The organism is Pleomorphovibrio marinus, assembly GCF_003347495.1.
In the GTDB taxonomy this organism is placed as follows: domain Bacteria; phylum Bacteroidota; class Bacteroidia; order Cytophagales; family Cyclobacteriaceae; genus Pleomorphovibrio; species Pleomorphovibrio marinus.
Map to the genome: position 1 here is coordinate 230686 of NZ_QCXY01000002.1, position 115343 is coordinate 346028.

Here is a 115343-nt window from a genome sequence, read left to right on the forward strand (position 1 = left end):
ATAGGGTTTATCCATATTGAGTCATTCATAAATAGTAATTTATTTTTGATTCCGCCACCTGTGCCAATATAAAAAGGATTTTGATAGGAGTTTTTCCAAGTTTTACTATTTTTAATATCAAACTTGATTAGGTTTTTATTGTCTTGAATATAAATCTTATTTTTGTAAATACCTGCTTGTAAAATATTGTGAGAATATTCCTCAGGCCCTTCTCCTTGATTATTGAAATTTGACAGTATTTCACCATTTGCTCTTATCAAGTAAAACTTGTTTTCAACTTGAGAATAACATAGAAATTTTTCATTTTCTAATTTTTTGCTGAGAAACTGTAACTTGTATGGTATGCCAATTTTGATAGAGTCCATTAATTCAAACTTGTAATCTGACCTTTCTGTGTGTTCAACAGTAACTGGATTACAACTTAACCACAATAGTATATAAACTAGTACTATAATATTAATATTTTTCATTTAATATTGAACTATTATATAATGAACTAAACATAATATAATTCATTGTTGTTGATATTTCATAATTTAATTGAAGATGCTTTTTAAACATTGTTAATAATGTTTCTATGCCATCAATTGTTTTAACTTGGTTATTAATTCTTGATATCATAAAATCATTTATTGTCGAATTTAAATATTGAATATTAATTTCTTTATATTCATCATGATTGCTTTCATTCATTAAAGTATTAATTAGCCTACTTAGATATTCGAAACTTATAAAATTATTTTTGATAAGATTATATCTTATTTTAATATTTGTAAAAATTATTTTTACAACTTCTATTTTTAAATTTAGTTTTTTAATAAATTTAAATAGTGTGATATAAATTATAATTATAATTAGAAATTTTAATTCTGTATTCAATATTTTTTGGTTTATATACTTTAAATATTTGTATAATTGTTGTAAATTACTAGACTTGTATGAAAAATGAATTTCTTTAATTCCACTTTTACCTTAAATTTTTTGTGCAATAGTATTTGTTCTTCATTGGGTTTAATTTTTTTATAACGTAATTTATTGTATAAATCTCCATTTAATATATTCATCGGTTTAGTGTGATGAGCAACTACTAAATCAAATATTGCTATTTTACATCCATTCCTTTTCAATATTTTCCCCCATACTTCTCCTAATCCCCATCCGGAATTACTTAATTTAAAGGTATTTAAGCATTTTTTTAGTGCGTTATTAGAAAAAATAGGACACATCACATCTATCCCTGTAACTATTCTGTATTTAGTTTGTGGGTAATTAATTGAAATCCCCATAATAGCGTTTTCTATGTGCAATGAAGGTTGGCATAGTGAAATATTCATTTTTTTCACAAATTTGAATATTTTATTGATTTCATTTGATGTTATTTTTACATCTTCATCAGGTAAAAAGAAATAGTCATAATTAATTAATAGTTCTTTATTTTCCTTAAATAAATTATATATTAGAGGGTATTTAAATCCTTCTATTAATTTATAATAGTTTGAATTAATATTATAATATGGGTTATCTTTTCCATCATATATTAATATTATTATGTCATATTTTTTTGAAGATGAATACCATAATTTTAAATTTTCAACTCCTTTTCGACCTATTGTTGTTATTAATAAATTATTATTTTTGGATTTTGTTTTAAAATTCATTATGTTAAATTTTTTTTATTAATTTTATCTTATATAAATAGTGAATTGGTTTCAATGAATTTTTTATTATTTTTATAAATTTTTCTCTTTAAAAGAGATTCCTTAGCTTTTTTATTGGTCCGTACTATGATAAGATGTGGGAACCTTATTCAACATATCCCTTCCGGTTTTATGCGAAATCCCGCCGTTATTATATTTTTCAAACCTTTTAGAAACTGTTTGTATGCTGGGGTAACGGGGGTGGGAGAGTATTTCTTCTTTCAGATATCCGTTACAAAACCTATTTTTTAACAGCTAGGAGATTTTTTTGAAAGTTTGAAAACAATTGATCTTTTTGATTTGAGGTTAAAATAATTTATTAGCTTTAAGTATTTCTATAATTTCGTTTTATTAAATTATGTTTTTGAAATAATAATAATTCAATCTAACTGTTTAATTTTTAAAATTGAATAGGAATAATGCTATTTCCCGTAAATGGCAGGTTTTATCCCGTGAATGGGCAGTTTTTTCCCGAAAGCTGTCATCAGGGGTTTGGCTTAAGGGGTAATCATTAAGGTGTTAGGTGTTTAGGGTTTACCTTTTTATGTACCGCCATGGGTCCTCTTCATTTATGGGTTTTTGATTAATTAGTCCTTTTGGGATTGAGGTCATTATTGATTTTAGTAGGGGATAAAGGAGGTTGTGGAAACATGGATGGAGTGAAGAATCAAATATAATTAAAGACAAACTCTGCTAGGCTTTTATTCTTTTTAGAGGATAGTGTTGTTTTTTTAGATAGTTTTCAAATTCTTCAGGGGAAAGTATTTTCGCTGTTTTAAATGGATTAAGTTCTAATAAATCCTTATCGCCCGTTACCAAAAAATCAGCTTTTAAAAATCTATTAAATCCAACAAAAAATTATCTTTAGGATCACGATTAATGAAATGTGTAGGTTGAATCTCTACTTTTTTTCATACATTTCTTGTCGAACGATTTCCACTTCTTCCGTTATGGTTTTCATGTCAAGATCATTTGTCCTGAATGATTTTAACAAACGGGAAAGTTTGCTGTCAATCGCTTCTTTCTCCAACTCCCTGGTAAGCTTGATTTTTTGCTTTTTGGGAAGTTGTCGAACTATCGACAATATTTGCTCGAAGGTTAAATCTATTTGTAATGCCGTTTTCATTCTACTTTAAACTTGATTCTTAATCAAATTTACAAAAAAAGACCGACAAAAGTTTTGCTATTTCTTTTTTAGTGTTCAATAAAAGGGTTTTAGACGCAGCATGCCATTACGCCTCACTATCCCTGGGAATTTTTTATTTCCACCACCCAAACTTCCTCTGCAGGGCTTTCCAAAACCAGGTAAACCTCACTCTGATTGCTTGAACTAAAGTAGCTGCTTCGCCAATGTAGGGGTAGCTGTTGGATGGTGCTTTCTTTGACCAACCCTTCCCAACTCGCCCCAATCATGGGTTGGCCTCGGTAGAAAACCTAAAAAAAGTCCTTCAAAGTGTTTTTGACAGGTTATTGTCAAAAACCAATACCCCTGGTTCTTCATCCACAGTAATCCCGAATATAATTTCTATTGGCTTTATATACGGTAAAGACCCTGAACCCAGTCTCAGGGTATAACTTAAAATTCGCTGAAAATAAATTGAATAAGCTAGGAATTTGTATTTACTCAATATATTAAGTTATTTTACTTAATATATTGAGTAAAATTATTATGTCATACCAAAGGATAGAAAAAGCAGGTTTGTTGAAACGGCTGAACGATGAGCCCAGGAGGTATATACAGGTCATCTACGGACCTCGACAGGTAGGTAAGACCACCTTGGTAAGGCAGATTATGGAAGACCTGGATTATCCTCATCTGTTGCTGGCGGCTGATGCAGTTCCTGCGGGAGATGGTTTGTGGATCGCGCAGAACTGGGAATCCGCCCGGGTCCGACAGCAACAGCAAGCTGACAAACCTTTTCTTTTGGTAATCGATGAGGTCCAGAAAATCAACAATTGGTCTGAGCAGGTCAAAGCCGAATGGGACAAAGATGCGTTTGATGGCAGGGATATCAGGGTTGTTTTGTTGGGCTCCTCAAGGTTGATGCTGCAGCAGGGGCTCACTGAATCTTTGGCAGGAAGGTTTGAATCCACATACCTGGGGCATTGGTCCTACAAGGAAATGAAGGATGCCTTTGGTCTGACGGCCGAGGAGTTTGTGTGGTTTGGAGGATATCCGGGTGCAATTACCCTAAAACAAGATGAAGACCGATGGAAAAGCTATGTCAGGGATGCACTTTTGGAAACGAGTATCTCCAAGGACATCCTGATGCTAACCCGGGTGGATAAACCTGCCCTGATGAAGCGTTTGTTTGAATTGGGTTCGGCCTTTTCCGGACAGATTTTGAGTTATACCAAAATCATGGGACAACTAACCGAAGCAGGCAATACCACCACCCTGGCCAATTACCTGGAATTACTCAATGATGCCGGCCTGCTGGGGGGCATTGAAAAGTACAGTCCCAACATGATCAGGAAACGCGCTTCCAGTCCCAAATTTCAGGTTCATAATACAGCGATCATGTCAGGGATTTCCAGCGAAAGTCTTGACACGTTACTTAAAAACCATGAAGCCTGGGGAAGGTGGGTGGAATCTGCCGTAGGTGCTCACCTGATCAATCAGGCATTCAAAAACAAAAAGCTAACTATCTACTATTGGCGGGAAGGCAATGATGAGGTGGATTATGTAGTTGCGTACAACAAGCAGGTGATTGCGCTTGAAGTGAAATCCGGGAAAACAGGAAAGCTATCCGGCTTGGGGGCTTTTGATAAAAAATTCAAACCTGAAAAATCCCTCCTGATTGGGGACGCAGGGATTCATTGGCAAGAATTTTTGCAAATGAATGTGTTGGATTTGTTTTAAAGGGCAGTACTTGTGGCGTTCATTTATTGGTTTACCAAGAATAAAAATAGTTTATAAACAACAGAAAATCAATTATTAAAAACATTAATTCATAATTTACTCAATAAAATGAGTAAAATTACTCAACAGAAAGTCATAAGTTTCATTGTATACCATAACATGGCATTTCAGTCCGAAAAAAACATGGATGGGATTAATCCATTGACTGAATGTATTCATTCCATAAACGACCATGGTAGTCAGTAAGCATGTGAAGGTTTTGAAGCCGATGGCCTCTGCCGCCTCGCTCAGATTTACCAGATTGCTTCCCGAGGGTGGTTTCTGAATATTCCCGGATTTCCTGCAAGGAAATCAGTTTGCCGTAACGCTTGGCGATGATGCGAAGGCAGGTGAGGCCGCAGTCTTTGGCGTCGGGTTGCTTACAGAAGGGGAACCTGGTTTTCAACTTTATTAAATTTAAAGTTTAGGTTTTGTGTTTTAAAAAAATAAAACTTCGATAGTTAATAAAAAATCTGTTGAGCGTTAATTTTTGACAACCTGATAAATTTCATACCGAATGAAATCCTCTTCAACATCTGGATCTTTTATTTGAAATAATAATCTATTTCCTGGCAGCCTAATCATCAAGTGACCGTTTTTTGGCATAGGAATATCTCCAGACAGTTGCTTTTTCTGGTCGAACAGAATTAAGCGGTGAAAAGAAGGATCATTATAATGGTGGTAATATGGATTCACGGCCTTTTTCTGCTCATAAATTCCGTAAGGTATTTCTTTGACATAATCTAATATTATTTGTCCTTCATCTAGAAGAAATAATTGATAATGCCTATCCCTGAGAACTTGTAATTCCAATACCTATATCAGCATTCATGGAATTTGTTTTCAGCACTCTAAAAGGAAAGGCCGAAAGATCAAAGGAATGGGTGTAGCCTATCGAGATTGAATCAGTCCTCGTCCCCAAAGTAAACACCCCAAGCCCTCTCCTAAAACAGGCGGGAAGTTAGTGAGGAAGAAAGATGCGGGTTTCATTTTTACTATGGTGGCCGAAGATAGAAAAAAGGCCCCTATAGCGACCCAAACCAATTTAGGGATATTAACACGGATTCTTTTTAACTTGAAGTCAAAGATCGGTCCCCGCTAGGCGTAGTATGCCACTACGCCTTCCTATTCCAGGGAATTTGTAATTCCCATACCTTATAGGTTTTCCTGAAATTTGTTTTTAGCTCTCACCAAGGAAAGGGCGAAAGAGCATAGGGTGTAGCCCATTGAACCATCCCCCAAGCCCCATCCTAAACAGGAGGGAAGTTAGTGGGGTAGAAAGATGAGGGTTTCATTTTTACTAAGAACTTGGAGGCAAAGAGCGGTCTTGGAACAGTATTTGGAGATTTTAGAGGATCACAAGAAAGTTGAATATTATGCAATTACCTATCCTCTCTCTTTATTCGATAGTTTTGGTCACCACCCTCCTGATTATCCCCCCTCCTTCATTAGCCCAAGATGCGATTTCATTATCTCATAGGGACGACTTCAAGATGAACTCCATTTCCGGTGGCAATTTCCGGGACTATATTTCTGAGCACGTTAAAGAATCCGACACTTGGGCCATCTCCTTGCGTAAATTTGGCACCTATCATAACCTTATGCACGAGTGGATGAGTGAGTGGGCACGATACTATAGGGAGGAGGAAGGTATGGATGAACTAGTTCCCGATTTTGAAGAGCGGATATCAGGAGGACAATGGACAAGCCTCAGGGAAGCCATGGAAGAGGCAGAGGAGGAAAAATGGATGGATTTTGTCCAGGTGGTGGAAGTGATGCATGACAGGGTACATCAGGCCATGTTGTATGCAGTGATCTATGATATGGAAAAGTATCAAAGGGACCTTGATATCTCCAAATATGCGGATGATGACCGTATGCCCCATGCCATTGCCACCACATTGCCTTCCCTTAGGAAAAGTGAAAACTGGGAGGGCGTAGTGGAGGATTTTCGCAATAGGGCATGGCATTCAGATAAGAATGGTCCCCATCACCATGCAGCTTGGCAGTTGATGATGGTATTCGAAGAAATGACTCAAGATCTCATTCATTTATGGGCAATTGCCGCTCAAGAGACCTTCACCGATGGAGACTGCTCCCCAGAAGAGGCCTCCCCCAAGGTGGTGGATGAAGGCTGGAGGGAGTATGCCTTAACCGCCCAGGCTTGTACAGATGAACCTTGGAAAGCTTTTGTACATACCACTGTCCTTATGCATGCACGGATCCACCATGTCATGGAAATTCTCCACGCAAAAGAATCCTGATTTTTTGTGACCTCAGTCACAGGTGTTTTATATTTAGTAGGCTATTTTTGTGGAAGAATTGTCTAAAACGCTATGAACTGGAAAAAAGAAATCCGTAGTTGGGCCCTTATGATTGGGGTCTTTGCCCTATTGTATTTTACAGGTCTCATGACCCCTATAATGGGTGGGCTGCAGTCCCTGGTGCTTTCCACCGGATGGATAAAACCCTCCGTCGGCAATTCCGGAAAGGAGAACACGGATTTCGATTTTTCAGGGCAATTTGTGGATGAGCACGGGGACAGGGTAGGGCTTTCCCAACTCAAGGGGCAAACCCTTTTTATCAACCTTTGGGCCACCTGGTGCCCACCCTGTAGAGCGGAAATGCCCCATATCGAGCAACTGTACCAAAAGCTGGGGGATAGGGAAAATATCTCCTTTTTGATGATTGCCCTGGACGATGATTTCGGGAAAAGCACCAAATTTGTTCAGGATAAAGGCTTTAGCTTTCCCGTGGTCCACGCCGCTTATGGGCTAAATCCCTCCTTACATAGCCAGGCCATCCCTACCACATTGGTGGTAAGCCCGGAAGGAAAAATCGTTTTTTACCAAGAAGGAATGAGTAATTTCGACACCAAGGAGTTTAGGGAGTTTTTGACTGGGTTGTGAAATTTCTTTTGACATAAAATTTTTCTCCTTCATTTGTGGATTATTTTATTTTTTTTAATTTCAAGATTGTTTTGAAAAAAAGTAAATTTCAAAACATAAACTGGAACAAATCTAATCTCTGAGGGTTAAGTTTATAATCCTGTTTTATCATACATACTTTATTTCCAAAAACCCAAAATGTGAGACCTCTCCTAGACTATAGCGAGCGTGAGTTGGTGATTTTGCTTCGTCAGGGCGATAGGAAAGCTTTTGATGAACTTTATTCGAGATATATTCACAAACTTCTAGGGTTTGCCTACACATTTTTAACCAATAAAGAGGAGGCAGAAGAAACAGTCCAGGAAATTTTTATCAAAATCTGGGAAAAAAGGAGAAAGTTTAATGAAAACAGAAACTTTAAAGCCTATCTATTTTTATCCGTCAAAAACCACCTATTGAATAAGATTAGGAATGAAAAGAGGAAATGTAGCCTTGAGGCTATCCCAATGGAAAAAATGGTCAATTCCTATACGGCCATAGAACAACTCAGTTTTCAGGAGTTGGAATCCGCTACTTTCAAGCTGATCGAATCCCTGCCAAATATTCAGCAGCAGGTTTTTACTTTAAGGAGAATGGAGGGATTGAGTAATGCTGAAATAGCTACAAAAATGAATTTGTCCAAAAGAACTGTAGAACATCACCTTTATTTGGCGACAAAGGCACTTAAGGAAGTGCTACTGCATAAATCATCTGTTTATTCGTGCTTTTTTATTATTTTATTTTTCTGAATTAGTTTTAGTTTTAAAAATAAACAGTCAAAAAAGGGTTATTCCAATTAAAATTTCAGTAAACGGTTAAGTAAGAATATCCTTATAAGTGTAATGCTTTCAAAAGAGAATTACATTGAAAGAAGACAAACTTATAAGATTTTTAAATGGCCAGGCCTCCGAGGAAGAAAGGATGGAGGTTTACGAATGGCTACAACATCCAGAAGCTGAACGCGAGGTGCAGAGGATTTTCAAGACCCGTTGGGAGGCTAATTCTGAAAAGGAGTTGTATGAGACTAAAGCACAAGAACTCCTCAAAAACATCCATATGCGTGCTTTTCGTCCCAATAAAAAGCAATCCTGGTTTTTTAGTCCTTTAGCCCAGTGGAGCAGGGTGGCCGCGACCTTCCTTTTGGTAGGCTTTTGTTTGTTTTATTTAAGGGAGGGGATTCGCTATCAAAAACCCGAAGTGGCAGAACCGTCCCAGACTTTCAGAACCATAGAGAGGACTGCTTCTGCGGGGGAAAAATTAAAAATCACACTTCCGGACCGTTCTAGGGTGATAGTAAACTCCCTTTCCACCATCAGTTTCCCTTCTAATTTTGGCAAATTCTCCCGGGAGTTGGTATTGGATGGAGAGGCTTTTTTTGAGGTGGAGGAGAATATGGACCTTCCTTTTACAGTGACATCCGGGACTGTGACCACAGTGGCTTTGGGCACTTCTTTCAACATCCTGAATAGGGGGGAGGAAGTCAAAGTTGCGCTTACCCATGGGAAGGTCTTGGTTTCGGACAACGGGATTAAGCTGGAGCTCATACCGGGAGAAATGGCTTCATGGATTGACACAGATGGTAGAGGATTGGTTAAAAGCAGGTTTTCCGAAGAAGAGGTAACCTTATGGAAAGAAGGTAAGATTTCTTTTTCAGGCAAGTCTGTAGAAGATATTTTTGAAAGGCTTTCCCTTTGGTACGGTGTGTCCTTCAATTTTGAGGGCAGGTTGGATTTCCAAAGAAAACTTACCGGAAGGTTCAGTAATGAAAGCCTGGAAGATGTGCTGACAGGCCTTGGCTATACCCTTGATTTCGAATTTAAAATTATAGACAAAGAAGTAACAATAAAACCCCAAATGCCTATGGATCAATAAAATAAAGCAGGGTAAAACTCCCATCGCCAAATGAAACATTTTACCCTGCTGCTTTAAAGAAATCAATTCAATAAAACACTCAAAATTATGAAAAGAAAAATACTATACCTAATAAAGATGGTATCCAAGAACCTATTGTATGGCTTCTTGCTTCAGGGGTTGTTTCTGACTACCCTGATGGCCAGTACTACTGAAGCCCAAGTAAAACCCATAGACCAGACCTTTCTCAGGATGGCGAAGAAGGATTGGACATTGAAGTCAGTCATTCGTGAGCTCGAGGCCCGCACGGATTATGTTTTTGTTTTTCCGGATGACCTGCTGGAGGACGATGTAGCAATCCAATTGGCATCTGGCAGGCAATCTGTCAATGAGATATTAATGCAATTGGCCCAGGGAGCCAGAATTGGGTTCAAACAAGTAAATAATTCGATTTATGTGGGAGGACAAGTACCTAGCCAACTAACTGTCAACGAAGTAGAAGGTGTAGAAGTCTGGCAACAGGTCTCAGGAGTTGTGTTGGATGAAGAAGGAATACCCATTCCAGGTGCAACTATTGTAGTAGAGGGGACTAACCAAGGGACTGCCACTGATATAGATGGTAGATTTGCCATTGATGTTAGTGATGGAGCTACATTAAGAATATCGTTCATTGGATATGTAACTCAAATTATTGAGATCGCTAATCAAACTGAGCTTAGAATCACTTTGGTAGAAGATAGAGCTTCTCTGGATGAGATAGTTGTAATTGGGTATGGTACTCAAAGAAGGGCAGATTTGACAGGTGCAATTTCTTCTGTGGATACCGATGAAATGAGAAAATTATCAGCCAGAAGTGTGGAGGAAATGCTTCAGGGTAGAGCAGCCGGAGTTATGGTTTCCAGAACCCAAGGCAGTCCAGGGTCTGCTTCTTCCATTCATATAAGGGGGGTAGGATCCATAGGGAACACCAATCCATTGTGGATTGTGGATGGTATAAGAATGGATCCAGGAAATCACTTGAATCCAAATGATATCGAGTCCATAGAAATATTGAAAGATGCATCAGCAGCAGCGATTTATGGTGCACAAGCGGCTCATGGTGTTATATTAGTTACCACAAAGCGGGGAAAAAAAGGGGATCAGGTGAGTATTAATTTCAGCACATCTGTGGGACAGAGAAGTGCGGTAGATTTACCGCAAATGTTGAACAGGGAACAATTTATAGATGTTTCTACCCGTGCTAGAGCCGCCGCTGGACAAGCCCCTGAGCCGGAGTGGCTCAGTATGCCCTATGATACGGATTGGGTAGGTGAAGTATTTGCAGGAAGTGGTATTGAGCAGGTTCATAACATTGAAATTTCCGGAGGTGGGGAAAATTCAAATTTTTATGTAGCAGGCGGATATGAGAGGGAAGATGGAATAATGATAAATAATTCCTTCGAGAGGTATTCGGTAAGGGCCAACTCTGATTTTTTGATTGGAAAGAGGCTAACCATAGGGCAAACTTTATATGCCTCCAGGTCTATAGAAAACCCTACAGCGGAAGGTGGGAGAGATTTAGAAAGCGTATTTAGGGGAGTCCCAATGCACCCTGTTCGGACTGAAAGTAATCCTTTTGGAGGCTGGGGGATCGGTCCTTTGTATTTTAATGCACCAAACCCAGTGGCCTCACAGTGGCAAAACATAAGGAACAATACAAGAAATAGATTGAACGGAAATGTTTATGCAGATTTAGAAATCATTGAGGGACTCAACATCAGAGCTACTTTTGGGGCAAATATTATGAGTGGTAGGGATGAACAGTTTCAAGAGGCCTTCAATTATGGGACATTAAATAATCCAATAAACATGCTGAGAATGGCTAGTTTGGAAAATAATGATTACACTACGAATGTGGTAGCTACCTATCAGAAAAAAATGGGAGACCACAGCTTTTCGGTGATGGCTGGATATGAGGCGTTTACCATAGAGTCAGTTGATTTTTCGGTTAGTGCTCAAGATTTTCCTGTTCAAAACTCGAGAAGCTTCGCCCTTGCTACAGGTGCCATAGATATTCCAAACAGGAATACGATAGGTGTAAGAAGATTGCTATCCCAATTTGGAAGGATTACTTACAACTACAAAGATAAGTATCTCTTTACTGCAAATTTGAGAAGGGATGGTAGTTCTCGATTTGGGCCTATCAACAGATTTGGTGTTTTTCCATCCCTCTCCGGTGGTTATAATTTAGGTAATGAGGAGTTTATGAAGCAGATATCCGCAATTTCTAGCCTAAAAATAAGGGGTAGTTGGGGGGTATTGGGCTCTGATAATTTACAGGACTTTTTATTTAGCAGAACATACTGGAATACGAGGTCCACCTATGTGTTTGATTCACCTGGGGTTACGGGTGGCACGAAGGAGAGAGGATTTTACTTGAGGAGATTCCCGAATGAAGCGGTTAAGTGGGAAGAGGTTAATCAAGTAGATATTGGTATAGATGTCGGGTTATTCGATGAAAAATTAACATTCACAGCGGATTATTATGTGAAAAACACTAAGGATATGCTAATGCAAGTTCAGTTACCACTATCCGTGGGCATTAGTGCAGAAAGGGCAAATCCTGAGAGTCCATCTATCAACATAGGCGAGGTTCAAAACCGAGGGCTGGAGTTGATGCTGAACTATGCAGACAATATAGGCGCCTTCAGTTATAACATCAATGCAAATGTCAGTTTTAATCAGAATGAGGTTTTACAACTAAATCAGGACGATTTCATCGTTTCTGGTGGCGGAGGTCCGGCATTTGCAGGATTTAATATTGCCAGAACACAAGTTGGACAACCTATCGGTTCCTTTTTTGGCTGGGAGGTGGATGGTATATTCCAGTCCGACCAAGAAGTTCAAAACTTGAATGAAATGGTAGTAGGGGGTAATTTCCAGGAAACGGGTACTGCTGCCGGGGATTTGAGATATAGGGACATCAACGGCGATGGCAGGATTACCACGGCAGATATGACCTATATAGGTAATCCTTGGCCTAGAATGATATATGGTTTGAATCTATCCGCCAATTATAAAGGTTTTGATATAACGCTCTTTTTACAAGGTGTCCAGGGTGTAGAAATTTTCAATGCCAATAGGGCATATTATAGAGGAATGTACAGCAACTATAACATGACCCAGCATATTTTCGAAGCATGGACACCCGAAGTTCCCACGGAGCACCCTAGGCTGATTTCCACTGATCCAAATGGAAATTTCAGAAAGCCTTCTTCTTATTTCGTAGAGGACGGATCTTATTTGAAAATACGGAATTTTCAATTAGGGTATAATTTCAATCAAGATTTGATTAACCGGATTAACTTGACACGTTTAAGGGTATTTGTGAATGCTCAAAATTTCCTAACGCTTACCCCCTATGAATGGTTAGACCCTGAATTAGCTGGTGGGAATTTAAACAGAGGTATAGATGGGCAAGGACAATACCCACAAACAATGCTTATTTCTGGAGGACTTCAATTTGGATTTTAAATAGAACAAAAATGAAAAAGTATATAAATAAATTTAAATATAATTGCTTCTTGGTATTTGCTTTCCTTTTTCTAAGCTGCGATTCAGATTTCTTGGAGGTAAGTAACCCAAACGAGGTCGATGCTAACGTGTTTTTCAATAGTGTCAGTGATCTAAATCTTTCGCTTACAAGTATTTATTCAGCACTTTCTTCATTTCAATTGTACGGAGAGAGTTACCTTGCTAAAGGTTTGATTGGGCTTTCTAAAGAGTCGGATCAGAGACATATAGGTACTGCACCTTGGAATCAGGTTTATCAAAATCAGGTTACCCCTGAAAACGGTTTTGTAAACGAGTTTTGGAGTTCATGGTATAGAGTCGTGGGCAGGGCAAACGATTTAATCGAGAACGCTGAAAATTTTAAGGAAGCAAGGGAGTTAAATCCTGCTGACAGAGCCCGTGTGGATCAAATGATCGGTGAGGCCTTATTTTTGAGAGGTCTGGCATATTTTCATTTGGTACGGCTTTTTGGAGAGGATACTCCAGTCAATAACCCAAATGCCAGGGGGGTACCAATAATTCTACAAATTGCAACTACCAGGGAAGAGATGGCCGTGGCAAGAGCTTCTGTGGAAGAGGTATATGATCAGATTTTGGCTGATTTCGATAGGGCAAAGGACCTCCTTCCCGAGGTATGGCCCAGTTCTGACAAGGGTAGGGCAAATAAGTTTTCTGCCATAGGGTATATAGGTAAAGTACATGTGTTTAGGGAAAATTGGGAACAAGCAATTGAGAACTTCGAATTGATATATGATTCTGGTCTCTACGAAATGGTTCCCTTCGAAAGATATGATGACTTGTTTAGAGGAGAAGAGCCTTATAGTGAGGAATCATTGTTTGAAATAGGCTATTCCATAGATATGCAAGAAGATACTTGGGCTGGAGGAACCGGATCTAATTTTGCCTTACTTATTTCACCAATAGGGACTGGGTGGAGTAATTTGTTTCCTCATGATGTGAATATTTTAAGGTTTGGTAATGACCCTAGACTTAGGATTAATGCCCTGGAACCCGGGGTGGACGAAGTAGTTGATGGGGCAGGCAATAGAATGGTATTAGGTAGATACGTAGACGATGAAGGTGCTCTCGGTTGGAGTTTTAGGAAATACGTACCATTGGACAATTCAGTATTTGCCACAAATAGAAATCACGGGGCAAATATGCATTTGTTAAGAATGGCAGATATTTATTTGCTTCATGCGGAAGCTTCTTTAGCACTAGGTAATGAAACTGTGGCTGCTGAATACATGAATAAGGTAAGGAGGAGGGCTTACAATAGTGATTTTCATTCTCCGAACCCGGGGGTTGACTACACAAATCTATCGGGTATAGCTCTAAGGGATTCTATAAGAGAAGAGAGGTTTAGGGAGCTATTTATGGAAGGACATAGATGGTTTGATTTACAAAGGTGGAGAATCGCTGCGGAGGAATTGGCAAAATATCCCAGGGTAAGGTCAGGGGCAGTAATATTTGAAGATCCTAGGGGTTATTATTTCCCCATTCCCCAGCTCGAAATGGACGCAAATCCCAATATGGTACAAAGTGATGGTTATTAATACGTAGAATGAAAAAAGGGAAGCAGAAAGAGCGTCTATTCAAAATAATTGCTGTGTGCCTTCCAGTCCTACTTTTCGTGGGGCTGGAAGCAGCACTCAGTTGGGCTGATTTTGGCCGGGATTTGTCCCTCTTTGTGCGAAGTCCTGAGGTTGCCTTTGATATGGTTAATCCCGAGGTTTCCCACAGGTTTTACCTTTCCGAAGAAAATGCAGTCACAGGTACCGGGGATTATCTCAAGAAAGTCAAATCACCGGAGATTTACAGGGTCATGGTCATTGGGGAGTCCACTGCCCTCGGGTTTCCATATAGCCAACATGTAGCCTTTCCAAATAGGCTGAGATATCAACTTCAAATGGCCTATCCGGATAAGGTTATAGAGGTGATTAATTTGTCCTTAACGGGTATAAATTCCTATGCCCTCTATGACTTTGCCAAAGAAGTGGTGGAAAAAGACCCTGATTTAGTGGTTTTATCCATAGGGCATAATGAATATTATGGCGCATTAGGGGTAGGATCTACCAGTAATCTTGGCAATAGCCCCGCCCTTGTAAGGATGGGCATCAAACTCAGAAAGCTCAAAACTGTTCAGTTGCTCGAAGGGATGGCTAAAGCCTTAGGCATCCGTAAAAGGATGGACAAAGAGGACTTACAAGAAAACCTGATGAAAAGAATGGTGGCCAAACAGGAAATCCCTTATGGGTCCAAACTTTTTCGAAAAGGACTGGATCAATTTGAGGCCAACCTGACTTATGCGCTAAAGGTCTTTTCTTCCAATAAAGTACCTGTATATTTTCTCGGCACTATCAGTAATGAAAGAAATCAACCCCCATTTATCAGCAGGGCCGGTATTGAGGCAAACCAGGCCGAAGTCGAACAGAGAATTACCTTACTCAACGATGACTTAACACTCGATCAAAAAGCCAATGAATTAAAAGAAATACTTAGCCTCGATTCTTGTTTTTCTAAAACTCACTTTATGATAGGGGAGTTGGCCTTTGCCATGGGGGAAAATAATAAAGCAAGACACCATTTTCAAAGGGCAAAAGAGCACGATAACCTACGGTTCAGAGCTCCAGAGGCCATCAATCAAATTGCCCAAAAAGTTTGCCTAAAATACGGTGCACGCTTTTTGTCATTAGACGAAGTGTTCCGAAAGGCAAGTCCTGACGGGATCCTGGGTAGGGAGCTGTTTTTGGAACACCTGCACCCCAACCTGGAGGGGCATCAGATCATGGCGAAGGTGCTTTTTACCGAAATTTCCGAAGATCTAATGCCTAACCCACAACTGAAGGAGAAATTGACCAACCTGCTGGATTTTCCAATAAACAAAGTCGATTCAATCTTTGGTGAATACGTGACCATGATGTTACGGGAAAATTGGCCTTTCAACGAACCAATTTCCCTTCCCCAAGAATTCGAAAAATCCATGGAGGAGGCACTGGCGGGAGGATTGGCGGTAAAGCAGATTTCGTGGGATCTGGCCATGGAAAAGCTTTATCGGCATTATCATGAATACGGGGATTATGCTGAGGCCCTAAAGGTAGCGGAATCCGTCGCTAATGCCTATCCGTATAATGCTCCCTTACAGATGAAAGCAGGTCTATTAGCTTTGCGGATAGAAGCCGAAGAAAAAGCGACACTCTATTTTCAAAAAGCAATATACCATTCACCGACAGAGGAAAACTTGAAAAGGATAGTGGAAAGCTATTTGAAGGCAGAAAAATTGGAAGCAGCCTTACCTCACTTGGATGCGTTGATTGCGCAAAGTAGGGATCCAAGGTTTGAAAGCCTTAAGGTTGTAATTTTAGAAACATTGGCTCTAGAAAACAAAGTGGAGGATGAGCCTTTCGAAGCAGATGATTATTCTCGTCTTTCACTAAATTACTTAAAGATTGGCAATTTAGAAAGAGCCAAGGAGTATGTTGATTCCCTGTTAGCGGTTCAGCCTGATAATACTCAGGGGTTACAAATATTAAGCGCTATCAACGAAAGGTTAGAGGCCCGGAGTTCTTAGCAAAAGATGATAGCAATGCACTCAAATTCACCTTACCCATTGATTTTTTTCCTGCTGCTCAGCTACTTGTTTGTATCGGGGTGTCAGTCCAATGCTGAAATTAGAAAAGGTGAAAAGCTCGCTAAAAATCACTGTTCAAGTTGCCATGTTTTTCCTGAACCTTCCCTGCTAAATAGGGCTACCTGGGATAAAAGCGTACTGCCTGAAATGGCCTTGCACTATGGTATTTTCAATCCAGAAAGATCAAGAAAGCCAGAAGAGCTTTCGAATAAGTATTTCACTGAAGAGTTTCCAAAGACTCCTCTTATGGAAAAAAAGGATTGGGAGGCCATTCGTAAATTCTACCTGTATATATCACCTGAGAAATTGAAAACGGTGAAAAGTGAACCGGTACCTCATGACACTCCCTTTGAGGTTATTCCCCTAAAAATGGAAAAAAGCTCTCCACCATCCATTACTGCTGTACTAATGGGAGTAGAAAGCTCCAAGGTATGGTTAGCAGACCAAAATTCAAGACAATTGATGGCGTTTAACGGGTCAGGAAAGCTTCAAAATGTGCTAAAAAGTAGTGGGGCTGTTAGCCAAATTCATATCCGTCATTCCATTGGTGGTATAGAGCAATTAACCTTGGCGAATATTGGATTTTCCATTAAACCCACTGAGGCAAGTGATGGGTTTGTAGAAACCTTGACACTTCAGGGTGATTCCCTGTTGCATAGAGCTTTTGTGAAGGATTGGCTAAAACGTCCTGTATCTTTGATGTACAGCGATTGGACAGGTGACGGAATGGAGGAATTAGCTATTGGGAATTTTGGAAAGAACAATGGTGACTTTACAATTTATTCCCTAAAGCAGGATGATCAGTGGGAAGAATTATTCAAGATTCCAGAACCAGGAACGGTAGCAGTGAGAAGTCACGATTTTTTCGGGAATGGCAAGGAAGACATATTGGTATTGTTTGCACAGGGTAATGAGAGAATAGTATTGCTTGAGAACCACGGAGGAGGTAGTTTTGATAACCATTTACTATTGGAATTTCCTCCAAGTTATGGTTCCACATCCCTGGATATAGTGGATTTTAATGGCGACGGGTTGCCAGATATATTGTATACCTGCGGGGACAATGCCGACCTGTCCCCTATTTTAAAGCCCTATCACGGAATATATGTTTTCCTCAACGAAGGAGGCAATAAGTTTGAAGAGGCTTATTTCTACCCGTTTCCTGGTGCATATAAGGCTATCGCTGGGGACTTTACCGGTAACGGCTTACCTGATATTGCTGCCATCTCTTTTTTTTCGGATTATGCTGATGGTGATCAATCTGGGTTTGTGCTGTTGGAAAACAATGGATTTCCTGATTTCCTGCCTTCTACTCTTCCTATTGGCCACCTGGGCAGATGGATTTGTATGGACGTGGGAGATTTGGACGGTGATGGTACGTTGGATATCGTTTTGGGTAACTATTCCAGGTTTAACGATGGGGTGCCCGTTCGGCCTTCCTGGCAAAAGGGCCCACACGCTTTGATTTTAAAAAATACTATAAAGTGAAACATGAAATTTATACCTGTAAAAGTTAATAAAAAGACGTGCCTAGAAACAGGGGTCTTATTCAGTCTGCTGTTTTTGATAGTGGGATTCTTGGGGGAATGGGCACCCGCTTATAAGGTTTCGGCTGCTGGATTGCTTTTGACCTTGATTTTCCCAAGTTTTTGGAGGCCTTTGGCTTTTCTATGGCTTTCCTTTGGGCAAATGCTTGGGGTACTCACCTCCAATTTGATATTATTCCTGGTTTACTTTTTTCTGGTGTGTCCAATCGCCTGGGCAAGAAAATTAAAAGGTGTGGATACCCTGAAATTAAATCAGTTCAAGAAATCTCCTAAAAGTGTGTTGGAAAAGGTGAGACACCTCTATTCAGATGATGATTTAAAGCGTCAATTCTAAGCGATCATACTATGGAATTTATCAAGGAATTTTGGGAATTTGTGAGAAAGCGGAAAATCTACTGGCTTTTGCCTCTCCTACTGATTTTATTGTTGCTGGGAGGGCTGATGGCCCTGACAGGAGGAAGTGCACTTGCCCCCTTTATATATGCCGTTTTTTAGAAAATGAACGGTAGGACAGTCATATTGGGAATTTCTGCTTTTTACCATGATAGTGCAGCTGCCCTGCTTGTAGACGGAGAGTTGGTTGCAGCAGCACAAGAAGAAAGGTTTAGCCGGATAAAACATGATGCCACTTTCCCGATACAAGCCATTAGGTATGTTCTGGCAGAAGCTGGGTTGACGATTAAAGAACTGAACAAGGTAATTTTTTACGAAAAACCATTCTTAAAATTCGAAAGGCTTTTGGAGACTTATCATGCTTTTGCCCCTTCAGGATTTCCTGGGTTTAGAAGGGCAATGCCTCTTTGGATCAAAGAAAAACTTTTTATGAAAAGAAATCTTAAGGGCTGGATGCAACAAATAGGTGATTTTGACTGCCCGATAGCCTTTAGCCAGCACCATTTATCCCATGCTGCCAGTGCCTTTTACCCCTCTCCTTTTAAGGAGTCCGCTATTTTGGTTGCAGATGGGGTAGGCGAATGGACCACTTTGAGTTTGGCTAGAGGGAGCCATGAAGGCATAGAAATTTTGAGCGAACAGCGCTTTCCGCATTCTTTGGGGTTACTTTATTCCTCCTTAACCTTTTACGCTGGCTTTAGGGTCAACAGCGGCGAATACAAGCTTATGGGACTGGCCCCCTATGCCGATCCAAAAGACCCCGCCGTGAGGAAACTAGTGGATCAGATAAAAACACATCTGATAGACATCAGGGAAGATGGTTCTTTTTTGCTCAACATGAGGTTTTTCAAATTTGCCACTGGTTTGCAAATGACCCACGATAGTAAATGGGAAAAGATTTTTGGGTTTGCGAGAAGGGAGTTTGACAGTGAAATGACCAAAGAGAGTATGCAACTTGCTATGGCTTCTCAACTAGTTTTGGAAGAAGTCATGTTGAAGTTGGTGGATACCCTCAGAAAATTAACAGGTTCGGAAAATCTATGCATGGCTGGAGGAGTAGCACTCAATTGTGTCTGTAATTCAAGCATATTGAAATCCAAAACCTTTAAAAATATTTGGGTCCAGCCGGCCTCGGGAGATGCAGGAGGGGCCTTGGGTGCTGCCTTGGCCGCCTGGCATCTTTCTACTACACAAAACACAGCTTTTCATAAGTCATCAAATTACAAACATACTACTTTCCTCGGCCCATCTTATTCTGATTTACAATGCCAAATAGCCATTAAGAAATTTACCAGCCATTATGCTTTCTACCCGGATTTTGGATTATTATGTCAAAAAGTGGGCGGTTGGCTAAGGGAAGGAAAGGTGGTCGGCTGGTTTCAAGGCAGGATGGAGTTTGGCCCTAGGGCTTTGGGGAATAGAAGTATTTTGGCAGACCCTACTTTTTCGGACATGCAAAGAAAGGTCAATATCATGGTGAAAAAAAGGGAAGGTTTTCGGCCCTTTGCCCCCTGTGTGTTGGAGGAAGAGGCTTGTGATTATTTTGATTGTCCAATGCCAAGCCCTTTTATGCTGTTCACCTATTCCCTTTTGGAGAAATACCGAAACCCCATTAAACCACTGTCAAATTTGGATAAATTATTGGAAGGTGGATTTGATTCTCATTCCTGCTTTCCTGCCATCACCCATGTGGATGATTCCTCCAGGGTACAAACCGTTTCCTCCAGAGAAAATCCAAAATTACATGCTTTATTGAAGACGTATAAGGGAATTTCAGGTCACGGGTTATTACTTAACACCAGTTTTAATCAGAGGGGGGAACCCATTGTCTGTTCACCTGAAGATGCTCTGCGCTGCTTTTTCTCCACGGGTTTAGATGCGCTAGTGTTAGGAAGTTATGTGATTGAGGCGGATAGGAACCCACAGGACAATATCTTAAAAAACAATTTCCCATTAGATTGACCCTTGATCCATAATAACTCAAATCCAATAGTCATGAAGATAGTAAAGAATCTCGCCCTGCTGCATCCCAAACTTGAGCTTTCCCTAAATATACTCTTCCGCTATGTTTATGTTTGTGTCATTTCAGGTTTGATGTGCTTTTGCAGTGGCCATCGGGACAGCCAAAATTCCTCCAGAATCGAAATCCAACCGGATCAGGAGGGACTGGTTACCTCTCAAATTCAATATGCCATTGACTCCTGTGCTAAAGCTGGGGGAGGGGAGGTGGTTTTCCCGGCAGGTAAATACCTGACAGGAGGCCTAAAACTCCGAAGTAATGTACACATGGTGCTTGAGGAGGGTTCCTATTTAGAAGGTAGTGAAAATTACATGGACTATGGAACGGGTAAATGGACTGAAGGACTCATCACAGGAGACAGCCTTACCAATATCGCTATTTTGGGAAAAGGGGTAATTGATGGGGTAAATTGTCGTAATCCCAATGGGGAAGAAGGTTTTCGGGGCCCCCATGCCATAAGGCTGACAAATTGCAGTGACATAAAAATTGAGGATATCACCATAGTCAACAGTGCCAATTGGGCCATCAATTGTAGGTATTGTGATAGAGCAAAAGTAAGGGGTGTGAAGATAAGAGGGGGGCATGATGGCCTCCATACCCGTTTTTGTTCAAATTTTGAGGTTAGTGACTGTGATTTCAGGACGGGTGATGATTGTTTTGCGGGAAACGACAACGAAAATTTTACCATTACAAATTGTAAGGTAAATACCTCTTGTAATGGCTTTCGTTTAGGCTGTCTGAATCTAAAGGTGGAAAGTTGCCAAATTTGGGGGCCGGGCGAATTCAAACACCTCTCGCAAAACAGGAATAATATGTTGGCGGCTTTTGTTCATTTTTCCCCAAAAGACCAAGATCCAAAGAAAAAAAGCGGGAATTGGAAGATTCAGGATGTTACGATTAGTAAAGTTGACAATATCTATCACTATCATCACTCAAAGGGGCTGTGGCAAACGGGCATGCCAGTTACCACAGTAGAATTTGAGGGGCTTCAGGCCACCGATGTCGTCAAAGGGTTTACCGTAAGTGGTGATAAGGAAAGACAATTTAATTTATCCATCAAAAATGCCTCCTTTTCTGCGGAACAAGCATCTGGAAAGTCCTATAAAGGATTTGAGGGGGTAATTCCTCAAACTTCATCATTTTTCAATTTGGAGCAATTTGATAGGGTGATTTTAGAGAATGCCACATTTAAAACATACGATCAGCCTGTGGCCTTTGTGAAGGATGGGAATTTCTTCCAACTTAAAAGTGTAAAATGGGAGAGTTCATTTGAAGGGGATAAATTAATCAAGGACAACATAGATGATTTTCGGGTGGAATAAGTCCGAACCCCCAAATCCCTGAACAAGATATTTTGCTGATAAAGAAGACATGGCTGAGCTGGTACCGGATTTTGAAGATAGGATTTCAGGTGGGGAATGGACTGAGCTCAGGGGAGCCATGGAAGAAGCAGGGGAAAATGAATGGTTGGATTTTGTTCAAGTGGTGGAGGTGATGCACGACTGGATTCATCAGGCCATGCTCTATGCGATAGTCTTTGACAATGAGAATTACTCAAGAGATCTGGATATATCAACCTATGCCGATGAAGACCGTATGCCCCACGAAATCAAGGCCACATTGCCGGGTTTATCGGAAAACGGGTTTTCTGGGGAGGTTGTCCAACACTTTCGAGAAAGAACCTGGCATTCTGAAAAAGACGGGGTCCATCATCATACTGCATGGCAGTTGAGGATGGACTTTGAAGAGATGACCCAAGACCTGACATTCTTATGGGCAACAGCCTCTAGGGAGATTTTTGCTGCGCAGGAATGCTTACCTCTGGAAGGGAAACCCTCCGAAGTGGTCGGAAATTGGAACGAATACGCACTTCGCTCCGAAGCCTGTACGGATGAATCCTGGTCGGCTTTTGTACATACCACAGCATGGATGCAGGCACGAATTCATCTGGTCTTGGAGGTGTTGCTTTCCAAAGACTCTTAACCCTCTTTGGTTTTAGAAATACACATCCAGCTACAAACTCAGGTTTTCCCTTATGCTGAAAACAGTAAATTCCGGGCTAAGAACTAGAAGCTAAAATGGGGGATAATGTTCCTTTGTAGGGTAGTCCTTATTCCTCCTTCGGGGGATTGATCATGATATGTGCCCGGTGGGTGCCGGGATCCATGATCCAGGGCATCCCGGGAGCCTCTGCACTAAGCGGTAGCCCTGTGCTTTCCTGGGTAGCCCAAGGGATATACACCACATAGCGCAGGTAGGTTTTGTCCACCTCCCCACTCTCTGGGCGATAATTTTCCTCGTCCGCAGTGAGCACGTAAAGTGTTGCACCGTCCTTAGGCATTTTCAGCTTGCCGCTCTTGACTTCTTCTTCCCGCAAGTCGAAAATTTCCTGAAAGGACTTGCCCTCTTTTTTAAGTTCCCGGCCCCTTTCCATAAAAACATCCAGGTCCTGGTGGTAACAAGACACGCTAAACCCCTCGTTATTGGGATCATCTGCTATGCATATCATCTCGTTACTCCCTTCACGAAGGGTGACAAAATTTCCTTTGGCATCATACCCATACACTTTTGCTCCTTCTCGTGATTCCTCAGGGGCGGCCAATACCGCGGTTTTGATCTGGGATTCCTTACTAGGGATGTTTTGAGCTTGACTTCCGGGTGTGCAAGCCAGCAAGGTCAGGAAAATGAAAGCTTGGTATAAGTTAGTGTTCATTTCTGCTTAAGGTTGGATGAATTAGCAATATAATCAGTTATCTTGTTTTTACCCAGTAAGATTTGCGCTTTTCTAGCGCCATGCATAGCCTACCTTAATACTTAAGTTTCTGAACACCATCCTGTCCCTTCTCAGACTCGTCCAATGCACAGGGTCCCTGGGGTCGAGCCTTTCCCTCCATGGATCCTCGCTAGGCATGCCTTCGTAGTAATTAGCCACCTGGTGCTTGTACCCCAGACTAAAAGTAAAGGTAGAATTACCGTTACTCCTGAGTCGAAACCCAATGGAAGGTTGGTACATAATTCCCCCTTCAAACCAACTGTGAAGCCCCCAGTCTCCAAGCTCCATACGCTCCAGAATGGTGGATCCATAACCCAGATCAAATCCCCCGTACCAGGAAAACCAGTTTTGGGGATATATAATACCCCTCCAACCCATGCCAATAGGCATAATAGTAATGCCTGGATAGCTATCCAGTCCGATTAAGAACCCCATCTCCTGATGGCGGTCAAACCGCACACCCTGCAAAGTCTGAACGCTGAAATTTCCGCGCTGACCAAATGCATCCTTGCCCATCAGTACCCCGATTTCGGTATGGTGTATATAGGGCAAAGCCTGCCCACTACAAAAAAAGGGGCAGACCAATAAATAAGTCAGTAAGAAAATTTTCATGGTCATGGTTTTCATTGGAATCCAATGGATATACAACTTAATTCCGAAAGCTTGCCGGGATCCTGGTAATCAAACTGGCAAACGCCATCTGGACCTATAACAATAAGTGATTTGGGACCTGGGATAATGTCCACAGACCTGAGGTCTTTGAGGTGTTCCACAGCCTTTAAACTCATCACATCGGCCACGCTGAAACTCTTTAGTCCATGCTTTCCCTCTGCAATATATAGGTGCTCACCTGAGAGGCCCAGCCCATGGGGATTGTCCATGGGGTATGCTTTCAGCAATTTGGGCACGTGGAGATTGGTGATGTCCAAAATGTGAAGCTCATCCACACCAAACCGGCACATCACACCGGACCTTAGGGTTACAAAAGCGTGGGTGTCATTTACCACCACAGGGTCACATGCAGTTACATGCTGATAAGAAGACATTAAGGAAGGATTGGCAGGTGAGGAGGCATCAAAAATGAACATGCCAGTCATGGAACCTATAAATAAATTGTTTTTGTATGGGAAAATGGTTTCTATGCCCCATCCCAATGAAATCTCCTTTAGATAATTGGGATCCACAGGGTTCATCACATCAAAAACCCTCAGTTTATGGTCATCTACGGTATAAAGGTGTCCATTTAATAGCGTGAATCTTGCCATAGAACCACCCTGCCCATAACTCTGAGCTGCTGATGCAGAGGCAGACTGTGCCCCAAAGGCCATCATGTCTGTGCGGAAGGCGGGTCTTCCCCACCAACCCATGTGCATGGTTGGCTCCGTAGAAGTGATCAAGGTATCCTTGAAGGTCATAATCGTGCCGGTTTCTGCATTCGAGTATAGGTTTGGGAACACGTCTTCCTCTCGTTTTACCAGTTGGATTTCCTTTGGGTTGCTGATGTCAAAGGCCAAAAGGTCCACATAGTTGTCGGCATACAGGATATGGTTGTTTATAGCCAAGTCTGCTGTGCCTGGGATATTGATAAAATTCAACGCGGAGGGGGATCTTGGATTGCTGTTGTCCAGAATATGAATCCCCTTGTCCGGCTCACTGATAAAGAGGTAATCCCCATAAATATAGATTTTGCCTGGGCTATCCAGTGGTTTTCCAGGTTCAATAATTATTTCAGCTTCCCTAAAGGTGTTTACCTGTAGCATCACAGGTACCTGAGTTTTATACGTGTAAGTGGTCACTACTTTGTCCTCGCAGGAGCTGAAAACAATCAGCATAAAAATGGCAGCGCCAATCCAGCGCAAACTTTGGGTATATCTTGATTCCATGGCAGATAAGGTTTTGATGAACAGAGAAATAGTGCTGGTACCCAGCTTATAAAAGCAAGACGTAATAGTAAAAAGATGTGCTACAAAAAAACCGAAAGTTTTTTTAAAAAAATCAACCTATATGCTACTCCTCGAATTCTTTTAGGATTTAGTACCTCTAAGAAATAGTGATTTCACTTAAAAATGTCAGAAACTGGAGCCCAAACCATACTACCACATGGGAATAATTCCATTCCATTCCCTAGGTCCCTCCGTCCCAAAATCCGGGAAAAGAACGATCTTCATTTTGAATCCATAATTCATACCCCTCAATGCCCTGCCAGCCGCATAGGGTTTGCCTTCTTGATGCTCCCCTTAAATAAACTTTCGAAGACAAGTCCATACTTCCAAACGATAACAATTCACCCGCTCCCTCCGTCACTAAGTCTTTTCGGTTCTACGTCCCTCCGTCTCCTAAACCAAGATCAAAATAAACCCTCAGAACCAAATCGACCACCCCTTCAAGCGAAAGGATGGTCGGGATGGATTATTTTAAGGCCGGATTATTGTTCCGTCATGTTTTCTAACTGTCCAATTGGAACGGGTATGCATGGGATATTTGGCTGCAAGTTTCTCGTCTATGTCCACACCAAGACCAGGGACTTCGTTCACATACATGTATCCGTCCTTCATGGTGGGAGAGCCTGGGAATATCTCCCTTGACAAATCGGAAATCCTCGCGGCTTCCTGAATGCCAAAATTCCATACCGCAAAATCAATGTGGGCATTAGCAGCATGTCCCACAGGGGATACATCCCCCGGGCCGTGCCAAGCAGTCTTGATGCCATAAAACTCCCCAAGCCGCGCCACCTTCATGGCCGGCGTGATGCCTCCTATTTGGGAAATGTGGATCCGGATATAGTCAAAAAGACGGTTGACCATGGGTTCCTTGAACTCATTGATATTGTTAAAAAGCTCACCCATGGATATGGGCACAGAGGTGATTTTCCGCAATTCCTTAAACCACTCCATTTGTTCCGGGGAAAAAGGATCTTCAATAAAAAATGGACGGTAAGGTTCTGTGCTTTTCACCACATTTATGGCATCAATGGGATCCAGGCGTTCATGAATGTCGTGCAATAGCTCGATTTCCTCCCCACATTGTTCCCTTACCACTTCAAAGAGCTTGGGTACGGAACGAATATACCTTCCTTGATCCATATATTGGTCCGTTTCCCTTCCAAAACCTGCCTTTTTGAAGTCGGGCTCACCGGAAATGCCTGCTCCTCCATAGCCACCCTGCTGAATCCGGATATACTTATAACCCTCCTCCATGTATTTGGTCACATTGTCTGCGGCTTCCTCCGGTGTGTTTCCACTGGCATGGGAATAGCAGGGTATGGCAAATCGGCATTTCCCTCCCAGCAATTGGTAAACGGGCATATTGGCCCTTTTACCTTTGATGTCCCAAAGTGCCTGGTCCAGACCGCTTATGGCATTGTTCAGCACAGGGCCATTTCTCCAATAGGAACTTACAAAGCAGGACTGCCACATATCCTCGATATTGTCCACATCCTTACCCACGCAAAAATCCTGCAGGTATTTTTCCACAGCCGTAATCACGGCAAAAGCTCTTTGGGTGAAGGTGGCGCAGCCCAGCCCATAAAGGCCTGGTTCGGATGTTTCTACCTTGACCACGATAAGGTTGGAGCCGCTGGGAGCGGTACCTATGGCCTTGACGTTGGTGATTTTTAAAGGGGGAAGTCCCCTCATGTAGGAGGGTGTTTCTTTTTCTTCCTTGGCTTGTGCGGTATTTCCAGGGTAAAGTCCCAGCATTCCCGCCATGGAGCTTAGACCGAGTCCTTTAAGCACCTGTCTTCGGGCATTGGTAATTCTGTTTTTCATTTTTGGGTTTGTTAAATGTTAATGGATCAATGTACTATTTATTTGGTCAACAAACCAAAAGAATCAGCATGTAGAAGCAATTCTTTTGACAAATGGCAATTTACTTTGGTTGCAAAAAATGTCCCGCTGTGGAAATCTTTAAGATCAATCAGACTCTTGTACATTCTGGGTCTGTTTTTCGTAGAGCTCGGCATAGGTCCCTTTCAGTGCCAGTAGGGACTCGTGGCTTCCTTTCTCTATCAGTTCCCCATCATCCAAAACAAGGATCACATCGGCCAGCTTTGCAGAGGACACTCTATGAGAAATAATTAGGGAAGTTCTCCCTTTCATTATCTTACTTAAGGCGTTGAGGATGACGTTTTCTGTTTTGGTGTCAACAGCGGAAAGACAATCATCTAGCAACAAAATAGTCGGGGATTTAGCAATGGCCCTTGCGATGCTGACTCGTTGTTTCTGGCCTCCGGAAAGGGTAATGCCCCTCTCCCCAAGTCGGGTCTGGAAGCCTTTTGGGAATTCCAAAATATTCTCGTAAACATCGGCATCTTTTGCTGCCTTGTGGATGATATCAAGGTTCGGATCTTCCGTGCCAAGCCCAAAGCCAATATTATTAGAAATGGTGTCGCTAAACAGGAAAACATCCTGGGGCACATACCCTATTTGTTTTCTCAAATCAGCGATGTCGTAATCCTTTATGTTTTTACCATCTATGAATATATCTCCCCCACTGGGGTCATACATGCGGGTAATTAAATTGGCAATGGTGGATTTGCCCGATCCAGTGGTGCCAATCAAGGCCAGGGACTGTCCCGATTTTACTTCGAAGTTGATGTTTTTGAGGGCTCGAATGCCCGAGTCCGGGTAGGTGAAAGAAAGGTTACTTACTTTGATGTCCCCCTTGATGGATTCTCGGATTTTGGACTCACTTACGATATCGTTTTCCTCATCCAGAAACTCGTTGATTCGTGTTTGCGATGCCGCTGCTCTTTGGATAATACTGGTGACCCAGCCTAGGGAGGTAACTGGCCAGGTGAGCATATTTACATACAGGATAAATTCCGCGATAACCCCATAGCCTATTGCCCCTTCAATGACCTGGTTGCCCCCAACAAAAACCACAATAATGGTACTTAAGCCGATCAGCCCCAAAATCAATGGATAAAAAAGGGATTCTACTTTCGTAAGCCGGATGGATTTCACTTTGTAATCCTCACTTGCTTTTGCAAATTCGTTGACACTGTCTTTTTCCCTGACAAAAGCCTTGATCACCCGGATTCCGGAAAATGCCTCCTGAACAAAGGTGCTGAGTGCCGATAGGCTACGCTGTATCTTTTCGGATCGCTCATTAATCATGTTGTTGACATAATAAATGCTCAGCGACAATATGGGAAGGGGCAGTAAGGACCACAAGGTCAAGGTAACATTGATGGAAAGCATATAGGCAATCACCATGGGAAAAAGCGTGAGCAGGTTGATGCCGTACATAAGGGCAGGACCAAGATACATGCGGACTCTGCTTACGTCTTCCGTGATTCTTGCCATCAGGTCACCTGTGCTGTTTCTTCTGTAAAATTGCAAAGGTAGCTCTTGGTATTTTTGATAGATTTCGTTTTTTAAGTCATACTCTATCAGCCTGGACATGGCGATGATGGTCTGCCTGATAAGAAACAAAAAGAAACCCCTCAGCAAGGCCATGGCCAAGATCAGACTCCCAAATACAAAAATGAAGCTGAGGAAAACTTTTCTTGCCTCCGACTCTAGTGGGGTGCTGTCTAGCAACTGGTAAAAGCTGAAGCTCTCTACCACGTAATCAATAGCTATCCTTACAAGTTGGGCAGGAATTATGACAAAAAAATTCGAAATAATGGTAAAAAGAATGCCTAAGATCAGGTAGGACTTGTATTTGTAGAGGTATTTATTGAGTCGGAATAAAGGCTTCACGAAATTTTAAGCTAAAATTAGTCTATAAAGTTTTATATTATATCAAATGAATCGTTAGTATTGCAGGTGGTAAATATTTAATTTTGCCATTACTATTTACCCTGTCAACTCAAAGATAACACAATCTAAAACACATAGTTCACATGGCATCGATTAAAGCGGCAGAAAAAACCAAAGAACTTTCCATTTACGGACAAATCAGTGGGTTGGGACATGAGCAGTTGGTCATTTGTTACGATGAACCCACAGGCCTTAAGGCCATCATTGGTATTCACAACACCGTATTGGGGCCAGGGCTGGGAGGCACCAGAATGTGGCCCTATTCCAATGAACAGGATGCCATTAAAGACGTGCTTAGGCTATCCAGGGGCATGACTTTCAAAGCAGCCATTTCCGGTTTAAACATTGGTGGAGGAAAGGCGGTATTGATAGGGGATCCGAAGCTTAAAACGGAAGCTTACTTGAGAAGGCTGGGGAGGTTTATTCAAAGCTTAGGAGGCCGATATGTGACCGCTGAAGATGTCAATATGAACACCAGGGACATGGAACTAATCGCTATGGAGACTCCCTATGTGACAGGGCTGCCGGAGATAAAGGGAGGAGGTGGTGATCCTTCGCCGGTGACGGCTTATGGCACCTATCTGGGAATGAAGGCCGCAGCTAAAAAAGCGTATGGAAATGACTCCCTGGAGGGGAAACGTGTAGTGGTCCAGGGTGTGGGGCAGGTGGGATCCTACCTGGTTGGCCATTTGATGAAGGAGAAGGCGCAGGTATTCGTCACAGATATATTCGAAGAAAAGCTATTTGAGGTAGCTAAAAAAACCGGGGCACAGGTGATCGCACCGGATGCGGTATATGGGTTTAATATGGATATTTACTCCCCATGTGCACTTGGGGCTACCCTCAATGAGGAAACCATACCTTTGCTCAAATGTGACATCGTGGCAGGTGGTGCCAACAATCAGTTGGAGGATGAAGAAAGTCATGGTCAGATGTTGTTGGACAGAGGCATTGTATATGCACCGGATTTCTTGATCAATGCAGGTGGGCTGATCAATGTGTACATTGAATTTTTGGGAGGGTATAAAAAAGAAGTAGCACTAGACCGTACTGAAGGAATTTATGCCACCTGTCTAGAGGTACTTCAAACTTCTTCTAAAGAGCAAAGAACCCCGCAGGAAATAGCCATGGAAATGGCTTGGAGCCGTATTGAAAGTATAGCCAAGATAAAGCGTTCTTATGGCAGTTGAGCGGTAGTTTTTCTCGCGATCACTGTATGCTATTTATTAGTTGATGGGAAAGAATTGGCTTTTTCTTTCCCTTTCCATGCGGATAGCATTAACTTTGCGTTCTTTAATGTCAGATAATGTTAAATAGAAGAATCCTTAGAGTAAAAGCTTTTCAAACTTTGTACGCCTTCCAACAATGCAAGGCTTCCAACCAAAACCTAGCGTATGATTGGATAAAGGCGCAATTCCTGCCTGACCTGAACAGCATGGAGGTACAGGATAAGGTAAAGCTAAGGAAAGAAGCAGAGCAGTGCATAAGGTTGTTTGATGCTCAGTTGGAGGGTAATCCTCATGAGGATGGGGAGCATTCTCCGAAAATCAACAACATGGCAAAGGCCGCCTTGGTACAGTTTAAGAAGCAAAATGAAAAGGATTTGGAATTCCTGAGCAACAATATGGTGACTGCCGCAGAGCGCATACCCTCCCTTTATTTGCTGTCAATAGCTATTTTGATCGGGTTTGGGGAGCATTTGGAGAAGGAGCTGGACAAAAGAAAAAAATTGGGGAACAAGGGGAATTCCCTTGCAGGGGAGTCGAATTTGGCAAAGAACAAAGTTCTGGTTTTTTTGAAGGAAAAATCCCCTATAGAACAGGAATTTGTGAGGCATCATGTGTTCAGGGAAGAAATTGCCGATGAAATTAGGCAATGGTTTAGGGAACATGTAAAGTCTCAGGAGGATTATTTAGAATATTCCAAGAACCCATCCCCATCCTGGGAGGACGACATGGAAATTCTACAAACACTTTTGAAAAAAGTGGTTTTCAAGAATGACACCATTCTCAGTTTTTTTCAGGAGAAGGATATAAATTGGTCGGAAAACCGGCCTGTGGTTCGAAGTTTGGCATTAAAAGTGCTAAAAAACCTTGATGGAGAGGGTTTGCCTTCAGAGGAGTTTTTGCCGGAGCTGGCGATAAACTGGGAGGATGACAAGGAATTTTTCCAAAATATATTTAATTTGTCTGTTCGATCCGAAAAGGAATTTAGTGGGCTTATAGCAGAGAAAGCAAAAAACTGGGATATTGAGCGGATTGCCCAAACGGACAAGGTGATATTGACAATGGCCTTGACAGAAATGGTCAACTTCCCAAGTATTCCCGTTAAGGTAACTATTAACGAATTTATAGATATATCAAAAACTTACAGCACCCCAAAGAGTAAACAATTTGTTAATGGGTTGCTGGACGTGTTGGCTAAAGAACTAACCGATTCCGGTAAAATCCGTAAGAGTGGTAGGGGACTGATAGATAACAAATAAAAAATTCAGCAACATGAGCAACAAAGGAACTTCGATAGTGGCATTTATGTTTGGCGCTGGTATAGGCGCAGTATTTGGTGTTTTATATGCCCCAGATGCGGGAAACAACACCAGGGACAAACTGACGTATAAACTGACCAAGTACAAGAGTGAATTGGAGGAATTGGTGAAGGAATTGATGGAGGGCAAGGATTTACCTGCCAATCAAGCCAAATCCGAGGGAAATAAAGTGATCTCCGAGGCCAAAACCAAGGCGGAAAACCTCTTGAACGACGTGAACAAACTAATAGATCAGATCAATCAGGAAAACAATAATTAAAAAGAAATGATTAAAAAACTAAGTATTGTGGCATGTGCTGGAATAATAATGGCCATGTGGGTAGGATGCAGCGAAAAAACAGATGAAAAAGATGAGCGCATAGCCGCTTTGGAGCAGAAAATTTCACAAATGGAGCAAAATCAAGTGGTGGCTCCTTCTAATGCCCAAAGTGTGCAGGCAGCAGATCCCGGTACTGTGGGTGCTTTTGATTTTGAGACTACAGAATTTGACTTTGGTACCATCAGCGAAGGGGAAGTAGTGGAACATGTGTTCAATTTTAAAAACAAGGGAGAAGCACCTTTGGTAATTTCCAATGTGCAGGCTTCCTGTGGATGTACTAGTCCAGAGTGGACCAAAACACCCATTAAACCCGGGGAGGAAGGCTTGATCAAAGTGGTGTTTAACTCCACCAGTAAGACGGGTGTGCAGAGCCCAACGGTGTCTGTCACTGCCAATACATCCCCAAATGTAACGCGATTAAGATTAAAAGGAACCGTAAACCAAAAGACAGCTTCCGCAGCCAGGCCTGTAGAAGGACCCGTTAAGAAATAAAAAAAGATGTTTAATTTTATATTGTTACAAGCAGAGGGTGCTGGTGGAGGCATCATGGGTCAGGTATTCTTGTTTGGGAGTATCATTTTGATCATGTATTTTTTCATGATCCGGCCCCAACAGAAAAAACAAAAAGACACCAACAAATTCATAGAGGAAATAAAAAAAGGAGACATGGTGGTGACGGTGGGAGGAATTCACGGTAAAGTTTATGCTGTGGAGGGAGACACCGTAATGGTGGAGTTGGAAAAAGGGATGAAGATCAAGGTGGAAAAGACCGCGCTTTCCTTAGAATACAGCAAGAAATATAAAGAAACGAAATAAAATAGCATTGAGCAATTTCCGAAAGTTTTTCAAAAAACTTAAACCGGAGAAATCCTCCAACATCAAAGTGGTAGTTCTGTGTGTTTTCACGGCTACCACTTTTTGGGTTTTAAATGCCCTCAATAAGGAGGATTACAGCACAATAGTAAGTCAACCAATAAGAATCGAATATAATCAAGAGGAATTTCAGGCCGTGGAGGAACTTCCGGGATACGTTCAGATAGAAATTCACGGGAATGGCTGGGATTTGTTGAGAAAATATTTCCAATTTAATGTAACCCCATTTGTTATTGAATTGGAGGATCCGTCGCGAAATGGTTATGTGCTGACCAGGGATGTGCGGAGGGAGCTTACTGAAGTTATTGCCCCCACCCAATTGGTCAATATTGTCCAGGATTCTATCCATTTTAAGGTGGATAGGTTGGTTACTAGAAAAATCAACGTGGTAGTAGATACTACGGAAAATACCTTGGCCCAAAATTTCAGATATGCTTCCCCAATAAAAATTGATCCCGAAGTAGTGGCAGTAAGAGGGCCGATTTCCATTGTGCAATCTCTGGAGGGCCAGCTTTTATTGGAACTTCCGGACGACGAGATTAAAAGTAATTATTCCAAACTGCTTCCGCTGACCGTTCCCAGAGACAAGAGGTCCTTTTTGAGTCTGGAGGAAGAAACGGTCCAGGTTGATTTTGAAGTGGTGCAATTTGTAGATGGCAGCAAGCGTCTAACTTTGGAAAAGAAATTCTTCCCCGCAAATGTAAGTGTGGAGCAAGAGGATATTTCCTCAGTGATGTTATTCTATCTGGTGGATGAGCGGCACCTGGAAGATTTGGAGAAACTAGACCTGCAAGCGGTATTGAACTTTCATAATCGCAACAGGGAGGACAGCACGGTGAATGTGTCCCTGAATCTAAATCCAAATTACCTTGAAATACAGAGCTTTGTGCCCGAGAAATTCAAACTGATTTATGAGTAAGGACACTCCTTATTTGGTAGGGATCACCGGAGGGATAGGTGCCGGAAAGACCACCGTTTCCAAGGTTTTTAAGGTGTTGGGGGCACCTCTATATAATGCGGATGAGAGGGCCAAATGGCTTATGGAAAACGATGAGAGCTTGAGGGCAGGCATCCTGGATGGTTTCGGAAAGGAAGCCTATCATGAGGATGGTAGATTGAACCGAGTTTTTCTAGCTGCAAAGGTTTTTTCCGATTCGACGCAAACGGAAAAAATAAACGCAATGGTTCACCCTGCGGTTGGTCGGGATTTCAGGGACTGGTGCCTGGGGAAGTCCTATCCCTATGTGCTAAAGGAGGCTGCACTGCTGTTTGAAACAGGATCTTACAAGGACCTGGACAAAGTTCTTCTTGTCACCGCACCTTTAGAAACCAGAATAGAAAGGGTACTGTCCAGGGACCCGCAAAGGACAAGGGAGCAGGTTCTGGATATTGTGGAGAAACAATGGGATGAATCAAAAAAAAGAGAACTTTCCGATTTTATAGTTGAAAACTGCAACAAAAGTATGCTGCTACCCCAAATTCTGAAAGTGCACCAAAAGCTCTTGTCTTATTCTGAGGGAAAACGAGCCTAAAAGTCTTCCAAGCTGATTTGGTCCAAATAGAACTTCATTCGGGAATGGCTGGGGTTTAGAAAGTCGATCTTGTCAATGCGGTCGTGTTTGTGGTTGTAAAAGACTTCCACATATTCCCTTCCTAGAAGATAGAGATTTATTTTGTAGGCATAATACCTTATACCCACTACAAAAGTACCCTCCGTGTAGAGTTTATTGATTTTTTTGTGCAAGGAAAGTTTTCTAAAATCTTCTTTACTCATCTTTTTCCCTGAAATGCTTTGCTTCTTTCGATTGATAACGGTAATAAAGGGGTGAAGGTATTTTGGGAAAGTGATAATCCGATTGAATTGGGTAATCCCCATTCCATGACTCTAAAATAAGTATTTTTTTATAATATGCCGAATCCAAGTGGCTAAATGCGAGAGAGGACTTAATAGAAAAAACAGTCAATTTCCCTCCAAAATGTATTTAATTTTGAAACTATCTCGTTCCTGATTAATATTGGAAATATCATTTATCAAATTGTTTTTATGAATACAAAATCATTTCTTAAACCTTTTCATTTAATTTGTTTTTTAGGGGTAGTCCTTACTTTTGGTTCCTGCTCTTCAGCGAGGAAGATCAGAAACCAAAACATCCAGCAGGTAGTAGAAACGGCCAAGTCCTTTCATGGCACACCATATCGATATGGAGGGGTCAACCGTTCAGGGATGGATTGTTCTGCTTTGGTTTACCTTTCTTTTAGTAGTGTGGGTGTCACACTGCCCAGAACTACAGACGAACAAAGCAAAGTCGGGAAAAAAGTTTCAAAAAGGAAGCTGAGACAAGGGGACGTAGTTTTCTTTGCCACTGGAAAACGGAGGAGAAAAGTAACTCATGCGGGAATAGTAACTCAAAGAACTGGGGGAGGGATTCAGTTCATCCACGCTTCCACAAGTTTGGGGGTGACCGAAGACAACGTATTCTCCTCTTATTGGTCTCGTCGTTTTATCAGAGGTAGACGGGTTTTTTAGCCAAATAGTTAGTGTTTTGATGAAATCGAGCCTGCCTGGACGGCAGTCAGGCATGACGAAAACGTCACACACTGGGATGATTATAGATTGCGAGATTCCCCCGAAGCGAGTTCCCCGAATCAAGTTCGGGGCAGGCAGGGGCAGGCTATATGGCCTATAAAAAGCAAATTATAATCATATGAAACGAGGCTTAATAGCCACTTCCAAATCAATTCTCGGAAAACAGCCCAAAGTCGTGTACTTTGCTGAAATTTGCGGGGAAACAGCATTAATTATTAAAACATCCTTTGGTATTAAGCAATATTGACTAATTTTGCACCCGCATAAGTATAGTTCCTTTTCATCTTAAAAAACTAAAATGGCAAATACTGGTAAGATAGCCCAGGTAATTGGTCCTGTGGTTGACATATCCTTTGAAGGAGGGGTGTTGCCAAACATCCTTGATGCGCTTGAAATCACAAAAGAAAACGGGCAGAAGGTAGTTCTTGAAGTGCAGCAGCATCTTGGGGAAGACCGTGTTAGAACCGTTGCCATGGATTCCACAGAAGGCATGGTAAGGGGTATGGAGGTGTTGGATTTGGGTACCCAGATTTCTGTACCTACCGGAGATGGAATCAAAGGTCGGCTTTTTAATGTGGTTGGTGAAGCTATTGATGGCTTGCCCCAGCCTAAGTCTGACACAAGGCTGCCTATTCACAGGTCAGCTCCAAAATTTGAAGATTTAACTACCTCAACTGAGGTTTTATATACCGGTATTAAGGTGATTGACCTTATTGAACCCTATGCCAAAGGGGGTAAAATCGGCCTCTTCGGTGGTGCCGGGGTAGGAAAAACAGTATTGATCCAGGAATTGATCAACAATATCGCCAAAGCTTATGCAGGGCTTTCTGTTTTTGCGGGTGTAGGCGAGAGAACCAGAGAAGGAAACGACCTCCTCAGGGAAATGATCGAATCGGGAATTGTGACCTATGGAGATGATTTTGTTCATTCTTTGGAAACAGAAGGAGGCTGGGACCTTGCCAAAGTGGATTTGGAAAAATTGCAAGATTCCAAAGCAACCTTTGTGTTTGGTCAGATGAATGAGCCTCCTGGAGCCCGTGCACGGGTAGCACTTACCGGACTTACCCTGGCAGAATATTATAGGGATGGGGAAGGTGAAGGAGCAGGAAAAGATATTCTCTTCTTTATTGACAATATTTTCCGTTTCACCCAAGCGGGATCAGAAGTGTCAGCTCTTTTAGGTAGGATGCCTTCTGCGGTGGGTTATCAACCTACTCTAGCCACAGAGATGGGTGCCATGCAAGAAAGGATTACCTCCACAAAAAATGGTTCTATCACCTCTGTACAGGCCGTTTATGTGCCAGCAGATGACTTGACCGACCCTGCACCAGCCACCACTTTTGCCCACTTGGACGCCACTACGGTACTTTCAAGGAAGATTGCGGAATTGGGGATTTACCCTGCTGTGGACCCTCTGGACTCCACATCTCGAATCCTTGATCCTGAAGTTTTGGGAGATGAGCATTATGACTGTGCGACTAGGGTAAAGGAGGTTCTGCAAAGGTACAAGGAATTACAGGATATTATCGCCATCTTGGGTATGGAAGAGCTTTCAGAAGAGGACAAACTGGTAGTACACAGAGCAAGGAGAGTTCAGCGTTTTCTTTCCCAGCCTTTCCATGTGGCAGAACAGTTTACCGGACTCAAGGGTGTATTGGTAGATATCAAGGATACCATCAAGGGATTCAACATGATTATGGATGGGGAGCTTGACCATCTTCCTGAGGCGGCCTTTAATTTGGTGGGCACCATAGAAGATGCCGTTGCCAAAGGAGAGAAAATGCTCGCTGAAGTTAAATAAACTGAAAGAAAAGTAGGGGAGGTATCCTAAAGATACCCCCTTTCACAAATAAGGGATATGCAATTAGAGATCATTACCCCCGACAAAAAAATATTTGAGGGAGAAGTATCGGAGGCCAGTTTCCCTGGTGCCGAGGGTTCTTTTCAAGTGCTTAAGAACCATGCCCCTATCATTTCGGGATTGGCAAAGGGAAAAGTTTCATTTACCGATGCTAAGGGCAAGCATGTAATGATAGTAGATGGAGGTGTAGTGGAAGTCAAAGACAACCATATCATCGTGCTGGCTGAAAAAGTGATTTTATAAGGACGAGAAGGAATTTAAATAGTAATAGCCCCAGGTTGGGGCTATTTTTTTGCTCCTACAATTTGATTTTTTGTTCCTAAAGTAACTCCTACTATACTTGTGAAGGTCGAAAACCTCGATGCTTCTTATCTTTGTTAAAAATTTCTGAAACCAGATGGAATCAAAGCGATATTCCTATCCGAGTATTTGGTGCGATTAAAAAATCGAACTGCTCTAGGTTAGAGAGGTGCCTCGCCATCATTTTCCCAATTTTCATCCAGTTTGCCCTCGTAGGTGTCAAAATCCTTGCAGTCACAATATTTACATGGAAAGGGACAGAGATCAGGCTCATATTGGCAAAACTCCACGTGTATTTCCCCTTTATCCACGAGGATTTGCTCAGACTCCCAATAATCACGCAGAAACTTATACCGCAGGTGTGGAGGTAATTTTTTCGGGAAATCAGGGAAGAAATTATAGGAATGCCACAATTTGAGCATTTCATTGTAAAGGCAAGCCGCTTGATAGGATTTCAATTTCTCCAAAGGTGGCAAAACGACTTTATCGATACCAAAAATGACAGAGAGTTTTTGAGGCATCCCGTTTACGTATTGGTTTACAAATGCAAGGTCTTCCAATCCGGATTCGGAGGTTTCATCCTTATGGTTTTCCCAAAATGGGCCTGGAGCAGGGACCTTTTTTGCCGACTCCCTGAAATCTTCTATAAGCTGTTGTATATACTCTTCCATATATCGAAAATTTAAGTCAAAATGGGATGCACGACCTTTCCGTGTACATCTGTAAGCCTAAATCGCCTACCTTGGTGCCTAAAGGTGAGTTTCTCGTGATCCACTCCCAATAGGTGTAAAAGTGTAGCCTGAAAATCATGTACGTGTACAGGGTTTTCAACGACATTATAGCCAACTTCGTCTGTTTCTCCGAAAGAAAAACCTTTTTTTACCCCTGCACCTGCCATCCACATCGTAAAACAGTTAGGATGGTGGTCGCGTCCATAAGTTTCCTTGGTTAGTCTTCCCTGTGAATAGCTGGTCCGCCCAAACTCTCCACCCCATATCACCAAGGTGTCTTCCAGCATTCCCCTTTGCTTTAAGTCCTTCACTAAAGCTGCTGTGGGCTGATCCATGGAATTGCACATGGTTTTGATGTCCTTGGGTAAATTGCCATGTTGGTCCCAACCCTTGTGGTAAAGCTGAATGAACTTGACGTCCTTCTCTGCCAGCCTGCGGGCCAAAAGACAATTTGCGGCATAAGAACCGGGAATTAGGACTTCTGGCCCGTACATGTCCAGAATGTGCTGGGGCTCCCCAGATATGTCCATAGTTTCCGGAACCGAAGTTTGCATCCTAAAGGCCATTTCGTATTGAGCTATTTTTGAATGGATCTCCTGATCGCCACTTTGTTCAAAACTGCTTTCGTAGAGTTCCTTGAGATGATCCAGGTAGCGCGAGCGGTCCTTGGCATCTACTCCGGGTGGATCATTGAGGTAAAGGACTGGGTCTTTTCCTCCCCTAAATTGCACCCCCTGATGGAGAGAAGGGAGAAAGCCATTTCCCCACAATCTCCCATATATTGGTTGCGCCCCTGTCCTTCCATTGGATACCAAAACGCAAAAGGCTGGAAGGTTTTCGTTGTCACTACCCAATCCATAACTTACCCAAGAGCCTATGGATGGCCTCCCAGGTTGCTGAAAGCCAGTCTGCAAAAAGGTGATGGCAGGATCATGGTTAATAGCTTCGGTGTACATGGATTTGACCAGACACATTTCTTCTGTAATTTCGGAAAGGTGCGGTAGCAGCTCGCTCACATAAATACCCGTATCCCCCCTTTGCTTGAAGGAGAAGGATGACCCCACCATAGGAATGGATTTTTGTCCCGCAGTCATTCCTGTTAGCCGTTGCCCCATCCTCACCGATTCCGGTAGTTCTTCACCGTTTCTTTTTATAAGTTCGGGTTTGTAATCAAACAGTTCCAGTTGGGATGGCCCCCCACTTTGAAAAAGATAGATCACCCTTTTTGCCTTGGCAGGGAAGTGGGTGCCTCCTAAACTCCCGCTAAAAGGATCCTTACTGGCGGTGGCAACCTTTGGATGGATCAATGACCCTAAGGCAATTCCTCCCAGACCTAATCCCGCTTTGGTCAAAAACTCTCGTCGGTTATATCTATTAATATTGTCGCAAAGATCTGCCATTTTGGTTTGTCTTATTGTTTGGTATAAAAGTCGTAATGGTTAAACATCAAGTTGGAGACCATGGCTAGTGCGGCTGTTTTTTCAACGGGCAACTTCTGGTCGCTTGGGTATTCGCCCACACGGAGTAATTTTCGGGCATCTTCCAAGGAACTTGAAAACCGTTCCAACTCCTTTTCATAGAGGTTCATTAGGGTAGCCAATTCTTTTTCGTTGGGGTTTCTGCTTAGTGCCCTCATGAATCCATATTGGATCTGGTCTTCTACCCTGCTTCCTCCTTCTTTTTGCATTCTCTCGGCCAATATACGGGATGCCTCTACCACCTGGGGGTCGTTCATTAGCACCAGTGGCTGAAGGGGTGTACTGGTTTCCTGCCGCATTACGGAGCATTCCTCTCTGTTGGGTACATCAAAGGTGCTCATGGCTGGGGGAGGAGATGTCCTCCTGATAAAGGTGTACATACTTCGCCGGTAGAGGTCGTCCCCTTTGTCTTGGATATATTTTAACAAAACATGAGAGAACTCCCCCTTTTCTTCCCAAAGCCCTTCTGGTTGATAAGGCTTTACGCTTGGGCCGCCTATTTTGGGGTTGAGCAAACCACTTGCCTGTAAATAGGCATCACGGATAAACTCCCCGATAAGGCGATGCCTGGCACCCCTTGCCAATAAGATATTGTTGGGGTCTCTTTCCAGAAGGTCAGGGCCAGGAGTCGATTGCTGCCTGTAGGTGGCAGACATCACAATTTTCTTGATTAAACCCCTAAGGTCCCAACCCGATTCCATAAATTCCACCGCCAACCAATCCAAGAGTTCAGGATGGCTTGGCAGTTCTCCTTGACTCCCAAAATCATCCACAGTATTGACGATTCCCCGCCCAAAAAGCTGGTACCAGTACCTGTTTACCGCTACCCTGGCCGTAAGCGGGTTATCTTGGTGGGTAAGCCAAAGTGCGAGCCCCAACCTGTTTCTAGGCCATTCCTCCTTAAAATCAGGTAATACCTCAGGGATATTAGCCTCCACAGGTTCGGTGGGTAAATTGTATTCCCCTCTGTCAAGGATATAGGTAGTCCTGGCATGTTGACTTTCCTGCATTACCATTACTTCATCCACTTTGTTCATGACTTCCAGCCATTGGAATCTTTCTTGTTGTAGTTCCTCCCTAAGCTTTTGCCAATTTGCATTACGATGTAGATTGTAATGGGACGACCAAGTGGATTTATCTTCAGGCAGTGCTGCTCCTGCCAAGGATGCGACCTCGATCTCGGACAATTCCCTGTTATAGATGTAAAGCTCGTCTAGGCTTCCTGGAAAAATTCCATCATCCCCACTGAAAACCCTATAACTCCTGGCCAAGCGCAGAGGCCTTTCCACTTGGATGTACCTATTGTCCACAGGAATTATGCTTTTGTAGAGGTTATCAATAAGTGTGGTGGTGAGGGCAGGCTTTCCATTGATATAAACCCCCACTCCATCCGCTTTTCCTGAGCCATCATAGGTAAATGCCAAATGTGTCCAACTATTTACTGGTAGACTTTCTTCAGAAATAAGGGAAATACAATTATGAGGCAATGCATGGATGATCCTTATGGAAACCCTGTTTAGGCTGTCAAGGGTCATTTCGTAACCTCTCCAGTAATTGTTTTTGTTACCGGAGTTGCCTAAGATACCTCTGAAGGGTTCTATGGTTTCAGGGTTAACCCAAATCGCATAGGAGAATGGTTCGTGGAGTTCAAACAACCCCTCCCCATCTAATTCCAAAATGTCGTAATCATGCTTAAACCGCAAGCTTTTCCCGATGGCCCCTTCTTTAGACTCCGGGGATCCGCTTACCCTCATCGCTTGTTTTTTGAAGCGGTCATAGGTTTTACCTTCATTATACCCCTCAAGTTCAAAATGCGCCAACAATCCTTTTTGCAATGTTTTTTCTGGGGTAAGGTCTTTATAGGTTTGTGGAGGATTGAATCCCACCTCGCTTGCCTTTAATTTTTCCTCCAGCAGAAGGATCCTTTTTTTGATTGCCAATATTTCCTCTTCTTGTTTCTCGTCCATGAAGAGCATCATAGGCCCTGCATTGCCGTCATCCCCTGTCATTCCCAGTTCCTCCACATTATTGTAAAAGGCAGCAAGGCTGAAATAATCTTTTTGGGAAACAGGGTCAAATTTGTGGTCATGACATCTGGCACATTCCATGGTCAAGCCCAAAAGTGCCTTGGAAGTGGTCTCTGCACGGTCAAAAACATACTCCAATCTATATTCTTCATCAATAATGCCCCCTTCCGCTGTCATTTGGTGATTTCTGTTAAAAGCAGTTGCCAACACCTTTTCCTTATCGGTATCTGGCATCAAGTCCCCGGCTATTTGCATTTGTATAAACTGGTCATAGGGCATATTCTCTTTGAAGGATTTGATCACCCAATCCCTCCATGGCCACATCATCCGGTATCCGTCTGCATGCAAACCGTGCGAATCCGCATACCTGGACACATCCAACCAATCCAGCGCCATGCGTTCTGCATGCGCACTCGATGCCAATAAATGGTCTACTGCCTTTTCATAAGCATCAGGAGACGAGTCCTTTTGATAGGAATTCATCAGTTGCTCGTCTGGCAAAAGCCCCGTAAGGTCAAGGCTTATCCTCCTCAAAAGGGTCATTTTATCCGCCTCTTGGGAGGGGGACATACCTTCAGACTCGAGTTTTGCCAATACGAAGTGGTCAATTTCATTTTTGGGCCAGTCCGGATTTTGGAGGGTTGGCAGTTCGGGTTTCGTAGGTTTAATGAAAGCCCAATGGGGTTTATACTTTGCCCCTTGTTCAATCCACCGCACCAAAATAGCCTTTTCTTGTGTGCTAAGCGTTAGGTTGGTTACGGGGGGTGGCATCATATATTCGGGGTCTGAAGATATAATCCGGCCATAGACTTCGCTTTTAGATAGTTTGCCTGGTTTAATGGCTGCCTTCCACCTGTTTCCCTCCAATGCCGCATAGGCACCTTCCTCCGTATCAAGCCTAAGCCCTGCCTCTCTTGTATTGGGGTCAGGTCCATGGCAGGAGAAGCAACGATCCGACAGTATGGGTTTTACATGTAGGTTGTAATCAATTTCTGAAGGTAAAGTGGATGCTGCGTTCTTAATTTCTTCGGGTTTCTCTATACCACAACTGGAAACCATCCATACCAATAAAAAGGATATTCGGTAAAGGGTGTAAGTAGGTAGAATAATTATGGGTTTTTGCTGCGCTTCCATTGGAGAAATATTTGGCAAACTTCTGCTAAAATTGATTAAAATTTTTAAAAAATCAAGGATAGCGTATTAAAAAAATTTATTGTAAAAATTCAATTTTAATTTCTGCCGAAGGATCCTCAAATCCCGTAACCCAATTCCGAATTTCCAAACGTAAATTATTGATGAATAATGATTTGAGTATTTTTTTTAATTATTGAAAGAAATATATTTTTTTTCCTTAATACAGGAAGGTATTTCTCATGAAAAAATATATCTTGTAAATGGATGCATATATTTCTATAAATTAACGTTTCATTAACATATTTTGACACTTTGAGGTAAAAGTGTCGAAGTTGTATTTATCGCCTATTATTACCTAAATGCTGTAAAGTAAAAAATGTTAAAATATTCGAATCAAACCAGATTGCTGGTTTCAGTGGATTGCATAGTTATTGGATTTGACGGTCAGGAGTACAAATTGCTGCTCGTACAAAAGGGGAGTATTGCCGAAAAGGAAAAATGGAGTGTGATGGGTGGCTTTTTGCAACCCAGTGAAACGCTGGAACAGGCGGCTTCTAGAGTGGTTTTGGAGCTTACGGGCATAAAGGATGTGTATTTGGAACAGCTATGTGGTTTTAGCGACCCAAATAGGGATCCAATTGAAAGAATATTGGGGATGGCCCATGTAGCCTTAGTTGACATCAAAAAATACGAGGACCAACTAAGTGATGAATATTTGGCCAAATGGTTCCCAATGAATAATTTACCTTCCCTGGTATTGGATCATAGGGAAATGGTAAACATGGCCTTGAATAAATTAAGGTACAACGCGGCGTTACATCCCATACTATTTGAGCTTTTGCCAGAAAAGTTTACCCTTCCCCAACTGCAAATTTTATATGAGGGGCTATATGATATCGTTATAGACAAGAGAAATTTTTCCAGAAAGGTGCTTTCTACGGGAATAATCAAGCGTTTAAGCGAAAAAGACAAATCCAGTTCAAAGAAAGGAGCCTACTATTATAGGCTAATGAAAAGGAACTACAAAGAGAAATTCAACAAGGTTTTGAATTTCATTCCAAAAAACGAAATCCCCAAAAACATCCCCAGTGTAATTGGCTAATGTTTAATCCTGACCATAATACGCCCCTTCACCATGTTTACGGTCGTAATGCTTGTTTATAAGAGAGTCTTTTAACCGAAATGCATAAGGGTTTATTTGAAGAGTCAAATGTGCCATTTTAGCTATTTCCTCAAGAACCTTACTGTTGTAAACCGCCTTTTCTGGAGATTTGCCCCAAGAAAATGGGCCATGATTGCCAATTAGTACCATTTCGACTTCCTTGTACGACAATCCTTTATCCCTGAAACAGTCAATGATTTGCTGGCCGGTGGAATGCTCGTAATCTTCCGAGATCAATGCATCCGCCATAGGAGGGGCACAGGGAATGTCGGCAGTAAGGTGGTCGGCATGCGTGGTTCCGAAAATTGGAATATCCCGCTGTGCCTGTGCCCAAGCTACCGCGTAGGTGGAATGGGTATGTACTATTCCCCCAATACTTTCCCAAGAGCGATAGAGATAGGCGTGGGTTTTGGTATCGGAACTGGGCCTTTTTTTCCCCTCCACGATGTTATTCTCAAAATCAACGATTATGATGTCCTTCGCTTTTAATTCCTCATAAGGTACGCCACTAGGCTTTATGGCAAAGACCCCTCTATCCCTATCTACTGCACTGACATTGCCAAAGGTGTATACTACCAAGTCTAACTTTGGCAATTCTAGATTTGCCTCGTAACATGTTTCCTTGAGAGTTTTAAATTTGCTCATTGATCCTTTTCTTTGGTTCTAGTGATGCAATTTACCATTACTAGAGGCCTAATGCCAAATTTCCCTTAAATTTTGTGTGGCTTGATACCTTCGGGCTTAAGTTTATTGTTTTGTCCAATGTGCAAAGGTGTAAATCACTTTTTTGGGGTACTTATATGGCAATCAATTGGGGATTGTGTGCCCGGAATTTTTTAAACCAGTAAATTTTTAAGATAATAGCTGATTAAACCGAAAAGACAATGAAAGTTTATACTAAAAAAGAAGTCTGGTTTATTACCGGAAGCCAGCACCTATATGGAGAAGAGACATTGGCCCAGGTGGGGAAACATGCCGAGGAGATTGCAAGGACTTTGGATCAAAGTGAACAAATACCTTTGCAGGTGGTATACCAGCCTATAGTAACCCGACCGGAAGAAGTTTACGATACCATCATGCGAGCCAACCAGGAACAGGCCTGTGTGGGCATCATAACATGGATGCATACATTTTCTCCTGCAAAAATGTGGATCAGGGGACTAAAATCCCTCCAAAAGCCCATGCTGCATTTGCATACACAGTTTAATAGGGACATCCCTTGGGAAAGCATAGACATGGACTTTATGAACTTAAACCAGAGTGCACACGGAGATAGGGAGTTTGGGTTTATGGTCTCTAGGCTTAGAATGGAAAGGAAGGTGGTGGTAGGCCATTGGCAATCCGCCAAGGTGAGTTTGGAGATAGGTAAATGGAGTAGGGCAGCGTGCGGATGGCAGGATTGGCAAGGAGCCAAATTTGTTCGTTTTGGGGATAATATGCGCCAGGTGGCTGTCACGGAAGGGGATAAGGTTGCCGCAGAAATGAAGTTTGGGTTTTCGGTAAATACCCACCCAGTAAGTGAATTGGTGGCTAAAATAAACGAAGTTTCAGGCAATCAAGTAGAAGAATTAGTCAAACTCTATGAAAAAACCTATGACCTTGCTGAGTCACTCACAGCAAAAGGAGCAAAGAGAGATGCTTTGCTGGAGGCTGCAAAGATAGAAATAGGCTTGCAACGTTTTCTGGAAGAAGGAGGATACAAGGGATTCACTGACACTTTTGAGGATCTGGAAGGTTTAAAGCAGTTGCCGGGAATTGCCGTGCAGCGCTTGATGGCCAAGGGCTATGGTTTTGGTGCGGAAGGGGACTGGAAAACTGCGGCATTAGTGAGGGCAATGAAAATCATGGGTAAAGGCCTCGAAGGGGCAAATGCCTTTATGGAAGACTATACCTATCACTTTGACCCGGAGGATAGCCTTGTTTTGGGCTCCCATATGCTGGAAGTTGACGAAGCCTTGGCTGAAGGAAAGGTCAGATGTGAAGTACACCCTTTGGGAATTGGAGGAAAAGAGGATCCGGTTAGGTTGGTGTTCAATGTTGGTGAAGGAGCAGCGCTAAATGCCGCCCTTATGGACATGGGCAATCGCTTCAGGTTGTTGGTAAATGAGGTAAAGGCAGTTGCTCCTAAAGCATCCCTTCCTAAATTACCTGTGGCCCGTGTACTTTGGAAGCCATTACCGGATATGGAAACGGCATGCAAGGCGTGGATTCTGGCTGGTGGAGCACACCACACCTGTTTTAGCCAAAATTTGGATCTGGAGGTTTTGGAGGACTTTGCTGCTATGGCAAACCTGGAACTCTTAACGATAGATAAGGAAACTGAATTCAGAAAGTTCAAAAAAGAAATCCAATGGAATGAAATCTATTATAAAAATATGGAAGGGATAAACTGAAAAAACCCGGCTTTAAGCCGGGTTTTTTTAATTAAGCATTCACTTCGACTAGTTTGATGTCAAATATTAAATCTTGCCCTGCAAGAGGGTGGTTGGCATCCAAGGTGATTTTTTGTTCGTCCACGTGAACTACCTTAACCGGGGTTGGTTGGCCGGCTTGATTTTGAATGGATAAATCCATCCCTACCTCTGGTTTGATTTCAGGTGGTACCTGTTCAACGGGTACGTCCAACATCATATCATCCCTTTTATCTCCATAGGCTTCTGCACATGGGATAGTCACACTTTTATCGTCACCTTCGGCCATTCCCTGAACCGCAGAATCAAATCCTTTGATCATTTTGCCGTCACCGACTATAAATTCTAGGGGCTCCCTTTCTGCAGAGCTGTCAAATACAGTTCCATCCTTTAGTTTACCTGTGTAATGTACCTTTACAGTATTTCCTTTACTTGCAACAGACATAAATTAATAAATTTTGATTATAAGGTTAAAGGTAAGAATTTTTGATAGCTATAAAAAATTTGGGACTGCCTGATTAAAACAGTGTCCGAACATGTACGATTATTGTTCAAATTCGTACACGTTATTACTTGCTTTATCTTCAAATTGCTTATATTGGCATTTAATTAATCTGGCACTGTTTCAGCAAAAGGAGAATAAAAGCAAGACGTAATGGAAGAAAAGAATTTGGGGGAAATCCTGATAGTAGATGATAATGAGGACTTGTTGTTTGCTGCCAAAATGCTTCTCAAGAAGCATGCAAAAGGGGTGACGATTGAAAAAGATCCAAGAAAAATCCCTTTTTTGATCAACAACTATACCTATGATGTCATCCTTCTGGACATGAATTTCACGGAGGACACGACCTCGGGAAAAGAAGGTTTTCATTGGCTTAAGCAAATCAAGGAGACTGACCCAAATGCCGTTGTGATATTGATTACAGCTTTTGGGGATGTGGAAATGGCTGTGCAGGCCCTAAAGGAAGGAGCCACAGACTTCATCCTTAAGCCTTGGCAAAACGAGAAGCTTCTGGCAACGCTTTCAGCGGCGGTGAAACTAAAAGAAAGCTATAACCAAGTAGATAAGCTCTCTAAAAAACAAAAACAACTCCAAGCAGACCTCAAAAAGCCATTTAACGATATCATTGGGCAATCCGCATCCATGAAAAATGTCTTTTCGATCATTGACAAGGTGGCCAAGACGGATGCCAACGTGTTGATCCTTGGGGAAAATGGCACAGGCAAGGAACTTATCGCGAGAGCAATACATGACAGGTCAGAGCGAAAGGATGAAATTTTTGTTACCGTTGATATGGGGGCTATTACCGAAAGCTTATTTGAAAGCGAACTCTTTGGGCACAAAAAAGGCTCTTTTACCGATGCCAAGGAAGACAGGGCGGGCCGTTTTGAGGTAGCCGACAACGGGACCCTGTTTTTGGACGAAATCGGAAATTTAAGCATGCCCTTGCAGTCCAAATTATTGACAGTGCTCCAAAGGCGGGAAGTGACCCGTATCGGCACAAATAAATCACTGCCAGTGGATATTCGGCTTATCTGTGCCACAAATATGCCGTTGCATGAGATGATTTTGGACAATTCGTTCCGGCAGGATTTGCTTTACAGGATAAATACGGTAGAAATTTTTCTTCCGCCTTTAAGGGATAGACAGGACGATATTCCCCTTTTGGCCGAACACTTTCTACAGGTGTATTCCTCCAAATACCGAAAAGCCTTTAAAGGGTTTAAGGCCAATGCACTTCAGTTGTTACAAAGATACAGTTGGCCTGGAAACATCAGGGAGTTGCAGCATGCCTTGGAAAGGGCTATAATTATGGCCGAGGGGGATGAATTGGACAGCAGGGATTTCTTTTTCCTTTCTGCAAAACCTACCAATGAAAAAATAAGTAGTGCTCCATCCTATAATTTGGATGAAGTGGAAAAAAATGTCATTCAAAAAGCTATAGACAAAAATGGTGGCAACATATCCAAAGCGGCCAAGGAACTAGGACTCACCAGGGCCTCCTTGTACCGAAGATTAGAAAAATATGGACTTTAGGGTTGGGTTGCTTGGCAGGGTGTTGGCTTTTGCCGCTACCCTGTTTATTCTAGCATACACGATATTCAACGATTCGGGAGTTTTTTCCATCTCCCTCTTCATTATTCTTGCAGTTGCCCAATTGGTTTTTCTGGTCCGGTACGCAGACAGTAGTTTCAAGAAGGTCAGACAATTTCTCAATAATATTAAGTTGAGCAATTACGCCACCGTTTACCCCGTGAAATTTGACGGGACAGAAATTGACGACCTGCATATAGAATTTAATGCTATTCTAGCCAAACTCAAGGAGGATCAACTGGAAAAGGAAGCTAACTACCATTATTTCAGGACGGTATTTCAGCATCTGAGCATAGGGCTGATTACATTTGAGGAAGATGGATCCATCCAGATTCTCAATACTGCTGCTAAAAGGATGCTCAATATTCAGCTCCTCGGCAATATTTCAGAAATCGCAAAGGTGAATAAGGAGCTGCATCATGCCATTCACCACCTGCGGACAGGAGGTAGTGAACTTATCAAAATCGCCCATCCTGATGGCATCATGCAGCTTTCTGTTTATGTGATAGAGTTGGTATTGAGGGACAGTAAATTCAAACTTGTGTCTCTGCAGAACATTCAAAGCGAACTGGAGGAAAAAGAAATGGAGGCATGGCAGAACCTGGTAAGGGTACTGACGCATGAAATCATGAACTCCATAGCCCCCATCTCTTCTTTGGCCGCTACTTTAAGGGATGACCTGGCCGGCAAGGCAAAAGGGAAAGAATCACTGAACGCCGATGAATTGGAGGATTATCAAATGGGGATTTCCACCATAGAGAAGCGCAGTGAGGGACTGATCAACTTTGTGAGTGATTTCCGGAGTTTGGCGCATATCCCTACCCCTAAATTCACCGCAATCAAAATTTCTGAACTTTTTGAGCGGCTGCAATTACTGTTTCAAAACCAGCTAGATCAGGAGCAGGTAAAAATGAACATCTCTATTCAACCTGATGACCTCTTGCTATTTGCAGATTGTTCCCTTATAGAGCAGGTGATAATCAACATCACTCAGAATGCCATTCATGCCGTAAAAGAGGTAGAGGGCAAGTGGGTGAAGCTAAGGGCTTTTATCGATGAAAACGGGAAAATCATCATTGAGGTGAGCGATAATGGTAAGGGAATAGAGGAGGAGGCTATGGGTAAAATTTTCATTCCATTTTTTACTACTAAAAAAAGAGGCTCCGGTATAGGTTTAAGTCTCTCTAAACAGATTATGCGCCGGCATAAGGGAAACATTCAAGTTAAATCCAAACTAGGCAAAGGCACCACCTTCAAGCTTATCTTTAATGCCTAGCGGAAAAGTACTCCAGGGTTAACAGTAAATTCATATTTGCAATTAAATCCGTGAAATCCATAGGAATAGGATAATAGTGTCTTCACTTTAAGTTGATATTGCGGTGCTATATTGGCACCAAATAAATCAGGTTTGGATACATACTTCAAGACTATCATTATCTCAGATGTGCACTTGGGTACCAAAGGTGCCAAAGCAAAAGAGATTGTACGCTTTCTGAAGCAGTACAGATGTGACAATTTGATCCTCAACGGGGATATCATAGACGGGTGGCAACTGAAAAAATCAGGATCCTGGAAAAGAAAGCATACCAGGGTTTTTAACCGTATGCTTAAAATGATGGATACCGACAGGACAAAGGTTTTTTATCTCAGGGGAAACCATGACGATTTTTTAGATCAAATACTCCCCTTGGAAATCGGCAACCTCTCCATTCTTAAAGACATGGTGTACGAGAGCAAGGGGAAAAGATATTTTGTGGCACATGGGGACGTCTTTGATAGCGTAACGACCCATTTTAGGTGGATAGCATATTTGGGGGATATTGGGTATACCTTTTTACTATGGTTGAACAGTCAAATCAACCATTACCGGAGAAAACGAGGGCTGCCATATTATTCCCTCTCCCAGTACATCAAGGGAAGGGTTAAAAAAGCCGTGGCATATATAGATGATTATGAAAAAGAATTGTCAAAGATGGCTAAGGCCAAAGGGTATGATGGGATTATATGTGGCCACATCCATAAAGCCGAGATGAAAACCATCGATGGAATTGATTATTTTAACTCCGGAGACTGGGTAGAGTCTTTGAGCGCCCTTGCAGAAGACTTTGAAGGAAACTGGCAGTTGATTCACTACAATGAAATAGATTTTACAAGGACCAATGACAATGCTGTCGTATCCCTGAATCAAAACTATGTGTACGCTGAAAAATAAACAGGTAGTGTCATGCGGTTTATATTCATAGTTCAAGGGGAGGGCAGGGGGCATATGACCCAAGCCATTGCCATGTACCAAATTTTGACTGCAAAGGGGCATGAGGTCACGGACATCGTAATAGGCAGTAGTGACCGGAGAAAGGTACCCCATTATGTGTCAGAACAGATAAACAGCAAGATCCATGCGCTTGCCAGTCCAAATTTTGTCACGGATGCTAAGGGAAAGTCCATTAATATCTGGAAAACTATCCTAAGAAATGCATTGAAAAGCAACAGTTTCGTGAAGAGTATGCGTCAATTAGATGCTTTGGTGCAGGCACAAAAGCCGGATGTAGTCCTTAACTTTTACGACTTTTTGGGTGGAGTTTGGCATGGTTTGCATAGACCTGCACTCAAATTTGTGGTGGTGGGACATCAGTATTTGATTGCCCATCCCGACTTCCCATTTGCCAAAAACAGTGGAATGGGCAAGTTGTTGTTGAAATTGGGCACAGCAATTACGGCTTGGGGGGCGCATGAACATATAGCCTTGTCCTTCAGGGAGCTGCCTGCGATGGAACAAAAGCCCGAAATTAAAATTTGGCCCCCAATATTGAGGGAGCAACTCACTAAGCTAAAGCCTAGTAATGGGGATTACTTTTTGGCCTATTTGGTAAACCCAGGATATGGAGAAGAGCTGCTTAGGTTTGCAGAAGCTCATCCAGATATACAAATCCAAGCCTTTTGGGATCAAAAAGGAAAACCAGACCCTTGGCAACCCATGCCCAATCTGGTTTTTTTCCAACTCAATGGAGATTTATTCCTGCAGAAGATGGCCGAATGCAGGGCACTTGTAAGCACAGCAGGTTTTGAAGCCATTTGTGAAGCTATGTACCTAGGAAAGCCAGCTTTGATGGTGCCCGTAGAAGGTCAATATGAGCAAGCTTGCAATGCCCTTGATGGGGAAATTGCAGGTGCAGGATTAGCAGGTAGTTCTTTTGATATACAGGAGCTGATAGTGTTTATGAATAAGGCTGGCACCAAAAAAAATTATGAATTCCACTTATGGTATTCAAAAAGAGACGCTTTGGTAGAAGTTTGGCTTTATGAGTTGTCCCAAGGGGTCAGTAGGGTAAAACAACTTCAGGCATAAGGGTTAATTTTGAATTTGCTGTTATCCCCCCTAGATTGTTGCATAGGAGTTAATTAAAGTGGGCGTTATGGATGGATAGGATTTTTGAAGCCTTAATTGGATTTAAGTTGACCTGAATTTTTTATACTCCCTATAAAAATTTGTCGTATAGTGGGATAAAAGCCCTAAATTCGCTTTTTGCAAATTTGGAGATTGGCTCAATGAATATAGAAAGGATTAGGCTTAAAGAGGATAGGGACAGGGAGAAGCATTGGAAAAAATGGGGACCTTACCTTACAGATCGACAGTGGGGAACGGTAAGGGAGGATTACAGCCCAGATGGTGCAGCTTGGGAAAACGTGACCCATGATGATGCCCGTAGCAAAGCCTATCGGTGGGGGGAGGAAGGAATCGGAGGTATTTCTGATTATCGGCAGCGGCTTTGTATGTCTTGGGCATTCTGGAACGGAAAGGATTCTATGATTAAGGAGCGGCTATTTGGGCTTACCGGAAACCAGGGTAACCATGGAGAAGATGTGAAGGAGCTCTACTATTATCTGGACTCCACACCTACGCACAGCTATATGAAAATGCTCTATAAATACCCTCAGGAGGCATTTCCTTATCAGGATTTGCTTGAGGAAAACATGAGAAGGAGCAAAAAAGACAGGGAGTATGAAATTATTGATACAGGGATTTTTGATGACGACGCCTACTTCGATATATTCTTGGAATACGCCAAGGAAGATGTTGAGGACATTATCGGAAAGGCTACTGTCCATAACCGAGGAAAAGAGGATGCCTCCATTTGGGTAATGCCTACGGTGTGGTTTAGAAAAACCTGGTTTACTGGGGAGGAACCCTTTATGCCTAGTATCTCAATGCTCCCTAAAAACAGGTTAAAGGCCTTTAACCCCAAATCCGGAAATTATATTTTTTCCTTTAGCGGTAAGCCGGATATACGCTTTTGTGACAATGAGACGAACAGGGAAAGGTTGTATCACATAGGTAATCAAAAGAAATACCTGAAAGATGCTATAAATGATTTTTTACTGTATGGAGACACCCACCACCTGAATCCAAATAAAACGGGAACCAAGGCCGCTGCCATTTATAAATTGGAGGTGCCTGCCGGCGGAAAAGTGGAGGTAACGTTTAGAATGCAGCATTTTGAGACCGATGACCCTATGGAGGAATCAGAAACGATCCTACAGGAAAGGCGAACGGAGGCGGATCTCTTCTATGCGGAACTCCAAGACAGGGTAAAGGATCCGGAACTTAAATTGGTACAACGGCAGGCCTATGGAGGAATGTTATGGTCCAAACAGTTCTATTATTATAACGTAGAAAGATGGCTAGAGGGAGATCCCGGAAGGTACCAACCTCCCCAGGAAAGAAAAAGGGGGAGGAATTCCAATTGGCGGCACTTGCAGAATTACGATATCATTTCCATGCCCGATAAATGGGAATACCCATGGTATGCTGCCTGGGACTTGGCTTTTCATTGTATCCCATTGGCGAGGCTGGACTCCGATTTTGCCAAGGATCAGTTGTTGCTCCTGTTGAATGACTGGTACATGCACCCCAATGGACAGATTCCTGCCTATGAGTGGAATTTCAATGATGTGAACCCACCCGTTCATGCCTACGCTGTTCAGAGGGTTTACCAGATAGACAAAAAAATGAATGATGGCGTAGGGGATCAGGAATTTCTTGAAAGGGCCCTACACAAACTCATGCTTAATTTCACCTGGTGGGTAAACCAGAAAGACGATGATGGAAAGAACATCTTCGAGGGAGGATTTTTGGGGCTGGATAATATTAGTGTGTTTGACAGGAGTCATGCGGACAAGCTTTTTGGGAAGTTGGAACAAGCAGATGCCACATCCTGGATGGCCATGTTTTGCTTAAACATGCTTAGGATATCCTTGGATCTCTGTGAGAAAAACAAGGTTTATCAACATACCGCCACCAAATTTTTAGAGCACTTTCTGTACATAGCAGGTGCCATGAACAATATCTCTGGGGAAAACATTAGCCTTTGGGATGAAGAGGATGGATTTTTCTATGATGTGTTGCACCTCGCTGGCAAGGAACCCAAGGTAATGAAGGTTAAATCCCTTGTAGGCATCACGCCTCTGTTTGCAGTGGAACCCATACGTGAGGAGTTATTTGAAAACCTCCCCGAATTCAGAAAGCGTTTGAATTTTTTCTTCAAGGAGAAACCGAAATTGGCTGCTTTGGTTTCCAACTGGATACAACCTGGCCAGGACAAGAGAAGGCTGTTTTCCTTGTTACGGGGACACAGGATGAAATGTGTATTAAATAAAATGTTGGACGAAAAGGAGTTTTTGTCCCCCTATGGCATTCGCTCCTTGTCTAAGGATCATAAAGAAAACCCATACTCCATAAAGCTGAACGGGAGTGTGTTCTCCGTAAAATATGCGCCAGGGGAGTCCGAAACCACGATGTTTGGAGGAAACTCCAATTGGAGAGGCCCAATTTGGTTCCCCATGAATTACCTCATTATTGAAAGCCTCAAGAAGTTCGATTTTTACTATGGTGGCAATTTCTCCATTGAATACCCCACTGGATCAGGTAAATTCTTGACATTGGATCTTATCGCCAGGGAACTTTCACTTCGCTGCATTAAGCTGTTTCTAAAGGATAGAAATGGCAAGCGTCCCATTTATGAAAATTACGAGAAGATGCAATCAGACCCCCATTTTCAAGATTTGATCTTATTCTATGAGTATTTTCACGGAGACAACGGAAGGGGTCTCGGAGCTAGTCACCAGACCGGTTGGACAGGTCTGGTAGCCGAAATGATCCACAAGGTCTCCAAGGAAACCGATCTCGCAGATGTTACTACCTTATTTAGAACCTAACCGTATAGAGGCCGGATGCGATGAAGTGGGCAGGGGGTGTCTCTGCGGTCCTGTGGTGGCCGCAGCCGTTATCCTGCCATGTGATTTTGCCAATGAGTGGGTAAATGACTCCAAAAAGCTCAGTAAGGCAAACAGGATTACACTGGTAGAGGAAATCAAGGAAGGATGCCTTTCCTGGGCAGTGGCGGAGGCAAGTGTGGAGGAAATTGATAAGCTTAACATTCTCAATGCCTCCTTCCTGGCCATGGAAAGGGCAGTAACTGGCCTTCAGCAGCAACCAGATCATTTGTTGATCGACGGCAATCGATTTAAATGCTCACTGGGCATCCCCTTCGACTGTGTGGTGAAGGGGGACGGGAAGTATGCAAGTATAGCCGCGGCATCCATTTTGGCCAAGGTCCATAGAGATACCCTCATGGAAAGGTACGCTGAGGAATTCCCGGGTTATGGCTGGGAAAGGAACGTGGGGTATCCCACCAGGGAGCACAGGCAGGGCATCAGGAAACTTGGGGTCACCCCTTTGCACCGAAAGAGCTTTCAGTTGCTTCCCAGGCAAATGAACTTGGATTTCTCGAAATAGGAGTTAAGCTTGCCAAAACAGAAACTTGTCCATTCCACCTATGTAGCCAATTTGGTTGTTTAAATTGGTGTTTTGCCCCAACCGATTCCTTAGTATTGCCGCCTATATACCAACAAAGGCCCGTCACAAGCAGCCCAGGTATTGAAGACTTCATCGTTCCAGGTAAGCACCATGTCTTCTTGTCCTTGACTGCTGCTGCATCCCCCAATGATTTCCTCCCCCGACTCGAACTGAAGGCTGATGTGATACCTTGTCATACTCGAATCGTAGGCGCGAGAAGGTGTGAGGGTATAAGTTCCTGTTGCTCGGATCGTCTCCTCTCCCGATTTTCTGGTTTTTTCAAAGGTCTTGTTGAACCTAAAGACCACATGCTCCTCCCAAGGAAGATCCATAGACATTAACTCTCCGTTTTGCCATGAAAAGACGCTATACTCTTTCAATACCCATTCTCCAGTCAGGTGGAAGGCAGGTTTTTGCTCATCGTTACTGCAGGAGAGGCAGCATAATAGGGCAAGGGGTAGTAGCAGTTTGTTCATGAGTAGTGTTTTGGGATAAGACGGATAGATAGGCTGATTCGTCTCAAGATAGGGATAGATTTTCAATTGTAAATAGTACAGTTGAGGATTTCAGGGAATCAATCATAAGGAGTAGCTGTTGAAATGTGGTGATAATGCGAATTATTGATGGATCGGTTCCGGAAGCTTCACTAGTTTGCGGCTGTCCAATGCGTACTATATTTAAATTATGGATATGAACTACCCCTTTTCACTACCCCACGCCATAAAAAACCCGTTTGGAGATGAATTGATTTTTGAGGCGCTTGAAAACGAAAACGGTGTAAAAAAAATGATGGTGAGAAATAGGGTGATGCCAGGGTCCGGTACGCCCTTTCATGTTCATTTTAAGCAAGATGAGGGCCTTACCGTAAGTTCGGGCACTATAGGCTATCAGATTGACGGGGAGACAGAGAAGGTAGCGAAAGAAGGAGAATCCATTGTGTTTAAAAAAGGGCAGATGCACCGATTCTGGAATGCCGGGGAGGAAGTGATGGAGTGTATCGGCTGGGTTAAACCTGCCAATTCCCTAGATTACTATCTTACAGGCATCTACAACTCCATGAATAAGACGGGAACAGCAGAAGGGGATCCTTTCGAGAGTGCCTACCTGATGAGACGTTACAAATCTGAATACGACTTCAAGGACATCCCGATAATCGTGAAAAAAGTGGTCTTTCCCCTCACGGTGGCCATAGGCAGGCTATTGGGAAAATATAAGCATTTCGAACATGCACCTACCCCTATAAAATAGTAATTCAAAGATAGTTGGACATAGCTATACAATTTCTTTGATCCTTATCTAAATGGGAATGCCTTATGGATCAATTCATTTTTAACGCTATTTTCTTATACAATCAAATTTGTGTTTTAGTAAAATTTATCGCTGCTTTTTTAGGTTTCCGGGCGTTTATGGTCGAATCTTTTGAAATAATAAAAAAAAACGTCAACTTTGGCATGAGATTTAGTAATGTTCTGTAGCACACAATGGAACAATCAAAATGATGAACGCCAATTACATTTTAACCGCATTGAAAAAGATGCTGGTTAACAGTCTTGCCCTTTTTCTACTGGTATTGGCCGTGGAAGAAGGGGAGGATGCGGTTCATTATTTTCCCCATACGGATATTGAATTTTCGGAAGTAGATTACGATTACGTGGATTTTCCTACTTCTGTAAAACGCAGCAGTCAAGAGCTGAAAACGGAACCCCATCCCCAACTCCTTTCCTTTATAATTGTTTTTGACCAAGGACTTAGGTTGGTTGCCCGCGAGACGGTAATTGACGAGAAGTTCACCCTTTTTGGCAGACAGGTCCTTGAGTATTTATTGGAGATAATCATCAGCACCAACGCCCCTTAATAATTTTTTCCCGGGCAAATGGTGCATCACTCTTTGTCTTGTTAATTCATTCCATAATTCCCTTGGGTAATAAACAACAATTTTACCTAATATATTAGTTTTATTTAATATCTAATCAAACACCATGAATCATTCATTGATGCATTCCTGCCTGTGCGCGTTGTTGCCAGTCTTGATGATGCTGACCAGTAGTTGTAGCGAGGGGTCCAGTAAGGATACCAAGGGGAGCAAGCCCTTGGAAGTCCCAGTATTTACCCTGTCTCACCAATCCATCGAAATCCCCCAGACCTATGTTTGTGATTTGCAAGCCGTTCAGTTCGTGGAGGTAAGGGCAAAGGTAGAGGGATATGTGGAAAAGATATTCGTGGATGAAGGCGAAGAGGTACAGAAGGGAGATCCACTCTTTCAGCTTTCCTCCCGGGAATATGTAGAGCTAGTGAACTCTGCAAGGGCAAGGTTGATGCAGGCCAGGGCAGAAGCCCAATCTGCCCAGCTGGATGTGGATAGGCTTAGGATTTTAGTGGAAAAGAAAATCTATGCAGATTCAGAATTGAAACTTGCCCAATCCAAAAAGGACATGGCGCAATCCTCCATCCAAGAAGCCGAATCCCTCTTGAAAAATGCTGAAATAGGTCTTTCTTATACCACCATTAGAGCTCCCTTTGATGGTATGGTGGATCGCATTCCCTACAAAACGGGAAGTTTGGTAAAGGGTGGAGACCTCCTCACGAATATCACGGATATCCATGAGATTTTTGCTTATTACAGGATTACGGAAAACGAATACCTCACTCTACGCAATAGGGAATCTGAAGTGGAGACAGATAGTTTGAAGGAGGCGCTTATTGAGGAAGAGTTAACGTTGGTTCTTTCCAATGGGGAGATATATCCCCACAAAGGCAGACTGGAAACCATGGAGGCAGACTTTGAAAGAGGTACCGGATCCATTGCCCTAAGGGTGAGATTCCCCAACCCAGAGGGGTTGATCAAGCATGGAGCCTCCGGTAAAATACTAATGACCAATAGGCTTGACAATGTTTTCCTGATCCCTCAAAAATCCACCTTCGAAATCCAAGACTACACCTACGCTTTTATGTTAGGGGAGGACAATGCAGTGAAAGTAAGGAGTTTCCAGCCTGTTAGCCGCCAGGGATTGTTTTACGTGGACACCAGCTTTCAGCAAGGAGACCGCATTATTTTGGAGGGGCTGCAATTGATTAAAGACGGTGATAGGGTTCAACCTGAGGCGATTCCCATCGAAGAAGTCTATAGAGAGTTGAACCCTTCCTAATCTGAACATTACCTAAAGCATTTGCTACCATGTTTGATATATTTATTAAAAGACCCATACTCTCAACAGTAATATCGGTCTTAATCACCCTCTTGGGGCTCTTGGCGCTACAGGACTTACCGGTCACTCAGTTTCCGGAAATTGTTCCTCCTTCGGTCACCATTACTGCCAAGTACACCGGCGCCAACGGTGAGGTGCTCACCAAAGCGGTGGCTACACCCTTGGAAAGGGCCATCAACGGCGTACCGGACATGACCTATATGACGTCGGTCAACACCAATGATGGGGTATGCCTCATCACGGTTTTTTTTAAGGTAGGGACCAATCCCGATTTAGCCGCCGTAAATGTCCAAAACCGGGTGACATCGGTATTGGATGAGCTGCCCGAGGAGGTGATCAGGGCGGGAGTTATTACCGAAAAGGAGGTTAACTCCATGTTACTGTACCTGAATTTGATGACGGAGGATACCACTCAGGACGAGAAGTTCGTCTATAATTTTGCAGACATCAACATTCTTGCTGAGCTCAGGCGAATTGATGGGGTGGGTTTTGCAGAGATAATGGGGTTCAGGGATTATGCCATGCGTATCTGGTTAAACCCAGACCGATTGGTGGCGTACAACCTTACCCCACAGGACGTGAACCTTGCCATCCGCAGATCCAACGTGGAGGCTGCTCCGGGAAAATCCGGCATCAGTTCCGACAGAGATCCACAAGCCAGGCAATATGTGCTAAAGTACACGGGAAAATTCAACCAAGTTCAGGATTATGAGGAGATTACCTTAAAAGCATTGCCCGACGGATCCCTGCTGAAACTGAAAGATGTGGCGGAGGTACAGTTTGATTCCCAGGACTATGCCATGGTGTCTACCACGGACGGCAGACCTTCTGCCTCCATCATGATCAAGCAGCGGCCCGGTTCCAATGCACGGGAAGTAATCGCGAATATAAAGTCTACCATGGCGGAGTTGCAGGAGGATACATTTCCGCCGGGAATGACCTATAACGTCTCTTATGACGTGTCCCGGTTTTTGGATGCCTCCATTGGGGAGGTTGTTAAGACCCTGCTAGAAGCTTTCTTGCTCGTATCCCTGGTAGTGTTCATTTTCCTCCAGGATTTTCGCTCTACGCTGATACCTGCCATCGCCGTTCCCGTTTCATTGATTGGTACCTTTTTCTTTATGGGTATGTTTGGGTTTTCCATCAACCTATTGACTCTTTTTGCCCTGGTGTTGGCCATTGGTATAGTGGTGGATAACGCCATAGTGGTGGTGGAGGCAGTACACGTCAAAATGCACGAACATGGGATGGGTGCCAGGGAGGCCACCTTTGCCGCCATGAAAGAAATAGGGGGTGCCATCATTGCCATTACCCTCGTGATGTCTGCGGTGTTTATTCCCGCGGGATTTTTGACAGGTCCGGTGGGCATATTCTATAGGCAGTTTTCACTGACCCTGGCCATAGCCATTGTTATTTCCGGCGTGAATGCATTGACCTTGTCCCCTGCCTTATGTAGCATGATGCTAAAGCCTCCCTCCACGACACAGCGCAAGGGTTGGCTGGGAAAATTTTTCGATGCCTTCAACAGGAAGTATGAGGCCCTGGCTTCCAGATATACAGGGATAGTCAGCAAGACGGCTGGAAGAACGTCCTTTACCTTTGGATTACTGATACTGTTTTTTGTGCTCACCTATGGAATTTCCAGCATCCTACCCACTGGTTTTATACCTAATGAGGACCAGGGGATGATTTATGTCAATGTGACCACGCCTCCGGGTGCCACTGTGGAGCGGACCCAAGATGTAATGCAGCAGTTGCAAGCCAGCCTTTTGCCCTTCGAGGAAGTGGAGACGGTTTCCACCTTGGCCGGATATAGCCTGCTTACAGAAACTGCAGGGGCTTCCTATGGGATGGGAATGGTCAATTTGAAAGGTTGGGATGAGCGGGAGGAAAGTGTGGAAACCCTTATAGCCAAATATAGGGACAGAACCAGCCACATCACAGGGGCAGAAATTCAGTTTTTTGCCCCGCCACCTGTGCCGGGCTTTGGTAACGCCTCTGGTTTTGAGCTGCGGATTCAGGACAAGACAGGAGGGCCCTTGGAGGGTATGGCTGAAACTCTGGGAGACTTTGTGGAGGCATTGAACCAGCGGGAAGAGCTAAAGGAGGTGTTCAGTGGGTTTGATCCAAGCTTTCCACAGTACCTGTTAAGGGTGGATCATGATAAAGCCGCCAAGTTGGGGATCACTATAGATGATGCGATGGAAACCTTGCAAAGTTACATTGGAAGTTTCTACAGCTCCAACTTTATCCGGTTTGGGCAGATGTACAAGGTAATGATCCAGGCTTCCCCAGAGTTCAGGACTGCTCCAGAATCACTGTTGCGGATGTACGCCAAGAATGAAAGGGGAGAATTAGTCCCCTATGCCAATTTTGTGACCATTGAGCGGGTGTATGGGCCAGAACAGATTACCCGCTACAATATGTTCACCTCCGCCATGATCAATGGGGATGCCGCGGATGGGTTCTCCAGTGGTGATGCCATTACGGCGGTAGAAGAAACGGCTGCCAGAGTCTTGCCTAGGGGCTTTGATATCGATTGGTCGGGAATTACCAGGGAGCAAATCGCTTCCGGTAACCAGGCGGTTTCCATTTTTATGGTGTGCTTGGTGTTCGTATACCTGCTTCTGGCGGCACAATACGAAAGCTACTTACTCCCCATGCCTGTCATCCTTTCCTTGCCAGCAGGGATATTTGGTGCCTTTCTCCTGCTGAAGCTCACCGGGCTGGAAAACAACATCTATGCTCAGGTGTCGCTGATCATGTTGATTGGCCTGCTTGGCAAAAATGCCATCCTAATCATAGAGATTGCCGTGCAGGCCAGGAATAAGGGCATGGGAATCTTGGAGGCTGCTATCCATGGTGCCAGGGAAAGGCTAAGGCCAATATTGATGACTTCTTTTGCCTTTATCTGTGGGTTGTTGCCCCTTACGATGGCAAGTGGGGCGGGAGCAATTGGTAACCGGACCATAGGCACAGCGGCGGCAGGGGGCATGCTTATCGGCACCCTTGTCGGCATCTTTTTGGTACCGGGACTGTACGTGGCGTTTGAAAGTCTGGCTAGCTACTTGAAAAAAGGAAGAAATAAGGAGGCAAAAAGCGATGCTTTACAGCCTGCTATGATAGAAATAGAGTCGAAATGAAGCGATTTATCCATAAACAGCGCCAACTCATGAATGTGAAGTGCTTACTACTAGTGCTTGTGTGTATTGGGATGATATGGGGGTGTAAATCCCAACAGGAACTGCCCTTGCCCAAGGAAATCCCTCTACACTATAGGATAGGGGAAGAAAATATCACCTCCGACAGCAGCTCCTTGGCGGCATTACATTGGAGTGGGTTTTTTCAGGACGAAAACCTGGCCTCCTTGATCCAAATAGGGCTGGCAAACAACCAGGATGTGCTGAAAACTACGGAAAGAGTAAGGGTGGCAAGAGCTAGAATGCAAGCTGCAAGATTGGGCAGGTTGCCTGAGTTCAATGTTGGATTAGGAGCCATGAGAAGGCGTTTCGGCCATTACACCATGGATGGGGTGGGTAACGACGACTCCAATCTTTCGCCTACAGTGCCAGAGGATAGGCTGATCCCCTCCCCCTATCAGGACTTTATGGTAGGTGTCGATTTTAGTTGGGAAGTGGATATTTGGGGCAAGCTGAACATGCAAAAGAAGCAAGCCCTGAACCGGTACCTTGCTTCCGAAGAAATGGTGAATTTCACCAGGACCCAATTGATTGCAGCGATTTCCGAGCACTACTACAGGGTGGTGGGTTTGGAAAAGGAAATACAAATCCTCCAAAAAAACATCGCACTACAGGAGGAAACCTTTGAGCTGGGGAAAAGCCTGAAAAACTCCGGGGAGGAAAGCCAGCTCTCCATTGATCAATTTGAGGGGCTGATGTTGAATTCCCTGGGATTGCTTAAGCAAAAAGACCGGGAAATCCAGAGTGCCCGCTATCAGCTTTTTCGTTTGGTGGGGAGATACCCCTTCGAATGGGAAAATTCCAGTTTGGAGGAGATGGATGAACTCCCCGAGGTACTTGCTTTAGGGGTGCCTGCGGAGCTGCTAAGGTACCGACCGGATGTGCGTGAGGCGGAAAGGGAACTACTGGCGCAGCAACTTGAGGTTGACATCGCCCATACGGCATTTTTCCCCACCGTACGGCTATACGGCATGGGCGGGTTCAATGCTTTTGAGCTGTCCAAGTTATTTATTACCCCCTTGTCAACGGTATACCAATTGGCTGGAGGTTTAACGGCGCCCATTTTTAACCGGGGCCGAATTCAGGCGGACTACGAAATGGCAAGGGCATCCCAGAAAATTGCGCTGTTGGACTATGAACAAACTGTGCAAAGCGGATTTTTGGAGGTATTGGACCTGGTAAATGGATATGAAATCATAGAGGAGCAAGTGAAGATCAAGGACCAAGAAGTACTTGTTCAGCAACGTTCTGTGGATAATGCCAGTACCATGTTCAGGTTGGGCTATGCCAATTACCTGGATCTCATCAACGCGCAGAGCCGACTGTTGGAGGCAGAGTTGGAAGTGGTGCAGTTAAAGGTGGATCAGCTTGCGAATTACGCTATCCTGTACAGGGCACTGGGTGGCGGTTGGTTATAACTTAAAATAAACACACAGATGAATCGGATTAGCATGCTTAAAGCAATTATTTCCCTGTTTGGAGCCTATGGGATCGTATTGACGGGGAGGAAAAAACACGCCCATTTTCACTATCAGCTGGGGATGGACAATATTTATGTGTACGGGTTGATCTATGAGTTGGAAAACTTGACAGGTGTGGCCATAGAAGGAGATTGGGATCAGCTCTGTACTCCTGCGGTGTTGGTGCAGTGCCTAGCGGAAAGGTATGTGCCTACGCCCTCAGGCCTCCCTGTTTCGGACGATCAGGTACCAGTCATGGTCTAGTTCCAGGTAGCCGTAGTCATAACAATACCCATACACGTTTCCCTTTTTATTGGTGTAGGTATGGGTGTTGTACCTGAACTGGAATCCCTGGTGCAGCAGTTTTTCCCTGGTGGTCTTTGCCGTGTCCTCCTGCTCCGGAAGCAGAGAGGCCAGGATGTTGCGGTTTTTTTTCAGGGCGTAGTTGATGTTTCTGATCAGGTTGTTGGTGGTTCCGTTGCGGTGGTTGTTGTAGTTGTTACGGCAGTAGTCATCACAAAATTTTTTGTCCACCCGGCCTTGCAGTCCCTTGCCGCAGTTTAGGCATTTTCGTGTTTCCATTTCCATAAAAAAACGTTTATAGTAAAAATATGGCATAATATAGGCAAAAAAAATCATTTTGCAAATGTTTTTAAACGTTTACAAACGCTTTTAGTCGGATGTAAACGAAAAATATACGGATAATTTGTGGTGCCTCCTTCAACTTTGTACCGTTCGATTTGCCGAACAGCTTTGATAACTATTTTAATAACTTAAATCTAAATCGTCATGAACGCTATCAAAAACCAAGTACAGTTGATCGGTCGCTTAGGAGCCAAAGCAGAATTCAAAACCCTAAATGGAGGCAACGCCATGGCCAGGTTCAATATGGCAATTAATGAAACCTACAAGAACGCAAAGGGGGAAAAAGTGACGGAGACCTACTGGCACAACGTGGTGGCCTTTGGGAAGACCGCCGAAATCATAGACAAGTACACGGACAAGGGTTCCGAGGTGGCCGTGAAGGGCAAGCTGGTCTCCCGTAGTTATGACGACAAAAACGGGCAGAAGAAATACATCACCGAGGTGCAAGTCAATGAGGTGTTGCTTATGAATGACAAAGCACCTGTGGCCAATTGAAGTCGCTGGGCGAATAGGTGTTGCCAATGCCTTACTTTTCTCCTATTTTTTAATTCCGACTACCATCAAGGACGTTGGGTGAGCGTCTGTTTTGAGTCCCATTTTTCCGCTTTTTGAAAAAGGCATGGTTTGTATTTTTGCCGTAAGGGAAAGCCCCGGCCGTATGGGCCCGGGGCTTCCACATTTCCTACCGTCAAGGTTCGCAAATAATGCCAAGTCTCCGAAAGTATAGGGACACAAAGCACACGAAGGGTTCACAAAGCACCACAGATTGTTTCGAATAATTGGTAACTTTCAAACCACCACACCCAGCCATCAAGGGGCGAAATCCTTTATTTGCCACCAATGCACGAATGGACACGAAAAATTCTTACTTTTTCTCAGCCCTGAAGGGGCGAAAGCAACTGGCCATACGCTTGTATTTCGTGAAAATTAGTGCATTCGTGGCCAGTTTTCTTTGCCACTAATGCACGAATGGACACGAATGTAGGAAGCTCACAAAGAAAATATAAAAACCTCTGTGCCCTTCGAGTCTCTTCGTGCCCTTCGTGACAAAATATTCGGAGGGTAGTCTCCGAAAGTATAGGGACACAAAGCACACGAAGGGTTCACAAAGCACACAAAGAAAAGTTTTAAAAAACCTCTGTGTCCTTCGAGTCTCTTCGTGCCCTTAGTGACAAAATATACGGGGGATAGTCTCCGAAAGTATAAGGACACAAAGCACACGAAGGGTTCACAAAGCACCACAGATTGTTTCGAATAATTGGTAAATTTCAAACCACCACACCCAGCCATCAAGGGGCGAAATCCTTTATTTGCCACTAATGCACGAATGGACACGAAAAATTCTTACTTTTTCTCAGCCCTGAAGGGGCGAAAGCAACTGGCCATACGCTTGTATTTCGTGAAAATTAGTGCATTCGTGGCCAGTTTTATTTGCCACTAATGCACGAATGGACACGAAAGTAGGAAGCTCACAAAGAAAATATAAAAACCTCTGTGCCCTTCGAGTCTCTTCGTGCCCTTCGTGACAAAATATTCGGAGGGTAGTCTCCGAAAGTATAAGGACACAAAGCACACGAAGGGTTCACAAAGAACCACAGATTGTTTCGAATAATTGGTAACTTTCAAACCACCACACCCAGCCATCAAGGGGCGAAATCCTTTATTTGCCACCAATGCACGAATGGACACGAAAAATTCTTACTTTTTCTCAGCCCTGAAGGGGCGAAAGCAACTGGCCATACGCTTGTATTTCGTGAAAATTAGTGCATTCGTGGCCAGTTTTCTTTGCCACTGATGCACGAATGAAGGAAGCTCACAAAGAAAATATAAAAACCTCTGTGCCCTTCGTGACAAAATATACGGGGGGAAGTCTCTGAAAGATTCAAGCCACAGAGCACACAAAGGTGGCACAAAGCACACTAAGAAAAATTATAGAAAACCTCTGTGTCCTTCGAGTCTCTTCGTGCCCTTTGTGACAAAACCCTTTCGGAGAAAACTCTTTAAAAGGTTCCAGTCAAATACATTCCCCCCGTTTACCACAGGTCGTGCACGTCTTCCTTGATGTTTTGTTCGTAGATCTTTTTCACCCCTTCCATTTGCTCCGGGCTGATGGGGGGCAGGGATGCGGCTTTTATGTTGGCATGTACCTGCTCCACCCTGGAGGCGCCGGGGATAACCGTGCCCACCTCGGGAAACATCAGGATCCAGCGCAGGGCATAGGCGGCCAAGGATTCCTCTCCCTGAAACAGCTCCTTCAAGGCATCCACTGCCTCCAGGCCCTTGTCCACCTCCACGCCCGAAAAGGTCTCCCCCTTGTCAAAAGCCTCCCCATCCCGGTTAAAGGTGCGGTGGTCCAATGGGTCGAAGGTGGTTTCCTTGGTCATCTTGCCACTGAGCAGGCCGCTGGCCAGGGGCACCCTGACGATGATCCCGCAATCCTTGGCCTTGGCCAAGGGAAAGAACTCCTCGGCGGGCTTGTGCCGGAACATGTTGAAAATGATCTGCACCGTGCATACGTTGTCGAAGTCCAGGGCCATTTTGGCCTCCTCCACCTTTTCCACACTTACCCCCATATGGGCGATCTTTCCCTCCTCCTTTAGCCGGTCGAACAGCTCAAAGATCTCTGGGCGCTGATATACCTCCGTGGGTGGGCAGTGCAACTGGATCAGATCCAGGCGTTCTATGCCGATGTTTTTCAGGCTGGCCTCCACATAGTTGCGGAGCACCTGGGGTTGGTAGCCCGCGTTTACGTGGGGGTTGATCTGCCTTCCGCACTTGCTGGCCACATAGATGGGTTCGCTGCGCTCCTTGAGCGCCTTGCCCAGCGCCGCCTCGCTAAGGCCCGCGTCGTAGACGTCAGCAGTATCGATGAAATTTACCCCGGCGTCAAAGGCGCCGTGGAGGATATTATGGGCGGCTTTGTGGTTAAAGAGGCCGCCCCAGCCACCGCCCACCTGCCAGGTGCCCAGGGCGATTTCCGTCACTTCCAAATCGGTTTTTCCTAGTCTTCGTTTGTTCATGGTTTGGGTTGCGTTGAGATAAAAAGATGCGTACGTGAAAATAGGGCAATAAGATGATGTTTCAAATTGAGAAATATCCGTACCTTTAAAACTACAAAAATCTATTCAGAACCTATTGATTTAGCCATGAACCACAGAAGAAAATTCATGGCCGTGCTCAGCAGTTTGGGTTTGGCCACACTTTTACCTTTCAATGTTCACTCTAAAAAACCAAAAGACAGTATGATAGTACACCAAGTGTTTTTCTGGCTGCAAGAGCCCGAGAAGGACCTCAAGGCCGTAATGGAGGGCTGCAAGAAGATCGCCAGTGTTTCCAGTGTCAAGGACTATATGGTGGGCGTTCCGGCCAAGACCGAGAAGCGTGACGTGATCGATCACAGTTACCATATCGCCCTCACCGTCCATTTTGAGGACCTCAAGGCCCACGATGAGTACCAAGAGCACCCCGACCACCTCAAGTTCATCGCCGACCACTCCCAAAAATGGGCCAAGGTGCAGGTATATGACTTTGAGGTATAAGAAGTTTAGGCAGTCCTTGGGAGGTTGAATTCCTATGCTTTAGTTAACCTACATGGACGACCTATTTACGAGTTTATAAAAACCAAGAGGTTCAGTGGCACTTTGCGTGGGGTTGTCATTGGGGCTCTTGGTTTTTTTTGGGGGGGTGAGGTTAATGCAAGAGCACAAGATAAAATTTCATTTAAGTGGTCGGGAGATCGATCTTAATAAAGTTCCGAGTACATTAAGTGTGAGAAGAAAGATGACTTTGCTAGTACCATAAAGTCTCGTCTTACCTGCACTCAGTCGTTTTCTTTTTAGAAAAAGAGAAAGGAGTTCAAGAAAATGCTCCTTTTCCAATCGCAAACAAAATAACGCGTTATGATAGATTTTAATGAAGTCTATATTTATTCTGAACAGCCAACAACATGTCCACGGTGTTCAGGTAGGACAGAAATTATTTCGGATTTCTCGCACATAAAGGATGTAATCCAAATCCACAAATGCCTAAACCCAAGTTGTAGAGAAGAATTTGTTATTCAGGATGATAATGAATTTGAGAACACTTTCAAAAATGAAAAAGGGCCAAAGACTGTGGAATAGAGAAGAATTAATTTTGGCAATAAACTTATATTGCAAGCTGCCATTTGGAAAACTTCATAGGGGAAATCCTGAAGTCATTCACCTTGCTTCTCTGTTAAATAGAACCCCCAATTCTTTGGCTTACAAATTGGTTAATTTTGCAAGTCTTGACCCAAGCATACAAGCCAGGGGGATCAAAGGAGCAGTTAACGCAAGCAAACTGGACAAAGAGATCTGGGAGGAATTTTATCTGAATTGGGAAGATGCCGCATTCGATAATATTCCCGAAACCCCAAGAGCAAAAAGAGCAGCTAAAATGGGAAGTTTTTTGGCTGTAGTTGACTTTATGCGGCCAGATGGTGAACAAGCAGAATATCAGTTATTGGCAAATTTTTCAGAGAATAAATACATTTCTGAGGCTATGGAAAAAACATTATGAGCTATTACCCACAACTAAGGCAATTCTTAGATCAAGCTAAGACTGAAAACCTAAAAACCAAACACTTTGAATCAGGATATCGTGAAACCGAGGTTAAAGTGAGTTTTGGACAAGGTAATTCAGCACGTATCCCATGGATTTCATTTTTAAAGAAACCCAATACTACTAGTAATGGGATTTATCCAGTCTACCTGTACTACAAAGACTATGATTTATTAATTTTAGCATATGGAGTAAGCGAAACTAAAAAGCCAAATTTTGATTGGCCTGTTAAGGGTAAAACCACTATTAAGGAATATTTTGAAGATAAATTGTCGCATAAACCAGATAGATATGGAGCTTCATATATTTTCAAAGTTTATGATGTCAAGAGCTTGCCTTCAAAAGAAATTCTAAATCGAGATTTAAATGATATCATCAATCAATATATTATGTTAGTCGATAGTACTGTTCCTGAAATTTCGGCTAAAACTCAAACCAAATTCAATTTTAATTTTTTCGTTTCTGTATTAACTGAAGCGGGTTTGATTTATAAAAAGATACTGATAGCAAGATTCACCGCCTCCCTCCTCACCAAACCCTTTGTTATTCTCACTGGCCTTTCCGGTTCCGGGAAAACCAAGCTTGCACAGGCTTTTGTGCAATGGATTTGCCAGGATGAAGGCCAATATCGGATTATTCCGGTGGGAGCAGATTGGACCAATAGGGAACCGTTGCTGGGTTATCCTAATGCGCTGAAGCCAGAAGAATATGTCAAACCCGATAATGGCGTACTGGATTTGATCATTCAAGCAAATAAGCATCCAGACTTGCCACATTTTCTGATACTGGATGAAATGAACCTGAGCCATGTGGAGCGGTATTTTGCGGATTTTTTAAGTGTGATGGAGTCAAAGGTAGAAATACCGCTCTTTTCTGAGGGAACGGTGGACAATGGAGTGCCGGCAAAACTGCATATACCTCCCAATCTATTTATAATCGGCACAGTAAACATTGACGAAACCACGAATATGTTCAGTCCAAAGGTACTGGACAGGGCCAATACTATTGAGTTTCGTGTGGAACATGATGAAATGAAGAGCTTCCTTGGCAATATCAAGGAAATTAACATGAAAGTATTAAATGGAAATGGAGCAGGTATGGCAGAAAGCTTTTTAGAAATGGCAGCCAGTAAATCGTTTGCTACGAAAGACATTGATGCCATCAATAAAGCACTGGTTCTATTCTTTGGAGAATTGAAGAAAACAGGTGCGGAATTTGGCTATCGCAGTGCTACGGAAATACTCAGATTGATTCATCAATTGAGTGTGTTGGATGAAAACCTTTCCACGGATGAGAAAATAGACATTGCCATCATGCAAAAATTGCTGCCCAAATTACACGGTTCCCGCAGAAAACTCTGTCCAGTTCTCGAAACACTTGGAAAATTCTGTCTTTCGGAAAAAGGAGAAGTAAACATCATTAAGGATGTTTTTGAAAAAGAAGCATTCGCATTTAAAGACGAAAAGTATTCCCTGTCGTTGGAGAAAATAGCCCGTATGTACAGGGGAGCGGTTGACAACGGGTTTGCAAGTTTTGCAGAAGCCTAACCTATGAAATCATTACCGGCTATAGAAATTGCGCTCGATGCTGTAGAGAAAGGATTGCGTCTGTGGATTGATTGCCGTAGACCGGACAGCTTATTTGATGCAGGGGAAAATGCGGCAGAAAATAACGAAGCAAGGTTTCAGTTGGTAGAAGGTTGTTTTTATGATTATCAGGTCAGCAATCCGGATTACATCCTTTCTGACCCATTTGATAACATTGTTCAACCGCATAAACGTACTCCTAATCTGGGCACTATCTCCCCCAATATTTATGTGGGCACTCTGGAAATACCTCTGATAGAAAAGTCCTCCGGGGTAAGGAAGGCTGACATCCAATTGGAGGTACAATCAATTAAATCCGGCTATCGGGACGATTATCGCGATATGCTGGAGTTGATTACAGAGAAATGCACGGATTTATTGCTACAGGCTAGTTCCCCCGTTTCTCATCGTTTTGAGATTGATTATAATCAGGACAGTCAGACACTTTACCAACGGTTTGCCTTTATCAAATCGGTCATTGGCACCGATGAATTTGCAGAGGCGGTTCATAGGGTGGTAACTATGCCAGTAACAAAGTGGTCAGAAACGACGGAAAGCAGGGATATCCGAAGTGTCCGTAGGTTTTCAAATGCCAACATTAAGGAAATTCTTAAAGGTGGAAACCGAACGAAATTACCGGATAACCACTATCTGAAATCCTTTGGTGTCGAGACACTTCCAGAGAGGATTACTTCAGTTCGCAAAATAGATTCCGTGGACACGCCGGAAAATCGTTTTGTGAAACATGCCCTTGAGACCTTTCTGAAGTTCTGTACGGACATCAATAAGATTGCGGTGGATAAGGGGCATAGAAAGTTGCAAAATGAGTCTGACCTGCTTATTCATGAACTGGAAGGCCAGCTTCATCACACCATTTTCAACGACATTTCCAGACCAATCACTTTAAAACTGAATAGCCCTGTGCTTCAACGAAAGGAAGGCTATCGTGAGGTTTTAAGAGTATGGTTGATGTTTGATCTTGCCGCTAAGTTGATCTGGAAGGGCGGCGACGATGTGTATGGAGCTGGCAAAAAGGACATAGCTATCTTGTACGAATACTGGCTATTTTTCAAGCTACTTAATTTGTTTAAGGAAATATTTGCCATAGCACCTGAGGATATTTCTAATTTGATCCAACCTACCGATGATGGGCTAAACCTGCAACTCAAACAAGGGAAGTCGACTCCCCTACAGGGTGTTTATGATTCCGGAAACAGGAAACTTACTATCAGGTTTAACTATAACCGCTCTTTCTCCGGAAAAAAAACTTATCCTGCGGCTGGTAGCTGGACCACCACCTTACGTCCTGACTATACCCTTTCCATTTGGCCTTTTGGAATTGAGGAACAAGAGGCAGAAAACCAGGAGCTGATAGTTCATGTGCACTTTGATGCCAAATATAAAGTAGCCAATCTATTGGATTACCTGAATCAACATTCCGAGGATGAACTCAATGAAGTGAAGACAGAGAACCGCAAGGGCATTTACAAAAATGCTGATTTGCTGAAGATGCATGCCTACAAGGATGCCATCAGAAGAACGGGTGGAGCTTATGTGTTATATCCAGGCACTGAGCCCGTTAAAAGACACGGCTTTCATGAGATTATTCCGGGTCTTGGCGCATTTCCGGTACGTCCCTCAAAAACCGATAGCGGTATTGGGGAACTAAAAGGCTTTATTCTTGAGATCCTTAACCACTTCATCGACCGGGCCACACAACGAGAAAAAATAGCTTTCAGGCATTATGATATCTACAAGAATCCACCGGATAGTAAAAATAAAGTCGAAGACCTCTTGCCAGAAGCTTATAACCAAAATAGGAACTTACTTCCTGACGAGACCTTTGTGTTAATTGGGTTTTACAGCTCTCCGGAACACTATGAATGGATCACAAAAAACAAGCTCTACAATTTAAGGATGGGTGTAGGGACAGGTTCCCTTGTCTTAGATCAAGCCACCGTAAGTTCAACCTATTTGCTCCTGCATACCAGCGGCGACACTGCTTCGGGTGAGCTGTGGAAAATCGTAGGTAAGGGACCGAGGGTCTATGCAAAAGAGGATATGGAAAGAAAAAAATACCCCAAGCCCGCTTCTAAAATGCAGGAAAATTACCTTGTCATAGAAATAGCACCAGTACTGGACCCAGAGTTCAGGAATGCGAAATGGGACTTTAGAAAACTGAATAACTATTCATCCGGCCGGGCCTCCGCATTTCCGTTTACGGCCACCTTGGGAGAGTTGATGAGGTGTAAACTAAAATAGTGCTTCGGATACCCTCAGCACAGGGGCTATGGTCGAGTTATACTGAATTGAAAACGGCATTTGGGGTCATAAAAAACTAATAAAGAATGTGAAACTTTTCAGCCTCAAATTCAACCGCTTTTTAAGCATGTTTTGCCAATTTGTCTCCTTTTTGTTATTCTTCCGTAATGCTTTCCACCACTATATTGTGGTTGGTATAGATGCAAATATCGGCAGCTATATGTAGGCTTTCTTTTACAATTTCTTCCGCGGAGAGCTGAGGGGCATATTTTTTAAGTGCCCTTGCGGCAGCCTGTGCGTACATGCTTCCGGAGCCTATGGTGGCGATCTGATGATCGGGTTCTATGACATCACCAGTCCCGGAAATGATCAAGATATCCGTGGCATCTGCCACTATCATCATCGCCTCCAATTTACTTAACATCCGGTCTGTTCTCCATTCCTTGGCCAACTCCACTGCTGCTCGTTTCATGTTGTTGCCAAAAGCAGCTAGTTTTTCTTCAAATTTTTCCAATAGGGTAAAGGCATCGGCAGTAGATCCTGCGAATCCAGTCAGAATTTTTCCTCCTTGTAGCTTTCGGATTTTGTTCACACTGCTTTTGGCCACGGTGTTTCCCAAAGTTGCTTGCCCATCAGCACCAATGGTTACCTGATTCCCCTGTTTAACCGCAACTACGGTTGTTGCTTTTATTCTTTCCATGTAGAATTTTTATGTCTAGGTTTCAATAACTGTACTAAACGCAAAAAGTCCTAACTTTTAGGACTTTTTGACAGGTATCTATGACTTGCAATATTAAATCAAAAGTCTAACAGGATCTTCTAGCAGTTCCTTTAAGGTTTTTAGGAAGCCTGATCCAATGGCTCCATCCACTACCCTGTGGTCGCAGGAGAGAGTGACTTTCATTACGTTACCCACTTTCATTTCACCATTTTTCACGATGACAGTTTCCTTTATACCCCCAACTGCGAGTATACAGGCATCCGGTGGGTTGATAATGGCAGTAAACTCCTCTATGCCAAACATGCCCAAATTGGAGATGGTAAAGGTGTTGCCTTCCCAATCCTTGGGTTGTAATTCCTTGTTTTTTGCTTTGCCTGCAAGGGTTTTGGCTTCTTCCGAAATTTGGGAAAGCGACTTACTGTCCGCAAACCTAATCACAGGTACAAGCAATCCTTCCTCTACGGCCACTGCCATTCCTATATGAACATGGTCATTATAGCGTATTTTGTCCCCAAGCCAAGCCGAATTGGCCTTTGGATGTTGCTTAAGGGCCGCTGCAACAGCTTTGATCACCATGTCGTTGAAAGAGATTTTGACTGGTGCCACTTCATTCATGCTTTTTCTTGCGGCGATGGACTTATCCATGTTGATTTCCATGGTGAGGTAGAAGTGAGGTGCAGTGAACTTGCTTTCCGCAAGTCTTTTTGCGATCACTTTCCTCATTTGGGAAACTTTCTCCTCTTTATATGACTCTTGTCCAAGGGCTGGGCCGGAAGCGGTAGGTGCAGCTTGTGCGGTAGCTGGATCAAAACTTTCAACATCCCTTTTCACGATACGGCCACCTTCTCCACTGCCTTCTACTTGCCGAATGTCTATGCCCTTTTCTTCCGCTATCTTTTTGGCTAAGGGAGATGCTTTCACTCTGCCATTGTCAGTACTGCTACTGCTAGAAGTAGTAGCCTTTTTCTCCGAAGCCGAGGTTTTGGAGGAGTCTTCTTTTTCCTCTTTTTTCTCCGAGGAGTCTTTCGAGGGACTTTCGGTATCTCCACTTTCTGATTTTTGCTTATGGGCCTCAATCAGTTTTTTGTAGTCTGCGTCTTTTTCACCGATCACAGCTATTACCCCATCTACTTCTACGGAATCTCCCTCTTCTACACCGATATACAAAAGGACACCATCTTCATAGGACTCTAGCTCCATGGTTGCTTTGTCGGTTTCCACTTCGGCTAGAATATCACCTGATTTCACCTCGTCTCCTACTTTCTTTTGCCAGGAGGCAATGGTACCTTCCTGCATGGTATCACTCATTTTTGGCATGGTGATCAGGGTTGCAGCTATATCGGAGGTGTCAATTTTTTCTTTCTTATTCTCTTCCTTATCCTCTTTCTTATCCTTACTTTCCTTATCGGGAGTTTTCTCAGTTTTGGAATCTGATTTTTCTTCTTCTTTTTTACCGTTCCCGCCTCCGCTTTTTATTTCTTCAAGGAGGTCGTCGATATTTTCGTCTTTTTCTCCCAGAATGGCGATCACACCATTTACGGGTACAGCGTCTTTTTCTTCCACACCTATGTGAAGCAAAACCCCTTCATCGTACGATTCCAGTTCCATGGTGGCCTTGTCGGTTTCCACTTCTGCAATTACGTCTCCGGCTTTTACTTCATCACCTACTTTTTTCAACCACTGCGCGATCACCCCTTCCTCCATGGTGTCGCTCATTTTGGGCATTCGTATTATCTCGGCCATAAGTTATTTCGTTCGCATTCTTAAATTCGCAATTCAAAAATAGTTCATTAATATCTTTATTCAAATTTAACATTGGTATTTTCGCGCGGAGCGGAAGGAGCCAAATGGTCAATAAATAAAAATGCCTCTCATAAAAAATCAAAATTATGTGCCTTCAAGGTGGATGTTTAATGGGCATCTGCAAACGATTGTTCCGGCAATTTGGAGAAGGCCCTCACTCTTACCATTTGAAAGAGAAAGGATTAGTACCCCCGACGGTGATTTTTTGGATTTGGATTGGCTTCGGCAGGGCAGTAGCAGACTAGTGATAATAAGCCATGGTTTGGAGGGGAACAGCCGAAGGCCCTATATGCAAGGTATGGCTAAGTTTTTTTTCGAACGAGGTTGGGACGTGCTTTCTTGGAATTTTAGAGGGTGCAGTGGAGAGTTGAATCTACAACCTTATTTTTACCATTCTGGTGCCAGCAATGATTTATCCACGGTGGTGGAGTATGCTGCTCCCCAATATACTTTGCTATCGCTGGTGGGCTTTAGCCTGGGGGGCAATATGACCCTGAAGTATTTTGGGGAACCGCATCCTTTTCAGTCCAAAATCCATAGGGGTGTGGCCATTTCAGTGCCCTTGGATTTGTCTTCTTCCTGCGACAAAATTTCCAAACCCGAAAATCGCATCTATTCGTGGAGGTTCTTAAAATCACTCAAGGCAAAAATTGTGGCTAAGGCTGCGAATTTTCCGGACCAAATACCCCTGGAACCATTGGCAAGGGTAAGGGATATCAAAACTTTTGATGATATTTACACTGGCCCTATGCATGGTTTTCGGGGAGCAAAGGATTACTATGCCAAGTGCTCCTCTCTCCATTTCCTTAGGAAAATAAACCACAAAGTATTGATAATGAGTGCTAAAAATGACCCTTTCTTAAGCCCTTCCTGCTACCCCGAGAAGTTGGGGGAGGAATTGGAAAATGTATTTATGGAATTCCCAGAATATGGGGGGCATGTGGGATTCAGTCCAGCAGGGTGGAAGGGGGCTTTTTGGTCCGAAATCAGGGCATTTGAATTTATCAACGAGGTTGGGTAACTTACGGGGAATAAATACGGAAAAGACAACCTATGTGTGGAAGATATTCATTAGCCAAAAGCAAATTGGAGCTGGAAGCTCGCTTTGAGGCGGAAATGCTTGACGACTTTAAACCCCGGTATAATATTGCCCCAACCCAGCTTGTTCCTGTAGTTACTTCCGACAGCCCTAAAGGTTTTTCGTATTTCTATTGGGGCATCACCCCACAATTTGCAAAGAATAAGCCTGTTTCACAGAAGTTGATCAATGCAAGGTCAGAAACAGTAGCAGAGAAAGCTTCATTTAGGAATGCATTTAAAAACCACAGGTGCCTGGTTCCGGCTGATGGGTTTTATGAATGGAAAAAAGTTGGGAAAAAGATGAAGATTCCATATCGATTTACCATGATGGATGAGAAACTTTTTTCCTTTGCGGGCATCTGGGAGGAGTTTGAAACCCAGGAAGGAGATATTGCCCATACTTTTTTGATCCTAACTACCATGCCCAACAATTTGGTTGGAGAAGTACACGACAGGATGCCTGTGATATTGCCTTCAGAACAAGAGGAAAAATGGCTGGATTCGCAAACCAGTGAGGAAGAATTACTTGGGATGCTCTCTACCTATCCTGAGGAGCAAATGATTTCCTACACGGTGTCACCGATGGTGAATCAAGTAGCCAATGATACCCCCTATGTGTTGCGAAAAACCATGCCTATGGATCAATTTGGTAATTACACGTTATTTGGATAATATGAAATCGAGCCTGTCCTGACGGCAGTCAGGGCATCACGAGCACGTCACACACTGGGATGCCCCGATAGCTATCGGGGAGATGCGAGATTCCCCCGAAATAAATTCCCCGAAACGAGTTCGGGGCAGGCAGGGACAGGCTCCCGAAGCGAGTTCGGGGCAGGCTATATGACCGCTAAAAAGAAATTATAAACATATGAAACTATTGGATCTGGAATTTTTGGAGGCGAAACAGGTAATAGGGAGCTATTTGATTCCTGGAGAGGATGGGAACATTTTGGTAGAAACCGGCCCGGAGACCACCTGGACTCATATGGTGCAAGCATTAAAAGAAGAGGGTATAGGCCTTAAGGACATTAAACACGTACTACTTACCCACATTCATTTCGACCACGCGGGTGCAGCTTGGAAATTTGCAGAAGCGGGAGCTAAAATATATGTACATCCTGTAGGCTTGCCCCACCTTGCCTCGCCTGAGAAGTTGTGGAATTCTGCCTCCAAAATTTATGGAGAGGATATGGATAGGCTTTGGGGAAAAATGGCCCCTATCGCCAAAGACAAACTAGAGGGTGTAGAACATGGGCAGACCCTAAAAGTGAGTGGGCAAGAATTTAGGTGTTGGCATACTCCAGGACATGCGGTACACCACATAGCCTGGCAATGGGGAGATACGCTCTTTACAGGTGATGTAGCAGGGGTGCGAATTTCGGATGGGCCAGTGGTACCCCCTTGCCCCCCTCCTGACATTAATCTGGCCGATTGGTCTAATTCCTTGCAGTTGATTCGGGAAATAGCTCCCCAAACCCTGTGTCTCACCCATTTTGGGCAAGTCACTGAAATCGAGCCACATTTAAAATCTTTGGAGAAGATGATGGAGGACTGGGCGCTTTGGATGAAGCGGCATTTTGACCAGGGTACCCCAATGGAGGAGGTTACCCAGTCATTTATGGTTTATACTGAGCTACAGATGAAAGAAATGGGAGTGGCAAAGGAATTGAGGCAATGTTATGAATATGCCAACCCAAGTTGGATGTCAGTGGCTGGTTTAATGAGATATTGGAGGCTAAAGGAGGAAGGGAGGATTTGATTTAGGTCGGATAAAAGGAATGTGAATTACAGGGATTAATGTAAAAGCAATGATAAAGTCAAAAATAACAGGCTTAGGGAGGTATCTCCCGGAACGCGTGGTCACTAACAATGAAATATCCACCATGATGGATACTAACCATGGTTGGATAGTGGAAAGAACAGGTATAGAGGAAAGAAGGTGGTTTACTCCAGGTAAGGAGACCGTAAACTCTATGGCAGCTGAAGCTTCTAAAATGGCAATCAAAGATGCTGGAATTTCTACTGAGGAAATTGATTTTATTATCTTTGCCACTATCACTCCTGATTACTTTCTTCCCGGTAATGGTGTTTTGTTGCAACGTGAATTGGGTTTACAAGGGATTGGCGCATTGGATGTCAGAAATGCCTGTTCAGGCTTCATTTATGCCTTGTCCATTGCAGATCAGTTTATAAAAACAGGAATGTATGGCTCTATTTTGGTGGTAGGTGCAGAAATCCAATCCTCTGCCCTGGACAAAAGCGACAGGGGCAGATCCAGCGCGGTCATTTTTGCAGATGGGGCGGGTGCTGCTATTGTGCAGGCAAGCAATGGCGAGGAAGGCATCCTTTCTACGCATTTACATGCAGATGGTGATTATGCTGAGGAATTGTATGTACGGGATCCCGGTAGTAGTAGGAAGACCCGTATTTCTGAAGAATTAATTGAGGAAGGAGGTTTCAACTTGTTTATGAATGGCAATGCCGTATTTAAACATGCAATAGTCAAATTTCATGAGGTGATCATGGAGGCCTTGGATGCCAATGGGTATAAGCCCGAACAGCTTGACCTTTTGATTCCTCACCAAGCTAATTTGAGGATAAGCCAATTTATTCAGGAAAGACTAAAGCTTCCGGACCACAAAGTCTATAATAATATCATGAAACTCGGAAACACCACAGCGGCCACAATCCCTATTGCGATGAGTGAGGCCAAAGACTCAGGAAGATTGAGTTCCGGGAACCTGGTTTGTTTGGCAGCCTTCGGCAGTGGGTTTGCCTGGGGATCTGCTTTGTTGAGGTTTTGACGATGGGAAAACTGGAGTTTCAGGAAGAAGGATTCTGGGAGGAATGTTTGCAAATTATGGCTGACCCCGGCCTATTTGTCAAAATTAACCGTTCCAAGAAGTGTTTTATCCATATGTTCAGTGAGATTTCCAACCAACTTTCCGAATATAAGTTGGAAAAATGGCACAGTATCTCTCGGGGAACCAAGGTAAGCCAAGGTAATTCCCTACAGCTATGTCCTTATCAAGTTTTGGATGTGGTTAGGGATTTTAATCCCCATTCGGGATTAAACATTAGGGCCTTAAACTGGTGGGGAAGGGGTATCTACCTTTTTCTTTTTTTAGGGAAAGAAACGGCAATTAACTTCTCGAAATCACCTAAATCTTTGTTTTTCAACCACCTCCAAAATCGGGGTTTTCATCTCGCTTTAACGGATTCACCTTGGGATTACCAGGCAATTGTAGATGAGGGTCAAGCAAAACTGGTAGATACACCCGAAGAAGCAAGTGAATTTGCAATTCTGCATGGGCATATTCAAGTATTTAAAAGGTTACCTTATAAAAAGGACTTAATGTCCACGCAATCTGATATTTTCCAAGAAATAGTGGATTTAGGAAATGTGATCGGAGATAACGGGTTTCGCTAAAAAGGCACTAATTTTTGAAATTGTAAGGAGATTTCAATCAAAACCTAGTATTTTCAGGTTATTCAAAAGAGAATGCATGTTTTTTTAATTCCTAAAAAGTAAATTGGAACCAAGTTTGTAATCTTTCGTAAGGTTTAAATATATCCACCAAAAAAATCTATGAAATTCCTTCTGGCAATTATTTCATCAACATTCTTTTTAACCACTGCTTTCGGTCAAGGTCAAGCAGTAAATATCTACAATAAAGACTCCACTTTGATGGGTACTGGCGTAATGGTGAACAACAAAATGGATGGGTTATGGAAATTTACCAATCCAAAGACCAATACGCTCATTCAGCAGGGGACATTCCAGGATGGTGTAAGGGATGGGCAATGGGCAACCTACCATCCAAACAACCAAAGGCACATTGTGGTGGAATACAGGAACAACAAGATGAATGGGTCGTTCAGGGAATTTGACAGAGATGGAGCCCTAATCAAAGATGCCGTATATCAGGACAGCATACTTGTAGGGCCATATAAAGAATATTATGGAAAGACCGGGAGACCCAGTTTTGTAGACCCTACGCAAGTTAAGACAGAGGGTAGATATGATAATGGTAAACGAGATGGTGAATGGGTTTCTTATTATGAAAACGGAGAGGTAGCCTTGAGGCAAAGCTATAAGGCCGGTAAAAAGAGTGGGAACTATAGGGAATACTCCCCTTACGGTGAATTAATTCTGGAGGCCAACTACGAAGATGACAGGCCTCATGGGGAATTTATAAGGTATAGTGGGAATAAAAGGACCCTTGAAGAGGGTACCTACGAAAGGGGGAGACGGGTAGGTGAATGGATAAGCTATTTTCCAGATACCAATATCAAGGAGTCGGAAAGGACCTATGATAATAATGGGAACAAAACTGGCGAATGGACTTACTATTATGAAAATCGTAGAACGGCTAGAATTGAGAAATATGAAAACAATATTCCGGTAGGTACATGGGAAGAATTTTTTCCCAATCGGAATTTGGCAAAAAAGACGACATATGTGCTAGGTGTCCCTGATGGCGAATACATAGAAAATCACAGCAATGGGAACCCCTCGGTAAGAGGAGAATATCAAAATGGAATGAAAATAGGGGTATGGAGAAACTACTTCCCTGAGGGCAATCTTTACTCCATTGGAGAATATCGAAATGACCTGAAAACAGGGTTATGGAAGTATTTTAACAGAATAGGGATATTAATTGCAGAAGGACAGTATCTTTTGGGCAATGAAACCGGGCAGTGGTTTTATTTTTATGATGGAGGACAACTTAAATCTGTTGGAAGTTATTTTCTGGGGCAAGAAGACGGAACCTGGGGTTTATTCTATGACAATAAGCAACTTACCCAAGAAGAAGAGTGGAGTTTTGGGCGCTTGTTAAACGTAAGCGAATACAATAACTATGATGGTACTCAGCAACTCGATGCAGGTACGTTGGAAGATGGGGAAGGAACCAGGATTACCTACTATATTAATGGAAGAAAAGAATCTGAAGGCAGCTATAAAAATGGCAAACCGGATGGAACGTGGAAATATTACCATGATAACGGCAGGCTTGCTTCTGAGGGTAAAATGGAAGACGGCAAAAAAGAAGGAGCCTGGAAATATTACAGCCGTTCCGGAAACTTGGAGGACATAATAAACTTTAAGGACGATGAACCTGTGCAAGAAGAAGAAGAGGAGGAACTTAGGTTTCAAAATTTTGAATAATCCAAAACATAAAGTGTGGTTTATGGGTTTTAAAATAAAAAATTATGTTTGGTTTATTTAAGAAAAAGTCAGAAAAAGATAAATTGTCAGAACAATATAGAAAGCTGTTGGAAAAAGCCCACAAGGTATCCCACTCGGACAGAACCGAGGCTGATAAAATCACTGCTGAGGCAGAGGAAGTTGCAAAAAAAATAGATAAGTTGAGAGATTAACTAAGAACTTATTTTAAATTATTTCGTTTGAAGCTTTAGAATAAGTTTCGTTTTTTCTTAAATTATATATCGTTTATTTTTATTTTAACATTTTTTATACTCTATTATTTTTTTATTTTAAAACTACATGGTGTTTTTTTCGTGTATACTAATTAAGAACAAAACCGTAAAGCTATGAAAACTTCATTTTATTTCCGGCTTCAGAAATCATTCATAACGGGCTTGCTATTTACAGGTTTGTTGGTTTTTTCAAATGTAAAATCAGCGAATGCTAGTGCTCCAAACATGGGTGTTTCTTTTCAGGTATTTTACGATGCGCTGATGCCATATGGCGATTGGGTAAATGATCCTACCCACGGGTATATCTGGGTTCCTTATGTGGACGCAGGGTTTCAACCGTACAGGACTAATGGATATTGGGTGAATTCAAGATTTGGCAATACTTGGGTTTCGAATTATGAGTGGGGTTGGGCTCCATTCCATTATGGAAGGTGGTTCATAGATGATTTTTATGGTTGGGCATGGGTTCCCGGATATGAATGGGGGCCGGCATGGGTAGAGTGGAGGACAGGAAGAGGCTACTACGGATGGGCGCCTCTTTGGCCAAGAGTAGGAGTTCATGTATCGTTTCAGATGCCCTACCATCATTGGGTTTTTGTGCCACGAAGAAGGTTCCTTGCCAGAAATTTCTATAATTATTGTCTTCCTCCAAGAAATATTGGAGTGATTTATAATCGAACCACAATTATTAACAATACTTATGTCTATAACAATAGGACCTATGTGGCAGGCCCAAGTAGAAGGGAACTTCAACGAGTTACTAGAGGGAATGTACCTGTTTATGAGGTGTCAAATAGCAACAGGCCAGGTCGGGCTAATGTGGAAAACAACAGGGTTAATTTATACAGGCCTCAAATAGAAAACACTGCCAACGCAAGAAGGGGTGGAATGGCCAGACCAGAGCGGGTTTTATCTACGGAGGAATTCAGGACAAGGAGAGGTAGTGACGCTACACCCGCCACCGAAAGTGGTCGAAGTGCTCGCCAGGCAGAGAACCAGGTAAACGCAAGGGGAAATGCAGTACAGCCTTCTCCCGCAACGAGAAGGGAAATTGCGGGTACAAATAGTAGGCTAAACGATGGTTCTGCATCCCCAAGCGCAAGAAATCAAAACAGGCAGGTTTCGCCAAGTTCCTCGAACAGGGAAAATAGTAGGACTACTCAACCTTCTACCCCAAATACAGCCAGAAGGGATCAGGTCGAGGGCAGAAATGAAGGTTTATCTTCAAACAGTGACAGAACTCAGTTGTCCGGTGAAAGGTCTTCAAATGCAAGGGGAAACGCTTCAAGGGAAGTGAGAAGTAATCAAAGGACAAATGCTTCATTGAGTAGACCGACACCAAACGAGGATAGGAGAGTGGCTCCCTCCAGTACCAATCCTTCTCGGGTGGGCGCACAGCCAAATGCCCAGCAAAGGCAAATACAACAGCCAGCACAAAGGCAGACGGCTCCCAGGCAGTCCCAGGTAAGGCCGAACATTACTACCCAAAGGCAGACGGCTCCCAGGCAGTCTCAGGTAAGGCAGAACACTTCTACCCAAAGGCAGGCCGCTCCTAGACAGTCTCAGGTAAGGCCGAACACTACTACCCAGAGGCAGACCGCTCCTAGACAATCCCAAGTTAGGTCGCGTTCTTCATCCAACCAAAGACAGGTTGCGCCGAGTTCTAGGGCACCACAAGTGAGGAATTCCCAACCCGCTGCCAGAAGTAGGTCTTCCTCCAGTCCTAGTGTAGGAAGAAGCAATAATCAAGTAAGGCAGTCCTATGGTTCAACACCAAGCAGGAGCAGTGGAAGAGCAGCTGCTAGGACGGGTAGCAGAGGAAGAGGAAATTAAAAAAAACCTCCCTTTTTGGGGAGGTTTTTTTATTAATTCAGAAAATTGGGGCGATCTAATTTTTTGTCAATTCTATAAGCGGCGTTCATCAGTCCTACGTGGCTGTAGGTTTGCGGGAAATTTCCCCATTGGCTACCAGTCTTTTGGTCCACATCCTCAGAAAACAGCCTTAGGTGGTTACAGTATTTAGCCAAAGTTTCAAACCCTTCCATCGCTTCATCCAATCGATTTACACAAGCAAGAGCCTCTATATACCAAAATGCACAAATCAAGAAGGTTGTTTCTGGTTCTCCAAAATCGTCTTGATGTTTGTACCGATAAAACAGGTAGTCTTTCGCCAATAATTCTTTTTCCAAAGCCTTTAGATGATTGTTTGCGCGTTCGATATCCTCTCCAAAATAGCCCATGGTTATGAGTTGTAAGGTACTGGCGTCCATATTCTTAGTGCCTATAGCCTGGGAATAGGCTTTGAGTTCAGGGATATAGCATTCTTCAATTTTATCTTTGGCCAATCTTTGCAAGTTCATGGCTTTTTCTCTCATTTCTTGGTCACCCATCCTGTCCGCAATTTTTATTGCAGATGATGCTCCAGCCCAATGAAATAGGAATGTATAACAGTGTTGTTGTTGTAGGTTTCTGAATTCCCATAAACCTGCATCCTTTTCGTCCATAGTCTGCTCAATCATATCCAATAAGTTGTTGATAAAAGGCTTGGAGTGACTTTTTTCGGACTCAATGAATCTTTTATCGGAATAAAGAGGAAGGAGGCTGACAAGAACTTGTCCGTATAGGTCATTTTGTATATGCGTATAAGCTTGGTTGCCAAATCTTACGGGTTGATTCCCCTTGTATCCTTCTAGATCGCATACCAATTCTTCCAATTTGCTTGACCCAGTGATTGCGTAGAGAGGCTGGTACCTACCTGCCTCATCCGTTGGGAGGTTTTGTATGAACTCAAAGTACCTTTCTAATTCCTCAAAATGGCCAAGTTGGTTGAAGACGTTAAGGGTATAATAGGCGTCACGCATCCAGCAGTACCGATAATCCCAATTCCTCCCTGACCCAGGAGACTCAGGAAGGCTGGTGGTGGAGGCGGCAATGATAGCACCTGTATCCTCGTATTGATGAATCTTAAGTACCAATGCAGACCTTACTACTAGCCGTTGGTTGAAGTCAGGGATACTTGTGGATTTGACCCACCTTCTCCAATATAATGTGGTAGATTGCAGAAACCTTTCTACTGTACTTTCCACTGGGGCTTCCAATGGCCTGCCATAGGTGAGCACGAGGTAGATTGGCTTATGTATCCTGAAATCCTTTTCTTCTAAAATGTAGGTGATGGAGCAATTAGTTGTAAGCCTTATTTCCTGGTCCATCCCGGAATACCGTATATGGTTGCTACCTGGAGTTGGCATCATTTTCTTATTCCCATACCCGGCTACTGGTTTGCAAGAAATCTTGATTCTGGGCTCCCCCTTTACAGGTTCAATTTTTCTAACCACCATTAGTGGTTTGTAATACCTGTCATAGTTAAGGAAACGTGGAGCGAAGTCAGTAACCCTGAACACTTCTCCCGAGGAGTTTTCCACTTCGGTTTGTAAGATGTTGGTGTTTTCAAGATAGCTTTGGGTCGATGAATAGCCCCCATTCTCTGGAAGTATGGTGAATTCCCCTCCTTTTTCTTTATCCAACATACCCCCAAATAAAAAGTCACTATCGAACCTGGGAAAGCAAAGCCAGCTTATATTGGTGTTTTTTTCAACATGGGCAATATAGCTGCAGTTGCCTATTAGTCCGGTATTATAAAGGTGTTTATCCATTTTCAATATTTATTTTATATGTGGGTGGTTCAAAATCTATGACTAGTCTATAAACTAAAACACGAACAAAGAGTTACCCAATTACTTTCCGATTACCTCCAAAAATTTCCTTGGGACATTCACCAACATGCTTTGGTTTATTCCGGGAATACGAATAATAAAATAATCTTTATTGGATTTTTTTATACATTCCCCTTCAAATCCAGTCAATGGCCCTCCAAGGATTTTCACAGATTCTCCTTTTTCGATGTGGTCAGTTTCAACTTCCACAGCTACTCCAGTGGAAATAATCCTTTGTATGGCCTCAATCTCCTCATCCTTAACTACTGCATGTTCTCCGGCGAAATTAACAAATTTTACTGCCCCATTCACCTGCAAGGCCTCCCAAAGTTTATCCCTGGATATCCTTACGAATAGATATCCGTTAAATAAGGGCCGCTCCACCTTTTTTTTTCGATCACTCCACTGTCGAAGTTCTTCCACTAAAGGCAGGTAAACGGTCACTCCTTTTTCCTTTAGCCTGGAATAGACCTTCTTCTCTGCCCTTGGAGCAGTATACATCACGTACCAATATTTATTCTCGGTCATAAAAATTCAGGGTTAAAGGAACAAAAATATGTAATAACCAAGTATATCCTAAAGGGTGATGGTTTTTATTTCAATTGTGGGTTTAATAGTTTCCAAACAGGCTCCTTTTGTAGGTATCTGTGTTTTTTTTATCTCCAAAATTCCAGTATTCTTGCTTAATAATTTAGCGGTAAGTAGGAACTTGAAATTAAAAAAAATGCAATTCCTGTCCAAAATTTTGCCTTTTGATTTTTTTTAATTAATCTTGCACTAAAATTTTCGAAATATTGACTAAATTTAGAATCAAAAATTTAGTAAGAAATTGCCGTATAGGCCTTAATTTTTAATAGGGAAATGAGTATTATCAATGTAGTTTTGTCCGGAGGTGTTGGAAGTAGATTATGGCCATTATCAAGAAAATCAAAACCTAAGCAATATCTTCCAATTTTTGGAAATAGTTCACTCTTTGAACTAACCATTGACAGAAACCTTTCGTTTTGCGAAGGCATTATGGTGGTGGGAAGTATTGACAACTTCAAGCTTTCTCGGGAAAAATTAGCCAATCTTGGTCATTCCTACAAGGAAATAATTGAAGCTACACCCAGAAACACCGCTGCTGCAATAGCATTTGCCGCATTTTCAGTGGAAGGAGATGACATTCTACTGGTCACTCCTTCTGATCATTTAATCAGTAAGGAAGCGGCCTACAGGAATGCTGTTCAGGATGCCATCAACCTTGCCAAGGATGGCTTCCTTGTCACTTTTGGCCTTAGGCCACACAAGCCTGAGACAGGTTTTGGATATATAGAGTACAATGGCATTGATGTGGTTTCCTTTCGCGAAAAACCCAGTTTGGCCAAGGCGGAGGAATACCTGTCTTCAGGAAATTTTCTATGGAACAGTGGAATGTTTTGTTTTTCTGCCAAGGCATTTTTATCTGAGTTAAAACTTCATTCTCCAGAGGTCTATGAGGCTTCCAGGAAAGCTTTTGAAGCCATGGAAAATGGTTTTCTGCCTTTGGGGGAAAGCAAGGCGATCCCATCTATCAGTGTGGATTACGCAGTGATGGAGAAATCCAAAAAGATTAAAGTTGTACCATCCGAGTTTGTGTGGTCCGATATGGGTTCTTTTGAGGCACTTTACGATCATTTAGGGCCGGAGGACCATAGACGTATGGGTACAAACTTGGTATTGGGAAGTGAAAAGCACGTTGAGTTTTTAGGTGTGGAAAACATTGTTTTGGTGGACACCAAAGACGCCATATTGGTGTTAAATAAAAACGATGCACAGGAAGTGAAAAAAATTTATGAAAGATTGGAAAGGGAGAATCCAGACCTTTTAAATTAAGCGATATTCAAATATGTTAAATAAAGACTTTAAGATCTATATTGCAGGTCACAGAGGTATGGTCGGAGGTGCTATTTGGAAGGCATTGGCAAAAAAAGGCTATTCAAATTTGGTGGGGAAAACCAGTGCTGAATTGGATTTGCGAGATCAGGCTCAGGTGAAGTCGTTTTTTGAGAGAGAAAATCCAGACGTAGTCGTAGATGCTGCCGCAAGGGTTGGGGGGATATTGGCAAATAGTAGATACCCCTATCAATTTTTGATGGATAATATGCTCATTCAAAACAATTTAATTGACGCTGCCCATGTATCTGGGTGCGAGAAATTCATTTTTTTGGGCAGCTCTTGTATTTACCCAAAACTAGCGCCACAACCTCTTAAGGAGGAATACCTCCTTACCTCTTCTTTAGAACCCACGAATGAATGGTATGCTTTGGCGAAAATAGCAGGGGTGAAGGCTTGTGAGGCCATTCGGAATCAATTTGGAAAAGATTTTATCAGCCTTATGCCTACCAATCTCTATGGTAGCCATGATAACTTTGACTTAGAAACTTCCCATGTATTGCCTGCCATGATAAGGAAGTTTCATGAAGCAAAGGAAAGTGGGGATGCGCCTGTTACCCTTTGGGGTAGCGGAAGGCCCAAAAGGGAATTTTTACATGTGGATGACCTGGCTCAAGCGGTTATTTTTGCCATGGAAAATCGTTTTGAGGATAACCTATATAATGTGGGAACTGGGGAAGATTTGTCCATAGAAGAATTGGCAAAATTGATTCAGGATATAACTGGTCATCAGGGCAAAATTCTCTGGGATGATTCCAAACCCGATGGGACACCGAGAAAACTAATGGATGTTTCAAAAATGGCAGATGCAGGATGGAAATACTCTATACCTTTGAAGGATGGGATAGAAAGGACTTATAAATGGTTTCTGGAAAATATACAGAGCATTAAAGAAGTGAAATTTTAGTAATATAACAGCTATTAATACTTACAGGATTGGTTATGAAAACAGCATTAATTACGGGAATTACAGGGCAGGATGGGGCATATTTGGCAGAGCTACTTTTAGAAAAGGGCTACATTGTGCATGGTATTAAGAGGAGGGCATCCCTTTTTAATACAAACAGGATCGATCATTTGTATCAGGATCCACATGATCAAAACAGGAAACTGTTTCTACATTACGGAGATCTCACTGACTCCATGAACCTTACCAGGATAATTCAAGAAACCAAACCGGATGAAATTTATAACCTTGCCGCCATGAGTCATGTCAAGGTGAGTTTTGATACGCCGGAATATACAGCAAATGCCGATGGCATTGGGACTCTAAGGATTCTTGAAGCGGTGAGGTTATTGGGGATGGAGAAAAAAACAAGGATATACCAGGCTTCCACCTCCGAACTCTATGGTTTGGTACAAGCGGTACCTCAATCAGAATCTACCCCATTTTATCCTAGGTCGCCCTATGCGGTGGCCAAACTATACGGTTATTGGATTACTGTGAACTATAGGGAGGCCTATGGTATGTTTGCTTCTAATGGTATTTTGTTTAACCACGAGTCCCCTCTCCGGGGAGAGACCTTCGTGACTAGAAAAATCACAAGGGCTGTAGCAAAAATTGCACTAGGACTTCAGGAGGAGCTCTACATAGGCAATATGGATGCCAAGAGGGACTGGGGACATGCCAAGGATTACGTGGAGGCCATGTGGAGGATATTACAGCAAGATGTTTCTGAAGATTTTGTGATTGCCACAGGAATCACCACCAAGGTCAGGGATTTCATTAAGATGTCCTTTGAAGAAGTTGGGTTCCACCTTCGTTTCGAGGGAGAAGGAGTGAATGAAGTTGGGATCATAGAGGATATAGACTCCTCCAAATTAAGCGAAATTTGCGGGGCTGTTGAGCCAAAGGTGAAAATTGGAGATACTATAGTTAAGGTTGATCCTGCCTATTTCAGACCCACAGAAGTAGATTTACTCATAGGTGACCCTACTAAGGCTAAAACCAAGCTGGGATGGGTGCCTAAGTACGATCTGCCCATGTTAATTGAGGATATGGTTCAATCCGATGTCAGACTTTTCCAAAAAGACATTCACCTTATGAAGGGTGGGCATCAGGTTTTGAATCAAGTGGAATAAGTTTTGTGCCAAAGTTCCGCCCCAGATTTACTGACCTGCTCCACATTGTAAAGTCCAGAACTTACCTTGAGGAGCAGGTTTTTACATTCCCTTCTATTCGCTATAAAGCCTAATTAAATAACGGATAACCATTTTTTGCTCATGGATATTGAATTCTTATGCTTACTTTTGTGCCGTCTTTGTTTCAGGGTCATTTTTATTATAAAATGACCTCATTAAACATAAAATTTTTAAGCTGAGATTCCGTTTTTATGTGGGATTGATGTGGCGAAGCTGTGTGAATCCTAAATTGTTTATTGCCTAATTACATTTAAATTGAACGAAAAATAATCCATGAAATATTTGTCTTTTCAGCAATCAATAGCCCTGATAGCCCTTTTGGGCTTCTTTTTTTTAAGCTTGGTGGCATATGGACAATCCCTTCAGGACATACAAAACCTGAAGGTGGATGACCTTTCTGATGCTCAGATTGAACAAATGATCCGAAGGGCAGAGGCCTCAGGCATGAATGAGAGTCAGTTGGCGGCCATGGCTAGGGAGAGGGGAATGCCTCCTGAGGAACTCAGTAAGTTACAAAGGCGAATGGAAACGTTGAGAACAGGGGGTAGGGCGGCAGAACCCGGAACCAAGGTACAGAGTATGCCAGGACAAAGAAGGATAGAGGGTTTTGAATACGATCAGGACATTTTCGATTCCTTAAGAAAAAGAGATCCCTATTATGATCTTACCCCCAAGCAAAAGAAAATTTTTGGATTCACCTTGTTTCACAATAGACAATTGGATTTTAGTCCTAGCTTAAACCTGCCTACTCCTCAACAGTATGTATTAGGAGCGGGAGACCAGTTGTTGGTAGATATATACGGGGCTTCTCAGCAATCCTACGATCTGACGGTAACACCAGAGGGCAAGGTGCTCTTTCCAAATGTGGGTCCGGTGGAAGTTGGGGGTTCTACCGTAGAAGTAGCAACAAACAGAATCAGGAATTCATTGAGAACCATTTATTCCGGTTTGGGAGGGGAAAACCCCAATACGTTTATGCAGCTCAGAGTGGGAAACATACGTACCATTAAGGTCACATTGGCTGGAGAGTTAAGGAGGCCTGGTTCGTATGAACTGCCTTCATTTTCCACAATATTCAATGCCCTCTATGTGGCAGGTGGCCCAAATGAAAATGGAACATTCAGGGAAATTCAGGTTTACAGGGATAATAAAATGATCTCAGAGTTGGATATCTATGATTTTTTGGTCGGAGGGGATCAGTCTAAGAATCTGGTATTGAGAGATAATGACGTTATTATCGTCGGGCCTGTAAAGACGAGGGTCGAATTGGAGGGGCCGGTAAGGAGACCAGGTTTTTTCGAGATTAGAAGTTCGGAAAGCGTGGAGGACCTATTAAAATTCGCAGGAGGGTTTACCAGTCAGGCCTATAAAGCAATGATAACGGTGCGAAGGGCCATGGATAAGGAGATGAAAGTGGACAACGTGTATGCCGAACAATTCACTAATTTCCCTATCCAAGATGGAGACGTTTTCAGAGTGGGAGAAATATTGGCAAGGTATGAAAACAGGGTTCAAGTTTCTGGAGCGGTTTTCAGGCCAGGACAGTTTGCCTTGCTTCCAGACATGACTCTATCCGAACTCGTCAAAAGGGCAGATGGATTGCGGGGAGATGCATTTACAGGAAGAGCCACGCTATACAGGACCAAGGAAAACCTTACTATGGAAATTCTTTCGGTGGACATCACTGGTATTCTTGAAGGCCAGGTAGAAGACATTCCACTAAGAAGGGAAGACATTTTGAATATCCCAAGTATCTATGACATTAAGGAAGAATATTATGTGCAAATTTCCGGAGAGGTAAACAGAACGGGTGTATATCAATTCGGCGAAAACATGACAGTGGGAGATTTGGTGGTAAAATCTAAAGGTTTTAAGGAGTCTGCGACAAGCTCCAGCATAGAAATAATCCGGAGAGTGAAAGGGGATTCTAGCGGTAAGATAGCTGAGGTTATTATGGCGGATGTGGATACTAATTTGGCACTTTCGGAAGAAGATCGGGCAATAACACTGCAACCTTTTGACCACGTCTTTGTAAGGAAGAGTCCAGGGTTTCAAAGGGAGAAAATTGTGCGAGTAGAGGGGCAAGTATTTTATCCCGGTGAGTTTGCTTTGGAAAAAAACAACGAAAGGATTTCGGATGTATTACGAAGGGCAGGAGGGACCAACCAGTTTGCCTATCCCAAAGGTGCAACCCTAATCAGACGCACCGAATTTTATGATACCCCAGAAGAGGAAGAGCTGAAACTTAAGAATTTGGAATCACTGCTTCAAAACCTGGATAGGGACACCACAGTAGCTAACGCGGAGTCCGAGGAGCAACTCCTTTTGCGATTACAAAAGAGGGTTGAACTGCTGCAGTACGAACGGCGAAAAAATGAGGAGGAATATACTGAACAGAGGTCATTTGCCGAGGACAGGTACTCGTTATTGGAGGGGACGGACACCAGTGCGGTTATGGATATCGCCTTTAGAGATAAAGAGCTAATTGGCATTGACTTAGACCAAATTATCGCCAATCCTGGTTCAAAATATGATTTGATTTTGGAGGAAGGGGATGTTTTGAGTATCCCTAAAGAACTGCAAACTGTCAGGATGAGAGGTGAAGTTCTTTATCCTACTACAGCTAGGTATGACGAGTTCCGTGGCTTTAGGAACTATATTTCCAGGGCTGGGGGATATACAGAGGAGTCTAGAAGAGGAAGATCGTATGTGATATATGCCAATGGGGATGTGAAGAGGACCTCCAAGTTTTTATTTTTCAACTTCTATCCTAGTATAGAGCCTGGGGCAGAAATTGTGGTGCCGAGAAGAAGGCCAAGGCAGCCATTGCAAGCCCAAGCATTGGTAGGTATGGCCTCGACTATAACCACCCTGTTTTTACTCATTACCAGGTAGAATACCGTTTTAAAGTGAAGCTTTTGGATGATCAGAAAACAATAGGTCAATCCGCCAAAAAAGAGATATTTTGGCAGAGTCTGGAATTGATTTTTGGCAAAGGGTTTGACTACATTGTCCAGCTTGTCCTTTACAGGATTTTTTTCCGGAGGATTTTGGATTGGAAGGAATGGCGGTATTTTTTACCGGATTCATACAGGCCATGACAAGTCTTGGGCTTGGGGCTTCATTAATTCAATTGCCCCGTTTAAAAGTGAAGCCAATACACTACTAACTACTAATCTGTGTTTTTGAGTTCTTTTGTATTCAATTTAAGGGCCTATCTATTACTTTACACGCTGGTGACCCTATTTGTTGTTATGTTTTATAATGAACCTAGACTAGGAAGCCCTATTTGATAAGTTCTATTCTTAGAAGGTGTTAGTTGGCGCCATTTTGTATGGAAAAAGGAACGAAGACATAAAAAACTTGAGATCTTTACTCCCTAAATCCAAGGTATATTCTAAAAGTCTTCTTTATTCTGCTTTTGTACATCGTAACTTGAATTCATCCCTGATGGCAATAAATGAGAGGTATGGGTTAAAGAATAAAATGGACAAATACATAATTCCCTGGCGCCTTTCCATATGCCCTTGGTTGAACAAAAAAAATAGCTGCGAATTTTCCAAAACATACAAATAAGAGCAGCTGCGCTTATTCCTATAACCCAGCAGGATTAGAATATGTTTACGAAGCACAGGTGTTTTTCCAATAACAAAAATCCTGTGAGTACTGGGTCGGCGAATAATTTAATAAACATAGAATCCCAAACTGGGAGTCATGAATCTGGATAACACTTTTAATAAGGCCACCGCTGCTGCAAGGCTATATGAAGGGTATAAACTAGATAATATAGTCTTTAATTACAATGGATAGCTTTCTTAGCGTCATCATACCTACTTTTAAAGATTGGCAAAGGTTGGAATTGTGCCTGGATGCCCTAAATGTTCAAGTACTGCCAAGGGATAAGTTTGAAATAATTGTAGTCAACAACGACCCAAACCATTTATCGTCTTTGGATGGAAGGTATTTGGAAGAGGTAACCCTATTGCAAGAAGGTAAACCAGGATCATATGCTGCTAGAAATACTGGTATCAAGCACGCCAAAGGTGATATATTAGTTTTCACAGATAGTGATTGTATCCCTCAACCAAATTGGTTAAAGAACCTCTACGAGAAATTTTTACTGGATCCTGGCGTTCAACGAATTGGTGGCAAGGTGGAAATTCTGCTTTCCGACCAACCCAAGCCTTCCGAATGGTTCGATAGAATATTTGCCTTTCAACAAAAGCGAAATGTTAGTGAGGGTTTTTCTGTTACCGCCAATTTTGCATGTAGAAAAGCCCTTTTTGAGGAAAATGGGATGTTTTGGGATAACGTTTTTTCTGGAGAAGACAGAGGGTGGAACCTTAGGGTTTCACAGGCTGGTGTACCCCTTATTTATGCGGAAGATTGTGTGGTTTTACACCCTGCTCGCAGTAAAGAAGAAAGTTTGATTAAGGTAAGAAGAATCTATGGCAAAAATTACCAAAGAAAACACAAAAGTAAACCGGTCTGGCAAAGGTTGGTTAATGGGCTTTTTCAATTGAGGCCTCCCATTACCGAATGGGGGGTTGCAGCAAATAGCCCATTAATAAAAGGAAATTTCAACAAAGTTTTGTTGCTTGTTTTTATTTATCAGCGAAGGCTTACTGAATTTCAAGAACATTATAGGCTTTTATTTGGGGGTAACGAAATAAGAACTTGAAATGGTATATGAAATCGAGCCTGTCCTGACGGCAGTCAGGGCATGACGAGCAAGTCACACATTGGGACGGGGCAGGCAGGGGCAGTCTCCCGAAGCGAGTCCTCCGATCCCGATAGAATACGGGACGGGGAAGGTAGGGGCAGTCTATCCCGAAATTTGGGACAGGTTATGGCCTTTTAAAAGACAATTATAATCACTATGAATAAGAAGGATCGAACATATGCCATTTTGGCAAAGTTGAAAAGGGATAAGCAGATCTCTGTTTCTGGACTTTTCACCTTGGTAAAGGTTAGGTTAAAGGGAGTATTCATCTCTTTTTCTATCATTATGGTACTAGGAATGCTCATTTATTTCACCACTCCTAAAAGCTTTACCTCTGAATCAAAGGTGCTGAGTGAAATGGGAGGAATGAATCAAAGAATGGGAGGCGGCATGGGCTCTCTTTTGAACCTCCAAAATACCTTGGGGGGACAAATGAACAATGAACAGTTGGATCCTGAACTCTTTCCTATAATTGTGATGAGTGAAGAGTTCCTGTTGGGGTTGATAGATGATAAATACCAGTTGGATGACAAAGAGATTTCATTGATAGATTATTTTAGGGATTTCCATGAGGATGCACCTATCACAAAATTATTTGGGGGGAAAAACTTCACACCTGATTCTGATACGATTGCTGTGGGGAATTTTAATGAGGATTTCTTTACTTTGACAAAAAATGAACGAATTGTAATCAAAAATCTCCAAAACCTGTTAGAGATTACTAAAGAAGGCAGGGTCATCAATGTTATGGCTACTCTTCAAGATCCAACCTTGGCTGCGCAATTAAACCGAAACGTGATAAAAAGGTTGAGAGAGTTTGCAGCAAACTATCAAACCGACAAACAACAGCAAAACCTTGGATTCATAGAAAGCCAAACCGAAAAAGCAAAGCAAAGGTTTGAAAATGCCCAGATGACTTTAGCGAGGTACCTTGATGCTAACCGGGGGGTCAACTCACAGGTGGTACGGTCAATGGAAGATAAGCTTAGGGCGGAAAACAATTTATCGTTTGAACTTTACACCAACCTGTCTCAACAGTTAGAACAGGCAAAAATAAAATTGGAGGAAGCCAAACCGGTATTGACTGTATTTCAACGTCCTATCATCCCTATGGTCAAAAGCAAGCCAAATTTAAATTTTCATATAATTTTTTCTATATTAATAGGATTGATCACGGCTTTTATTTATTTGGTAGTTTATTATTTTATCCTTTATAATAAAATACAAAATTGAAAATATCAATAGTCATACCTGTGTATAAGGACCTTGACTCCCTAAAAACCATCCTCCCTTACTTGTTTGCCAGTATTGGCAATCAGGAGGCTGAAGTGATTGTGGTGGATAATGGAGGTGAGGTGAACAGTCACGTTAAGGATATCCCGTTTAACGATAAAATCACCTTTCTGGTAGAAGACAAATATTTGAATAGCCCTTATTCATGTAGAAATAGGGGGATTGAAGCTGCCAAGGGAGAAATTGTTGTTTTTTTAGACTCTACATGTAAACCCATAAAGAGTTGGTTAAAGGAAATATTGCATCCTTTTCATTCAAAAGATGTATTTTTGGTTGGGGGGGAAGTAAGGTTTGATGTTTATAAGAATTCTACTTCATACGAGGTTGCAGATGCAATCCGGTATGTTCAAACAAATAGCATTATTCAAAAGGGATATGCCACTACGGCAAATTTGGCAGTCAGAAAGGATCTTATTGATAAAATAGGGCTTTTCCCAGAAGGGATTAGGACTGGTGGAGATATGCAATGGACGAAACGCGCCACCAACGCAGGATATAAGCTGATATATGCCAAAAAAGCTATTGTTTTTAAAAAACCAAGGAAGAAAGAAGAAATTATCAATAAAGCGAAAAGAGTTGGAAGTGGGTTGCCTGGAATTTGGATGGAATTGAGAAGAAGTGTTTTTATCCAAAGTGCCAAGTTGATTTTTAGTGTATTTGTTCCTCCCAATCCTTTTTTGGTACTCTCTTCCATGAAGAGAAAGGGCGTTTATAGGGATCACAGGAACAAATTCATAAAGATTTATTTTGTGTACTGGAAAGTCACTGTTTTTAAGCTAATGGGTTTAGTGAAGGGCTTAAAAAATTCCTATTTATGACTGTATCTGTAATTGTTACCACTTATAACAGACCTTATTTATGTCATGAGGCTGTCAAAAGTGTGTTATCACAGCGTCAACCTCCAGATGAAATTGTGGTAGTCAATGACGGAGAGTCATTTGACCTTCTAGGATTTGAACGCAAAAATGGAATAGTTCTCAACTTCCTACAAAATGAAAATTCAATTGGCAGTAATCCATCAAGGCATAAAGGAGCTAATGCCTCATTTGGAGACATTTTAATGTTTTTGGATGACGATGACACTTGGGAACCTGACAAAATTAAGTCTCAGGTTAATCATTTTAAAAATAAAAAAATTGGGTTGGTATATTCTGGGAAGCTTATAGTTTCGAGCAATAATAGGGATAAAGTTTTATATAAGGTACCTGCCAACTTTTCTGGTGATGCATCAATAAAAATTTTAAAGGAAAACTTTATTGGATCCACCTCTTCCGTGGCCATCCGAAGAAATGTGTACTTTGAAAGTGGTGGTTTTGATCCTGAACTTCCTGCCATCCAAGATTATGATTTATGGATAAGAGCCTGTCAAATCACCGAGATCAAAGCAGATGGGGGGTTTAATTTAAGGTATACGCAACATTTGTCCGAAGGACAAATATCAAAAGACCCCAAAAAGAAAATTGAATCAATTAAGATTATCGAAAAAAAGTATAAAAGGTATTTCGAAAAATTAAATTATTTGGATAACAGAAAAAGAAGAAGTAAATATTTCTTCAATATATCTAAAATTTATAAATTAAATGAAAACAAGTTATACTTAAAATATCTTTGGAAAAGTATATTTTTATTTCCCTCTCCCAAATATTTTTCGCTGTTTTTTCCGATTGATTTTATTTATAAATTAACAGGAAGGTAGCTTTGGTACTCAATTTTAAAAAGGAGTATTCTATCAAGCAACTTATGTTGCTGTTTTTTTACATGGGTATTTTTTGCCTACCAATCGACAGTTTCCCACTTTTTCCTACAGATAACGAATATCGTCCAATTTCCTTCTTTTTTTTTATGGGTGCATTTTTCCTTTATTTAATGGAAGGAAAAATTAATTTCCATGACATTATAGTAGTTGTGTTATGCCTATTTATTGTGCTACATTCCTTATTTTCTTCCTTTTTTATTCTTGACCAGTATAGCCATCTTATCAAAAGTTTTATTACTTTAACAATTTTTATTATTGTCAGTATAGTCTCATTCAATTGCATACAATTTGGGCTTGAATATAATAGAGAGGAGTTCTTAAAAAATTTATCTATTGTTATAGTATTTAGCCTATTACTGATTTTTTTTGTAGGCTTTTTCCAAATACTTGAGATTTTTCGTCTTATACCTCGGAGTATCTCGAATTTCATAACCTTTATTTTTAGTTATAGGACTGCAAATAGATTACAGGGGGTTTCAGGGGAGCCATCCTGGATGGTAAGGTACTTGTCTCTTTTTGGTATTTTCACTTATTATTTTTATAAAGGCCCTTTAAAAACAATTATTTTAGTTTTAACAGGAATTTACTTATTGTTGTCAGGTTCTTCCTATGGATATTTGGTTTTTTTAATCTCTATTGGTGTTTACCTTGTAATTTTTAAGTTGAGCTTTAAGACCTTTGCTCTTTCAGTTTTAGGGATGATTTTTATTTTTCTGACTATTAACTGGGTGGTAAATACTAAGTCGGATAATTATACTGTACAAAGGCTTGGGAAAATTACCGTAATTTTAAAAAATCCTGAAGCCTTATTTTTGATTTTGGAAAGTGATGGTTCTATGTTCCAACGGATAATGAACCCTGTAATTGGTTTTCAAAGTGGACCAGATAGCTACTTTCTTGGATTGGGATTGGATGGGTACAGGTATATATATTCCGAAAAAATATTGAAAAACTATAAGTATGCTACTAATTTTGAAACTGTAAATAGAGCGGTTAAAGGCCAAATTTATACGACTCCGAAATCTCTTTATTCAAAATTCTATGCTGAGTTAGGTGTAGTAGTGTTTCTTTTATTTTTGGTTTTTTTATTTTACCTTTTTGTTAAAATTATCAAAGTAAAAAAAATTAACGATCAGTATTTTGGATTTCTTTCTTTGTTCTTTTCTTTTTCAATTATTTCTATTTTAAATACTGACAGTATTATCAATCACAGTTTTATATTTTCAATGTATTTCATTTCATTGTTTAGTACACACCTACAGAAATGAAAGTTTCTATTATAACACCTAGCTTTAACTCTTCCACCTTCATTAGGGAAACAGTAGATTCAGTTATTTGCCAAACTTATAAAGATTGGGAGCTAATTATTTGTGATGATGGTTCTGATGATGGCACCATAGAAATTCTCAAAAAATATGTTGCACTAGATCAAAGAATCAAACTAATTCAAAATGAAGTTAATTTTGGACCAGCTGTTTCAAGAAATAATGCAATTAAACACGCCAGTGGGGATTTCATTGCCTTTTTGGATAGTGATGATGTTTGGATGCCAGAAAAGTTGGCCATGCAGATTTCTTTTATGCTAAAAAACAACATCGCTTTTTCATTTAGTCCCTATATACGGATTACGGAAAATGGGGATTATATAAATACTATTTATGTGCCTTCAAAAGTCAATTATGATCAACTTTTAAAATCTTGTCATATTGGGTGTTTAACTGCTGTTTATTCCGTCAAAATGCTTGGTAAGGTTTATATGCCTAATATTTCAAAACGTCAAGACTTTGCACTTTGGCTTAAAATTCTTAGGATGATTCCCTTTGCCTATAGTTTTCCAGAGGTCCTTGCTAAGTATAGGGTTCGGAAAAATTCCATAAGCAATAATAAATTTAAAGCCGCAAAATACCAGTGGAAAGTTTATAGAGAAGTGGAAAATCTCGGTTTTTTTCGTTCCGTTTATTACTTTTGTTATTATTCTTTCTTGGGTTTCACAAAAACCTACTTTAGTAAATAATGAAGTTCTATTTCTTATTTATTTTTATTGTATCCTCATTTGTTGAATCTTTCGGTCAAAGTCTGCATTTGTCAAGTTTATATGAAGTAAATAGAAGAAACCAAATAATTGGGAAATTTGATAAAAACCACTCTTTTGCGTTGAGGCCAATTTTTTTTGAAAACACCTTTGATTTTATAGTTAATTCTGATTCATTAATGACTAACCACCCCACTTCAGATTTTTTTGATGTGTATCCTATAGTTTCAAATAATCAATTTAACCAGGGTCGTCCATATGGATGGGGTTATGGAATTAGTCATCCTAATGTTGGTTTTCAAAATTACTTTTCTGGAGGCATTGGGTTTCGATATAAGTTTATTAATGTGTCCTTACAACCAGAATTTAATTTTTCTGAAAACCGATCTTTTTCAGGTTACCCGGATTATTTTGAAAGGGGAGTTAATGTGGCCAGATTCAGGTATTGGAATACAGGTGATTTCCCCGAAATTTTTCATGATCAACCTCATCTTGCCTTTTGGTATGGTCAATCCAAAGTTTCACTTACTCATAAATCCTTTGAACTGGGTGTTTCTACCCAAAATATTTGGTGGGGGCCAGGTCAATTTAATTCTTTGGTGTTTAGTAATAATGCCAAGGGGTTTCCACATCTTTCATTGAATACGGTTAAACCCGTCTCCACATTTCTGGGTAACTTCGAAGGCCAAGTACTCGTTGGTAGGTTAGAAAATTCCCTTCGCCAACCTACTCAGAGTGATCAATTAAACAATGACTATTTCCGAAATTTCAATGGAGATTGGAGATACCTCAACGGGTTTACAATTACCTATAATCCCAAATGGATATCGGGTATGTTTTTGGGATTGTCAAGGGCATACCATCAGTATAATAACGATATGAGTGGCCACATTAGGGAGTATTTCCCTATTTTCGACCCATTTCAAAAAGATTCCTTTGGATTTGAACGTGACGGTGAAGGGAGGGATCAAATTGCCTCTGTTTTTATGCGATACGTTGTGCCAAATGCCCAATCTGAATTTTATTTTGAATTTGGAAGAAGAGATCATTCTTTGAATTGGAGGGAGTTTTTATTGAATCCCGAGCATGCAAGAGCCTATCTTTTGGGTTTTACTCACTTGGTGGATTTAACTGGCATGAGGCCAAAGTTACAATTCCGGGGCGAAATTACACATCAGCAAGAATCTGTAAATCGGTATATACGTTATCCTGGATTGGGCGGTAACATTACTTGGCATACTCATTGGAATGCCCGAGGTTTCGTGAATCATGGTCAGGCTTTAGGGGTAGGATCCGGAGTAGGCTCTAATGTTCAAACTTTAGAAGTCGCCTTCGTGGACAAATTCAACAAACTGGGTATTTTGATGGAAAGATTGGCCAACCACCAAGACTTCTATTTTCGCGCATTTGGTCAACAGAGGGAGCACAAACCCTGGGTGGACTTAAGTTTAGGGCTGCTGTTTAGCCACCAATGGGAAAGGTTTCTGGTTGATTCCCGTCTTCAATTTATTCATGCAAATAATTATCAATGGCAATTAAAGCCTGAATCTGAGCCCAATTTTCCAGTCGGGGTGCATAAATTTTCCGTTTTTGGTCAAATGAAACTAATATATTTAATGAATCTGGATCAATTGCGCAAATAATACCTAAATTTGAATATTCGAAACTTAAGAAAATTGATTAAACGAAAATTTTTAAACCGAAACACATCTTTTCTTTTACCTAAAATTTAAATTTCTTTTACTAAATGAAAGTATTGATAACTGGTACAGCCGGATTTATTGGCATGCACCTTGCTGAGAGGTTGTTGAATAGAGGAGACGAAGTAATTGGCATAGATAGCCTCAATGATTATTATGACGTTAATCTAAAACTGGCTCGTTTAGAAAAGACTGGCATACCCAAAACCCAAATACAAAAGGGGAAGGTTATTCAGAGCCAAAAATTCCCCAAATATCAATTTGTACAATTAAACTTGGAAGACAAGAAGTCCTTAACGGACTTGTTTGAAAGGGAACGATTTGACAAGGTTGTAAATTTAGCCGCTCAGGCTGGGGTAAGGTATTCATTGACCAACCCAGATGCCTACATACAAGCAAACATTGTTGGCTTTATCAATGTTCTTGAAGCATGTAGGAAATATGAGATTAAACATTTGGCCTATGCATCTTCTAGTTCGGTATATGGATCAAACGTAAAAATGCCTTTCTCCACAAGTGATTCAGTGGATCACCCTGTTTCCTTGTACGCGGCCTCAAAGAAATCCAATGAATTGATGGCTCATACCTACAGTCATCTTTTTGGGTTACCCACAACTGGATTGCGGTTTTTTACCGTATATGGTCCATGGGGAAGACCAGATATGGCTTTGTTTTTATTTACAAAAGCAATTAAGGAAAACAAGCCTATTGATGTATTTAATTACGGTAAGATGAAAAGGGATTTTACTTACATAGACGATATCGTAGAAGGAGTTGTCCGGGTGTTGGACCATCCTCCTACCCCAACGCCAGATTTGGACAATTCAGTAATGGATCCAAGCCTGTCTAGGGCTCCATATAAGGTGTTCAATATAGGGAATTCATCTCCAGTAGAATTGATGGATTTTATTGTAGCTATAGAAGAAGCTTTGGGTAAAGAGGCTCTGAAAAACCTTATGGAAATCCAGCCTGGAGATGTTCCGGCAACTCATGCGGATACCACACCCCTGGAAAATGAATTGGGGTATAGACCTAGCACACCGGTAAAAACTGGGGTCAAAAAATTTATCGAATGGTACAACGATTATTACCGTTAACATAAAAAATGGCAGGTTTGCATGTTATCTCCATAAAATTTTCCAAATCTGTAAATAATTGCCCATAATTGATTAATTTTGCCAAAAGCTTTCTAACATGAATATTTTTCTTTCTTTACTTACTTCCTTCTTCTTAGGATTTTTAATCACTCCAGTAGTGGTCATGGTGCTAAAAAAAATCAACATGACTGAAGTGCCTGGGGGGCGAAAAATTCATGTTGGTTATATCCCCTCCATGGGTGGGGTTGCTATCATGCTTTCAAGTTTTTTTGGACTTTTGGCATGGCTTTCCTTCGAACAGATTTTGGAAACCCGCTACTTTCTAGTTGCCTTGGCCATTATGTTTTCTGTTGGTCTTAGGGATGATTTGATTGAATTAAGTGCCGTTCAGAAACTAATAGGACAGTGTATCCCAGCATTTTTTGTGATTATTATGGCGGATATTAGGGTTTCTGGTTTTTATGGTTTCATGGGTATTTATGAATTACCCTATTTTGTAAGTGTGATTATAAGCTTTTTTGTTTTGGTAGTACTTACTAATTCCTTTAACTTGATTGATGGCTCGGACGGACTCGCTGGTACCCTTGCCGTAATTACCCTGTCCTTCCTTGGTTGGTGGTTTTACGAGGCCAATCTCATTGCTTATAGTTTAATTTCTTTTACTATCATTGGAGGGATCATTGCATTTTTGGTTTATAATTGGCATCCCGCCAAAATTTTCATGGGGGATACTGGATCCTTGAGCTTGGGATTTGCCTTAACCGTACTGGTGATTTTGTTCGTTGACAAAAATGGCACTATGGCTCCTTGGGAAGGTGCAAAAACCAGTGCCCCCATAGCTGCTGGAGCGGCTTTGATGATTATCCCTATCTATGATACATTGCGGATATTTATTAGGAGAGCCTTGAAAGGTAAATCCCCTTTTAAACCAGACAAAGGACACGTACATCACTTTTTAATTCGAATGGGGCTAAGGCACGACCAAGTAGCTTTGATATTAGGTGGGGTTAAGTGCTTGTTTATTGCGTTTGCATTTGGTGCTTTTGGAGCAAGTGATCATGTAGTGTTACCTATTATGGTGATAGCTGCCGTAAGTCTTGGGTTATGGATGGATCAGCAAACTTTAATCCATATAAAGAACAATTGCATGAATTCCCCTGCTATTTCCGAGAAGCAGGTATTTAAAGCAAAAATTATCCCCAGAAAAAAGCCAGTTATTTCTGATAAGATATTTGATAATAATAAGATAAATATGAACTGATACAGTTTCTATATAAAAAAAGGCCGACTTCTTAAAGTCGGCCTTTTTTTTGATTTAAACTTTTATTAAACATCGCAAATTTCCACCCCTTGTTTCAAAGAAGCTAATTTGTCGTCTCTTTTAGGAATAAATTCTTGTCCCACATATCCCTTATATCCGGTTTCTACAATTGCTCTCATAATGGCAGGATAATATAACTCTTGGGTTTCATCGATTTCGTTCCTTCCGGGTACACCTCCAGTATGATAGTGTGAAATATAGGGATGGAACTCCCGTATGGTTGCAATGACGTCACCCTCCATGATTTGCATATGATAAATATCATAAAGGAGCTTCATCTTCTCGGAACCTACCCCTTTGCAAACTTCGGCTCCCCAGGCAGTGTGGTCTGCTTGGTAATCCTTGTGATTGACCTTGCTGTTGAGAAGCTCCAAGCACATAATCACATCATGCTTTTCCGCAGTATCCATTACTCTTTTTAGCCCTTCTACACAGTTTACGATACCCTGTTCGTCATCCAGGCCCCTTCTGTTTCCGGAAAAACAGATGATTTGTTTATATCCTGCATCTGCTACCTTCGGGATTACTTCTTCATAACTTTTTACAAGTTCATCATGTAGTTCCGGGTTATTCCAACCGTTTTCAATCCCTTTACCGGCACCCCAAGGTAATGCACAATCTAGTCCATGCTTTTTCAATATGGGCCATTCTTCTGGTCCGGTGAGTTCAATGGATTTCAAACCAATTTCTTTGGCTGCTACGCATAAGTCCTCAAATTCAATCTCATTATAACACCACCGACATACCGAATGGTTAATATTTCCCTTTAGCTCATTAGGCAGTTGCTCTTCCGCTGCATTTATCCTATTAAAAAGTGAGGGGGCTAAAAAACCCAAAGCTGTAGTGGCCCCCACTTTCTTCATGGCTGATCTTCTTCCGTTGCTAGATTGCTTCTTCATGTATTCTGTATTGGTTTATGATGATTGTTTCTTTAGGCTCATTAGGTACTCTACTAGGTCCACAAGCTCCTGTGTAGTCATGGCCTTCTCAAGTCCTGATGGCATCATGGAATTTTCCATTTGCTCCATTGAGGAAATATCGCTGGTTTTAAGGGACATGCTGTTTCCCCCTGGGAGCTTTAGGTCCAGGTCTGTTTCTGTTTGACTGGCAATAATTCCCCCTATAACGCTTCCGTCGTTTAAGGTAATTAAATAACCTTCAAAACCGAAATTTATTCCAGCGTCTGGGTGGATTATGGAAATGAATTGAGCCTCTCTAGAAAGTTTACTTCCTATCTCGGTAAGGTTAGGGCCAAAGTCCATTCCTATACTTCCTACTTGATGACATAACGCACAGTTCTCTTTAAATATCCTAAGGCCATTTTCTTTATCCCCTTTCATAGTCAAAAGTTCATTCATGGGAGGTAACTCTTCGCTACTTGCTTGACCACTATCCAGATAGGATGCGGCTTCTATTCTTACACTTTTTCTCCATGCTTTGCTAACTCCATCCACAGCAGAGGCTTTCAGGTTTTCTGGAAACTTACCTTCTTTCAGCAAACTGAGTACCCTATCCTCCCCACCGTAGCTGCCGCCAATGGCTTTTGCCGCTTCCCTTCTAAGGTTAAGAGGAGCTGAAGAATCCAACGCTGTAGTTTCCAAAATATCCAATGAAGCCTTGTTTCCTACTCCCCTCATTGCCAATAAAAGGTTCGCCGCATTTCTTTCCTCTTCTTCCTTAAGGTAAGACCTAACTTTTTCAGACCCCCCTTGTTGCAGTAATAAACCAGCTGCGGTTTTACCTAGATTATTGTCAAACTCCTTAATGGCTAAATCAAGTAAGTTTTCGTTTTCTGAAGTTACTTCAAACCTGCTTACCAGTTCCAGGTATTCCTCCGTTCCATAAGTTTCTTCCAGGGTAGTTTTCAGAGTGGTCTGTGCCACATTAGATTGTTTTAAATATCCTGGATCTAAGTGATTCAAAACCAATTTATTGATTCTGGTTTGATCCTGCCCTTTTTCGGTATTTATCTGCCTATCTTCTAACATTTTGATCAGGGCCCGGGATTTTTTTGCCTTATCGGGGTTGAAATCAAAAGCCCGGAAGTACCTCAATCTATTATCTAATGAATTCTCATCATTTGAGGCCAAAGCAGCTAAGGTAGGGATGGCCAACCCAGTCCTTGACCTCCACACGATGTCGTCATGGCCTTTTTGGTTGCTAGCATCATCCAAGGATTTCCAGGCAGTATAGAACTTATCCCATTGGCCATCTGCCCCTATGCCTAACGCCTCCAGGTACCACCTGTCCTCCCCATCATGCTGGTTGGCAAGGGTGGCCCAAATTTCAGCTGCTTCTTGGGAAGAGTTGTTCTTTAAGGCGATAGCCACTTCCCTTCTAACCTGAGGGTCACTATCTTTCGAAAGTTCCTTTAGCATTTGGGTCAGGTCCATATCTGCTTGACGAGCGGCACGTATGGCTGCAATTCTCAAATTCGGATCTTGGTGTGAAGTTGTTTTTCGAATATATTCCTCCCCCAAATTTTCCATTTTGGCCAACACCCAGAATGCCCTTGCTTTCATTCTTGGATTTTCGTGGGAGGTATATATGTTATTCAAGGAGGACTCGGCTGTTTCACCGAATTCCATCAGTGCTTTCCAAGCTTGGTGCCTTACGGATAAGTTGGGGTTCTGTAATGCCTCCACAGCGCCCTCCACGGTATTCATCTCAAAGGCCGGAACGCGATATGGAGAATCGGGGATTGCTACTCTAAAAATCCTTCCTCTATACAAGTCACCTACTTGATGGCCTCCCACACCAGGGTCATACCAATCCGCTACCATCAAAGAGCCATCAGGGGCTACGCATACGTCAGAGGGTCTAAACCATTGGTCATGGTCCCCAACCATGATGTTTACGATTTCTGCTTTATAGCCAGCACCATCATTTTTCACCGGATAAGCCCTGACTACATTGGGGCCGGCATCTGAATGTATCATTTGGTCCCAGAATATTTCAGGCAGAAGTCTTCCTTCATAGACTACCATCCCTGTAGGTGACCCTGCTCCGGTTTGGAGTAAGTTTGGGACTACCCCCGGATCATTTAGGTGCCAGTGTTGTAAAGGGATCTCCTTCTCCTTGTTGGTTCTATTTGCCCTCCAGCCAGCACCTGTCATCTCATCCTTGTAGCCATAATTGCCAAACTCCATTACATAATTGATCCTGACCCCCTTATTGCCATCATCGTCATTATCAGACTGCCACATGGTACCATAGGAATCCACAGCAACCTCATAGTTGTTTCGGAAATTTTGGCCCAAGACTTCAAATTCAGTCAAATCCGGGTTGCACCTGAATACCAACCCCTCCTTGTAATTTTCGGTGTTTACCGTTTTCCCAAATTTATCCACGATAAGATTACCATCCTTGTCCTTGATTTGCCCCCCTGAGTTTCCAAAGTTAAAATAAAACTTACCATCGGGGCCGAAGACAAAGGCATGCATGCCGTGGTCATGCTGTTCACCGTCTATTCCCTGAAAAAGAATTTCTTTTTTATCCGCTACATCGTCTCCGTCAGTATCGGTTAGTAGCCAGACGTAGGGGCTTTGGGACACAATAACTTGATTTCCCATCACCCATATCCCCAAAGGTGCATTTAGTTCTGGATCTTGATAAAAAACGGTGCTTTTATCGGCTTTTCCGTCACCAGTGGTGTCTTCAAGAATGACAATGCGATCCCCTTCCGGCTTGGTGTCGTTGCCCGTGATCTCGGGCCGGTAGTTATAGGCTTCACAAACCCAAACCCTCCCTTTATGGTCAATGTCAATGTTTGTAGGGTTGGTGATCATAGGTTCAGAAGCAAATAAAGAGGCTTCTAAACCATCTGCTACTTGGATTCCCAAAAGAGCATTTTCAGGTTGTCTCTTTTCCTCCTCACTTAACTTTTCAAATGGATGAAGGTCTTGTTCTTTTTCTGAACCACAGGAAAAAAGAACGATGGTATACAGGCAGCAAGTAATAAGCCACGGGTAGCCGATAGGTGATTTCATTTTTTTATATTAGGTTTATAATTAACTAACGCAAGGTTTGACCCATACTGTAAAATTAGTATAATATTCGAATGGGGGGTTATTCTTGCACTTATTTGTGGTCAAATAATTCAATAAATGGTATGTGAGTTAAGCAAAATGTTATTGGGTGTAAACAATACCCTTTGTCATTTTAAACGGAAAATTTCGACATGGTTTGGTAGTCGTACTTGCTAAGTCCGGCAATCAAATGAGAAAGCGATGTCATTTTTCCCGGTATTCCAAGGCTATTTCCGATTTGTTGAAAAATATCAGCAGGCTTCATTCCGGAGTCCCTCATAGATAAGATGGAAGTAGCCCCTTTACTTTTTGCCATTTTGGCCTTCCCATCAAATAGAAGAGGATGATGCAGGAATACGGTGTCCTTGAAAGCTTTGGTTTGTGGAAGCAGTGAGCTTAAGTAAAGTTGTGCCAGGGTAGAATTGTATAGGTCTTGACCCCTTACGACCAAATCTACCCCAAACCAAATGTCATCTAACAGGGAAGCAAGTTGATAGGATGGCATTTGATCCTTCTTTCGCACTATAAAACCATTCATTTCCTTTGGCATTGGTGCAATCAGTTCATCAGAAAGGTAAGCAACACCAATTATAGGTGTGGATGTTGGGGTAAAAACCCGAAGGGAGGTTCCAGGAAGCCCTAATTCCAGTTTTTTACGGATGCATGTCCCAGGATAACCTGGTCCTTGATGGCTTCGAGTAATTTTTTTTCTGGAACATTCGCAAGCAAAAACATTTTTATTTATCATCAATTGTCTCAACGCATCCTTATAATAGGGTATTCTTTGGTGCTGTGAAAAAACTTGATCAAAGTCCCCTATGGTTTTTGGCCCAATATCCCACCAAAACCCCAAAAAATTTAAGGTGTCAAAAATATCTTGGATGTATTCTTTTTTAGTTCTGTTTTGGTCCAAGTCGTCGATTCTTAACAGAATTCTTGCCCCATGTTTTTTGGCTATGGCGGCGGTGATCGCAAAGGAAAGGACATTGCCTAGGTGTAAAAAACCACTGGGGGTAGGGGCAAAACGCGTTAGGGTGAAATTTTTAACCATCGCCTAGCTTATCGAGGGAAATTGGTATAAACCTAGCAAAAAGTTCTTCTCTATACCAACCCTCTTTCTTTACTTTTTTCACAATATTGAGATGGTCTTTTTGGTAAGCATATTTTTCCATGTGTCCCATGCTTTCCCAGAAACTAAACGTAGCTTGCTCCAATACAGGTATCTCCCCAATACCCTTGGTGAATATTAATCCGCTGGCATTCTGCAGCGACCTACTGGCCGCAGGGGTATGTCTGAGAAATCTCCAGATTTTGGCCCACCTTACCCTAGCCCTAGTAAGAACCATGATCTCCCCATCATTATATTCAAAACTGGCTTGAAGGGGATTTTCTCCTCCCCAAGATCCTTTACTTTGTACACAGCCCATCCAATAGGTGAAGTTACTTTTGCAATTTTTATTGAAATGGAGATAGGCCTCTGACTGGGTATATTGTTTGGCGGAAGGAATGTCTTTCCATACAATAAAAAGGGAATAGGTATGGAAGTCTGGACTAAGGGAAAAACCAAAGCCACCTCCAGTGCCCATCAGTTTAAAAAATTCTATTCCTTCTAAACTCTGGATGGGTTTTATCGCTAACTGCATCTGGTTAAATGCCCACCACCTTTTACCTTTTCTATATTCAAAAAAAGTGATTGAACAAATTGACCGATTACGTTTTTCCATCTTTTATGCTTTAATAATAAACTAAATTAGCATGAAGACGGCAAAAACAGAACCTAATTGAAAACCTTTTTCACTATAACATGAATTAATCCTATTGCTAAGCAAACGGTTACACCTACTATCACTAACTCCATTTTCTGCATTTTTATACTTTATTAACTGTGCAGGAGCTATTAAGTTTACGTTATTTTAGGGGTTACATGGTAATGTTTCATGAAATTGACTTTAACTTGCGGCCTTATTTATGGAATATGCATGTTTTAAGAAAGAGAAGGTGGGCAGTAGGCAGTCTTTTTTTCATATCGGGTCTATATTTTTCCTCTTGGGCATCCCGGATTCCTGATTTTCAAAAAAGCTTTAACTTATCGGAAGGACAACTGGGCACCTTACTTCTAGGACTTCCAACGGGCTCCTTGATAGCCCTTCCCTTAGCAGCCTGGGCCGTTTATAAATTTGGAAGCAAGGTAGTTATTCTGCTTGGGATTACCTTTTATATGCTCGCACTGATTTTATTGGGGTTGGCTGGCAGCAGTATTCAATTGGCATTTTTCGTGGTAGGCTTTGGTTTGATGGGTAACCTTATGAATATATCCCTAAATACCCAAGCAATAGATATTGAGGATGGTTACGGAAGAAGTATCATGAATTCTTTTCATGGGTTGTGGAGTCTGGCCGGCTTCACTGGTGCTGGTGTAGGTGCCCTGATGGTGTACTTAGGATGGGATCCGTTTTTTCATTACCTATTGGTGGCAGCTATTGGACTTATCGTGGTATTTATTGCTGCCTCCTTTCTGCGTCCTGAAAACCAGAATTCTGGACAATCCAACCAGTTGGTCTTTAAACGCCCCGATCCCTTGTTGCTCAGAATTGGGTTAGTGGGATTTTGTGGGATGCTCTGCGAAGGCTGTATGTTTGATTGGTCAGGTGTTTTTTTTTCAAAAGTAGTCCAAGTAGCACCCACAATGGTTCCTCTAGGTTTTTTCGCTTTTATGGGGGCAATGGCAAGTGGAAGGTTCTTGGCGGATAAAATTTCTAATTCTTTGGGTAAGATAGCAGTCCTACAAATAAGCGGTGCAATGATATCAGCAGGACTCATTATAAGTACATTGTTTCCGAATTTGTGGAGCGCCATTTTTGGTTTTTCTCTGGTGGGGCTGGGCACTGCCTCAGTGATACCTCTTTCTTATAGCATTGCTGGTCGGTCCAGCAATTATCCGCCAAGTATTGCCATAGCTATGGTCTCTACCCTTTCTTTTTTCGGGTTTCTCGTTGGCCCACCACTGATTGGGTTTATCGCCGAAATTTTTAATTTGAAAATTTCCTTCCTCCTAATCGCGGTGATGGGCAGCTTGATAGGGCTTTTGGTGAGCATTAGGCAGCAGGTTTTTGCCGTGGGAATCAAAAGTTAGATCTACGAATAAATTCGTTTTCACAAAACCTATCAAATTTATAGGATTTATATGGTTGTTTACTTTATCTGGTGAATTTATTGCTTATATTTACGCTTTGAATATTCGATTTGACAGGTATTTAGTTCATTCTGTTGAATTTCCGATCCACTAATTGTCCCTTTATGAAAGTTACTGAAGTCTCCAAAAAGATATTTAGTCAGGAAGAAATTAAAGCCTTAAATAAGAAATACCACACCCTTTCCGTAGAGGAAAGAGTCCGTCAATTGTACGAGGATTTTGAGGATAAGGAAGTGATGTTGACTTCTTCCTTTGCAGCTACCTCTGCACTTTTACTCAGTATTTTTTCAGGGATTAACCCTAACCAGAAAATATATTTTATTGACACCGGCTACCATTTTGAGGAAACGTTGGCTTACAAACAAAAATTGACTGAATTGTACGGTCTAAATGTAGAATCCGTTGGTGCTGGGAAAGAGGATCATGAGTTTACCACCAAGAATCAAACATGGAAGTCAGATCCAGAGCTTTGCTGCTCCATCAACAAGGTTAAACCATTAGAGGTTATCAAGAGCAGGTTTTCTGTATGGGTTAGTGGGTTGATGTGGTGGCAAAGCGACCATAGAGCTACCTTAGACATTTTTGAGGAAAGGGGAGGAATATTGAAGTTTTATCCCTTATTGGATGTGAGTGAGGAAGACAGGGATAAATATATCAAGGAACATGACTACCCATTTCACCCATTAATCGCAAAGGGTTACCATAGTATCGGGTGCAAACATTGTACAGTACCTGGGGATGATAGAAGTGGAAGGTGGAACAATAGCCCAAAAACGGAATGTGGTTTGCACCTTTAAATTAAACCTATTTTCTATCTGTAGATTATTGAACTTATTTAAAGTTTCAAAGCTAAATTTTTTAATTTTGCCTTTCAAATGAACGAATCAAACAAATTACTTATTCAGGCAAGTAGGCTGGAGGGGGATGTATCATTAAGTGGTGCCAAAAACAGTGCCCTAAGGCTTATGGCGGCCTCTATTTTGACTGACGAACCAGTGGAATTATTTAACTTTCCAAACAATTTGCTGGACGTAATCGTCCATGCCGAGATGTTGGAGGTGTTGGGTAAAAATTGCAGTAAAAACAAGGATACTATCAAGATTTCAGAATCTGGAAATAAAATTGCCACGGCACTTTTATGGGAAAAGCGATCGATTCGCAACACCCTTTTGATACTTGGTGCATTAACCGCAAGGTTTGGTGAAGGCAGGGTTCCCCTTCCGGGTGGGTGCAAACTCGGGGAAAGAAAGTACGAGCTTCATGTAATGCTTTTGGAAAGACTCGGAGCTAAGGTGTGGGAAGAAGAAGGCTTTTTATGCACAAAGGTAGATCGTAAAAGGTTGCATGGTACAGACATTCACCTGTCGATTCGCTCGACCGGGGCTACCGAAAATGCCATTATCTGTGGAAGTTTGGCTAAAGGTAAAACTACGATTTGGAATCCACACGTTAGGCCTGAGATCATGGATTTAGTAACTATGCTTTCCAAAATGGGTGCTGGCATCACGGTGTATGGACAGAAGTGCATAGAGGTGGAAGGGATTGAGAAACTCAATGGGGTAGCCCATTCCGTAATCCCAGACAATATGGAAGCCCTAACCTGGGCCATAGGGTCTGTAATAACCAGGGGAGACATAGAGATTCATAATTTTCCACAAGAGCACCTAGACGTACCCTTGATTTTTCTCAAGGAAAGTGGCATGAAGATTTATCACAATGGCTCCAACGTAATTGTAAGAGGGGGAAATCCATATCCCTTGGAAATCAGTACAGGCCCTTATCCCGGCATCAATTCAGATATGCAGCCATTGATAGCAGTATATGCGGCCATGAGTCAAGGAGTATCTAAAATAATCGACCTAAGGTTTCCGGGAAGATATGGTTATGCCGAAGAATTATTAAAAATGGGGATGCAATATGAAATTGATAGAGACCTGCTAGTTATCCATGGAGGAAATCGGCTAAAAGGGGCTACCGTCAAAGCCCTGGATTTGCGAGCGGGTATGGCACTTCTTCTGGCTGGATTGACAGCGGAAGGGGAAACTCAAATCGAAAATGCGTGGCAGATAGGAAGAGGGTATGAGAATTTTATGGGTAAACTTAAAAACCTAGGAGCAAGCTTGACACTGATTTGATGGGTGATTCACTAAGAAGCCTGGTTTTTGCAGGAATTTTTAGGAATATTGTTCAACTTGCAGTAAACAAATCTTTCGGATTTTTGGTCAAGCTGGTTTTGGCAAGACTGTTGTTTCCAGAAGAATTTGGGCTTGTAGGGATGGCGGTAGTTTTTACAGGTTTTATAAATGTACTTAATGATGTAGGAATTGGAGCGGCCTTGATTCAAAAGAAAGAGAAGGATTTAAAAGAATTCTATACTTAATTTGCAGGGCTAAAAAACAGGATTTACAGATCAAATTGACCAATTGCTTATTGTAACTGCATCATTGGAGTGTTTTGAAGATGGCAAAGATAGAAATCAATCCTATTTTGACAGAGGGCTTTTTGGTACGACCTTTATGTATACCATCTATTATAAACAACTAGTTAACTGCCCTTTAAATTGGTCTGCAAATCCCCATAAGGACACCAAGCTTAGAAAGCTGATTGATATTCCCTCATCCCATTTAGTAATTATGTTGCTCGCAGTAGGTAATTTCAAAGATGAGTGAGTTCCTGTATGCTGCCTCATCCAGTAGACCTTTATCGGAAGTTTCCTTGGAAATATAAATGAATTAAGAAAATGGCAGAGGAAAAATCCCCATTAGTTTCTGTAATTACACCTTTTTACAATAGGGCAGCCTATGTGGAGGAATCCGTAAAAAGCTTGCTTTCCCAAACCTATCCAAATCTGGAAATACTCATCATTAATGACGCCTCAACGGATGACACATTAGCAAAAATTAATGAAGTTGTCGCGGGGGATCAAAGGGCTAGAGTAATTAACAATGAATCCAATAAAGGATTGGTGCATAGTTTAATGGATACCGTGAAGGAGGCAAAGGGGGAGTTTATTGCCATACACGGGAGCGGAGACATTTCCATGCCAACACGAATTGAAAAGCAAGCCGAAGCGTTAAGAAAGGATCCAAAGCTTGTTTTGGTGGGATGTTTTGTCAAAAAAGAGACTGAATCAGGTAATCAGGAATTGAGAAAAAGAGAAATTCCGCCTTTTTTGGAATCAAACCTATTAATCAAGTCCGCCTTCAATCATGGTGATGTGATGTTTAAAAAACAGGCATATATAAATGCAGGTGGATACAGAAAGTTTTTTAAATATGGGCAAGATAGGGATTTGTGGCTGAGAATGGTCAAGCAGGGTGATTTTGGAATAGTGGAACAACCCTTATACCTGATAAAACACATTAAAAATAGTGTTTCAAAAAATCCAAAGAAACGATTTGAACAACGCTTGTATTCCAACTACGCAAGGATGTTGTATTTGTCCAATCTTGAGGGGAAGAATTCCAGTCCTATGGAAGACCCAGAGGGTTTGTATGATATTTATTACGGTAATTTTGCTAAAAGGGAAATACTGATTCAAACTGAAGATTTCACCGATAGAATTATTCCCGAACTGGAAAGGATAATGAACAAGGGCCACCTTGATGTCCTAGAACGGTTGTTTTTAATAGCCAGTAAAAGAGGGAAACCATTTTTTGCGAATATTATACTGAAATTGTTGAAAACAAAACAAAATTACGTAATTCGAAAAGCCCAAAAAAATATGGAGAAAGGCCCTTTAGAAGTGTTTAAGATCTTAAACAGCTAATCACCGCTCCTGAAAGAAAACAAACACCCCTTTTTTGTTGGCAGATACAATGTCAATCCACCCGTTTCCATTCATGTCCTGACATACCACGTGTACGCCCACCCCTGAGTCATCATCTACCATGTGTCCTGTCCATGTAGGTGAGGGGCCAGGATTGAATTCGTACCAATACACATAGGCAGGTCCTTCTGCACCGGGATCCTTGCCCATATGGGCATAGTACCTTTTTCCTGTCACCAAGTCTAAGTTCCCATTGCCATTGATATCAACCAATTCTAAACCGTGTGTTTGGGTAAAGGTATCATCGATGAGATGGGTTTGCCATGTTATGCCTCCGTTGGGTCCTTTTATTTGTTCATGCCACCAAATTCCCAATTGGTGGGCTGAAGAGGAAATCACATCCATGAGCCCATTTCCGGTAATGTCCATGGCATGCATCTGTGCACTTGCCTCCCCTAGATTAGCCTCATGAAATTGCCAAGGACCCTTTGTGGGGTCCTCTGGTGCCTCCCACCATCCCTCTGTAATGATTACGTCCATTCTACCATTTCCATTCATATCTCCTGCTCCGAGGCCATGTGCAAAATTACCTGTGGAAGGACTGCCAGGCTTGGAAATAGTATGCATCTTCCAAGTGAGGTTAGATGAACCTGAAGGTGCCTGAAACCATACCATTTCTCCCGTTTCTGGAATGCTACCCAAAATGTCCATCCTACCGTCACCATCTATATCGTAAAACCCCGCTGATTCATTGCCGAGGGTTTCGTGTATGATATGGGCCTTCCAGTGCCCTTCCTTGCCTTTTGGGTTTTCAAACCACTGTACTTCCTTTCCCGGGAATCCTATTCGGACAAAGTCCACCCATCCATCTTGGTTAACATCCATTCCATATGAAATGAATGCGTTGCTGTACCCTTTGTCGTATTCGAAGACCTCAGGGGTAGTCAGCGCATGTTTTTTCCAATGAGGTGCCTCAAACCAATAGGACCCAACCATTACGTCCAATAGTCCGTCCCGGTTTACATCTCCTACAGCAACTCCCTCAGCCAAAAACTCTTGAGTTAGCGTTTGTTTGGAGAAATTGATAGTACTTCCGTCAACCTGCTGGGCAGAAACATTACCAAATGGGTTGAGAGTGAGCAACAAAAAAATCGGGAAACAGTAATGTTTAAGGGTCATATTAATTGGGCTTTATCTTACATTTAACAAATAGCTCATTAAGTGGTTGAAATCATTTTGGTC

The 115343-nt window shown here is 42.3% G+C and carries 100 protein-coding genes (2 of these 100 only partly in view); 69 read left to right on the plus strand and 31 right to left on the minus strand.

Annotated elements, in window-relative coordinates:
• The 5 genes from DB520_RS06965 to DB520_RS26550 form a co-directional block, all read right to left on the minus strand.
• Positions 1-470, minus strand: partial view of a hypothetical protein gene (locus DB520_RS06965; RefSeq protein WP_114748977.1) — the 5' end (the start) only. It extends 748 nt beyond the left edge of the window; 470 of the gene's 1218 nt are visible here — the first part of the coding sequence; its start codon is at positions 468-470; the stop codon falls past the left edge of the window.
• The gene (locus tag DB520_RS06970) at positions 457-879 is read right to left on the minus strand and encodes a hypothetical protein (RefSeq protein ID WP_114748978.1); all 423 of its coding nucleotides are present in this window, start codon (positions 877-879) and stop codon (positions 457-459) included. The genes DB520_RS06965 and DB520_RS06970 overlap by 14 nt, the downstream gene beginning before the upstream one ends.
• A gap of 20 nt (positions 880-899) precedes the next feature.
• Positions 900-1658 carry a DUF707 domain-containing protein gene (locus DB520_RS06975; RefSeq protein ID WP_114748979.1) on the minus strand — a complete coding sequence of 253 codons (759 nt, stop codon included), beginning with the start codon at positions 1656-1658 and terminating at the stop codon, positions 900-902.
• Positions 1659-2598: 940 nt separating this feature from the next.
• A complete protein-coding gene (gene vap15, locus DB520_RS06980) occupies positions 2599-2823 on the minus strand; it encodes a type II toxin-antitoxin system VapB15 family antitoxin (RefSeq protein ID WP_114748980.1) in 225 nt (74 codons plus the stop codon).
• Between the two features lie 116 nt (positions 2824-2939).
• Positions 2940-3110, minus strand: a complete 171-nt coding sequence (locus DB520_RS26550) for a hypothetical protein (protein WP_157971966.1) — start codon at positions 3108-3110, stop codon at positions 2940-2942.
• Between the two features lie 256 nt (positions 3111-3366).
• On the opposite strand from DB520_RS26550, the gene DB520_RS06985 reads away from it, so the two are divergent.
• Complete coding sequence (locus tag DB520_RS06985) at positions 3367-4560, plus strand: ATP-binding protein (RefSeq protein WP_114748981.1); 1194 nt, start codon at positions 3367-3369, stop codon at positions 4558-4560.
• Positions 4561-4753: 193 nt separating this feature from the next.
• Here DB520_RS06985 and DB520_RS27630 read toward each other — a convergent pair whose 3' ends face one another.
• Positions 4754-5005: a cysteine peptidase family C39 domain-containing protein gene (locus tag DB520_RS27630; RefSeq protein WP_198675258.1), complete on the minus strand. Its 252-nt coding sequence runs from the start codon at positions 5003-5005 to the stop codon at positions 4754-4756.
• A 77-nt stretch (positions 5006-5082) separates the two neighbouring features.
• Positions 5083-5412, minus strand: coding sequence for a hypothetical protein (locus DB520_RS06995; protein WP_114748982.1), 330 nt, complete (start codon positions 5410-5412; stop codon positions 5083-5085).
• 563 nt (positions 5413-5975) lie between these two features.
• On the opposite strand from DB520_RS06995, the gene DB520_RS07000 reads away from it, so the two are divergent.
• The 13 genes from DB520_RS07000 to DB520_RS07055 all read left to right on the plus strand — a co-directional run bounded on the left by DB520_RS07000 (position 5976) and on the right by DB520_RS07055 (position 22503).
• Positions 5976-6863 carry a hypothetical protein gene (locus DB520_RS07000; RefSeq protein WP_114748983.1) on the plus strand — a complete coding sequence of 296 codons (888 nt, stop codon included), beginning with the start codon at positions 5976-5978 and terminating at the stop codon, positions 6861-6863.
• Between the two features lie 72 nt (positions 6864-6935).
• Positions 6936-7508: a TlpA family protein disulfide reductase gene (locus DB520_RS07005; protein WP_114748984.1), complete on the plus strand. Its 573-nt coding sequence runs from the start codon at positions 6936-6938 to the stop codon at positions 7506-7508.
• A gap of 179 nt (positions 7509-7687) precedes the next feature.
• Entirely contained in the window at positions 7688-8275 is a 588-nt protein-coding gene (locus DB520_RS07010) for an RNA polymerase sigma factor (protein WP_232834875.1), read from the plus strand.
• A 115-nt stretch (positions 8276-8390) separates the two neighbouring features.
• Complete coding sequence (locus DB520_RS07015; protein WP_114748985.1) at positions 8391-9398, plus strand: FecR domain-containing protein; 1008 nt, start codon at positions 8391-8393, stop codon at positions 9396-9398.
• Between the two features lie 87 nt (positions 9399-9485).
• Positions 9486-12890, plus strand: coding sequence for a SusC/RagA family TonB-linked outer membrane protein (locus tag DB520_RS07020; protein ID WP_114748986.1), 3405 nt, complete (start codon positions 9486-9488; stop codon positions 12888-12890).
• 11 nt (positions 12891-12901) lie between these two features.
• On the plus strand, positions 12902-14485 hold the full coding sequence (locus DB520_RS07025; RefSeq protein ID WP_114748987.1) for a RagB/SusD family nutrient uptake outer membrane protein: 1584 nt from the start codon (positions 12902-12904) through the stop codon (positions 14483-14485).
• Positions 14486-14493: 8 nt separating this feature from the next.
• Entirely contained in the window at positions 14494-16500 is a 2007-nt protein-coding gene (locus DB520_RS07030) for a hypothetical protein (protein WP_114748988.1), read from the plus strand.
• Between the two features lie 15 nt (positions 16501-16515).
• The gene (locus DB520_RS07035) at positions 16516-18048 is read left to right on the plus strand and encodes an FG-GAP repeat domain-containing protein (RefSeq protein ID WP_198675259.1); all 1533 of its coding nucleotides are present in this window, start codon (positions 16516-16518) and stop codon (positions 18046-18048) included.
• Between the two features lie 3 nt (positions 18049-18051).
• On the plus strand, positions 18052-18441 hold the full coding sequence (locus DB520_RS07040; protein ID WP_114748990.1) for an SxtJ family membrane protein: 390 nt from the start codon (positions 18052-18054) through the stop codon (positions 18439-18441).
• 11 nt (positions 18442-18452) lie between these two features.
• Positions 18453-18602, plus strand: a complete 150-nt coding sequence (locus DB520_RS26975; protein ID WP_198675260.1) for a DUF5989 family protein — start codon at positions 18453-18455, stop codon at positions 18600-18602.
• A 3-nt stretch (positions 18603-18605) separates the two neighbouring features.
• Positions 18606-20462, plus strand: a complete 1857-nt coding sequence (locus DB520_RS07045) for a carbamoyltransferase family protein (RefSeq protein ID WP_114748991.1) — start codon at positions 18606-18608, stop codon at positions 20460-20462.
• Positions 20463-20495: 33 nt separating this feature from the next.
• Entirely contained in the window at positions 20496-21842 is a 1347-nt protein-coding gene (locus DB520_RS07050) for a glycoside hydrolase family 28 protein (RefSeq protein ID WP_114748992.1), read from the plus strand.
• Positions 21843-21891: 49 nt separating this feature from the next.
• Positions 21892-22503 carry a hypothetical protein gene (locus DB520_RS07055; protein ID WP_114748993.1) on the plus strand — a complete coding sequence of 204 codons (612 nt, stop codon included), beginning with the start codon at positions 21892-21894 and terminating at the stop codon, positions 22501-22503.
• A gap of 127 nt (positions 22504-22630) precedes the next feature.
• Here DB520_RS07055 and DB520_RS07060 read toward each other — a convergent pair whose 3' ends face one another.
• From DB520_RS07060 to DB520_RS07080, 5 genes are all read right to left on the minus strand, one after another.
• Positions 22631-23233 (minus strand): hypothetical protein, encoded by a 603-nt coding sequence (locus tag DB520_RS07060; protein ID WP_114748994.1) that lies wholly within the window; start codon positions 23231-23233, stop codon positions 22631-22633.
• Positions 23234-23305: 72 nt separating this feature from the next.
• The gene (locus tag DB520_RS07065; RefSeq protein WP_157971967.1) at positions 23306-23905 is read right to left on the minus strand and encodes a hypothetical protein; all 600 of its coding nucleotides are present in this window, start codon (positions 23903-23905) and stop codon (positions 23306-23308) included.
• Between the two features lie 11 nt (positions 23906-23916).
• A complete protein-coding gene (locus tag DB520_RS07070; RefSeq protein WP_114748996.1) occupies positions 23917-25176 on the minus strand; it encodes an LVIVD repeat-containing protein in 1260 nt (419 codons plus the stop codon).
• A 531-nt stretch (positions 25177-25707) separates the two neighbouring features.
• Positions 25708-27060, minus strand: a complete 1353-nt coding sequence (locus tag DB520_RS07075) for an enolase C-terminal domain-like protein (RefSeq protein ID WP_114748997.1) — start codon at positions 27058-27060, stop codon at positions 25708-25710.
• A 144-nt stretch (positions 27061-27204) separates the two neighbouring features.
• A complete protein-coding gene (locus tag DB520_RS07080) occupies positions 27205-28998 on the minus strand; it encodes an ABC transporter ATP-binding protein (protein WP_114748998.1) in 1794 nt (597 codons plus the stop codon).
• 143 nt (positions 28999-29141) lie between these two features.
• Here DB520_RS07080 and DB520_RS07085 point away from each other — a divergent pair, with 143 nt between their 5' ends.
• From DB520_RS07085 to coaE, 7 genes are all read left to right on the plus strand, one after another.
• Positions 29142-30248, plus strand: a complete 1107-nt coding sequence (locus tag DB520_RS07085; RefSeq protein ID WP_114748999.1) for a Glu/Leu/Phe/Val dehydrogenase dimerization domain-containing protein — start codon at positions 29142-29144, stop codon at positions 30246-30248.
• A gap of 116 nt (positions 30249-30364) precedes the next feature.
• Complete coding sequence (nusB, locus tag DB520_RS07090) at positions 30365-31543, plus strand: transcription antitermination factor NusB (protein ID WP_114749000.1); 1179 nt, start codon at positions 30365-30367, stop codon at positions 31541-31543.
• A gap of 13 nt (positions 31544-31556) precedes the next feature.
• Positions 31557-31862 carry a YtxH domain-containing protein gene (locus DB520_RS07095; RefSeq protein WP_114749001.1) on the plus strand — a complete coding sequence of 102 codons (306 nt, stop codon included), beginning with the start codon at positions 31557-31559 and terminating at the stop codon, positions 31860-31862.
• Between the two features lie 9 nt (positions 31863-31871).
• Positions 31872-32414, plus strand: coding sequence for a DUF1573 domain-containing protein (locus DB520_RS07100; RefSeq protein ID WP_449421219.1), 543 nt, complete (start codon positions 31872-31874; stop codon positions 32412-32414).
• A 6-nt stretch (positions 32415-32420) separates the two neighbouring features.
• The gene (gene yajC, locus DB520_RS07105) at positions 32421-32738 is read left to right on the plus strand and encodes a preprotein translocase subunit YajC (protein ID WP_114749002.1); all 318 of its coding nucleotides are present in this window, start codon (positions 32421-32423) and stop codon (positions 32736-32738) included.
• A 7-nt stretch (positions 32739-32745) separates the two neighbouring features.
• Entirely contained in the window at positions 32746-33714 is a 969-nt protein-coding gene (locus DB520_RS07110; protein ID WP_114749003.1) for a YbbR-like domain-containing protein, read from the plus strand.
• Complete coding sequence (gene coaE, locus DB520_RS07115; RefSeq protein ID WP_114749004.1) at positions 33707-34327, plus strand: dephospho-CoA kinase; 621 nt, start codon at positions 33707-33709, stop codon at positions 34325-34327. Before DB520_RS07110 ends, coaE begins: the two co-directional genes overlap by 8 nt.
• Here the strand turns inward: coaE and DB520_RS07120 are convergent.
• Positions 34324-34569: a hypothetical protein gene (locus tag DB520_RS07120; RefSeq protein WP_114749408.1), complete on the minus strand. Its 246-nt coding sequence runs from the start codon at positions 34567-34569 to the stop codon at positions 34324-34326. The genes coaE and DB520_RS07120 overlap by 4 nt on opposite strands.
• A 270-nt stretch (positions 34570-34839) precedes the next feature.
• Between DB520_RS07120 and DB520_RS07125 the strand changes: the two genes are divergently transcribed.
• From DB520_RS07125 to atpC, 3 genes are all read left to right on the plus strand, one after another.
• Positions 34840-35322 carry a C40 family peptidase gene (locus tag DB520_RS07125; protein WP_114749005.1) on the plus strand — a complete coding sequence of 161 codons (483 nt, stop codon included), beginning with the start codon at positions 34840-34842 and terminating at the stop codon, positions 35320-35322.
• A 358-nt stretch (positions 35323-35680) separates the two neighbouring features.
• Positions 35681-37183 (plus strand): F0F1 ATP synthase subunit beta, encoded by a 1503-nt coding sequence (gene atpD / locus DB520_RS07130; RefSeq protein WP_114749006.1) that lies wholly within the window; start codon positions 35681-35683, stop codon positions 37181-37183.
• Between the two features lie 57 nt (positions 37184-37240).
• On the plus strand, positions 37241-37486 hold the full coding sequence (gene atpC / locus DB520_RS07135; RefSeq protein ID WP_114749007.1) for an ATP synthase F1 subunit epsilon: 246 nt from the start codon (positions 37241-37243) through the stop codon (positions 37484-37486).
• 218 nt (positions 37487-37704) lie between these two features.
• Here atpC and DB520_RS07140 read toward each other — a convergent pair whose 3' ends face one another.
• Genes DB520_RS07140 through DB520_RS07150 form a run of 3 tightly spaced genes read right to left on the minus strand, consistent with a single transcriptional unit; the run spans position 37705 to position 42913 of the window.
• Positions 37705-38214, minus strand: coding sequence for a hypothetical protein (locus DB520_RS07140; RefSeq protein ID WP_114749008.1), 510 nt, complete (start codon positions 38212-38214; stop codon positions 37705-37707).
• Positions 38215-38225: 11 nt separating this feature from the next.
• Positions 38226-39674, minus strand: coding sequence for a DUF1501 domain-containing protein (locus DB520_RS07145; RefSeq protein WP_114749009.1), 1449 nt, complete (start codon positions 39672-39674; stop codon positions 38226-38228).
• An 11-nt stretch (positions 39675-39685) separates the two neighbouring features.
• Entirely contained in the window at positions 39686-42913 is a 3228-nt protein-coding gene (locus DB520_RS07150) for a DUF1553 domain-containing protein (protein WP_232834876.1), read from the minus strand.
• A 376-nt stretch (positions 42914-43289) separates the two neighbouring features.
• On the opposite strand from DB520_RS07150, the gene DB520_RS07155 reads away from it, so the two are divergent.
• Entirely contained in the window at positions 43290-44015 is a 726-nt protein-coding gene (locus DB520_RS07155) for an NUDIX hydrolase (protein ID WP_114749010.1), read from the plus strand.
• Positions 44016-44018: 3 nt separating this feature from the next.
• Here the strand turns inward: DB520_RS07155 and DB520_RS07160 are convergent, their stop codons facing one another.
• Positions 44019-44720: an L-ribulose-5-phosphate 4-epimerase gene (locus tag DB520_RS07160; protein ID WP_114749011.1), complete on the minus strand. Its 702-nt coding sequence runs from the start codon at positions 44718-44720 to the stop codon at positions 44019-44021.
• A gap of 239 nt (positions 44721-44959) precedes the next feature.
• Here DB520_RS07160 and araA point away from each other — a divergent pair, with 239 nt between their 5' ends.
• Positions 44960-46468, plus strand: coding sequence for an L-arabinose isomerase (gene araA / locus DB520_RS07165; RefSeq protein ID WP_114749012.1), 1509 nt, complete (start codon positions 44960-44962; stop codon positions 46466-46468).
• Positions 46469-46499: 31 nt separating this feature from the next.
• Here the strand turns inward: araA and DB520_RS07170 are convergent, their stop codons facing one another.
• Complete coding sequence (locus DB520_RS07170) at positions 46500-46931, minus strand: FKBP-type peptidyl-prolyl cis-trans isomerase (protein ID WP_114749013.1); 432 nt, start codon at positions 46929-46931, stop codon at positions 46500-46502.
• 210 nt (positions 46932-47141) lie between these two features.
• On the opposite strand from DB520_RS07170, the gene DB520_RS07175 reads away from it, so the two are divergent.
• The 6 genes from DB520_RS07175 to DB520_RS07200 all read left to right on the plus strand — a co-directional run bounded on the left by DB520_RS07175 (position 47142) and on the right by DB520_RS07200 (position 55374).
• Complete coding sequence (locus DB520_RS07175) at positions 47142-48524, plus strand: sigma-54-dependent transcriptional regulator (RefSeq protein WP_114749014.1); 1383 nt, start codon at positions 47142-47144, stop codon at positions 48522-48524.
• Positions 48514-49857: a sensor histidine kinase gene (locus tag DB520_RS07180; protein WP_114749015.1), complete on the plus strand. Its 1344-nt coding sequence runs from the start codon at positions 48514-48516 to the stop codon at positions 49855-49857. Before DB520_RS07175 ends, DB520_RS07180 begins: the two co-directional genes overlap by 11 nt.
• Before the next feature lie 132 nt (positions 49858-49989).
• Positions 49990-50793, plus strand: a complete 804-nt coding sequence (locus DB520_RS07185; protein WP_114749410.1) for a UDP-2,3-diacylglucosamine diphosphatase — start codon at positions 49990-49992, stop codon at positions 50791-50793.
• Positions 50794-50805: 12 nt separating this feature from the next.
• Complete coding sequence (locus DB520_RS07190; protein ID WP_114749016.1) at positions 50806-51927, plus strand: glycosyltransferase family protein; 1122 nt, start codon at positions 50806-50808, stop codon at positions 51925-51927.
• Positions 51928-52127: 200 nt separating this feature from the next.
• On the plus strand, positions 52128-54794 hold the full coding sequence (locus DB520_RS07195; RefSeq protein ID WP_114749017.1) for an MGH1-like glycoside hydrolase domain-containing protein: 2667 nt from the start codon (positions 52128-52130) through the stop codon (positions 54792-54794).
• Complete coding sequence (locus tag DB520_RS07200; protein ID WP_114749018.1) at positions 54769-55374, plus strand: ribonuclease HII; 606 nt, start codon at positions 54769-54771, stop codon at positions 55372-55374. Before DB520_RS07195 ends, DB520_RS07200 begins: the two co-directional genes overlap by 26 nt.
• 89 nt (positions 55375-55463) lie before the next feature.
• On the opposite strand, the gene DB520_RS07205 is transcribed toward DB520_RS07200, so the two are convergent.
• Positions 55464-55910, minus strand: a complete 447-nt coding sequence (locus DB520_RS07205; RefSeq protein WP_157971968.1) for a hypothetical protein — start codon at positions 55908-55910, stop codon at positions 55464-55466.
• Between the two features lie 208 nt (positions 55911-56118).
• On the opposite strand from DB520_RS07205, the gene DB520_RS07210 reads away from it, so the two are divergent.
• The 6 genes from DB520_RS07210 (at position 56119) to DB520_RS07235 (ending at position 63564) form a co-directional block, all read left to right on the plus strand.
• A complete protein-coding gene (locus tag DB520_RS07210) occupies positions 56119-56682 on the plus strand; it encodes a cupin domain-containing protein (RefSeq protein ID WP_198675262.1) in 564 nt (187 codons plus the stop codon).
• Positions 56683-56968: 286 nt separating this feature from the next.
• On the plus strand, positions 56969-57289 hold the full coding sequence (locus DB520_RS07215; RefSeq protein ID WP_157971969.1) for a hypothetical protein: 321 nt from the start codon (positions 56969-56971) through the stop codon (positions 57287-57289).
• A gap of 124 nt (positions 57290-57413) precedes the next feature.
• The gene (locus DB520_RS07220; protein WP_232834877.1) at positions 57414-58580 is read left to right on the plus strand and encodes an efflux RND transporter periplasmic adaptor subunit; all 1167 of its coding nucleotides are present in this window, start codon (positions 57414-57416) and stop codon (positions 58578-58580) included.
• A gap of 29 nt (positions 58581-58609) precedes the next feature.
• On the plus strand, positions 58610-61783 hold the full coding sequence (locus DB520_RS07225; protein WP_114749021.1) for an efflux RND transporter permease subunit: 3174 nt from the start codon (positions 58610-58612) through the stop codon (positions 61781-61783).
• Positions 61780-63258, plus strand: coding sequence for an efflux transporter outer membrane subunit (locus DB520_RS07230; protein WP_232834878.1), 1479 nt, complete (start codon positions 61780-61782; stop codon positions 63256-63258). Before DB520_RS07225 ends, DB520_RS07230 begins: the two co-directional genes overlap by 4 nt.
• 33 nt (positions 63259-63291) lie before the next feature.
• Entirely contained in the window at positions 63292-63564 is a 273-nt protein-coding gene (locus DB520_RS07235; protein ID WP_114749022.1) for an acyl carrier protein, read from the plus strand.
• Here DB520_RS07235 and DB520_RS07240 read toward each other — a convergent pair.
• Positions 63520-63888, minus strand: coding sequence for a hypothetical protein (locus tag DB520_RS07240; protein ID WP_198675263.1), 369 nt, complete (start codon positions 63886-63888; stop codon positions 63520-63522). The two genes, DB520_RS07235 and DB520_RS07240, sit on opposite strands and share 45 nt — an antisense overlap.
• Positions 63889-64089: 201 nt before the next feature.
• Between DB520_RS07240 and DB520_RS07245 the strand changes: the two genes are divergently transcribed.
• The gene (locus DB520_RS07245) at positions 64090-64440 is read left to right on the plus strand and encodes a single-stranded DNA-binding protein (protein ID WP_114749023.1); all 351 of its coding nucleotides are present in this window, start codon (positions 64090-64092) and stop codon (positions 64438-64440) included.
• A 1538-nt stretch (positions 64441-65978) separates the two neighbouring features.
• On the opposite strand, the gene DB520_RS07250 is transcribed toward DB520_RS07245, so the two are convergent.
• On the minus strand, positions 65979-66965 hold the full coding sequence (locus tag DB520_RS07250) for an aldo/keto reductase (protein WP_114749024.1): 987 nt from the start codon (positions 66963-66965) through the stop codon (positions 65979-65981).
• Positions 66966-67091: 126 nt separating this feature from the next.
• Here DB520_RS07250 and DB520_RS07255 point away from each other — a divergent pair, with 126 nt between their 5' ends.
• The 4 genes from DB520_RS07255 (at position 67092) to DB520_RS07270 (ending at position 72374) form a co-directional block, all read left to right on the plus strand.
• Positions 67092-67484, plus strand: coding sequence for a Dabb family protein (locus tag DB520_RS07255; protein WP_232834879.1), 393 nt, complete (start codon positions 67092-67094; stop codon positions 67482-67484).
• 553 nt (positions 67485-68037) lie between these two features.
• Entirely contained in the window at positions 68038-68484 is a 447-nt protein-coding gene (locus DB520_RS26980) for a hypothetical protein (RefSeq protein ID WP_198675264.1), read from the plus strand.
• Positions 68481-70073 carry an McrB family protein gene (locus DB520_RS07265; protein ID WP_114749025.1) on the plus strand — a complete coding sequence of 531 codons (1593 nt, stop codon included), beginning with the start codon at positions 68481-68483 and terminating at the stop codon, positions 70071-70073. Before DB520_RS26980 ends, DB520_RS07265 begins: the two co-directional genes overlap by 4 nt.
• 3 nt (positions 70074-70076) lie before the next feature.
• On the plus strand, positions 70077-72374 hold the full coding sequence (locus DB520_RS07270) for a DUF2357 domain-containing protein (protein ID WP_114749026.1): 2298 nt from the start codon (positions 70077-70079) through the stop codon (positions 72372-72374).
• Positions 72375-72528: 154 nt separating this feature from the next.
• Here the strand turns inward: DB520_RS07270 and hslV are convergent, their stop codons facing one another.
• Positions 72529-73074 carry an ATP-dependent protease subunit HslV gene (gene hslV, locus DB520_RS07275; protein ID WP_114749027.1) on the minus strand — a complete coding sequence of 182 codons (546 nt, stop codon included), beginning with the start codon at positions 73072-73074 and terminating at the stop codon, positions 72529-72531.
• 93 nt (positions 73075-73167) lie between these two features.
• Positions 73168-74838 carry a pyruvate dehydrogenase complex dihydrolipoamide acetyltransferase gene (locus DB520_RS07280; protein WP_114749028.1) on the minus strand — a complete coding sequence of 557 codons (1671 nt, stop codon included), beginning with the start codon at positions 74836-74838 and terminating at the stop codon, positions 73168-73170.
• 121 nt (positions 74839-74959) lie between these two features.
• On the opposite strand from DB520_RS07280, the gene DB520_RS07285 reads away from it, so the two are divergent.
• The 8 genes from DB520_RS07285 (at position 74960) to DB520_RS07320 (ending at position 83253) form a co-directional block, all read left to right on the plus strand.
• Positions 74960-75919, plus strand: coding sequence for a YheT family hydrolase (locus DB520_RS07285; protein ID WP_114749029.1), 960 nt, complete (start codon positions 74960-74962; stop codon positions 75917-75919).
• 32 nt (positions 75920-75951) lie between these two features.
• Positions 75952-76650, plus strand: coding sequence for an SOS response-associated peptidase (locus DB520_RS07290; protein ID WP_114749030.1), 699 nt, complete (start codon positions 75952-75954; stop codon positions 76648-76650).
• 196 nt (positions 76651-76846) lie between these two features.
• Positions 76847-77737 carry an MBL fold metallo-hydrolase gene (locus DB520_RS07295; protein WP_114749031.1) on the plus strand — a complete coding sequence of 297 codons (891 nt, stop codon included), beginning with the start codon at positions 76847-76849 and terminating at the stop codon, positions 77735-77737.
• 49 nt (positions 77738-77786) lie between these two features.
• Positions 77787-78782 carry a 3-oxoacyl-ACP synthase III family protein gene (locus tag DB520_RS07300; RefSeq protein ID WP_114749032.1) on the plus strand — a complete coding sequence of 332 codons (996 nt, stop codon included), beginning with the start codon at positions 77787-77789 and terminating at the stop codon, positions 78780-78782.
• Between the two features lie 2 nt (positions 78783-78784).
• Positions 78785-79408, plus strand: coding sequence for a hypothetical protein (locus tag DB520_RS07305; protein ID WP_114749033.1), 624 nt, complete (start codon positions 78785-78787; stop codon positions 79406-79408).
• Between the two features lie 159 nt (positions 79409-79567).
• Entirely contained in the window at positions 79568-81148 is a 1581-nt protein-coding gene (locus tag DB520_RS07310) for a toxin-antitoxin system YwqK family antitoxin (protein WP_114749034.1), read from the plus strand.
• 44 nt (positions 81149-81192) lie between these two features.
• On the plus strand, positions 81193-81360 hold the full coding sequence (locus DB520_RS07315) for a Lacal_2735 family protein (protein WP_114749035.1): 168 nt from the start codon (positions 81193-81195) through the stop codon (positions 81358-81360).
• Positions 81361-81534: 174 nt separating this feature from the next.
• Positions 81535-83253 carry a DUF6600 domain-containing protein gene (locus DB520_RS07320; RefSeq protein WP_114749036.1) on the plus strand — a complete coding sequence of 573 codons (1719 nt, stop codon included), beginning with the start codon at positions 81535-81537 and terminating at the stop codon, positions 83251-83253.
• Positions 83254-83285: 32 nt separating this feature from the next.
• Here the strand turns inward: DB520_RS07320 and DB520_RS07325 are convergent, their stop codons facing one another.
• A complete protein-coding gene (locus DB520_RS07325; protein WP_114749037.1) occupies positions 83286-85073 on the minus strand; it encodes a glycoside hydrolase family 15 protein in 1788 nt (595 codons plus the stop codon).
• Positions 85074-85154: 81 nt separating this feature from the next.
• Positions 85155-85661, minus strand: coding sequence for a UpxY family transcription antiterminator (locus DB520_RS07330; protein ID WP_114749038.1), 507 nt, complete (start codon positions 85659-85661; stop codon positions 85155-85157).
• A 333-nt stretch (positions 85662-85994) separates the two neighbouring features.
• Here DB520_RS07330 and DB520_RS07340 point away from each other — a divergent pair, with 333 nt between their 5' ends.
• From DB520_RS07340 to DB520_RS07410, 13 genes are all read left to right on the plus strand, one after another.
• Positions 85995-86987 carry a mannose-1-phosphate guanylyltransferase gene (locus DB520_RS07340; RefSeq protein ID WP_114749040.1) on the plus strand — a complete coding sequence of 331 codons (993 nt, stop codon included), beginning with the start codon at positions 85995-85997 and terminating at the stop codon, positions 86985-86987.
• Positions 86988-87000: 13 nt separating this feature from the next.
• Complete coding sequence (locus DB520_RS07345) at positions 87001-87954, plus strand: GDP-L-fucose synthase family protein (RefSeq protein WP_114749041.1); 954 nt, start codon at positions 87001-87003, stop codon at positions 87952-87954.
• 35 nt (positions 87955-87989) lie between these two features.
• The gene (gene gmd / locus DB520_RS07350; protein WP_114749042.1) at positions 87990-89129 is read left to right on the plus strand and encodes a GDP-mannose 4,6-dehydratase; all 1140 of its coding nucleotides are present in this window, start codon (positions 87990-87992) and stop codon (positions 89127-89129) included.
• A 333-nt stretch (positions 89130-89462) separates the two neighbouring features.
• On the plus strand, positions 89463-92084 hold the full coding sequence (locus DB520_RS07355) for an SLBB domain-containing protein (RefSeq protein WP_114749043.1): 2622 nt from the start codon (positions 89463-89465) through the stop codon (positions 92082-92084).
• Positions 92085-92991: 907 nt separating this feature from the next.
• Positions 92992-93870, plus strand: coding sequence for a glycosyltransferase family 2 protein (locus DB520_RS07370; RefSeq protein ID WP_114749046.1), 879 nt, complete (start codon positions 92992-92994; stop codon positions 93868-93870).
• A gap of 198 nt (positions 93871-94068) precedes the next feature.
• Entirely contained in the window at positions 94069-95145 is a 1077-nt protein-coding gene (locus tag DB520_RS07375; protein ID WP_114749047.1) for a GumC domain-containing protein, read from the plus strand.
• Positions 95142-96023, plus strand: coding sequence for a glycosyltransferase (locus tag DB520_RS07380; RefSeq protein WP_114749048.1), 882 nt, complete (start codon positions 95142-95144; stop codon positions 96021-96023). The genes DB520_RS07375 and DB520_RS07380 overlap by 4 nt, the downstream gene beginning before the upstream one ends.
• Positions 96020-96901, plus strand: a complete 882-nt coding sequence (locus tag DB520_RS07385; protein ID WP_114749049.1) for a glycosyltransferase family 2 protein — start codon at positions 96020-96022, stop codon at positions 96899-96901. Before DB520_RS07380 ends, DB520_RS07385 begins: the two co-directional genes overlap by 4 nt.
• Before the next feature lie 44 nt (positions 96902-96945).
• On the plus strand, positions 96946-98229 hold the full coding sequence (locus tag DB520_RS07390) for a hypothetical protein (protein ID WP_157971972.1): 1284 nt from the start codon (positions 96946-96948) through the stop codon (positions 98227-98229).
• Positions 98226-98975 carry a glycosyltransferase family 2 protein gene (locus DB520_RS07395; RefSeq protein WP_114749051.1) on the plus strand — a complete coding sequence of 250 codons (750 nt, stop codon included), beginning with the start codon at positions 98226-98228 and terminating at the stop codon, positions 98973-98975. Before DB520_RS07390 ends, DB520_RS07395 begins: the two co-directional genes overlap by 4 nt.
• A 365-nt stretch (positions 98976-99340) precedes the next feature.
• Entirely contained in the window at positions 99341-100636 is a 1296-nt protein-coding gene (locus tag DB520_RS07400; protein ID WP_232834880.1) for a capsule assembly Wzi family protein, read from the plus strand.
• Between the two features lie 104 nt (positions 100637-100740).
• The gene (locus DB520_RS07405) at positions 100741-101790 is read left to right on the plus strand and encodes an NAD-dependent epimerase (RefSeq protein WP_114749053.1); all 1050 of its coding nucleotides are present in this window, start codon (positions 100741-100743) and stop codon (positions 101788-101790) included.
• A 97-nt stretch (positions 101791-101887) separates the two neighbouring features.
• The gene (locus DB520_RS07410; RefSeq protein ID WP_114749054.1) at positions 101888-103051 is read left to right on the plus strand and encodes a glycosyltransferase family 4 protein; all 1164 of its coding nucleotides are present in this window, start codon (positions 101888-101890) and stop codon (positions 103049-103051) included.
• Between the two features lie 65 nt (positions 103052-103116).
• On the opposite strand, the gene DB520_RS07415 is transcribed toward DB520_RS07410, so the two are convergent.
• The 4 genes from DB520_RS07415 to DB520_RS07430 all read right to left on the minus strand — a co-directional run bounded on the left by DB520_RS07415 (position 103117) and on the right by DB520_RS07430 (position 108782).
• Positions 103117-104010 (minus strand): hydroxypyruvate isomerase family protein, encoded by an 894-nt coding sequence (locus DB520_RS07415; protein WP_114749055.1) that lies wholly within the window; start codon positions 104008-104010, stop codon positions 103117-103119.
• 15 nt (positions 104011-104025) lie between these two features.
• On the minus strand, positions 104026-107100 hold the full coding sequence (locus DB520_RS07420) for a PVC-type heme-binding CxxCH protein (RefSeq protein ID WP_114749056.1): 3075 nt from the start codon (positions 107098-107100) through the stop codon (positions 104026-104028).
• Positions 107101-107272: 172 nt separating this feature from the next.
• Entirely contained in the window at positions 107273-108190 is a 918-nt protein-coding gene (locus tag DB520_RS07425) for a glutamate--tRNA ligase family protein (protein ID WP_114749057.1), read from the minus strand.
• Complete coding sequence (locus DB520_RS07430) at positions 108183-108782, minus strand: spheroidene monooxygenase (RefSeq protein ID WP_232834881.1); 600 nt, start codon at positions 108780-108782, stop codon at positions 108183-108185. The genes DB520_RS07425 and DB520_RS07430 overlap by 8 nt, the downstream gene beginning before the upstream one ends.
• Before the next feature lie 332 nt (positions 108783-109114).
• On the opposite strand from DB520_RS07430, the gene DB520_RS07435 reads away from it, so the two are divergent.
• From DB520_RS07435 to DB520_RS07460, 5 genes are all read left to right on the plus strand, one after another.
• Positions 109115-110272 (plus strand): MFS transporter, encoded by a 1158-nt coding sequence (locus DB520_RS07435; RefSeq protein ID WP_114749416.1) that lies wholly within the window; start codon positions 109115-109117, stop codon positions 110270-110272.
• A gap of 164 nt (positions 110273-110436) precedes the next feature.
• Positions 110437-111129 carry a phosphoadenylyl-sulfate reductase gene (locus DB520_RS07440; RefSeq protein WP_114749059.1) on the plus strand — a complete coding sequence of 231 codons (693 nt, stop codon included), beginning with the start codon at positions 110437-110439 and terminating at the stop codon, positions 111127-111129.
• A gap of 78 nt (positions 111130-111207) precedes the next feature.
• Positions 111208-112467: a UDP-N-acetylglucosamine 1-carboxyvinyltransferase gene (locus DB520_RS07445; protein ID WP_114749060.1), complete on the plus strand. Its 1260-nt coding sequence runs from the start codon at positions 111208-111210 to the stop codon at positions 112465-112467.
• Positions 112467-112712, plus strand: a complete 246-nt coding sequence (locus tag DB520_RS07450; RefSeq protein ID WP_114749061.1) for an oligosaccharide flippase family protein — start codon at positions 112467-112469, stop codon at positions 112710-112712. Before DB520_RS07445 ends, DB520_RS07450 begins: the two co-directional genes overlap by 1 nt.
• A gap of 360 nt (positions 112713-113072) precedes the next feature.
• Positions 113073-114101, plus strand: a complete 1029-nt coding sequence (locus DB520_RS07460) for a glycosyltransferase family 2 protein (protein ID WP_114749063.1) — start codon at positions 113073-113075, stop codon at positions 114099-114101.
• On the opposite strand, the gene DB520_RS07465 is transcribed toward DB520_RS07460, so the two are convergent.
• A complete protein-coding gene (locus tag DB520_RS07465) occupies positions 114102-115280 on the minus strand; it encodes an FG-GAP repeat domain-containing protein (RefSeq protein WP_114749064.1) in 1179 nt (392 codons plus the stop codon).
• A gap of 12 nt (positions 115281-115292) precedes the next feature.
• A protein-coding gene (locus DB520_RS07470; protein ID WP_114749065.1) for a PVC-type heme-binding CxxCH protein crosses the window boundary here: on the minus strand, positions 115293-115343 show its end. 3012 nt of this gene lie beyond the right edge of the window; 51 of the gene's 3063 nt are visible here — the last part of the coding sequence; its start codon lies beyond the right edge, outside the window; it ends in the stop codon at positions 115293-115295.

Coding starts and splice junctions, on each gene's coding strand:
- DB520_RS07145 (WP_114749009.1), bottom strand. CDS start 39,674: ATGGCAGATCTTTGCGACAATATTAATAGATATAACCGACGAGAGTTT.
- DB520_RS07180 (WP_114749015.1), top strand. CDS start 48,514: ATGGACTTTAGGGTTGGGTTGCTTGGCAGGGTGTTGGCTTTTGCCGCT.
- DB520_RS07190 (WP_114749016.1), top strand. CDS start 50,806: ATGCGGTTTATATTCATAGTTCAAGGGGAGGGCAGGGGGCATATGACC.
- DB520_RS07210 (WP_198675262.1), top strand. CDS start 56,119: ATGGATATGAACTACCCCTTTTCACTACCCCACGCCATAAAAAACCCG.
- DB520_RS26975 (WP_198675260.1), top strand. CDS start 18,453: ATGGAATTTATCAAGGAATTTTGGGAATTTGTGAGAAAGCGGAAAATC.
- DB520_RS07460 (WP_114749063.1), top strand. CDS start 113,073: ATGGCAGAGGAAAAATCCCCATTAGTTTCTGTAATTACACCTTTTTAC.
- DB520_RS07020 (WP_114748986.1), top strand. CDS start 9,486: ATGAAAAGAAAAATACTATACCTAATAAAGATGGTATCCAAGAACCTA.
- DB520_RS07285 (WP_114749029.1), top strand. CDS start 74,960: ATGCCTCTCATAAAAAATCAAAATTATGTGCCTTCAAGGTGGATGTTT.
- DB520_RS07375 (WP_114749047.1), top strand. CDS start 94,069: ATGAATAAGAAGGATCGAACATATGCCATTTTGGCAAAGTTGAAAAGG.
- DB520_RS07155 (WP_114749010.1), top strand. CDS start 43,290: ATGTTAAAATATTCGAATCAAACCAGATTGCTGGTTTCAGTGGATTGC.
- DB520_RS07120 (WP_114749408.1), bottom strand. CDS start 34,569: ATGAGTAAAGAAGATTTTAGAAAACTTTCCTTGCACAAAAAAATCAAT.
- coaE (WP_114749004.1), top strand. CDS start 33,707: ATGAGTAAGGACACTCCTTATTTGGTAGGGATCACCGGAGGGATAGGT.
- DB520_RS07160 (WP_114749011.1), bottom strand. CDS start 44,720: ATGAGCAAATTTAAAACTCTCAAGGAAACATGTTACGAGGCAAATCTA.
- DB520_RS07395 (WP_114749051.1), top strand. CDS start 98,226: ATGAAAGTTTCTATTATAACACCTAGCTTTAACTCTTCCACCTTCATT.
- yajC (WP_114749002.1), top strand. CDS start 32,421: ATGTTTAATTTTATATTGTTACAAGCAGAGGGTGCTGGTGGAGGCATC.
- atpC (WP_114749007.1), top strand. CDS start 37,241: ATGCAATTAGAGATCATTACCCCCGACAAAAAAATATTTGAGGGAGAA.
- DB520_RS07345 (WP_114749041.1), top strand. CDS start 87,001: ATGTTAAATAAAGACTTTAAGATCTATATTGCAGGTCACAGAGGTATG.
- DB520_RS07425 (WP_114749057.1), bottom strand. CDS start 108,190: ATGGTTAAAAATTTCACCCTAACGCGTTTTGCCCCTACCCCCAGTGGT.
- DB520_RS26550 (WP_157971966.1), bottom strand. CDS start 3,110: ATGATTGGGGCGAGTTGGGAAGGGTTGGTCAAAGAAAGCACCATCCAA.
- DB520_RS07060 (WP_114748994.1), bottom strand. CDS start 23,233: ATGAACACTAACTTATACCAAGCTTTCATTTTCCTGACCTTGCTGGCT.
- DB520_RS07310 (WP_114749034.1), top strand. CDS start 79,568: ATGAAATTCCTTCTGGCAATTATTTCATCAACATTCTTTTTAACCACT.
- DB520_RS07435 (WP_114749416.1), top strand. CDS start 109,115: ATGCATGTTTTAAGAAAGAGAAGGTGGGCAGTAGGCAGTCTTTTTTTC.
- DB520_RS07065 (WP_157971967.1), bottom strand. CDS start 23,905: ATGAAAATTTTCTTACTGACTTATTTATTGGTCTGCCCCTTTTTTTGT.
- DB520_RS07140 (WP_114749008.1), bottom strand. CDS start 38,214: ATGGAAGAGTATATACAACAGCTTATAGAAGATTTCAGGGAGTCGGCA.
- DB520_RS07050 (WP_114748992.1), top strand. CDS start 20,496: ATGAAGATAGTAAAGAATCTCGCCCTGCTGCATCCCAAACTTGAGCTT.
- DB520_RS07040 (WP_114748990.1), top strand. CDS start 18,052: ATGAAATTTATACCTGTAAAAGTTAATAAAAAGACGTGCCTAGAAACA.
- DB520_RS07465 (WP_114749064.1), bottom strand. CDS start 115,280: ATGACCCTTAAACATTACTGTTTCCCGATTTTTTTGTTGCTCACTCTC.
- DB520_RS07245 (WP_114749023.1), top strand. CDS start 64,090: ATGAACGCTATCAAAAACCAAGTACAGTTGATCGGTCGCTTAGGAGCC.
- DB520_RS07240 (WP_198675263.1), bottom strand. CDS start 63,888: ATGGAAATGGAAACACGAAAATGCCTAAACTGCGGCAAGGGACTGCAA.
- DB520_RS07445 (WP_114749060.1), top strand. CDS start 111,208: ATGAACGAATCAAACAAATTACTTATTCAGGCAAGTAGGCTGGAGGGG.
- DB520_RS07305 (WP_114749033.1), top strand. CDS start 78,785: ATGGGAAAACTGGAGTTTCAGGAAGAAGGATTCTGGGAGGAATGTTTG.
- gmd (WP_114749042.1), top strand. CDS start 87,990: ATGAAAACAGCATTAATTACGGGAATTACAGGGCAGGATGGGGCATAT.
- DB520_RS07250 (WP_114749024.1), bottom strand. CDS start 66,965: ATGAACAAACGAAGACTAGGAAAAACCGATTTGGAAGTGACGGAAATC.
- DB520_RS07005 (WP_114748984.1), top strand. CDS start 6,936: ATGAACTGGAAAAAAGAAATCCGTAGTTGGGCCCTTATGATTGGGGTC.
- DB520_RS07195 (WP_114749017.1), top strand. CDS start 52,128: ATGAATATAGAAAGGATTAGGCTTAAAGAGGATAGGGACAGGGAGAAG.
- DB520_RS07280 (WP_114749028.1), bottom strand. CDS start 74,838: ATGGCCGAGATAATACGAATGCCCAAAATGAGCGACACCATGGAGGAA.
- DB520_RS07415 (WP_114749055.1), bottom strand. CDS start 104,010: ATGAAGAAGCAATCTAGCAACGGAAGAAGATCAGCCATGAAGAAAGTG.
- DB520_RS07270 (WP_114749026.1), top strand. CDS start 70,077: ATGAAATCATTACCGGCTATAGAAATTGCGCTCGATGCTGTAGAGAAA.
- DB520_RS07085 (WP_114748999.1), top strand. CDS start 29,142: ATGGCATCGATTAAAGCGGCAGAAAAAACCAAAGAACTTTCCATTTAC.
- DB520_RS07150 (WP_232834876.1), bottom strand. CDS start 42,913: ATGGAAGCGCAGCAAAAACCCATAATTATTCTACCTACTTACACCCTT.
- DB520_RS07025 (WP_114748987.1), top strand. CDS start 12,902: ATGAAAAAGTATATAAATAAATTTAAATATAATTGCTTCTTGGTATTT.
- DB520_RS07125 (WP_114749005.1), top strand. CDS start 34,840: ATGAATACAAAATCATTTCTTAAACCTTTTCATTTAATTTGTTTTTTA.
- DB520_RS07220 (WP_232834877.1), top strand. CDS start 57,414: ATGAATCATTCATTGATGCATTCCTGCCTGTGCGCGTTGTTGCCAGTC.
- DB520_RS07450 (WP_114749061.1), top strand. CDS start 112,467: ATGGGTGATTCACTAAGAAGCCTGGTTTTTGCAGGAATTTTTAGGAAT.
- DB520_RS07385 (WP_114749049.1), top strand. CDS start 96,020: ATGACTGTATCTGTAATTGTTACCACTTATAACAGACCTTATTTATGT.
- DB520_RS07205 (WP_157971968.1), bottom strand. CDS start 55,910: ATGAACAAACTGCTACTACCCCTTGCCCTATTATGCTGCCTCTCCTGC.
- DB520_RS07325 (WP_114749037.1), bottom strand. CDS start 85,073: ATGGATAAACACCTTTATAATACCGGACTAATAGGCAACTGCAGCTAT.
- DB520_RS26980 (WP_198675264.1), top strand. CDS start 68,038: ATGAAAAAGGGCCAAAGACTGTGGAATAGAGAAGAATTAATTTTGGCA.
- DB520_RS07405 (WP_114749053.1), top strand. CDS start 100,741: ATGAAAGTATTGATAACTGGTACAGCCGGATTTATTGGCATGCACCTT.
- DB520_RS07370 (WP_114749046.1), top strand. CDS start 92,992: ATGGATAGCTTTCTTAGCGTCATCATACCTACTTTTAAAGATTGGCAA.
- DB520_RS06985 (WP_114748981.1), top strand. CDS start 3,367: ATGTCATACCAAAGGATAGAAAAAGCAGGTTTGTTGAAACGGCTGAAC.
- DB520_RS07035 (WP_198675259.1), top strand. CDS start 16,516: ATGCACTCAAATTCACCTTACCCATTGATTTTTTTCCTGCTGCTCAGC.
- DB520_RS07000 (WP_114748983.1), top strand. CDS start 5,976: ATGCAATTACCTATCCTCTCTCTTTATTCGATAGTTTTGGTCACCACC.
- DB520_RS07430 (WP_232834881.1), bottom strand. CDS start 108,782: ATGCAGTTAGCGATAAAACCCATCCAGAGTTTAGAAGGAATAGAATTT.
- vap15 (WP_114748980.1), bottom strand. CDS start 2,823: ATGAAAACGGCATTACAAATAGATTTAACCTTCGAGCAAATATTGTCG.
- DB520_RS07330 (WP_114749038.1), bottom strand. CDS start 85,661: ATGACCGAGAATAAATATTGGTACGTGATGTATACTGCTCCAAGGGCA.
- hslV (WP_114749027.1), bottom strand. CDS start 73,074: ATGGAAAGAATAAAAGCAACAACCGTAGTTGCGGTTAAACAGGGGAAT.
- DB520_RS07295 (WP_114749031.1), top strand. CDS start 76,847: ATGAAACTATTGGATCTGGAATTTTTGGAGGCGAAACAGGTAATAGGG.
- DB520_RS06975 (WP_114748979.1), bottom strand. CDS start 1,658: ATGAATTTTAAAACAAAATCCAAAAATAATAATTTATTAATAACAACA.
- DB520_RS07420 (WP_114749056.1), bottom strand. CDS start 107,100: ATGAAATCACCTATCGGCTACCCGTGGCTTATTACTTGCTGCCTGTAT.
- DB520_RS07200 (WP_114749018.1), top strand. CDS start 54,769: ATGTTACTACCTTATTTAGAACCTAACCGTATAGAGGCCGGATGCGAT.
- DB520_RS07410 (WP_114749054.1), top strand. CDS start 101,888: ATGAATATTTTTCTTTCTTTACTTACTTCCTTCTTCTTAGGATTTTTA.
- DB520_RS07095 (WP_114749001.1), top strand. CDS start 31,557: ATGAGCAACAAAGGAACTTCGATAGTGGCATTTATGTTTGGCGCTGGT.
- DB520_RS07300 (WP_114749032.1), top strand. CDS start 77,787: ATGATAAAGTCAAAAATAACAGGCTTAGGGAGGTATCTCCCGGAACGC.
- DB520_RS07290 (WP_114749030.1), top strand. CDS start 75,952: ATGTGTGGAAGATATTCATTAGCCAAAAGCAAATTGGAGCTGGAAGCT.
- DB520_RS07440 (WP_114749059.1), top strand. CDS start 110,437: ATGAAAGTTACTGAAGTCTCCAAAAAGATATTTAGTCAGGAAGAAATT.
- DB520_RS07390 (WP_157971972.1), top strand. CDS start 96,946: ATGTTGCTGTTTTTTTACATGGGTATTTTTTGCCTACCAATCGACAGT.
- DB520_RS07225 (WP_114749021.1), top strand. CDS start 58,610: ATGTTTGATATATTTATTAAAAGACCCATACTCTCAACAGTAATATCG.
- DB520_RS07320 (WP_114749036.1), top strand. CDS start 81,535: ATGAAAACTTCATTTTATTTCCGGCTTCAGAAATCATTCATAACGGGC.
- DB520_RS07045 (WP_114748991.1), top strand. CDS start 18,606: ATGAACGGTAGGACAGTCATATTGGGAATTTCTGCTTTTTACCATGAT.
- DB520_RS07230 (WP_232834878.1), top strand. CDS start 61,780: ATGAAGCGATTTATCCATAAACAGCGCCAACTCATGAATGTGAAGTGC.
- araA (WP_114749012.1), top strand. CDS start 44,960: ATGAAAGTTTATACTAAAAAAGAAGTCTGGTTTATTACCGGAAGCCAG.
- atpD (WP_114749006.1), top strand. CDS start 35,681: ATGGCAAATACTGGTAAGATAGCCCAGGTAATTGGTCCTGTGGTTGAC.
- DB520_RS07315 (WP_114749035.1), top strand. CDS start 81,193: ATGTTTGGTTTATTTAAGAAAAAGTCAGAAAAAGATAAATTGTCAGAA.
- DB520_RS07055 (WP_114748993.1), top strand. CDS start 21,892: ATGGCTGAGCTGGTACCGGATTTTGAAGATAGGATTTCAGGTGGGGAA.
- DB520_RS07355 (WP_114749043.1), top strand. CDS start 89,463: ATGAAATATTTGTCTTTTCAGCAATCAATAGCCCTGATAGCCCTTTTG.
- DB520_RS07170 (WP_114749013.1), bottom strand. CDS start 46,931: ATGTCTGTTGCAAGTAAAGGAAATACTGTAAAGGTACATTACACAGGT.
- DB520_RS07175 (WP_114749014.1), top strand. CDS start 47,142: ATGGAAGAAAAGAATTTGGGGGAAATCCTGATAGTAGATGATAATGAG.
- DB520_RS07030 (WP_114748988.1), top strand. CDS start 14,494: ATGAAAAAAGGGAAGCAGAAAGAGCGTCTATTCAAAATAATTGCTGTG.
- DB520_RS07255 (WP_232834879.1), top strand. CDS start 67,092: ATGAACCACAGAAGAAAATTCATGGCCGTGCTCAGCAGTTTGGGTTTG.
- DB520_RS07075 (WP_114748997.1), bottom strand. CDS start 27,060: ATGAAAAACAGAATTACCAATGCCCGAAGACAGGTGCTTAAAGGACTC.
- DB520_RS07215 (WP_157971969.1), top strand. CDS start 56,969: ATGCTGGTTAACAGTCTTGCCCTTTTTCTACTGGTATTGGCCGTGGAA.
- DB520_RS07265 (WP_114749025.1), top strand. CDS start 68,481: ATGAGCTATTACCCACAACTAAGGCAATTCTTAGATCAAGCTAAGACT.
- DB520_RS07070 (WP_114748996.1), bottom strand. CDS start 25,176: ATGGAATCAAGATATACCCAAAGTTTGCGCTGGATTGGCGCTGCCATT.
- DB520_RS07340 (WP_114749040.1), top strand. CDS start 85,995: ATGAGTATTATCAATGTAGTTTTGTCCGGAGGTGTTGGAAGTAGATTA.
- DB520_RS07235 (WP_114749022.1), top strand. CDS start 63,292: ATGCTTAAAGCAATTATTTCCCTGTTTGGAGCCTATGGGATCGTATTG.
- nusB (WP_114749000.1), top strand. CDS start 30,365: ATGTTAAATAGAAGAATCCTTAGAGTAAAAGCTTTTCAAACTTTGTAC.